The sequence below is a fragment of the Sphingobacterium sp. UBA7038 genome, from assembly GCF_002494055.1.
In the GTDB taxonomy this organism is placed as follows: domain Bacteria; phylum Bacteroidota; class Bacteroidia; order Sphingobacteriales; family Sphingobacteriaceae; genus Sphingobacterium; species Sphingobacterium multivorum.
Genome location: NZ_DLAV01000005.1, coordinates 57,672 through 167,703, shown reverse-complemented (window position 1 = coordinate 167,703; position 110,032 = coordinate 57,672). Strand labels below are relative to the sequence as shown.

Below are 110,032 nucleotides of genomic sequence, written 5' to 3'. Positions count from 1 at the left end.
AAACACTTTTGCAACGGTCTTAGTTAGGATCAATACCGTTAACCAATATAAAAATTAATTTTAAAGAACAGAAGCTGCTTATCATAAATATCATTTTACATTTGATAGTATTCGTTACTGCACTCTATAATTCGAAAAATGAATATGTAATAGCCGGACCATGAATAATACGCCTACTTTTGTTAATTTAGTCAAACCAAGAATTTGGAATTAATGCCCTGTCATCTTCATCTGATTCATCATCTCTCCATCGTTTAACCTTTATAATATTTTCGAAACCAGTCCAAGCATATTCACCAACATGTTCAAGAATTATTATTTGCAACTGGTTTTTTGTCCGTTTCACAGCCTCATTTAAAACCTCAAAAATTCGTCTTACCCGAGTAACATCTTCACTTTTTTCACTGATTTCAATATCGGTTTCAGGGAAATAAACTTGAGTTGGTTGGTCAAAGAAAACAAAATTTGGAGCCGGATGTTTCGTTCTACCAAGAAAGAATTCATGAAAAGCTAATATAGTCGAAATATGATATGCCATGAAATTAGACCCTGATCCTATTTCATAAAGAGCATCGGCTCTACCGGACTCTGAGACGAAAGTAAGTGTTAAATCTTTTTCGTTAAACTGGATTAACTCTGCGTGGTTTTCAGCCTTAAATTTCTCTGCATAAAAAGAGATCGCATCAGTTATTATTTTCTTAGATTTTTTTACTTTATTGTCAATAATGTCCTGATTAATCTGCTTGTTAATAGCCAATTTTCTAGCTTCTAATTTTTTAATTTCGTCTTGAGCAGAGGTATCTTTGGTATAAGATTCATAATTACTCAATTCTGTTTCAATCATACCACCAAAACGATAAATGGAATTTATCGTATTTAATCGTTTGTTATCCTCATCACCACTCCGCTTTAGTACGCTGAGCTCTTGTCTAGCCTCATTTAGCCTTGTTAAAAGCATTCTGATCTGACTAGATACTTTTCTCTGTTCACCCTTGAGGACAGTTACATTATCGTTTAATTGGGTTCCTTTTGAAATTATTTCATTATTTGTTTTAATTAATTTTGCAATATATTTTTTGCCATTATTAGTTTTAGATAAACAAAAAGGGCATTCCTCTTCATGTTTTGAAAGCAATTGATTAAACCAGCTGCTCGTTTTTAATCTACCATGCTGTTGCAATAAATCATCACGATAATTGCTGTTCCCCTCAATTAATCTATTTAGTAATTCCTGTCTGTGTTTAAGGTTTTGAATATCATATGCTATATTCAATTCAAGGGAAGTAAGCTCTGAAATCCTATTGGAAGTAATTGCGACCGAATCTACAGATACCTGAAATGATGTAAGAGAGTTCAACTCTTCAGGAACCTTCTTCAACTTATTAATATAATCTAATGTCCCCCAATTTTCTTCAGGATAACCGTCATCTTTCAACAACCCAAATTCTTTCGCTTGATTAAAATATCCTCTTAGTTGTCCGATCCATCTATTAATGCTTCTAGTTTTTTTATCAATCTCTTTATTAAGGTCATTTAAATCGCGATCTATTTGCTTTAATTCTTCTTTCAATTCCAAGTACGTATTGTCTACAGCTTGTAATACATAGTTGAAGATACTAATTAGTTTCTGACGTTGAGCCATTTGATCTGTCCGATAGAACAGACTTGATTGATTGGCAATAATATATTGGGGCTGAAAAAGAAAGGAAACGAAATCTCGAAAACTAGGGTGTGATTCAAAACCAATTTTTGAACCCTCTTCTGCAAAGTTTAATCCACTTAATCCGGCTAAATTATTTAAACGTGTTTTAACCTCATTTACATTACAATTTCCTAAAATTGCATTGGGAACTATAAGATTGGTCCCTTCTTTCATAAACATATCTCCAGAGGCGATCAATTCTCCCGGTTCTTTACGCGCTATAATTAATTCCTGATTATTAGCCAAAGTAATATGCAGACCGAACCATTCAGTGTAATTGCGTATTTTTCGAGTAGGGATTCGACATTTAGAACTACCTAAACAATAATCAACAATTGCTATCAATGTAGATTTCCCCTTTTCACTCCCACCAGTGATTACATTCACTTTATCAAGCGCAAATTCGATTGTCCGAATGGATTTTTCAGGATTTTTAGGGATTAGAAAGATTGATTTTATTCTAAATTCCATCAGAATTTAAGGTTAAAGTAAAGTAATATTTCCGATTCGTTAAAGAGACCAAACCATGCACCAATTCTTCGTGAGGCATTGATAATATCCATATATTCGCTATTCTTCATCATATTTTCTTTGATTTTAGAAGGAAGTGACTTAATTGTTGAAGTGATAAGCGATCGATCCCTATCATAAGAGATAAGTCCAACAACAGAGCCCAAATATATCGACTCTAAAGTTAAATTAGCCATGCTTTCCATCCGATCTTGCAAACCTGAGAATAAGTCTTTATTCTCTTCTAAAGCGCGTAATAAACTTCCTGTTTTGAAATTACGCTCTTTAATTCCGTTGACAACCCGCCTGTTAAGACAGAGAGGCAAAACAGGCATTGTCAACAATAAAGTTGGGAAGGCTTTCTCCTTATTAGTCTGTTGAAAGTTTTTTGAGAACTCCCATATCGCATGTGCTCCTAAAACCTTGTTTTGGAAAATATCAAACTCATTCAGTATCATTTTTTTTCTGGCTTTTCTTTTAGAACTTCCCACTCCGGGTGCCATCCAAGTCTAACTTGGTCAGCCAAGAAATGGTAGGATCCTTTATGTGTATACCCTTGTTCCGGTTCATAGTTATTTAATTTCCCTTTATATAACAATGAGCTATAATAAACCTCGTATCCAACTTGGATAAGTTCGTCTGCCTTAGCAAACCTAAATTTTGGCCGGGAAATCGAGGTCCAATGGTTTATTAAATCTTCAAAATACAAATCGAACTTCTTTTTTGAGATTTCACCATCCTGAGCAAATCGACTACGTTCTGATGCTGCCCTTACAAAATCATGGATCGCCTCAATAACTTCATTTTCGGAACATCCTATCTTTTTTAATTGTTCTACGTACAGCTTTCCGCGATTTCTCGCTATTTCCGCCGGTTCTACTGGTAGTGAGTCCACAGTTCGTTCAAAAAAGGATTTTCTCTTAAACTCCGTAAGTAGTTGCGTATACTGTTGATTAAATGCTCTAACACTTATCCATCCCGGTTCACGGTTTCTCCAACTCATTATTAGCGAATCAGAAACAAAACCGAATAACCCCTGATATATATAATCAAAGGGAATATCTTCGGATATGCTTAAATTATTTCTAATCGCAGTTTTTATATCTTTTGTAATGTGGCTATAATTGTTATCTAGTACTGTAATCTTGTCTATAATTTTAATTAAAAGATCGGTTGGGCAATCTATAACCACTTGCCCATAGGGCTTCACTGTTTTTGGCAATTTAGACGCAATATCCTTGAGCTCTACTGCCAATTTAGAAATACTTTCATTTTTGCTTTTAACATTATTTTCATTGGCAAGCATTTCATTTTTTATTCTAATAGCCAGTCGGCTTTTGGGTAAACTCTTATTGGTTAAAAGAGAAAATATAGAATGTTCAATATTTATTTTTTTAGCAGTAACAGCCTCAATCCAAATACTTAATGTTTTCCATAAATCTACACTTCGATCAGAATAGGGGATTCTGGAAGTTTGACTGTGCTTTGCCTGTTCATAGATATTTTTGATATCTTCACCATTGATTAACTTAACAGTGATATCATCATCAACCTCGACTCCAACATAAGCGTCCAAGTCGGAAGAACTTAACCACATCATTGCCCTTTCAATTTGATACAAAAATCCCAGGATGCTACCATCAGCACTATGAAGATTACTGGTATTATTCATGAGGTTATCAATAGATTAATAAATATAAGCCAACAATACTTTGTTAAATTTAATGATATTTGTTAAGAAAAGAATATTTCATATTAAGATCGTGAATAACAATCTATGATTCAAAAAGATCGATTCAAGTTAGTAAACCTAATAAGAGATTAATACGCGCGGAAGTAGATTGTTTTTATGTCATATCGTATTAGATTGGGAGAGCTTACGGATCTGGTTATTATGGCAATATGTGAAAATATTCTATGATTCATGAAAGAGATTTTAAATGTAGTTTAATGCAAAAACTCGCTAGTCGACTGCTAAAACTGTCTTCTAATTCATTCTACACACTTCAATCATTACTTTGAAGTATTACAATATTTTCCCCGAATTTTGTTTTCAATTCGTTATCTGTATACGTTATCGGCACACCCAAGCATAATAATTTTCGTGGTCTAGATATACCTACATAGATTAATCTTTGTTTTTCCGTAGGCATATTTTCAGGTTTAATGAAATAATCTAATGATATGTTTTGACCTGCATTGTTTTCACTCAAAATGAGTAGAACAGAGTCAAATGTCATTCCTTTTACCTGATGTATAGTTGTTATTGGTAGATTACTTTCGGTAGTGGCTTTTTTGAAGTATTGACTAACAGGATTATTAAGATTCTTTATATCAAAGCTTTTGGAAGATCTTGTCCGAATACCGAATTTGGGACAATCTATCAAAGCAAGAGCGTTTTTAAGGTAGTTTTCAGTTTCAGATGTCCACTGTTTTATTGGTAAATCAAAAGACGGTATAGTCCGAACTAGGTTAAACAACTGTGCATGCAATGCATGATTAGATTGTGCTTCATCTTCCTTTTCCTTTAATGCTTGATAATCTAAGTCAGGATTCATCAACCCAATAAATAACCTCTTAACTTTACGAATAGCCTCCTTGGTTTCATTTGACTCCAAATGAATTTTAGCTTCAATCAATTTATATGGTAAGTCATGACTCCAAGGTTCAAACGAGGCATGTTTTCCTAATAAAGAATTCCGTAAAGTATTTCCTCTAACCAAAACCCGATTATCGACAAAAGAATGATCTAAACATAGCTTTTCATAAATTGGTATAATTGAGCCTGGAGATCCAATGGGATATTTCAAAATATGCAGGAATAGATCGGTTTCAGTATTATTGGGAGAAGTTATTGGTTGTTCATCATTCCTTCTCAATGGGCTAAATACGTTTACTATTCTTTGAGTGGACCGCCTATTTTCCGTAAGACGCATTCCATTCCAATTTTCTTTATCGTCAAACTTATTTAGGAATAGCTCCGGACTTGCATTTCTCCATTGGTATAAACATTGATACGGGTCACCGACTAGATCCAAATGTTGTAACCCTCCCTTGATTAATTCATCTAGAATTGCATGTTGGATTTCTGATGTATCCTGAGCTTCATCTATTATCAAATAGGGAAATCTTGCAACTAAATATTTTGATATTCTTGGAAATTTACGCAGTATTTGTAATGCCAAAAAAGCAGAATCTGAGGTCTTCAATAACAACGCTTTATATTGCCCTCCCTTTATTGCTTTTCCATATTTAACGAAGTCGGCATCACCACTTTTATCGTGTCCGTCCCAAACGATGCTTCCATTAATATCAAAATCAATTTTGCTTGGTTCAAAACGATATATGAGATTTTTATACGCTTTTATATATTGCCAGTTATTCCGAAATAATCGGTCAATATAACTAACGTCATCAACTATTCTAAACCGCTTATCCCCGCCCAGCAATTTATGGATAAATGGAAGGGTAATATACATATTTACGAAACTGTCAATGGTTGAAATAGTATGGGGGTAACTAAGTGGAAAATCGCTTGTTTCTCTGAATTTTTCCGCGATTTCATTCTTTGCTACATTTGTAAAAGATAAGCAGGCAATACCACCTGAATTACCATAAATAGTCCCCCAATCCTTAGCCACCCGAATCAACTTATGTGCAATCGTCGAAGTCTTTCCACTCCCAGGACAGGCGTTCAACACTATCTTTCCTGATGTTTCAATATAAGCTTGTTGCTCTATGGTAGAAATATAGTTCATTTCAATGTTTGATTTACCAAATGACAAATTGCCCTATTAATATACTGTGGCACTACAAAATTTTCCTTAGCATTTTGTAAGTTATCCATTAAATAAATTGAAAAATCTTGCGCAAATTCCGCTTTGGCAGGCAATGCCTTCCATGTCAATAGACATAAAGCGTAAAGCTGTTCGTCAGTTAATTCATCGCCAACAATTCCATTCAAATATTCTGTAATCTTAGACATCTTTTTCTTTAAACCCGGATGCTGCATTAAAAATCGCCAGAGTGAATTCTCCGCATTACTTTCTTTAGAATTTCTTAGATTTTCTTTGATTAAAACAAATTCGAATGTTTTAAATGCCGTTTCTAATTTTATTACCTCTGGAACTTCTTTGATCAGGGCCGCAATGTTGCTTATTCTTGTTACAGGAGAAGCCCCTTCAATTTTTTCTTTCAACTCTTTAACCGTATCCAGTTCTGCTATCAAATTACTAAATGAATATTTTGAGTCTTTTGATTGGACAAATCTATCATCGTCTGTTATTATAGATAGCGGTATAGAAAGTGATTTTTGAGCATCAATTGAATTAAACAGATAGATAAATGGATAAAAAGAAGTGCCATCAGCATTAACCAATTCAATCTTATAATCTTCTAATTTATAGTCGAGTATTTTAGCAAAAGCAGGAATTAATAATTCTTCTGAAATGCCCTCCACAAATAGTACTCCTTTAGAAAAAAATAACTGTGATTTTGTAACATCAATATATCGTTCCAACTGTTTTTTCCTTGCTTTCGGATCATCCTGAAAAGTATCTTCATCATCCTCTATTATCTCATTGGGTTTTCTACCATCAAAACAATTGGAAATGTTAATTGCTGTACTATTCTGATTCATTAATATCAAATTATCAATAGGAACTTTTGATGTAAGCGTTGGTGAATGGCTTGTGATAAATAGCTGCGAATTCTCTTTTCCATTCGTTTCCTTTAAGAATTCAAACAGACTAAGTTGTAATTGGGGGTGCAAGTGCGCTTCAGGCTCTTCAATCAATAAAGCAAAGTGAGAAATAGTATCATCTTCCAACTGATGATTAATATCACCCAAAACCGTTGCTATATATATGAGATTATTAAAGCCCAGACTGTTTTGTTTTAAGTTGAATCCCTCTCCTTCAAGCGTTTCTTTATTATGAGGTAAGAATGGCTTGATGATATTGACGATGTATTCTGCTTTTGAATCTTCAATTCTTAATCCTATTTGATTCTCAATTGATTGTTTATAGATTGCTGCCAGATTGGAATTTATGGATTGCTTTGAATCAATTACCTCTTTTAATTTCAGTAATTCATTGTTGGCATTCTTCATAAGTGTTTCATAAGATGACTGACTTTGGTTTTTCTCTACTTGTCGGCTTATAAGATTTCCTAAAGTATTACCTCTGTTTGTCAACAAGTCCCTGGTACTATCTCGCAATGCACCCAAATAATAGTGCAGGAAAAGTTGAAATGTTTCACTATCTGCTTTCTGGCCTTCAACTTCACCAGTAGAGTAACTGAACACTATCTTTTGGTTGTCCTTTCTATAGGATAGGGTGATTCTGGCAAAATCATTTATCTCATTTTCTGAAAGCACTAAATACTCATAAAAGGCTCCTCTTTGTTCGGAACTAAGGTTCTTAAAATCATAACTGATCTTTATTATATCAGAACCTAAATGAAAGTCCTCGGTTGTTACATATAATTCCCGCTGTTGTTGTCCAAGATTATACAACAAACGTATTGCGTCTATTAACGCTGTTTTATGGCTCCCATTCTCGCCTATAATTACATTTATATCTTTTTGAAAATCAACGGTTAGAGCTTTGATTCCTTTGTAATTTTCAATAGAAATTGATGCCAAATACATAATCAACCATTTTTTAATACTCAACGATTTCTGTTTCGCCGTTTGTTGCTAAATATATGATAGCTATTTCAGCAACAACACCTATGAATAACTTAGCATATTTGCTTTCCAATCCTTTAAAATCCGCATCCTTACCATGTCCAGTACCATAGCTGTTCCTGAGTTCAGTTACTCCATGAACTATTGTTGCTATTCCTCCTAAAATTTGCTTTATAGAACTTTCAGCAGCATCAGGATTTTTAACATCCTTTGGTTTGAAATCAAGACTATTCGTGGTATGCCTTAATAGTTGTTGAAGTGTCCAACCTTTATCGGCTTCAACACCCTTGTGTTTTAAAATAGACTTACAAATAGTTTCCAGTAGTTCTTTACCGGTGCCAATTGCAACATCAGTATCACTAATGATTGCTTTATTCATTTGGTTTATCTTTTTGTTTACGTATTCCGTATTCAAATACTTTTTGATGTCTGTTGCTTTGGCTGCTAATTGAACCTGACCATTGTTTTCGGCAGTCCAGCCAAAAATAGGTTTGCCAGAAATTTCATCAATTTGATAAAATTGATATCCGTCCTTTTGTAAATATCCATTGTAAATCTCAACAATTCTATCCGTTGTACCATCTTCAGGTCTTACATTAGGATGTAGTGTTTCGGTTAAAAACCTTAAATAACTTTCATCATCACAATGCATTAGATTAAACCGACTATCTGTGAATACCCAATCAGGTTGCCAATCCCCAGGATTCATATCTGCATGTTGACGAATGTCCTTGTAAGCCGTATTATATTCTGATCGATAATCTGTCGAAGGCATTGAATTGAGATCATAAAGGCGGTTAAGGAAGTCCGCCTCATTCATTCTTCCGTGATACCATAATTTTTCAACCGTTAACCTATCGGCTATATGTCGTCTCGTAACTGTGGTTATTTTGTTCATATTTAGTCACTCCATTTATATTATTATACTTCGACACCTTTAACAAAATCCTCAAATGTCGAATAATTTTTCAATCCATTGGCTTTCCTATATCGACCAAATTTAGTTTTATCAATTCTCCCTTGTAAATAAACTGCTAGATCTTCAAATTGATTAACCGGAATATATTTAATACCTGATGCTTTATACCGGTTCATAAGGCTTTTATTATGACTCGCCCAATTGAACTTTTCTCCTCTATCTTCTTCATCCAACTGTAATTGCTTCCAATCCCCATATCGGCGACTTAGACGGGTTATATAGTTATACTTAAATAAATCCTTTCCTAAAGCTCCATCTGGCAATTCAACATCCGGTTTTTTAGGTTGTTTGGGCAGTTTCGGGACAAATTTTGGAAAGTATTTCTTGATAATTGAAAGATGTTGCTCTGCATATTTTGAAAGTGTGTCCCATCCCCAATAATAGATTATATAAGGAGTATCGAGTGCTTTCTGCAATGTTGCTGCGTGCTCCTGGATAACAGCATCATCCCTATAAGTGCTTACTAAATAAAATCTTTTAATGTTCAGCTTCAAGCCTGCCGATTGCCTCACATCATCCTCCATATCAGTTATTAACTGTTTTCTGATAGCTGTATCTTGTTTACGCAAATCTTTTAGCTTGCATTGGATAACCGTACCTGTTTTGGGTGAAAATATATCAATCCCTTTTTGGCTCTGTCCTGTCACTCCAAACTGCTGATATTCTGTATTTTCATAAGAATCTGTACTCTCAATTTCATTAAATAGGTCACATACAAATTCTTCAAACTTCTTTTCATTTTTTAAAGGGGGGAGTTGATAGTTGGCCATTAGTAATATTAAATCTTTATTAGGATAAATATACAGGTTTTACCTCATCATTTTCAAAAGATAATTCTCCGCCAAAAGATTAAAGTATAAGACCTAACAAATGATGTACACTATTCCTAGCCTATCCTTTTCTTAATGTAAAAAAGGAAAATGAATCCTTAGGAGGCTATACTAATCTGAATCTCCAAATTTTCCGATCTTGAATAGTTCTCGTCTAAGCATTATCATTTCCCTAAAATAATTGTTTTTATTACCAATTACAAAAGCATCAATTTCGTACTCTTTCATGGTTTCAGACTATTTGGTTATGTATTAATGGCTATCTGTTCTGACCGTTATCCTAATCGCAGTCTGGTACTTACCCCTCATAGATTATGAACTCCGATTTAAATTATTTATTTTAGCTATTCAAACCGCAATTAGGCCATGAAGAGAAACCAATTGATCCTTTTATTCATTTTTCCCCTAATGTTTGCTTCCTGCGAAAAGGAAAATTCTGAACAGGACATGACTGACAGCCTGAAAGGAAAATGGAAGTTAAAAAGTTATGAAACAACCCTTTCTACCGATGATAATAATGGGAACAGTAATGTTCGGACAGATAATCTCCCTTACGAATATCTGAGTTTTGACGGGCGTGATAGTGCTTCACTTCGGTTAACGGCACCGTATTTTATCGGTTCAAGTAGTGCCGGAGACGGCGGAGAATGGAATCCCCCGGGCGCAGATGTAATTATTATAGATGGGAGCATCCAGACTGGAGAACCTATTTATTACCGCAAATATTATTATCAGCTCGCAGGAAACCGTCTCTTGCTCAAGGAAACCAGGACTTTTGACCCATCCGCATGGGTAGAGAAATGGGGAAGCCCTGCGACAGGAATTGTCGATTCACTCGCAGATTATTACCCAAAGCTCAGGACGGATATAGATTGGTGGGATGTATCTCTTGATGGAAATTCAATAAAATTACAGCAGGAAATCAGCTATGGCGGCAAGGATAGCTTTCGTTCAAAAGTAATAATGCTCTTTTCAAGAGAATAGAAAAGGACGGCTATTTCTCTGCTTAGGAAGGATAACATATTTTTTATTTAATGTGGAAGCGATACACGATGTATCGCTTCCTTTTGTTATTATGCGATATTTCTTCCGATATGGTCTGTCCTTATAAAAGTAAATGCCTGAGGGGTACATAGCTCAGCTATTTTACCTTGATTTGCAGGGACCGGCTTATTCTCGATCTTTCTTTCCAGTCTTTCCATGTCCACCGCAACCCTATTATCCAAAAGTTTCGCATAATGCTGCGTAGTTTTGATGTCCGTATGTCCAAGCATCTTGGAAACAGTTTCAATAGGCACACTATTTGCCAATGTAACAGAAGTCGCGAACGTATGGCGTGACTTGTGGAAGGTCAGTTCTTTGGTGATCTCGCACAGATCAGCGATTTCCTTTAGATAGCTGTTCATTTTTTGATTACTCAAGACAGGAAGTACCATATCTTTTGACACACATGGTGGGTAGTCACGGTACCGTTCAATGATTTCAAGAGCCTTTGGAAGCAGTGGAATATTGGATGATGTTTCAGTTTTCTCCCTACTGGTAAAGATCCAGAGCTTTCCATCCACTCCCTCAGCAATGTCTGTCCATTTTAATTTCTTTACATCGGCATAAGACAGACCGGTATAGCAACAGAAGACAAAAATATCACGCACATGCGCTAGACGTGGTATTTTGAATTCCTTTTCTTCTATCCTCCGAAGTTCCGCATCTGTCAGAAATTCCCTCTCTTTTGCTTTGGCCTTGATCTTATAAAAGGCAAAGGGATCGTCCGTTATCCATCTGTGCGCGATACAGATCTTAATGATCTTACGAAGGTGCTTCATGTATTTTGCAGCAGATACAGCTGAACAGCCCATCGTGGCACGCAGAAAGAATTCATATCCTGTGACAAAAGCATGGTCAATCTTTCTCGTGTCAATATCCTGCGACCTGTATTCTTTTTCAAGGTATCCACAAATATGTAATAAAGAAGTCTTATAACCTTTAAGTGTATTGAGCTTGAATCCATTGCCGAGCAATGCTTCCATATGCATATTATGTTCTCTAAAAACATCCAGGAATTGCTTTCGCTTGATATCCTTTCCCTGATACCTCAGTTTGATGGATTCCGCTGTAATTTCCTCTGCAGAAGCGGTCATAGCGGTATGGATTGTGCTTATTCTGCTGACGAGGGCATCAAGATAGCTATTAAGGGTCTTGATAGCTTCTGTTGTGCCTTTCATACGGTTAGCTTTAGAGTTCCATTTCGACGGATCACATTCTCGCCCTGTGGAGACTTCTTTTGGGATACCATCTACGGTAATCCGCATGTAGATCGGTTTGGGACCGCTAACATAATTTTTTGGTTTCTTCAGATAGAAGAGCAAGGAATAATTTGTACTCATGACAACATCATTTAAGTGAAACAAACCCTTTCCCGGCTTTCGGGAAAGGCTCTGCATCGCCATTGAAAAAACAATGAAAGCAGATGCAAATGTAGCCTTGCAACTAAAACGGATCAAGATGTTTAATTTTTGAACGTATTGAAAATCAAATAATTAAACAACTATCAGTGAGTAAGTATACTGGAGAAAATGACTCACTGAAAGACTCACTTTTTTATTGGGAATTCATGTAAGTTTTGTAGATACTGAAAAACAAAAAAGCCTGCAAACGTTTAATTTGCAAGCTTTTGTATGTTTTGACTTTAAGATGTGTAGCCCGTAGGGGAATCGAACCCCTGTTTCAAGAATGAAAATCTTGCGTCCTAACCCCTAGACGAACGGGCCTTTTAATGCAACTCCAATAACATTGTTGTTTTTGGAGTTGCAAATATAGACCTTAAAATCAGTATTCCAAAAATAATTTTAAATATTTTTTAAATAAGGTCGAAACCGATATCTCTTCTGAAGTATTTACCTTCAAAATATATCCTTCCGGCATCTGCAGTTGCCTGCTGAAGGGCTTCGAACAGCGAATCTTGCAATGTGGTAACAGCAATTACACGTCCACCTGCAGTAACAATCTTACCATCTACTTCTTTCGTACCTGCTTGAAATACGATGGATTCTTTGACATTTTCAATATTGGCGATCTCTTTTCCCGACTCATAATCTCCAGGATAACCTCCCGCAACCAACATGACAGTTACGGCAGTTTTAGGAGATACTGTATAGGAACGTTGCTCCAGATTACCCTGTGCAACACCTTCCAGCAAATCTAACAGATCCGATTCAATACGCGGCAATACAGATTCAGTCTCTGGATCTCCCATACGAACATTATACTCGATGACATAAGGTTCTCCTTCTACATTCATCAGACCGATAAAAATAAATCCTTTATATGGAATGCCATCTTTTTTAAGTCCTTCAACTGTTGGTCGGATAATACGCTCTTCTACTTTATTCAAAAATGTCTCATCTGCAAAAGGAACCGGAGATATCGATCCCATACCTCCCGTGTTTAGGCCTGTATCGCCTTCTCCAATACGTTTATAATCTTTTGCAGAAGGAAGTACTTTATATGAATTACCATCTGTCAAAACAAAAACAGACAATTCAATTCCTTTTAAAAATTCTTCAACAACCACAACCCGGCTAGCTTCTCCGAATTTTGAGTCTGCGATCATCGCTTTTAGCTCCGCTTTGGCATCTTCCAGCGTCTCACAGATCAATACTCCTTTGCCTGCAGCTAAACCATCAGCCTTAAGCACAATCGGCAATTTTTGCGTTTCAAGGTAAGCCAATCCATCTTCCAATGATGTTGCATCAAACGATCTTGAAGCGGCAGTAGGTACGCCATGGCGATCCATAAACTGCTTTGAAAAATCTTTTGAGCCCTCCAATTGAGCGCCCTCTTGCTGCGGCCCTACTACCGGGATATTTTTTAAATCTTCCCGATTTAAAAAATAATCATGAATACCTTTTACCAAAGGCTCTTCGGGACCGACGAGCACCATTTGCACATTATTCTCCAAAACGAAGGAAGCAATAGCAGCAAAGTCGGTAACTTTAATATTTACATTCTGACCATACGCACCTGTTCCAGCATTTCCCGGAGCAATAAACAATTGATCTAAACGTGGACTTTTCGACAACTTATAGGCGAAGGCAGATTCACGACCTCCTGAACCGATTATTAGGATATTCATAACACAAAGATATTTTTTTTATGCTAATTTTAAGGTATCAGATCGTTTAAAATGAGACTAATATTTTGATTTATAAATTGATTAAAGGAAAAATATTTTCTAATTTTCATAAAACATTAGTCATATGTACGCTAAATTACTGCTGTTAGTAAGCTGCCTGCTATTCACTTCGCTGGCGTCGGCCCAGATCGATCAGACCTTGCAGAAACTGGATACTTACCATGAACGGCACATCAAGGAAAAGATTTATCTCCATTTGGACAAAAATGATTATTCGGCTGGCGAAACCATGTGGTTTAAACTTTACTGTACCACCGCCCCTTTTAATTATTTGAGCAACATCAGTAAAATTGCTAATGTAGAATTGATTTCTCCCACCAATAAGATCATTAAGAGTATCAAAATTCCTATTACACTCGGTCTAAGTATAGGCGACTTCAATCTGCCGGACACTTTGGAAGAAGGCTCCTACCGCGTTAGATCATTTACCCGATGGATGCAAAATGACTCTGTAGCCAATTTCTATGAACGCGTCGTCCCCATTACAAATGGTCGATCTGATCATATCATAACGAAAAGTGAACTGGTCAAAAACGGAACAGAAAACATGTTCCAGATTAATCTGAAAACCATTCAGGGAGCCCCGCTGATTAATAACAACATCAGTTATACCCTACAACCGAACAACAATAAAGAGAAATCCGGCCGACTGAAATCAAACGATAATGGAACAATAGCGCTGGAATTGAAAGATGATTTTAAAGGCGGGACACTGTCTTTACAATTTCTTTCGCTGGATAAAAGACGTATTCTAAAAAGTTTTGTCATCCCGGATCCAAACAACCAAAATAGCATCCAAATTTTCCCCGAAAGTGGCGAACTAGTCAACAACATATTATCCAAAACTGGGTTCAAAATCCTTAGCCCTAATGGTTTAGGAAAAAAAGCAAAAATAAAAGTTGTGGAGGAAAATCAAACAACAGTTGCCGATTTTGAAACAAATTCACTGGGAATGGGAAGTATCCCGCTCGTCTTACAGACAGGAAAAAAATACGTCGCTACAGCCCTCTTCGAAGATGGATCGTCAACAAGTGCGTCATTACCGCCTGTACAGAATTCCGGATATGTTCTAACCGTAAATTCGGTACTAAAGGATAAGATTGCAGCGCAACTTTCCGCTACTGCAGACTTGGTCAATGGCAAAGATATTTATCTGGTAGCCCAATACAATGGCCTTGTACTTCATGCCGCTAAGCAGAAATTAAATGGAACGGAGATCTTATTCAATATCCCCAAAAAAAACCTGCCTTCTGGAGTTTTACAATTATCCATCTTAACAGATCAAATGGTTCCTATTGTGGAAAGATTGGTGTTTAACTACAATACGACATCGACCTTACTTCCTGTCGCCGTAGAACTCAACAAGCTTAGCTTCACAACACGCGATAAAGTGATTGCTAATCTTTCCGTTAAATATGATGATAGTGACACCACTAGGTTTGCCGCGCTTTCCGCATCAGTGGTAAACCTCAGCAAGGTTGATTCCACGACAAACCGTTATTATTCATCTATTGTCTCGGAGCTCCTATTGAAATCTGATCTTCGTGGCTTTATTGAACGTCCCAATTATTACTTTGAGGATTTAACGAACATTAGACTGACAGAGCTGGACAATCTTATGTTGATCCAAGGTTGGCGCAAGTTGGACTGGAAGAATTATACAAGTACAGCAACCGCTGCGTTCCTTCCTGAAAAAGGGCTTACCATAGCTGGGACCATCAAGAAAACGGCCCGCAAGGCTGTCGTTCCAAATGCCAAAGTAACAATTATACCGACGAGCAACATGTTGCTGAGTATAGATACACTGACCGATAATAATGGCCGATTTTCATTTGACGAACTTTTATTTGCAGACAGTGTCAAGTTTATTGTGACAGGTGATGGCCCTAAAGAGAAAAAAAGAGTTGATATTGTTATCGACAACCCGCTCACCCCACCACCTAATGCAAGTAAAGATCAACCCTTGTTGCTTAACGACATCAATAGCACCTTGCTTACACAACTGAAAAATAGTCAACAGTTTCTTGGCGAATTGGAAGCGGCTGGTATTATAGAAAAAAGTATCCGATTGGAAGAGGTACAGGTCAACAGGGTAAGAACAACTAAAGCCGACAAAAACTCCAGAAACCTGAATGGGCCAGGAAACGCCGATCAAGTCATCTCTGCAGACGAATTATCCGGCTGTGCTACATTTGCTCAATGCCTCAATGGACGGCTAAATGGTGTTATTTTTCGAAATGGTATCCCTTATAGCACAAGATCGATGAATAGTCCGATGCAAGTTGTTCTCGATGGAATGTATATTGAACCCGAACAAATAGATATGATCAACACGGCCGACATTGCGAGTGTTGAAGTCTTGCGTAGTATTGGAAACACGGCAATTTATGGCATGTATGGGGGCAACGGTGTTATCGTGATTACCAGTAAATCGGGAGATGCCATCTCCTCATCGTATACCCCCACAGGCATTGTAACCATCACGCCAAAAGGGTTATATGTGCCTCGAACATTTTTCAAACCCCAATACGATGCAACAATCCAAAATAAGCTTACACGCGACCTAAGGACAACAATCGCCTGGGAACCGAATCTGATCACGCCAAAAGATGGGAAAACACATTTCGAATTCTTCACTTCTGACGAACCCGGAACCTACAAACTAACCGTTGAGGGAATAAGTATGGATGGCAAAATTGCTCATCTCGAATATTTAATAGCGGTAAAACCACAATAGCAGAGCAAACAAATCGTTAAATTTAGAAACAAGGTTATGGAACATATTAAAACCAAAATAGAAGATCATATCTTAAGCATTTTCCTCGACAGGGGAAAGTCAAACGCCATAGACACACAGCTATTGAAGGAACTGATAGATACCTTGGAATCTTCCCAGCAAAATGAAGCTATTTATGGTGCAATATTGATTGGCAAGGAAAACTTCTTTAGCGCAGGACTTGATCTAATTACCCTATTCCAATATGATGAAGAACAAATTCGCGAATTCTGGAATTTATTTCTGGAAGCGACATCGCTACTCGCCGCTTTTCCAAAACCAATAGTTGCTGCAATATCTGGTCATAGCCCCGCTGGGGGCTGCGTACTGGCGCTCTGCTGTGATTATCGGATTATGGCCGAAGGGAATTTCGTGATCGGTCTTAACGAGATTCCTGTCGGACTAATCGTCCCTGAAAGTATATTTCAGCTTTATGCGTTTTGGATTGGAAAACGGAATGCGTACCAGAATTTGCTCGAAGGTAAATTGCTTTCTCCTGTAGAAGCAAAAACACAGGGTCTTATTGATGACATTGTTCCCGCTAATATACTCTTCAATACCGCAGCAAAAAAATTAAAACAGATCACGCAGTTCAACCAAAAGACATGGCAGACATCCAAATTGAACTTCCGAAAGGAAATAATCCTTAAATTGCGCGAGAATAGAGAAGAGACAATCCAGCACATCCTCGAACAATGGTGGCTTCCGTCAACGCGCTCTATTTTAAAGTCAATCATTGAAAACTTGACTTCAAAGAAGTAATATTAAACAAAATCATCATGAGAAATCTCTTTTTCTTTATTCTTATTTGTCTCACTGCTAGCACGATCTCCTGTAGAAATAGCAAAAAAGAGGATAAGGCTGTAAAAATCATTCAGGATTCAATTCCTGTGGATACCCTACAAAAACCTGACACGACTGAAAAGGAAGTAAAGAAAGAGAACTCCGAAACGCTGGAGGAGGTATTGGAGAAACTTGCCAAGGCATATGCAGAACAGGACAGTAAAACAATAAATTCCTATGTACATCCCAAATTGGGAATTTATATGATCTACCGTCCCGGCGCACTTGACTCTTATGTACACCAAAACAGTTTTAATTTTTCTAAACCTGTGCCAGAGTATCATTCTTATGAAAAATTAACGTACAAGGGCCCTTTGAAGTCCGGAAAACTACCTATTTTTGATTGTGGTACGATGAAGTGGGATAAATCCGGATTCTATTATGATAAAAAATCCCGCCCGAATGAACTATCTCAGACGGCAAAGTTCATGAATGAAATTCTTGATGCCAAAATTAGTAATACTGAATTACAGCGACTAAGGAACATAGAATCCAGAAGTTATAGAGCCATTATGACCTCCAATGAGCATGAGGAACCCTTTGTTTTTCATGTGACAAAAGAGGGAGAAAAATGGTATATTACAGTCATAGACCGCGCTTATGCCGGATGTGACGCATAGTATTTTGTAAATTTTAACCAAACTTAACGATAATGAAAAATTTAGATAAGGACATACAAAAGAAAATCGAAGATTGGTTAACCCCAAGTTATGATGAAGGAACTCGAAAAGCAGTTCAGGATTTAATCGACAATAATGAGGAGACGGAACTTACGGATTCTTTTTACAAGGATCTTGAATTTGGAACCGGAGGTTTAAGAGGCATTATGGGCGTTGGCTCTAATCGTATGAATAAGTATACGATCGGCAAAGCCACGCAAGGATTAGCCAACTATCTAAAGAAACAGTTCCCAGATCAGGAGATTAAAGTAGCGGTATCTTATGACAGCCGTAACAATTCGCAGGCTTTTGGCCAGCTGGTTGCCAACGTGTTTGCAGCCAACGGCATCAAGGTACATCTGTTCACGGCATTGCGCCCGACCCCAATGCTGTCGTTCGCCATCCGCCATTTCGGCTGTCAAAGTGGTGTTATGCTAACGGCTTCGCACAACCCAAAGGAATACAATGGTTATAAGGCTTATTGGAATGATGGATGCCAGCTGACTGCGCCACATGATAAAAATGTAATCGATGAAGTAAACGCAATCAATGCTGTGAACGACATTAAATTTGAAGGGAACACACACAATATCATTCCCGTCGGCGATGAAATTGATCAGCTCTATATTGACGCCAATAAAAAATTAAGTATTCATCCTGAAGCGGTACTCGCTCAAAAAAACTTGAAAATTGTTTTTTCGCCGATACATGGAACCGGAATTACTATTGTCCCTAAAATGCTGGAAGCCTGGGGATTTGAAAATGTTTCAGTCGTTGCTGAACAAGCCACCCCTGATGGCAACTTTCCAACAGTAATCTATCCAAACCCCGAAGAGGAAGATGCGATGGCCTTAGCAAAGAAAAAAGGAGAAGAAATTGATGCTGATCTTGTATTAGCAACAGACCCTGATGCCGATCGTGTAGGTATTGCCGTAAAAAATAGTAAGGGCGAATTCCAACTGCTCAATGGTAATCAGATCGGAAGTCTACTGATATATTATGTCTTAAGCGCAAAAAATGAGCTAAAACAACTCGGATCGAATCCATATATTGTAAAAACCATCGTCACCAGCAACTTACAAGCCGATATTGCAGATCACTATGGTGTAAAACACTATGAAACCCTTACTGGCTTCAAATATATCGGTGAATTGATTACCAATTTAGGTGATTCAGCACAATATCTTGTGGGCGGAGAAGAAAGTTATGGTTTCTTAGTAGGCGATTTAGTGCGTGACAAGGACGCTCCAAACTCTTGTGCTTTCCTAGCCGAAATGACCGCCTATTTCAAAACAAAAGGAAAAACAGTTTACGAAGTCCTGTTAGATATCTACAAAGAATTTGGCTGTTATCAAGAAAAGCTCATTTCTCTTACAAAAAAAGGAAAAGCTGGTGCCGAAGAAATTCAAGCCATGATGAATGGCCTACGTCACAATCTACCAACGATACTGGGAGGAATAAAAGTCAAAGAAATCAGGGACTACCAACTTTCCCAAACCACAGATATGAGTACAGGGGAGCGAAGAGCAATCTCGTTACCAAAGTCTGATGTGTTGCAATTTATTACAGTAGATGGCGATGTGATCTCTGCCAGACCCTCAGGAACAGAACCCAAGATTAAATTTTACTGTTCTGTAAAAGAAAACTTAACGGATACTGCAGATTATGTCGATGTGCAAACTGTTTTGGAAGAGAAGGTTGACCGTATGATGAAAGATATTGTAGGCTAATGGACAAGTGGAAACTATTATCCTCTGCATATATCTGTAAAGAGCCTTGGGCCACGCTGCGCAGAGATACTTGTGAGCTTCCGGATGGACGGATCAATGATCATTATTACGTACTGGAGTATCCCGATTGGGTCAATATGATCGGAATCACTGAGCAGAACGAGCTTTTGGTCATTAAGCAATACCGCCATGGAGCCGGCATTATTGCATTGGAGATTCCCGCAGGGACAACAGAAGCGGGAGAAGATCCTAAAAATGCCGCTGTGCGTGAAATGCTTGAAGAAACAGGCTATCAATTTGATCAGATTGAAGAGATCGCCACACTTTATGCCAATCCGGCGACAAGTGGCAATATCACTTATACTTATCTGATGACAGGCGGCAAAAAAGTTCAGGAACAGGACTTAGATGAACATGAAGAAATCGAAGTCTATCGTATACCGCTTGAAGAAGCGAAAAGGATGCTACTGGACAACAAATTCAACCAGGCACTCCATGCGAGTGCACTATTCTATGCTTTTAATAAATTAGGCTTGTTATAAAACAAGCCTAATTTTATTCTGTTTTTTTCATTCATACTTTTAATTTTCACTAGCATGCTGATTTTTGTACCTTTGCGTCATGGCAAGAGAAATTTTTGAAACCAAACGAAAGGCCCTGAAAATAAATCTGAACCCAGAGATTTATGGAACCTTTGCAGAAATCGGTGCTGGACAGGAAGTCGCACGTAACTTTTTCAACGCAGGAGCAGCATCAGGCACAATTGCTAAAACAATGTCGGCTTACGACATGGCTTTCAGTGATGCGATTTATGGTGAAGAGGCTGATGGTCGTTACGTCAGCAGAACACGTTTAAAGAAAATGCTCTCCCATGAATTCGATCTTCTTACTCAACGGCTTCATGGCGATAAATACTGCAACAAAAAATTCTTTGCCTTTGCAGATACCGTAACAACGCTCAATTTCACGAAGACAAATGAACCTCATGGCTGGATCGGACTTCGCTTCCAGCATGAAGTGGGAGGCCCTACAAATGATATTATTGTCCATGTAAGACTGCTAGACAGCGACAACCAATTACAACAAAAAGTTTTAGGTATCATTGGTGTTAACCTGTTATTTGCAGCTTATTATTATACAGACAATGTGCAGACCATGATCGAATCATTGGTCGATAACCTTTCTGTTGGTTCCGTTGAGATTGACCTGGTTAAATTAAACGGACCGCTGTTTGAAAACGTCAACCAACGTCTCATCAACTTATACCTGATCGCAAAGGGATTTGCTAAAGCCGCAATATTCCAGCCTGATGGCAAAGCAGTACAAATCAAAGATTATCTGTACAAAAAGAACATTATTTTACTTCGTACCAAATACCGTCAGAAATCCCTTCCAAACTTTGATCTCTTCAATCTTGCCGTTGAACAGTTCAAAAAAAATACGGGTGCAACTGACGCAGACACCATTGTATTAATTGAGGTGCTGATGGGAAATGTCCTGGAAGACACGCATGAAATTACAGGTGAGGACCTTCAAGAATTTGCTTCTAGAGCTGACGAATTATGTGCAACAGGCAATAATATTATCGTGAGCAACTTTAGAAGAAATAATCATTTAGCAGAGTTTATAAGCAACTTTAAGCCCAAAAACATTGGAATTGCAACCAACGTTTACAATTTAAAGAACATTTTCAATTCAGATAATTATAATAAAGAGCTATACACAAATGAACTCCTTTCCTATATCTCTGGAATGTTCAACAAAAATGTGAAACTCTATGCATATCCTTATCTCTTGAAAAAAGAAAATAAGATTATTACGACGCACAATATGCCCGTTTCTGAAGAAGCCAAACCTTTGTTTGAATTCTTAATTAAAAACGGCTATATCATCGATATTGAAAATTACGACGAGAAATTTGTAAAAACCGTATAAGCAAATCGTCTGCAAAATTTAAATTCATTATCTAGCCCAATTTTCTTAAATTGGGCTATCTTTATTTTTATGCCTTATGACGCAAGAAAATGTAATCCTGGTTGACAGCAATGACAATATGATTGGTAGCATGGAGAAATATGAAGCCCATGAAAAAGGGCTATTGCACCGTGCTTTTAGTGTATTTTTGTTCAATGATCAAGATGAATTACTGCTGCAACAAAGAGCTTTAAGTAAATACCACTGTGGCGGACTTTGGACCAATAGCTGTTGCTCGCATCAGCGTCTGGGAGAAACTAACGTAGAGGCCGCCAAAAGGCGCTTAATGGAAGAACTGGGCATTACAGCAATGGACCTTCAAGATACCTTCTCGTTCGTTTATAAGGCTCAATTTGACAACGGACTTACGGAGCATGAATTCGATTATGTCTTATTTGGAAAATTTAATGGAACTCCAGAATTTAACGAAGAAGAAGTTGCCGAAACAAAATACTTGAATCGGCAGGAAATTCAAGATGCAATACAACAGGCACCCCAGCAGTTTACGCCCTGGTTCAAACTCATCTATGAACGTGCTTTTGATACGTATTTCAGTATATATAAAAACAAATTATAACGGTCATATACCATACAAAAAAGATCCTGCCTTTTAAAAAGCAGGATCTTTTTTCTTTCGTTTGGTGAAGCACTATAAGAATTTTTTATAGATGGAATAAAGAATCTTAAGGTCATTCTCTCCCATGAACGCTGTATTTACGTCCTGCTGAATGTAGTGAATCTTAAATGCTTTTATTGCTGCATCCAGGTTACTCACATCGTATCCGATGATACGTAATGCCATTTTCGGATTAAAGTCTGCTGGCGGCGTCTCTAAATAGTCCTCATACCAAAAACCGAATCCTTGATCAGCCAGTTTTTTCCAAGGAAAACGTGATGGATCGTTTTTTCGAGTTGGTGCCAGATCCATATGTCCAATAAAATTTGCCTGCGGAATTCTATAAGTCGTTTTTAAATAGGCCAGCAACTGCGTCAAGGCATTTATCTGTGCATCAGTCCAAGGGTCAGTGGTCCCATTATTGTCTAGCTCAATGCCAATAGAAGAAGAATTGAGGTCCGTATCATTGCCCCATTTCCCCAACCCTGCATGATGCGCACGATAGAGGTCATTGACCATCTGCACTACTTTCCCATCCCGACCGACCACATAATGGGAGCTTACACCTGCTTTCGCGGAATGAAATGTACGGATGGTCTGTCCCAAGGAATCCTGTGCTGTATGATGAATAACAACAAAATTGGGCTTACGGATACCGAAATTAATCGAGGCGATCCATTGTTGATCTTTGACATTCACCTTCTCCAATTGACCGGTAACAGGCGATTGTTTATAGAGTTTTGACAATTCTTTTGCTTGCTTCTTATATACCTTTTCAGTCTTTGCGTATTTCCCCCCCGCACAGGACGCAAGCAATGCTGTCGCGACAAGAAGATTGATTGATAATTTTACAATTTTCATAACGAAATGTTTCAACGCAAACTAAAGCAAATTTGCCAACAAAAGCAAATTTATTAAGTCCATCTTATTGTCCGGGATATTTTCCAAACGCTCTTTTCTCATGCATATGTGGGACAATGTTGGTTGTTAAACTGGGACAATACAGTTTTAAAAAAAGCCCAAACCAATGTTTGAGCTTTTCCCTATCAACTATGCATTTCTTCTTTATAGAATAATTACGTTTTTATTATTTTAGTGCGCTGAGGTTTAATTTTGGCAAAAAACCTTTTAGCTCGTCCAGGCTATACCCATTTCCCCGAAGGGTAATTAAATAGCGATCTTTCTCGAGATAACTTATTTCGGAATTTTTCGCCGTTGAGCCTTCCACTCCTTTGCTATCCGTTGTTTTTGCCCGTTTGCCTTCAAACTCGCCAGTTTTTTCTATTTCAGTATCTGTAATTTTCTCTGAATCTACCATGAAGCCCATTTGCGCTAAGCCCACGATTGCCGAAGCTGTCTCGCCCGCCCCATCAATAATATTGACTTTAATTTCCTTTTGGTTATCTACAGTATATGTCGCCTCTCCAGATACAACCTCTGCCCCATACATGGATCCGCCAGAATAGGAAGTTCTTTTTAAACCATCTAAGCTTTCCGGTAAAAAAGCCTTCAACTCTTCCGAACTTAATGGTTTTTCGGATTTAAGTTTGGCTTGAAGGTCTTCCAATTTTTTTGCTCCATCACTCAGGTTATCCAAGTTGGATACTCCTTTAACTACATCCGAAATCCCAGCCTCTTTCTCCTTAGCATCTTCACTCCCTTCACTGGATTTGCTGTTGCCGCAGCTCGCGACCAAAAGGCCCAGTCCTAAGAGAACAGGCATTACTTTCCATTGTCTTTTCATGATTATCAGTTTTAATTAAAACGCCAAAAAGAACAAAATAATATAATTAATCTAAATTTTAAAATCTGTTTGTATACGATCCTTCGACGGTAAAGTTTAACCAGAGTTCCATTCTATTTTTCTTTTACCCATGCACCTGAACAGATTGCACAAAAAAAGGCTCCTATACGAATATAGAGGCCTTCATTATATTATAGCTACCGAGACTATGCTTCGGCGTACTCTTCAATAGATGGACACGAACAAATCAATGTACGGTCACCTTGAGAGTCGTTTACACGACCTACCGAAGGCCAGAATTTCCGTTCTCTTACATACTCCAATGGGTATGCGGCTGTTTGACGGCTGTAAGGTCTATCCCACTCGTCTGCGGTTACAACCGAAGCAGTATGTGGTGCATGTTTCAGTACATTGTTAGCTTGATCTACCGCTCCTGCTTCAACCGCTGCGATCTCTTCACGGATAGCAACTAATGCATCACAGAAACGATCCAATTCAGCCTTAGACTCTGATTCAGTAGGCTCAACCATCAATGTTCCTGCAACAGGGAAAGAAACAGTTGGTGCGTGGAAACCATAATCCATCAAACGTTTTGCAATATCTGCAACCTCGATACCAAAGTTTTTGAATCCACGGCAATCTAAGATCATTTCGTGTGCACAACGTCCGTTAGTACCTGAATAAAGTACTGGATATGCATTTTCTAAACGCGCTTTAATATAGTTTGCATTTAATATTGCTGTTCTTGTCGCATTTGTCAAACCTTCACCACCCATCATCGAAATATAGGCATGGGAAATAAGCAAGATTGATGCTGAACCAAATGGAGCTGCAGAAACGGCAGAGATGCCCTCTTCACCAGAAGTAGAAACCACTTCGTGGTTAGGTAAGAAAGGAACCAAGTGTTTTGCAACACCGATAGGCCCCATACCTGGACCTCCTCCACCGTGAGGAATACAGAATGTTTTATGGAGGTTCAAGTGACAAACATCAGCGCCAATATGGCCTGGGCTTGTCAATCCAACCTGTGCATTCATGTTCGCACCGTCCATGTAAACCTGACCACCATTTGCATGAACAATTTCACAGACTTCAATAATAGACTCTTCAAATACACCGTGTGTAGAAGGATAAGTCACCATCAGTGAGTTCAAGTTTGCAGCATGTTCAGTCGCTTTTGCTCTTAAATCTGGAATATCGATATTTCCCAATTCATCACATTTCACAACAACCACTTTCAATCCAGCCATAGAAGCAGAAGCAGGGTTCGTTCCGTGTGCAGAAGCAGGAATCAAACAGATATTACGTCCGTGATCACCACGGCTTTCATGGTAAGCACGAATAACCATCAGACCAGCATACTCACCTTGTGCTCCTGAGTTTGGTTGGAAGCTCATTTTTGCAAAACCAGTGATCTCAGACAACCAATCGTTCAATTCGCCAATCATTTGCATATATCCAGAAGTTTGATCTGCAGGAGCAAATGGATGCAAACCACCAAATCTCGCCCAAGTAACTGGTACCATTTCGGCTGTAGCATTCAATTTCATCGTACATGACCCCAATGGAATCATCGAGTGGCAAAGCGATAAATCTTTTGCTTCCAAAGATTTGATATAGCGCAACATCTCATGTTCAGAATGATAGCTATTAAAGTTTGGATGTGTTAAGTAGGCAGAAGTACGTACTAAATCGGCAGGAATTGAAGAACCTAAATTCTCTTCCAATGCATCGAAATCTACGTCATTCAATGTTTTACCTTGAATTTTAGCAAATACTTTGACAATTGTCTTGATATCTTCGTATGTCGTTGTTTCGTCGATAGCAATTGAAACTTCCGAACCATTGTAATAGAAGTTTAATTCGTTATTTAATGCTTCAGATTTCAAAGCACCAGCATGTGCACCTAAGTCTACACGTAGTGTGTCAAAATAAGCTGCATTCAATTGCGTATAACCCAATGATTGTATTGCTTGATCCAATAGGTTGGCCAATGCATTGATACGTGATGCTATATTTTTGATTCCTTCAGGGCCATGGTATACGGCATAGAAAGAAGCCATAATCGCTAAAAGAGCTTGTGCAGTACAAATATTAGAAGAGGCTTTATCACGGCGGATATGCTGTTCACGAGTCTGCAAAGCCATACGCAATGCATACTTTCCATTTGAATCGGAAGTAACACCGATGATACGACCAGGGATATTACGTTTAAAGCTGTCGCGTGTCGCAAAATAGGCTGCATGAGGACCACCAAAGCCCATCGGTACACCAAAACGTTGGGAATTACCAACAACAACATCTGCACCCCATTCTCCCGGAGGCGTTAATAATGCTAAGCTCATCAAATCTGCCGCCGCACACACGGTAATATGCTTACTGTGAGCTGTAGCCGCAAATGATTTATAATCGACAATGGAGCCATCAGCAGCAGGATATTGAACAAATGCAGCAAATACATCGTCTGTTAATTCTGGTTCAGCAATAGCCGCAATTTTAAGCTCGATACCAAAAGACAAAGCACGGGTCTTCAATACATCAATCGTCTGCGCATAGGCATTGTTCGACACCAAGAAAACATTAGCATCTTTATTTTTCCGAGCTGAATAAAGCATAAACATGGCTTCAGCTGCAGCCGTAGCTTCATCCAGCAAAGAGGCATTGGCAATTTCTAAACCTGTGAAATCACAAATTACAGTCTGGAAGTTCAATAAAGCTTGTAACCTACCTTGTGCAATCTCCGCCTGATAAGGCGTATACTGCGTATACCATCCTGGGTTTTCAAATACATTGCGTTGAATGACGCCCGGAAGGATTACATCGTAGTAACCTTGACCAATAAAAGATTTAAAAACTTTATTTTTCTCAGCGATTTCCGCAATACGCTTTAAATAGGCTACCTCAGACAATGCTTTGGGAAGATTTAAAGGCTTTGGAGCACGAATTTGAGAAGGGACCGTTTGGTCAATAAGCTGGTCAATTGACGAAACGCCTAATTTAGCCAACATTTCATTCGCTTCAACTGGACTTGGGCCATTGTGGCGACTTTCGAATTTTTCTTGGAAGTGTATATTGCTCATGTGTGCAAAAAGTTAACGCTTATAGATAGTTAGCGACATAATAATTAGGCAATTAACTCTCTTATAAACAGTCGTTTTTTGGATGAGCAAAGATAGCAAAATAAATGACTGAAAACGAAGCAAAAAAGTGGATAAAAAGTCAGTTTTACTGAGCTACCGAAATGCATTCGATTGTCTTTGTCAATTAATTTTTGGATTAACCTCAAACATACAGGTTGTTCATTATAAATATAACAAACAATACAACAATCGCTTGCCACAATTTTAAAAAAAGATAGGGTTATCTGCTATTTCACCCCCGCATTTCTTTCATTACTTCACTATCCTTTTTTGCAATGCCCATGAATTTTCAATAAATTAGTATATGTACCAATTGTAAAGTGACTTCGAAATAACGATATACACTTTTTTGCTAAGAACAACTGATATCAAGGGTATGTTGCGATCAGAAATCTTAACAAAGAAAACATTATCCAGCTAGGGAAGCATCTCTTTTGACAAATGTAAATTATCACAAAAAACGAATATCATTTCTTTTTAACGAATATAAAACAGCGAAGTAACGATTATAAACCATGAGAAAACAGGTAACAGACAGCGTTCTTTTAGTAAGACCCTCTGTCTTCCGTAAAAATGAACAGACTGCGGTCAACAACTTCTTCCAAAAGGATATCGAAAATCTCAGTACAGAAGAAGTCAACAAAGAAGCGCAAGGAGAATTTGACGCGCTAGTAAATGAATTGAAGTCACATGGAATTTTGGTGACTGTCATTCAGGACGACGAAAAATCAGAAAGCCCCGACAGTATATTCCCCAATAATATTGTCTCCTTTCATCAGGATGGAAAAATAATTTTCTATCCTATGTTTGCTCCAAATCGTCGAAAAGAACATTTATTGGATTTCGAAGGTCCATTGAAGCAAAACGGTTATTATGTAAAACTAACTAAGGATCTCAGTGAAGCCGAAAACAACAAACAATATCTGGAAGGCACTGGCGCACTCGTTTTGGACCGTGCGCACCGTATAGCCTACTGTGCCTTATCCGAAAGGGCAGACAGAAGTATGCTCGATGAATATTGCAGAACTGAAAACTATACACCTGTTGTATTTCACGCCTTCCAAACTGTCCATGGAGAGCGGAGACCTATCTATCACACCAATGTGGTGCTAGCCGTAGGCGAAGACTTCGCTATCTTATGTCCGCAGGCAATTGACGATCCCGCCGAGCTCAAAACCCTGCTGAAAAGTTTGAAAGATACAGGCAAGGAGATCATTGAAATCAACGAGAACCAACTCGAATCTTTTGCGGCAAACTGCCTCCAAGTGAGAAACAAATATGGGAATCGGTTTATTGTCCTGAGCAATCAGGCTTTATCCTCATTGACTTTATACCAAACAGCGCAATTAGAAAAGCATGGCAAAATTATTCATCAGGATCTTCATGTTATCGAAACATGTGGTGGCGGAAGTGTGCGTCACATGATGGCCGAAGTTTTTCTTCCGAAAGAAAAAGTCCTTGTATAGCGATTAAAGATCTGCCTACAAACCCTATTGCATGTAGACCTCGATAAGCTTAGATCTAATGAATATAAAAGACGAATCCCTCAAAACTATTGCTTTTGAGGGATTCGCCATGAAAAGTGTATTTTATATCGTTTTATGTGATTAGAACGAATACCTTAATCCCAATTGGAATTGATAAGGGTTACCCGAAGGTGATACAATTCCAGAGTTGTTTACATTATAATTAAACTGCTGTTTCGTAACATCAAAAGGCACCAATTTCTCTCCCGCGGCATCCTTTCCGCCTAAAGCATATAGATTTTGATTACCCAAAGACTCATTTACGCCCCAAGTCTTCTTAAATAAGTTGGCAACATTGAAAAGATCTCCCGATACCTCCAATGCATGGTTTTTATATAAATTGAATTTTTTAGCGATTCTAAGGTCGATCAAGCCATAAAAACCATTCACTCCACCATTACGCTCAGCTATTTTACCTTGATATTTTTTAATAAAATCTTTAAGGCTCTGACTCGCTTCTGGATTATTCAACAAATTATTCAATCCAGTAATCAGCTGTTTTGACGTATTGGGATTATTGGGATCAAAGATAAAGGCCAGATCATTGTCCCCAGCAACAAAGTCTCCATTTATATTTCCGCCGGCCAACAAACTGTATCGCGTACCGCCAATACCGGAGTACCGTACTCCCACGCTGACACCATAAAATGTTGGTAAAGTGCCATAGATCACAATCTTATTGCGGAATTGATTGTTCGAATAACTCATCTTGCTAAAATCGCGCGGATCATCTTTTACTGCCAAAGATAAGGTCGCTGTATTCGCCACGTTTCCATTGAAAGAAGTATTATCTTTCGCATCATTCCAGGTATAGCTAACCGATATAGATCCATCTTTGTAATATTGATAACTTGCATCCAATACGACTGCAAACTGATTCACTTTTCCTTCAGAGTTCAATTCTAGTACGCGGCCGAATTTATTGGAAATCCTTCCTTTTTTCCAATCCGGAGCCCCATCAACAATCGATGCCGCAGGAACAAAAACTCCCCTATTGTCTTCATTCGCTAATCTGAAGAACGGATCTTTCACCATATTACGATCCACATACATATAGTTATTACGCCCAAGATTCATATACCCTGAAAGACTCGCTTTTAACTTTTCGGTAAAGAAATGCGTATAAGATACATTTGCCTTGTAGACTACTGGAATTTTAGCGTCGGGTCCATAGGTATTGATCGTAGGTACTTGAAACTGCGCCAATGTTGGTGTTGTTAACGGGTCCTTTCTATAGCCCACAAAATTAGGTGTAGGTACATCATTACCTCGGACATCAACCGTCGCAAAATGCTTACCGTCAAAAGTCAAGTTATTGATGGTCATATAATTGTTAATATCTGAAGCGAAAACACCTGCTCCTATCCGGAAAAAGTCCTTTCGTTCTTCATTCACATCCCAAGTCATCTGGAAACGCGGCTGTACAACAAAAGATTTCAATTTATGATCTGTACGTACCCCAACTTCTTTCAGCAATTCTTCATTCAAAGGAGAGGTTGGATAATGACCATAATCCAATCGTAATCCCGCAACTAGATCCAACCCCTGTGCCAACTTGGTCTGTAACTGACCATATGCACCGGCATTGAATATCTTACCGACCACAGCTGGATCACTTACCAAAGGAACTTCACGATAATAAGCATATGGCTTCATGTCGTCAAAGTTTTGCATGGCTGTCTTTCCATCACTCGGCCTAAAGTGAAAGCGTCCATTGACCTCACTTCCATAAATCGAGTTTGCATGGGTATACATCAAGTCGACCCCAAAGGTATAATTGATATTATCGGTACTGTAATAGATATTATTAACAAGCTGAAATACATTATTTTTAAAAGATTCCTGTGCAAAACGATGTCCGCCCAATTGCAATGTGGTCTTTTTATCTTCTCCAGCGACCTTAGATACTGCATCCTCTACAATTGCACGGGGAATATTTTGACTAGGTAAAAGATCTCCTGGACTACTTTTTTGATAGGTATAGAGATGTTGTACTTTCAATTCATTTGTTACCTTAGGTGAAATAGTCGTACGCAAAGTTGCCAATAGACTGTTATCAATGTTTTTATCATTTCCGTAAGATTCATACAAGGTAATTGGCTTATTATCCTGTAATCCCAACTTATTATTATCACTTGTAAAGTTATTTCGGATCGTCAATAAGTTTTTCTCATTAATTTGCCAGTCAATTCTTCCAAAAATCGCGTCAGACCCTCGCTTTTTATCAAAAGCGCCATATTGACGTTCATTGCCCAATCCATACTTGTTACGTCCAATATTAACAAACTCATCCAAGGTGGCATTAGTAACATTAAATCTCTTCTCGTCGGCCTCAGAATTGATATCCGCAATAATCAGTGGGCGGGCATCCCGTTGATGATCCCATGCAACAAAATAATGCAATTTGTCTTTAATGATCGGACCGCCCAATGTAAATCCATATTGATAGGTAGAAAAATCATTGCTTCGTTTGTTTCCTCTGATATCGTAGGGACTGGACAACCAATCGGCCCTTGAATAAAGCCAAGCGCTTCCGTGCGTTTGATTTGTTCCCTGTTTGGTCACCGCACTAACGGTTCCGCCGCCCGCTCTTCCGTAGGTTACGTCATACTGGTTGGTGACCACTTTAAATTCCCGGACTGCTTCTATCGAAATGGAGAAAGGTGCGCCGCTACGGCTGGTTGTCGAACCTGCAGAAGTCGGATTTTTGGCATTCATACCATCGATGGTAAAATTGGTAGAAGAGCCCAACTGGCCACCGATATTATCTCCCTTACTCAAAGGAGACAAATCCATTAGCGACGTAAAATTCCGGCCGTTGACAGGCAACTTCGCGATATCCCTGGCTGTAACCGCGGTAGCGGCACCTAGATTTTCTATTTTATTCTTCAGCGTACTTATTCCTGTTAATTCAATAGTTTCCAATACATTCGACGTGTTTTGAATAGGAATGGTCAAGCGTACAATATCACCCTGATTTAAATTAAATCCCGAACGAACTTGTTCGCCATAACCTATATAAGTTACTTTGACGGTATAGGGACCACCTAAAGGCAACTCCTTAAAGTTGAAATCACCATTTGCATTGGTTGAGGTCTTCGTTGTGAAACCGGTCGATTCATTCCGTACTTCGATGGAAGCACCATGAACCCCTTTGTTGTTCTCGTCCGTAATCTTTCCGGAAAACCCGGCTTGGGTCGTTTGTGCGTACAACCCTGTTCCAAGTGCGATGGCACACGTTGTAAGTAGAAATTCTTTCATTTAGTTGTTGGTTGTGATAATGAAAGCAAAACTACATCGGAACTGTAAACAGGAGCTAAACGAAATATTATGAAATTATAAACAAAGCATTTCAACGTGTATATAAACAAAATGAAACTTCTTTAGGAAAAAAAGACAATATCGGAAAAGGCAACAAAAGTATTTTAATATAGGGATAGAAATATCCCGATACTGCAAACATCATGATTTAGCAGACAGTAACAAAAAGAACGCAAACTGAAAATTCTTTCTGGCCAATAATATCACAAAAAAGTCAGCCGAAGCTGACTTTCTAATATAAAATTGTAAACTTAAAATCCAATGGATTAAAGTACTTGTAAAGGTCCCTAAAGAGGCTATCACCATATTTGACATAAAGCAAAGCGAAATTTTCAGAGCGCTCCTGCAGTCCTCCACCCGGAAAAAGCTTTTCCTTCACGTTATCAATATCCGTTAAAGCATGCTGATGGTTCCGCTTCTCAGCTTTCATCAGCTTTTTCTCCAAATTATTGATCGCTTTCTTTAACCTTGCTTTTACGGCTTCAGTGCTAGGACCCAAACTTGGATCTATTTTATGAGTTCTTAACCTTATCTTACCAAAAATGGCGTTCAGCTCCATCCATTCGTCATTGAGATTCAGTCGTTCTTTGGTATGACGTCGAACATACTCTTTTTTCAGCACTTCTGCCGGCCGAAAAATACTCTTAAATGTAAGATCAACACGAAACAACTTAGCTGCAACGTTGTCCTCGGTAATCATTGCTGAGTTACGAGGGATCAAAATTGGAAAATCTACCTGATATTGGTCAAAGTTGGATTTTAACTGCATCCAATAGACCATTTCGGCGCCACCGCCAATATAAGCAAGATTGGGAAGTATAATTTCTTGATACATCGGCCGCATGACCACATTTGGACTGAAACGCTCTGGATAACGCTCGATCTCCTGCTCCAGCTCTGCTTTGGTAAAATAAATATGCTGGTGCAATACTTCGTATCGGCCGTCAGCAGTCAGTACTAAACGCTCTCTAAATTCGTCCGTCAAATAAAAGAAATTAATCTCACGGGCATGCACTTGGGTAGAGAAACCATTTGATTCCAACTCTTCCGATCGCGCTGTTATTGCCTTAAAGCTTTTTTCAGAGAAGATATCTTCCTTAATAATTGGCTTGAACAGTTCCTTCAATTCCCGGTCATCTGCATCGACGATCAAAAGACCGTAAGACTTAAACAACTCATTGACCATATACCGTGTTGCATCTGCTAATCGATCATGGTTCAAATAGGCTTCTTCTACAATGCGTGTCAGCCTGGTCGAATTTTCGGAAAGCCCTAAAATATTGGTATACTGCTTCACAGCATCAACGATTGTTGCGGTATCCATTCGCCCCGTAGCAGAAACAGCAGGAGTATCCCAAGCAATTTTCTTACCGAAGACTTTGGTGTGGTTGATCTCTTCAAAATCATGATCTTCGGTTGCCATCCAATATACTGGAATAAACGTTTTATCAGGATGCTTGGCATGTAAATCTTCAGACAAACGTATTGCCGTCATGATTTTAAAAATAAAATATAAAGGCCCTGTAAAAATATTGAGCTGATGCCCAGTTGTAATGGTATAGGAATTTTGGTCGAGCAACAGTTCTATATTGGCCGCTACAGCAGGAGAATCCTTTAATAGTTCGCCATATTGTTTTTTAAGACGCTCAACAAGAATTTCCCTGTGTTCAAATTTCTTCTTTTCGTTCAATTGCTTTTCAAAACCAGCCCAGGTAGGCCAATTCCCAACAAAAGGTTTTAAGGCTTCATCATGTGCCAAATAGGCTAATAAAGTCTTGGAGAAGCTATTTGTTTCACTATATTCAATATAAGTTGCCTTCATCTGCAAATTTTATTAATTATTCTCTATTCTTAATTGATAACGAAAATCCCCCAAAGCAACCTGACATGGCAGTGAATCTTTTCCGTTAATAGAACCTATTTTCAATTTCAATCAGAAGGCTGATTCATCCTGAAACTACAGGCTTTCTTGAATCTGATTTTAAACGGCTATAGATTGTTTAAAATGGGGATTGTACGTTTACAAATGTATCTAGTTTGCCCCGACAAAATAGTGAATTTTCACAAAAAGCTTGTCCCGCTTTTAAATTATATCATTTTACTGACAATTGCCTATAAACAAACGGGCCTCCCNNGGGAGGCCCGTTTGTTTATAGTATCATCTATAAGCTTTTATACTTATTTCCTTACAATCTCACCATATAGATCGAAATCTTCAGCTCGGTCGATTTTTACCTGAACAAAATCACCAATGCGTGCATAAGAATCTACCGCGGGAATCAAGACCTCATTGTCGACCTCCGGAGAATCGTATTCTGTCCGGCCAATAAAGTAATCGCCGTCTACCCGATCAACCAGTACTTTATAGGTATTACCGACTTTGGACTGATTGATATCGTACGAAATACCTTGCTGTATTTCCATGATGGCTTCCACCCGTCCTTCTTTTACTTCCTGTGGAACATCGTCCTCCAGAGAATGTGCGTGCGTCTTTTCTTCATGAGAATAGGTAAAACACCCTAATCTGTCAAAACGGGTTTCTTCAACCCAATCCAACATCTCCTGAAAATCCTGTTCAGTTTCACCTGGATAACCACAAATTAATGTTGTACGCAAAGCGATATCTGGAACTTTGTCACGTATTGCGTTGACAAGATCAATCTGTTTCTGTTTTGTTGTACCTCTTCGCATAGACTTCAACATCGGATCAGATATATGTTGTAGTGGCATATCCAAGTAATTACAGATATTCGAACGTTCGTTCATTGCGTCCAAAATATCCATTGGGAAACCCGAAGGATAGGCATACTGCAGTCTGATCCATTCGATACCATCAACATCTGACAAATGGCGCATTAAATCAGAAAGATTGCGCTTTCCATAAATATCTAAGCCATAATAGGTCAGGTCTTGTGCAATCAGAATCAATTCTTTCGTGCCGTTCGAGGCAAGAAATTTTGCCTCTTTGACAAGATCGTCAATGGATTTAGAAACGTGTTTACCACGCATCAGGGGAATTGCACAAAAAGAACATGGTCGGTTACAACCTTCAGCGATCTTAAAGTAAGAAAAATGCGAAGGTGTTGTCAATAAGCGCTCACCCAACAATTCATGCCGATAATCAGCTCCAATGGATGACAACAGCTCCGGTAAATCGTTCGTACCGAAAAAGGCATCAACATTGGGGATTTCAGCCTGTAACTCCGGCTTATATCGCTCAGAAAGACAACCTGTAACGATCACTTTGTTGATTTTACCCTGATCTTTTAGATCCGAATATTGTAAGATCGCATCAATTGACTCCTGTTTGGCATTATCAATAAAACCGCAGGTATTGATTACGACAATATCATTCACTTGTATATTGGATGCTTCATGCACGACTTCCATCTGATTGCCCTTTAACTGGCCCATCAGGACTTCACTATCGTGAATATTTTTCGAACAGCCCAAGGTTACCACATTGACACGTGGTTTATTTATCAAAGGGGCTGGTTTCGCGTATTTTGTCTTCATATGATTAGACGGTAGACTCTATTTGAAAAGGGAGTCGACAAATTCCTTTTTGTTAAACAACTGAAGATCACCAATTTTCTCTCCTACACCAATATATTTCACCGGGATCTTAAATTGATCAGATATACCAATAACCACCCCGCCCTTCGCCGTTCCATCGAGTTTCGTCAATGCTAAAGCGTTCACATCGGTTGCCTGTGTAAATTGCGTACATTGCTCAATGGCGTTTTGCCCTGTTGATGCGTCCAAGACCAACAAGATTTCATGTGGTGCACCTGGAACAACCTTTTGCATAACATTCTTAATCTTCGTGAGCTCATTCATTAGCCCAACCTTATTGTGCAAACGGCCTGCGGTATCAATGATACACACATCTTCGCCATTTGCTACTGCCGATTTCACGGTATCATAAGCCACTGAAGCAGGATCCGAGCCCATGGCCTGAGCGACAACACGCACGCCAACACGCTCACCCCATAATTTAAGTTGATCAACAGCAGCCGCCCGAAAGGTATCCGCTGCCCCCAATACAACTTTGCTTCCAGCTTGTTTCAGCTGATGAGCCAGTTTGCCAATAGTCGTTGTCTTGCCAACCCCATTGACACCTACAACCATAATAACGTATGGTTTATGATCGCCATAATTGAAATTCTCGAAATCAGCACTATTGTTCTCTGCCAGTAGCGTTTGAATTTCTTCTTTCAGGAGATTGTTGAGCTCAGAAGTAGAAACGTACTTATCTCGGGCAACACGGGCCTGTATGCGATCAATGATTTTTAAGGTAGTCGTAACCCCAACATCAGAAGTAACCAAAACCTCTTCCAGATTATCCAGCACATCGTCATCTACTGTTGATTTACCAACGACAGCTTTTGTAATCTTGGAAAGAAAGCCTTCTTTTGTTTTTTCCAAACCTTTGTCTAAGGCCTGTTCTTCTTCTTGTGTTTGTGGTTTTTTCTTAAAAAAATCAAATAATCCCATGGAGTGTAGTAGTGAAAATTGATGTTCAAATATAAACAAATGTCCTCAACAAAAAAAGCCCTTTCGGTAGGATACCAAAACGGCTATTTTTATCGAATTCTTTTTAAAGAAAAACTTTAAAAAAGGAAAATGCTACTCGTTATTTTTGAGCTGCAGCAACGACGTCTTTCACTTTATCGTTGTGAACCATACCTTCTTTGAAAGTATACGCGCCAGTTTTTGCAGATTTAGTAGTAATAATAACCTTTGTAAATTCTTTACCGCCACCTTTTTGTAACGATGCAACTGCTTTCTTTGCCATGGTATATTAATATTTTACTTAGCTTCTCTTTCAAGGGCTAAGATGTGTGACTTACTTAATTTCTTTATGAACAGTAACTTTTCTCAATACTGGGTTGAATTTTTTCAATTCCAAACGCTCAGTTGTGTTCTTTTTGTTTTTAGTAGTGATGTAACGAGACATTCCCGGAAGACCACTTTCTTTGTGTTCAGTACATTCTAAGATAACTTGTACTCTATTTCCTTTTTTAGCCATTGTTTTACTTTATTTTGAATCCTATTATAGGATTGAAATTCATGAATAATCTTAATGTAACAGGCGCGACAATCAATTAGATTGACCCTTTAACGATAAATTTATTGATCGCTGCTGTAATCCCGTTCTTATTGATAGTCTTGATAGCAGAAGTAGATACTTTCAACGTAATCCAACGATCTTCTTCTGGAATGTAAAAACGTTTCGTTTGTAAATTTGGATAGAATTTACGTTTAGTTTTAACGTTTGAGTGAGAAACGTTATTTCCTGTTAACGCCGCTTTGCCTGTTAAATCACAAATTCTTGACATGATATTATTTTTTTGTTGTCTTTATTACAATATGTTAATCCTTTGCACTCTCTGCAAAGAGTTTGCAAATATCTATATTTTTTTTTGGATAAGCAACAAGATAATTGGAATTATTTTTAAAAATAGTTCTACATAGGAATGGTAAGGGCAAAAATAAAGGATTTTATTGTATTATATTTGCTCTGTAAAGAAAAATAGTTTTCAACAATTCACATTTATGAACAAATATCTTCGCAAGGGCTTAAGGGAAATAATCATTGGTGTCGTACTTGTGATCTTGGGATATTATCTCATGGAACAGCGTTCCAACTGGTATAAACTTGCTATGCTTGTCGGAGTTATTGCATTTAGTATCGGTGTCCTGACTTTAATCTATCGCATGATTCGTAAGGTAGACCGAAATGCCATTATGGAGATGCGTGAAGAATCGCATAAAAAAGATAAAGAAGGAGATGCTGAACAAAACTAGGGGTATAGTCTTAAAAACAACCAACTATTCGGAGAGTAGCCTTGTGGCGCAGATATACACCGAACAGTTTGGTATGCAATCCTATCTCATTACGGGCGCAAGGAAGCCCAAAGCAAAGATCAAGGCCAATATTCTTCAACCCTTACATTTACTGGAAATTGTCGCTACGCATAAAGATAATGGTTCTTTACAGCGGATATCCGAAGCGCGTCAAGTCCCTGTCTTGCAAGAAATACCTTATGATATTGTTAAAAGCTCGCTCGCACTTTTTCTGAATGAAATACTCTATAAAATTCTGAAGGAACAAGAAAATGACGATTATCTTTTTGAATTCATCCATCAGTCTGTACGTTGGCTAGATGAAACGCATTTAAATCTGGCCAATTTCCATCTTGTTTTTTTAATCAAGCTAACCCGCTTTCTCGGGTTTTATCCCGCTGAATCAAAACAGGCCCACCCTTATTTTAATCTTCATGAAGCTACCTTCTCCGATAGCCTTCCTGAACACCCGCTTGTATTACAGGAACCACATACGTCAATTTTCAGAAATTTAATCGAATCCGAATATTCGAATTGTGACCGCATAAAAATGACCGCTTCTGATCGACAATTCCTGCTGGAAAAAGTGCTCGACTTCTATCGTCTCCACCGCACAAATTTTAAAGAAATAAAATCGCTCTATATACTCGAAGAAATATTTAGATAAGCTACGCACAGCTTTCTCCTTTGAAAGCGAATTCTATGCTTCCTTTAGATCCAAAACAGGCGGATGAACGCGGCTATTCTTTTGCGCAAGCGCAGCAACTGTAGCTCTTCCAAACACTTACCCTTTTATAATAATTGATCTCTCGGATAAATTCTTGGTACATTTATTGTAACAAAATTGAAATAACATTTTGATTTACTAGCATCATTTTCACCTAAAAAAGTCTTAAAATATGGAACTTAAAGAAAACTTTTTAAAGGTTGTTCGAGACAACTATGCCAACTTTGAAGGAAGGGCTCGCCGTAAGGAATATTGGATGTTTTTCCTTGCAAATCTCATCATTAGCGCAATATTTGCAATACTTGGACAAATTGCAAGCTTATTTACGTATGTCTCAGGTTTAGTAAGTTTAGCTTTACTAATTCCTGGAATAGCCGTTACGGTACGAAGATTACATGACACCAATAAATCAGGCTGGTTTATATTAGTTGCATTGATTCCATTTATTGGTTGGATCTACCTGCTTTACTTATTGGTACTGGAAGGCGACAAGGCTTCAAATCAATATGGTCCAGATCCCAAAGCGCTGGAAAACGTAACAAATCATCCTTTTACTCAAAGCCAAGATCCCTTCGGTTCTTCTCGGCCACAGGACCCATTTGGAAGTTCACAACCATCAAATCCTACGCCACCAGCACCTGATAAAGATCCTTTTGCTTAGATGCTAACAGCATAAAAAAAGCTTTCACAATTGTGAAAGCTTTTTTTATATTATTTTGCTTCTTCTCTATACCACATCAATGGTCGTCAAAAGAAAATATTCGATAGCCTACAAACATGTATACGCTCGTCGAATGCAATCCAATAAAAAATTAATGTCTATGCTTTTTCTTTTGTTGTCCTGGAGCAAAATCACGTGCCGACTGCTCACCATAGTATTTTTTAGCATGCCCAGGAGGCATTCTTTTCGGACCACGGCCATGACCATGGTGATGATGGGCAGAATAACAGGCCGACATGGATAGCGCAATAACAACAGACAGCCCCAATACTAGAATACGTTTCATCTTCACTAACTATTTTTAAATACCCTATTACAATTATCAGTCCAAATTATTTACTGAAGCAAATAAATACGCCCTGCCCTAAAATTTCCTTTTCTAAGGGCGCAGATTTCCCATAAAATAAAAAAGCCCATGCTGTTCGCATAGGCCTTTTCACAATAAATATATCTTGAATCTAATTAGATAACTCTTACATTTACCGCATTAAGACCTTTACGGCCTTGTTCAACTTCGTAAGATACATTGTCATTCTCACGAACTTTGTCTACTAATCCAGAAACGTGAACAAAAATTTCGCTCTCGCCTGAGTTAGGGATGATGAAACCGAAACCTTTGGTCTCATTAAAGAATTTTACTTTACCTTCTTGCATGGCACTATATTATTAATTTCCCTAAAGGTAGAGAAATAAAATCAAAAATCTTAACCTTTTTATTTTTTTTATCCGTTAAACTTTTTCATAAACTTTGGCTCCAATCTTGTAGCAATGCGATAATGGCAATCGTATTATTATAAAAAGTTAAAGACGAAAAATATGAAAAAAATACTATTAGGACTAGCCTTTTTAGGTTTGATGACCCAAGTAAACGCGCAACAAATGGTTAATAAAGAATTTGTATCTACGGTAGGCCGTGCAGAAGAAGAAGTAACACCAGATATTATCTATATTGATGTTACCCTAAAAGAGTTTTATGAGAACGGTAACACGAAGAAAAAGGCCGCAATAGAAAAGCTAGAAAAAGATCTGTTCGATTCGGCGACAAAAGCGGGTGTAAAAAAAGAAGATTTTACCATCCAGAATATCTGGAGCTATAATGTTCCGGATAAAAAGAAAAAAGACACCGATATCTTGCTCTCCAGACAATACCGTATTAAGGTAACCAACTTGAACAATTTGGGCCAACTATTAGACGGTGTTGACAAAGCCGGTATCCAAAGCACCTATATTAGCGAATATGATTATTCAAAGAAAAAGGAGTTGGAAAAAAGTTTAAAAACCAAGGCGGTATTGGATGCAAAAGTCAATGCTCAAATTTTGGCAGAAGCCGCAGGCCAAAAAATTGGTAAAGCGATCGTATTATCTGAAACACCACAACAAATTATATTTGGCGTACAACCGATGATGCGTAATGCCATGTATAAAGGTGCTATGGCCGAAGCAGCAGACAGCGCTGGTGACAGTGGGTTAGATTTAAATATCAGACCGATGAAAGTTACGAGTGAAATCAGCGCTTCATTTGAGTTATTGTAATCATGCATAGGGAAAAAACTCCAGCAGATAAATTAAAACAAATTGACCAAGATTTCGGTTGGATTGACCGAATATCTTGGTTAATGGATAATCAATTCAAGATTGGAACCTTCCGCTTCGGACTGGATCCAGTCTTGAATCTCATCCCCTTAGGTGGCGCGATAGCGGGCTTCGGAACCTCTCTGGTTCTTGTCATAGCCATGTGGCGTAACGGCGCCAGTCCAAAATTAGTCATACGCATGTTACTCAATATCTCGATTGATGCTGTTTTGGGTAGCATTCCTTTCCTCGGAAACTTTTTTGATTTTTTTAGCAAGGCCAATGAAAAGAACATCAAATTATTACGACAACATTACTATGAAGGCAAGCATTCAGGCTCGGGTATCGGTATAATCATCAGTATTCTAACGGTCTTCTTCTTATTCATCGGTGTTACATTTTATCTTATCTGGACGTTGTTCTCTTGGGCATTCTCGCTATTGAATACCATCGGATTCTAAATAAACCTCCTTGCTTCACCTGTAGGGCAGAATCCTTCGCATTTCTCTTAAAACAGTTGCCCATATCTAATATCTATTTAATAATTTTGATCGCGATAGTCATCGTGTTATGACATCCAGAACTTAATCTCAAATTTAAAATGAGCAAAAAAAGAATATTTGCACTGATTTTGATCGTCATCATGCTGGCCGCAATTTTGACTAACCCAAGCAAAGAGGAACACGAAAAGGTTGTACGCGCGAAAGCTGAACAGCTATTGAAAAGCCAGCTTCATGCGAAAGATCAAGAGTTTTTCGGATTGGGGATGCAGCTCTTCGGAAATGACATCGTCGATAAATTTATCCAAAGTTCCGTTGTGGTCGACAACTACTATTTGTTTTCGCTAACCAAAATAAAATGGCAGGGTACAGAACAGATTATCGGTGGCGGAGCTTTTAAATACATCTGGCTGAGCCCAAAAATTGATGAAAAGGCCGACGAAATTATTGCTGCATTGAAAAAGATTTAACATGCCTTTAGAAATACTTTATCAAGACGAATCCATCGTTGCAATCAATAAACCACATGGACTATTGGTGCACCGATCTGCTATTGCGCGCGATGCTTCAGCGTTTGCCCTACAGCTCCTTCGGGACCAATTAGGAAAAACCGTTTATCCCGCACATCGTTTGGACCGGAAGACCGGAGGCATTCTGTTATTTTCATTAAATAAGGAGACGGACCAATACTTACAAAAAAGTTTTCAGGAGCGTAAGATCGACAAAAAATACCTCGCTGTTCTGAGGGGCTTCGCGCCAGCAGAAGGCCTGATTGACTATCCCTTAAAAAGGGACGATGGCACCGTTCAGGAAGCACAAACATCTTTTCGCTTACTTGCTCAAGGCGAGTTGGTCGTTCCCTTCGGAAAATTTCCGACAGCACGATACAGTCTCGTCGAAGCCAACCCAATTACGGGTCGTATGCATCAGTTACGTCGCCATTTTGCGCATATCTTTCATCCCATTATCGGCGATCGCCCGCATGGATGCAATAAACAAAACAAGTTCTGGAAAGAAGCCTACCAAATGGATACCATGCTATTGCATGCCTCGGAGCTGACCTTTAAACATCCTTTATCGGCCGAAGACGTTCATATCAAAGCGCCCCTACAACCCGATTTCATCCGGGTATTGGAAATATTAAACCTCAACGCGATATATTAAATTGATTCTCGAAGCCTTTATCAGCATATCCGGTATTACCGCAGCTTCTGGTATTGTCTATCAGGATAGGCAAATCCATATCGTTTCTGACAATAGCAATTATATCTACAGCTATAGTATCACAGACCAAAAGTTGTCAAAAACGGCACTACGGCAGTCTGATCCAATGGAAAATAGGGCTAAAGCAGCTAAAATGGATTTGGAATCGATCACTTTCGATGGAAGCCGCTATTATCTCTATGGTTCTGGTTCTACCCCAAACAGAAACACTCGTTTTATTTGGGACGGCAAAACAGTCCTTCAGGAAGACTACAGTAACATCTATTCTTCCTTAATGGAAAAATTCAATATTTCCAAAGAAGACTTCAATATTGAAGGCGTAGTTCATTTAAAAGATAAGATCTTATTTTTTAACCGGGGAAATGGCCCTAAAGGCATAAATGCCATTTTAGAGTATCATCCGCTTGCTGCCGAACAATCCCGCTGGATCCCGATTGAACTACCCAAGCTCAATGGCATATCGACAGGTTTCTCAGATGCGACCCTGGTTGGAAATGAAATCTATTTTATTGCTACCGCCGAAAATGCAAAATCGACTTATCTGGATGGAGAGATCAGTGGTTCCCTTCTTGGAAAAATACCTTCCGATCTTTCCGGCAAACCCGAGACATTCGAAATTCCCGAAAAGCATAAATTTGAAGGAATCACATTGAAAGAGGAAACTGCCCATGGCCTAATTTTCCTACTATGTGAAGATACCGATAGCGAAGATGATCATATGACCATCTATTCGCTCCGGGTAAGCAATTAAATCGATTGTTCTAAAATGGATTCACAGTGAGGAATCACGTATATTTTATTAAATTTGTAGCTGATTAAAACTTAATTTTTATGTTAAAAAATACTGCCCTTTCGGAGACGCACATTGCTTTAGGAGCAAAAATGGTTCCCTTTGCAGGCTTCAACATGCCCGTACAATACACAGGCATCAATGATGAGCACGAAACAGTTCGCACAGGTGTAGGAGTTTTTGATGTAAGCCACATGGGTGAATTCATCCTAAAAGGGGAAAAAGCCCTGGATCTACTTCAAAAAATCTCTTCCAATGATGTGTCAAAATTATACGATGGCAAAGTTCAATATGCTTATATCCCCAATGAAACTGGCGGTGTAGTTGATGACTTCCTAACATACCGTATAGACGATAAGACATATTTTTTGGTTGTGAATGCGTCAAATATTGAGAAAGACTGGAACTGGATCTCCAAATACAATACAGCCGGTGTGGAGATGAAGAATATCTCTGATCAAACCTCCTTATTCGCGGTACAAGGTCCTAAGGCTGCAGATGCACTTCAATCGCTTACCGACATCGAATTAGCCCCAATGGAATACTATACCTTTGCAAAAGGTACATTTGCGGGCGTAGAGAATGTGTTGGTTTCTGCAACAGGATATACGGGAGCTGGAGGTTTTGAAATCTATGTGGCCAATGAAGATGCCCAAAAAGTATGGGATGCTATTTTCGAAGCCGGTAAAGCTTATGGAATCAAACCAATTGGTTTAGGTGCCCGTGATACTTTACGTCTAGAAATGGGTTTCTGCCTATACGGAAATGACATCGACGATAATACCTCTCCTTTAGAAGGCGGTTTAGGCTGGGTAACGAAGTTTACAAAAGACTTTGTGAATTCTGCGGCGCTTAAAGCGGAAAAAGAAGCTGGTCTAAAGAAAAAGCTCGTTGGTTTCGAAATGATTGACAGAGGCATTCCTCGTCATGATTACGAAATTGTTGATGCTGATGGAAATGTAATTGGACGTGTGACTTCAGGTACGCAATCACCAACATTGAAAAAATCAATCGGTTTAGGTTATGTGGACACAGCCTTTTCAAAAGACGGCACCGAGATCTTCATTCTGATCCGTAATCAAAAAATAAAAGCAAAAGTAACAAAACCACCATTTGTGAAGTAATAAAAAAAGCCTGCNNGCAGGCTTTTTTTATTACTTCTTCTTTTGTTTTGTAGTAGGTTGTTGTTTACCGCTTTCTTTTTGCTGAATAAGTGATCGAACCCGTTTGCTTAAAACAACACGGAGATAGATCAAAACCACCAAAAAGGCGATGGATAATCCCGTTACCAGCATGTTGCCGGCCTTATACCCTTCAAAACCACTGTAAACTAAAAATACAATAGCCAAACTCAACACTATATTTAGAAAAAAATACTTTAACATATCACTTTTTTATTAATCCCAATACCCGCTGTCTCCATCCGCCAAAGAAATAGAATGCTCCACCAACAATGTTTAATAAAACAATCGTCAAAGCCATCAGCATCCTTTCTGTGTTAGAAATTGTCCTCGAAAGCATGATTTCCCGTAGAACCAATATTACCCATAGGAGAGACAATAGAATGGAAAGGCTACCTAATATGGGGAATATACCAAGGTTAAATAATCGCGCTAAAATAGCTACGCTATAAAAAGCAAGACTAAACAAGAAAGCTTGCTTAGTCTGATGCTCCAAATTTTTCATCTCAATAAACGTCTAACTCTGGATCGATTTCCTCTTTCCAAGCTAAAATTCCGCCTTTTAAATTTGCAAGATTGTCAAAACCCTGTTGTTCCAATAACATAATCGCCTGTGCAGAACGTTTTCCAGAACGGCATTGTACGATAACAGGTTTATCTTTCGCAATCTTATCAGCTTCAATCAGTATACCTGAAAGTGGAATATTCAATCCATTTAAATTGGATACTTCATACTCAAAGGATTCACGAACGTCTATCAACTGAAAATCTTCGTTGTTATCGATTTTATTCTTTAATTCTTGTACAGATACTTCTTTCATTTTCAAACAATTTAATAGTCAAATATACTACATTTTTTCCGAAAGTGTTCGCTTTCCTGGATGCTCAAAATCAGTCGATGTTGCTAAGAATAGCCTCAATCTTTAGTGTATTAATGGCATTAGAAATCTTAGATGGGTTTTGCCTGTCATCGGATCATTTGAAATGGATCATTTTAGGAAGTTTATTGTCTGCACAATTCGCTTGTAGAATTTTCCTTATCTTCACCCAGACTTTACTAAGCTTTATATGAATTCAATACCTAAAATTATACTGTCTATATCTTTACTTGCACTCTCGGCAGTAAGCTATGGACAGCAAGTTATTTCCGAGCAGGAACGCCAAGATGTGAGCCGCATACTCAATACCCTAGCCGCTGACGATATGCGTGGGAGATCGGCTTTGACAAAAGACATCGAACCAGCTGCAGATTTTATCGCTGCCGAAATGAAGAGAATAGGCCTTAGCCCCTACGCAGAACAAAATTACAGGCAAACATTCCAATTGGATAAAATCTCTCCGGTAAGCAAATCCGCAACCATCAATAAGCAGCTGATCCCAGCTGACCATGTTATTTCACTTGGAAACCACGTTGATTTACAGTGGGATAATCGAAGTAGCCTTAACATCGTCGAAATAAAATCGGGCGATGATTTTGCGAAAGTATTTAGAGAACATTCTCTAGCCAAAGAAAATACACTTGTATTGGTAGACCCCTCCTTTGAAAGCTATTTTGTGCGTTTTGGTCAAATGCTCAACTCTCCTAAATTTATAGAGGACCCCTCCAAACAAAAACCATCAATTGTCTACCTTTTAACAGCGGAGAAACCCCAAACTTTTCAAATTCATATTGAACGGAAGCTTCAAAATTTCCCCTTGTTTAACGTGGCAGGAATAATCCCCGGGAAAAGTAAACCGAACGAATACGTTATCTTTTCGGGACATTACGATCATATTGGCATCCTTCAGGCAGTAGGCCAAGATTCTATTGCCAATGGCGCCGATGACGATGCCTCAGGTGTGACCGCAATGTTAACCCTGGCAGATTACTACAAAAAACAAAATAATAATGAAAGGACCCTTATTTTCGTCGCTTTTACGGCAGAAGAACTGGGCATGTATGGCTCAAAATATTTTTCCAACCACATCAATGCTGACCAGGTAGTCGCTATGATCAATATGGAAATGATCGGAAAAGATTCCAAATTCGGTCCCAATACAGTGTATATTACAGGATACGATCAGTCGAATCTTGGTGAATTAATGCAGGAAAATTTAAAAAATACAAATTTCCGATTCTATCCTGATCCATATACCAAACAAAATCTCTTTTATCGAAGCGATAATGCGGTATTGGCAGCCAAAGGTGTGCCTGCGCATTCATTTTCAACATCCCAAATGGATAAGGATGAATATTACCATACCGTAAAAGATGAAGTGTCTACATTGAATGTTCAGAATATCATTTCCAGTATAGAAGCGATCGCCATAGGCACCTCCGGAATTGTAACAGGCAAACAAACACCTTCACGGGTCGAAAAACTAAAAGATTAGGCGACAGGCCTAAGCTTTTACTTCTTTTTGCATGACATAATCGTTTAGAACATAATCATAATAAGGAATATCAATCGTTTCAATGATCTCAAAGCCCTGCTTCAAATAGAAATGGTAAGCAGGGTTATTTCTATTTACGTTCAATTCAAGAATCCCTTTACCCTTTAAGATGGTTTTTTCTGAAGCGAAGTCTATCAGCGCCTTTCCGAAGCCTTTTCCTTGCACATTGGGCATCAAATAGAGCTTTTCAATACGTACACGATCCTCAAGAGTTCGCAAGGCAATAAATCCCTGACCGATACCATCTTCTTTCAAGACATAAAAAAATTGGCCATTAACCATACTTTCTGCAAGTCCCTCAACGGTATAGCTTTTTTCGAGCATAAAGTCAATTTGATCTTGTGAAAGTATCTCTCCATAAGTAACAGGCCAAATACTATGCGCCATATTTGAAATGCTTCTGATATCGCTTTGTTCTGCCAATTCTATTGTTATCATGCAATCTTTTCTCCTATTAAAATGTATTTTATATGGGAAAATTTAAGGACAAATAAGCCGTCTTTTTCCATTTCGTATTCGTTGTCATTGATCTTAATCAAGCCTTCGTGCGTGTTTTTTTCATCAGCATCAAGCCCCTCAATTCGGATTCTTTCCCCTGTAGGCTTCCATTTGGTGAAGCCTGTTGTCACAAAACAATAGCGAACTCCTTTAGAGATAAGCACAATATTAATCTGCTCCAGATAGGGCTGGTAATAAGCCACATCAAGCTGATCAGTCAGGATATTCACCGCTTTGTATTGATGTGCTATCAGGTATTCTATAGCCGTCTTTAGAAAATCATTATCATAGGAAATGATCTTTAAATTTTCCTGTGAATCGTTAATGGATTTTTTTGTAAAAACGATATCGAACTTATAACCACGCGCATCCAATAAATCGATGGTTTCCGCCTCAATGACAATTGTGGGGCTCCATTCCAGCAGCTGCCCCAAGCCCTCTTCGTCGATGAGGAAAAGGTCTTCAATCAGTAATGCAGGTTCCTGATTCTCTCGAACAATGTGATGAGATGACATATATAATTTAATAACCGAGCCTACGCAAGGTAATGTATGCCATCAACCCCGTACTAATCTCCAAAGAAGTCTCATCCACGTCAAAGGTCGGCGTATGGACAGCTGAAGAGATACCACGTGCTGCATTACCTGTACCCAAACGATAGAAACAAGCATTAATTTCTTGTGAATAATAGGAAAAATCCTCCGCGGCAGGCCATAGATCTAAGTCTACCACATTTTCCTTACCGAGATACTCTTCTGCAAATGTCCGTGCACTTTTAGTCAATTGGGGCTCATTGATTAGAAAAGGATAGCCCTTACGGACTTCAAATTCACAAGTCGCTCCCATACTTTCAGCAATGCTCACAGCAATCTTTACCATGCGCGCATGTGCTTCAGCACGCCACTCCTCATCAAATGTGCGAAATGTACCTTCCAGATAAACCTGGTCAGGAATAATATTTGTAGCTCCGTTGGCCATAATCTTTCCAAAAGATAGCACAGTCGGTGTACGTGGATCTGCAAAACGACTAGCAATCTGCTGCAAAGCGGTAATGATCTGTGCTGTAATAACAATTGGATCAATATTTTGATGCGGGTGCGCACCATGCCCGCCCCTGCCTTTGACTGTCATAAACAGTTCATCGCAGGAAGCCATATATTTTCCCTCACGGAAACCAACCTTGCCTACCTCAATAAGGGGCATCACATGCTGACCTATTATGGCTGAGGGGGCAGGATTCTGCAAAGCGCCCTCTTTGATCATTAAGGAAGCTCCTCCTGGCAAGCGCTCTTCGCCAGGCTGGAAGATCAATTTGATCGTTCCTCCAAATTCGGCTTTTAGGCTATTCAATATTTTAGCTGTCCCCAAAAGTGAGGAGGTATGTACATCATGGCCACAGGCATGCATCACTCCTGGGGTGTTGGAACCATATGAACGCCCCTCCACTTCTTGAATTGGTAAAGCATCCATATCTGCGCGCAACGCGATAACTTCATCTGAGGGTAGGTCACCTTTGATTAAAGCGACAATCCCCGTATCAGCTTTAGCCTCATAAGGAATTCCCAATTCATCCAATTGCTTTTTTACAAATGCCGAGGTATTGTATTCTTCGAAGGAAAGTTCAGGATTCTGATGAAGATGTCTACGGTTGGAAACCGTATCTTCAAAATATTGATGAGCTAAGGCCAGGACTTTTTCTTTCGTACTTGCCATAAGGTTGATTGATTTATTGATATACAAAAACGTTCTCTGAAAAAACAAAGACGTTGCTAAAATATTGACGTAACTCGCGCATGAAGGCATTTGCTTCAGAGCGACTTCTAAAATCACCTACCTTGACGCGATAATTGGGTTCATCATAGGTGATATAAGTATCAATATCTTTATACATACTTCGGAAACGTGTCTGCTCCGAAAATGCCTGATTCCGATTCGATCCAGCAAAGATCTGTACACGGAATCCCCTTACTTTGACCCGCGTCGCCGCTGAGCGGACGATGGGTTTAGCAGGAACTACTGTCGCTTTGCTTTCGACAGGATTGATCCCCATAGCTGCCCTGAAATTTTGAAGCTGTGTAATCAATGAATCTTTGGTTACAATTACTCCACCTTTTTCTTGTGCGTTTACCTGAACTAGCGCAAACAACACAAGTGCATGTATGAAAATCAATCCTCTCTTCAGCATAGTTTAACCTTTCTTATCGATTAGTTATTTGCGCCGTGGCAATTTTTATATTTTTTTCCTGAACCACAAGGACATTCGTCATTGCGTCCAACAGTATTCTCGTTACGAACAGGTTCTTTTGGACCTTCATTCACATCCTCCTCACTCACACCTGTAGGCGAAGCCAATTCAGCTTTCGTTTCAATCGTTTTTACTGGAGCCTGCTGTACTTGTCTCGCTTGCATAGAAGTCGGTTCTTGACCAGGGATCTCTCCTTTGAAAATAAAGCTAACGACATCCTTATTCATTGAAGCCAACATCGATTTAAACAAATCAAATGCCTCCATTTTATAAATGATAATCGGATCCTTTTGTTCATAAACAGCATTTTGAACCGATTGTTTCAAATCATCCATTTCACGCAGGTGCTCTTTCCAAGCCTCATCGATTAATGCCAATACGATTCCTTTTTCAAAAGATTTGAAAACTTCTTTACCGTTGCTTTCGATGGCTTTTTTCAAATTCGCCGAAACTTGAATGCCACGGATACCATCCGTAAATGGAATAACGACATTTTCGACGATCTGACCTCTTTCCGCATACACATTATTCAATACAGGAACTGTCAAAGCACCAACGGCCTCAATTTTATGGTGGTAAGCGTTAATTGCATGCTCAAAAAGACGATCAGTCAAGCCTTCAACTTTACCCTGTGCAAATTCTTCTGCTGTAATTTCTGGTGTGATCGCAAAAATACGGATTACTTCGATTTGGAAATCTTCGTAATTACCTTGCTCTTTTGCTTCAACGACAATTTCTTCTGCAACATCAAAAATCATGTTGTTCAAATCCACGTCTAAACGTTCTCCAAACAAAGCATTTTTACGTTTCGAATAAATTACGGTACGTTGGGAGTTCATTACATCATCGTATTCCAATAGACGTTTACGGATACCGAAGTTATTCTCCTCCACTTTACGCTGTGCGCGTTCGATGGATTTGGTCAACATACTATGTTGCATCACCTCGCCCTCTTCAACACCCATTTTCACCATGATGTTAGAGATTCTCTCTGAAGCGAATAAGCGCATCAAGTTATCTTCCAAAGAAACGAAGAATTGCGAAGAACCTGGATCTCCCTGACGACCGGCACGACCACGTAACTGACGGTCAACACGACGAGATTCGTGTCTTTCGGTACCGATAATGGCAAGACCACCAGCTTTTTTAACTTCTTCGGTCAATTTAATATCCGTACCACGACCAGCCATATTCGTCGCGATGGTTACTTGTCCTGGGCGTCCAGCTTCAGCGACGATATCAGCTTCTTTTTGGTGTAACTTCGCATTTAATACGTTATGCTTGATCTTACGTAATTGAAGCATACGGCTCAATAACTCCGAAATTTCAACCGATGTGGTACCGACCAATACTGGCCGTCCCTGCTCTGTCAATCGTTGGATTTCTTCAGCTACAGCATTGTATTTTTCACGGGCCGTACGATAGATCAAATCTTGACGATCATCACGTTGGATTCCACGATTTGTCGGAATTTCTACCACATCCAATTTGTAAATTTCCCAAAGCTCACCGGCCTCTGTCGACGCTGTACCCGTCATACCCGAAAGTTTGTGGTACATGCGGAAGTAATTTTGCAATGTAATCGTTGCGTAAGTTTGTGTCGCATCTTCTACTTTCACATTCTCCTTTGCTTCGATCGCCTGGTGCAAACCATCTGAGTAACGACGGCCATCCATGATACGACCTGTTTGCTCATCGACAATTTTCACTTTACCTTCATCAACGATATATTCAACATCATTTTCAAACAAGGTATATGCTTTTAACAACTGGTTGATCGAGTGGATACGCTCTGCTTTAATCGAATAATCGCGCAACATATCTTCTTTCTGAGCTGCCTTTTCTTCCAAAGTCAACGAAGACTTTTCAATTTCGGCAATCTCAGTACCAACATCCGGTAAAATAAAGAATGAAGGATCTTCGCCTGTTGCTGTAATCAACTCGATACCTTTTTCTGTCAATTCTACTTGGTTGTTCTTTTCATCAATCACAAAATAAAGTTCTGCATCTACTTTAGGCATATTTTTATTTTGCTCTTGCATATAGTAGTTTTCTACTTTTTGTAAGATCGAACGATTAGCGCCTTCGCTTAAGAACTTGATTAATGCTTTATTTTTAGGCAAACCTCTGTACGCTCTTAATAATGCCAAACCGCCGCCTTCAACGTCAGAATCACCTGCCGCCAGCGCTTTTTTAGCATCATTCAAGACGGTATTGATGTACGCTTTCTGTACATGCACCAAACGCTCGATACGTGGTTTTAATTGGTAGAATTCGTGTTCATCGCCACGAGGAATCGGACCTGAAATAATCAATGGTGTACGGGCATCATCAATCAATACAGAGTCAACCTCATCGACCATGGCAAAGTGTAATTTTCCTTGCACCAATGCGTCCGGAGTCTGAACCATATTATCACGTAGATAATCGAAACCAAACTCGTTATTCGTACCATATACGATATCCGATTGATAAGCTTTACGACGTTGCGGGGAATTTGGCTGATGTTTATCGATACAGTCAACAGATAGCCCATGGAACTCAAATAACGGAGCATTCCACTCCGAGTCACGACGAGCAAGGTAATCATTCACCGTTACAATGTGTACGCCTTGACCAGAAAGAGCATTTAGATAGGTCGGTAATGTTCCTACCAACGTTTTACCCTCACCGGTTGCCATCTCGGCAATTTTACCACTGTGCAATACAATACCACCGATTAATTGGACATCATAGTGTACCATGTTCCAAGTGACCTCAGTACCTGCAGCCATCCATTTGTTTTTCCAAATCGCCTTATCACCATTGATGATAACGTTTGATTTGTAAACAGCCAATTCTCTGTCAAAATCGTTGGCAGTAACTTCTAATTCTTCGTTTTCTGTCAAACGTCTTGAAGTTTCTTTTACCACGGCAAATGCCTCCGGCAAAATATCCTTCAATACCTCTTCCAACTTCTTGTCACGGTCTTTGGACAATTTGTCCACTTGCTCGTAAATAGAAGTTTTCTTTGCCATATCGTCCTCGTCTTGATCCGCTTCTTTTTTAAGCGTGTCAATTTCTTGGTCAATATCGGCTAGGTAATTTTTAATTCTTTCTTTGAAATCAACGGTCTTGGCACGTAACTCGTCATTGGTTAGATTTGAAAGCTTCTCATATTCAGCTTTGATTTGGTCTACCACAGGCTGAATTCCCTTGATATCTCTCTCGGATTTACTTCCAAATAATTTACTTAAAAACTTTAACATAATTTTTTTTCTATCTCAACTTAAGATTTTGTACAATAATGACTCCAAAGTAAAATTGCAGACAATTTGACACTAATCGGGCAAATTTAGTTATTAGATATGATATCTAACAGCTTACATCCATTTTTTTTACGTTATTTTTATTGAAAACGTCAGTTCCTTACAGCCTGCAAGAATCCTCTACCTATTTATCCCCTTTTACGCTATCTTGACGTGAAGTTTTTCTGAGCAATATGAGCTTTAAACCGACAGTCAATTTATGATAAAAACAACTTACGGTCTGAATGCGGAATGAATCCCAGTTCCTTTGCCTTTTCAAACATCTTCGTAATTGCATCACGTCCTTCAAGCCCCAATGCTACTGAATATTTATTGACATAAAGTTCAATATGCTTGTACATCACCTCTTCACTCATTTCCTGTGCATGTGCACGAATGAATTCAAGCCCAGATTTCGGATTGGCAAATGCAAATTCTACACTTTCTTTCAAAATCGTATTCAACGTCTCCTTCACTTCTTGTGGCAGACTACGTTTTACGACAATTCCTCCAAGAGGAATCGGAAATTTTGTCGTCTTCTCCCAATACTCACCCAGATCCACCACCTTATGCAGTCCTTTTTCGGCATAGGTGAACCTATTTTCATGAATAATCAACCCTAAGTCGATGGATCCATCCAGTAAAGCTCCTTCAATATCCGAAAAAACAAGTTCTACTTTATTTTTTAATTCGGGGAATGCCAGGCTTAACAAAAAATTAGCCGTGGTATATTTCCCTGGATACCCTACTTTCAATTGATCAAACCCATCTAAACTTTCGGCCCGATCTAATTTTTGCTGCAGCAATTTTGCTAATTTCGGATCCTTCGTAATCAGCATAGGCCCTACACCAAATCCTAAAGCACTCCCTGCATCGAGCAACTCATAATCTTCAACAGCGTAGGCAAAGGCATGATAGCTCAGCTTGGTAATGTCAAGATCGCCTTGAAAAGCTTTCAGGTTCAAGGTCTCCACATCTTGATATTCCACCTCAAAATCCAGTCCTTTGGTATCTATCTTATGATGAATCAATGCATCAAAAATAAATGTATCGTTTGGACATGGAGAAAATCCTAATGTTAATTTCATGTTGTACAAAATTTTTCCCGTCGGTCAGATGGGGTTTATGAATTTTAATCAAACTGTAATTCTATGCGTGATCAGGTATAGTATCATAGCCAAAAAAGTACTTGCAATAATTCCTTTTCCCAGGTGATCTTTCCCCGATCGATACGCAAAACGTAAAAGCACTAAATTAACCAATACAGCTATAGTGTAGATGGCCATAGGCTTCTCGGGTAAAAAATGAAGTTCAAGATCCGTAAAACGTACTAAAATATAAGCCAATACTGGAGATACAGTACCGATACCCAATCCGATCCAGCTATTATTTTTCACGTTTATCGCCTCCCCTTGTATTTCCCAAATGATCAAAGCTCCATGAATTCAATTCTGGAATGGCGTGATGTGCCGTCATATCGAACTGTGTCGGAACGACAGATACATAACCATTGACCAATGCAAAACTATCGGTATCTTCTCCTCTGTCCTGCAAGACAAATTTACCCGTTGTCCAATAATAATCACGATTGTGTGGATCAATACGTTCATCAAATTCTTCTACCCAATGTCCTCCTGCCTGTCGGCAAATTTTAATACCTTTAAAACCTGCTGTTTGGGGAAAATTAACATTCAGCAATGTATTTTTAGGGAGACCGTTAGCCAGCACCTGCTCGGCAATAGAAATCACGTAGGGTCTGCAATAGCTAAAATCCGCATCGTGAGAAAAATTATCAAGCGAAAACCCCACAGAAGGAATCCCTTCAATGGCCCCCTCTACCGCAGCAGACATCGTACCGGAATATAAAACATTGATTGAATTGTTGAGCCCATGATTGATCCCCGATACACATATATCGGGCTTTTGCCCTTTAAAAACTTTATTTACAGCAAGTTTTACACAATCTACTGGCGTTCCTGAACACTGGTACATTTCAACCCCTTCATATAAATTGATTTTATCCAAACGTAGTGGCCTACCAAGTGTAATGGCATGCCCCATTCCAGATTGTGCCGAATCAGGAGCAACGACAACTACATTTCCGATTTTCTGCATCTCTTCCAACAGCACCTTAATACCTGGCGCTGTAATACCGTCATCGTTAACAACTAAAATATTGGGTTTCATATGTAAATAATTTGCTTTTTAGATGGTCATAAGGGACCCCCAGTCCTCTCGGTCCGTGTTTATGCGTTTAGAATATGGGAATTTCTTCTTTACCATACACGAAGTTAGTAAATCTGAAACCGAGATGTAAATAATATTGACACAACAGGTAATTATTATCTGCAAAGGCCGCACATTAGGACGCCAAACAGTAAAAGCAACTGTGGAAAACAGCGGTTCAAACGAACACATGGAAGTCGGAAAAGAGCGATGAGATTTGGGCGCATCAAATGAGGATCAGATGGTGACCAAATTCGATGTTTTGACAGTGCTTGTTCAGTGCTCGTTCAGTGCTTGTTCAGTGATCATTCAGTGAGCACTGAAGGAATACTGACTGATTACTGTTTAAAAATTGGTTAAAAATTGTTATTAGGTAGAATTTGGTCAAAGTATATTGCAGTGATAATAGCCATGTCGATTATCTTAAAGTTGCTACCGCTTTCGGAAAACCAACCGATCACTACGACATCGTTTGCGTAAGATTGTATCGCAATTGACAAATATTAGCCCTAAATTTAGCATTCAAACAAAAATAATAATTCAGTTATGAGCATTAATTTTGAATCCCGCTATGCAATAGGGCCAAAGGAATACAAAACTTTAGATACACAAGGATTAAGGGAGAATTTTCTAATTGAAACAGTTTTTGAAGCAGACAAAATTAATTTTGTCTATACCCACTACGATCGCTATATGGCCGGTGGAGCAATGCCTGTAAGCTCAAAAATCAAATTAGACACCATTCCCGCATTATTAAAAGAACCTTACTTCCTTTCTAGAAGAGAGTTGGGTATTATCAATGTCGGTGGGAACGGTCAAGTCGAAGTTGACGGCATTATTTATGATCTCAATACCAAAGAAGCCCTTTATATCGGTCAAGGTGCTCAGGAAGTTTATTTTTCAAGCCAGGATGCTGCAAAACCAGCAAAATTCTATTTAAACTCTACACCTGCACATTGCAGCTATCCAACTAAAAAGGTAACGAAAGAAGATGCGAATAAACTAGAATTGGGTTCATTGGAAACTGCCAACCACCGTACGATCAACCAGATGTTATTGAACAAAGTGGTACAAACCTGCCAATTACAGATGGGCATGACTGAGTTAAAACCCGGATCTGTATGGAATACAATGCCATCCCACACCCACGATCGTCGTATGGAAGTCTATTTCTACTTTGAATTACCTGAAGGTCAGGCTGTATCACATTTTATGGGACCTATCGATGAAACCCGCCATATTTGGATACACAACGATCAGGCTGTAATTTCACCGCCATGGTCAATTCACTCAGGAGCTGGAACGTCCAATTATACATTTATATGGGGAATGGCAGGTGAAAATTTAGATTATGATGATATGGACAAATGTGCCATCACAGAATTGAAGTAATATGAAAAAAACACTCGTATTGAGTTTAGCGCTAGGGCTTTCAACACTTGCTTTTGCGCAGAACAACAAAACCATTACTGTAAACAACTCTTCCGCTAGCGCAAGAACAGAGTTGATCAGTATCCCTTATACTACATTTGAAAAACACTTCGCATTAAAAAACAGTGTATTTACTATTGTGGACAAGGATAAAAAGGAACTGGCCTATCAGCTTGAAAAACTAGGAAAACCGACGGCACAAAATATTTTGATTCAAATAACCGTTGCTCCTAGAAGCTCAACAACCTTTGGGGTTAATGGAAATAAACCCGCAACTGTCACCCCAAAGACTTATGCAAGATACGTCCCTGAACGCAAAGATGACTTTGCATGGGAAAACGATATTGCAGCGTTTAGAGCCTATGGAAAAGCTTTAGAAGGCAGCTCTGAGGATGCACAAGGTTTTGACTTCTGGGCAAAACGTAGCAATGATCTTATTGTTGACGAATGGTATAAAACTGGGGACTATCATGCCGATCATGGCAAAGGATTAGATTATTATTCCGTCGGACAAACCTTAGGTGTCGGCGATGCAACGCCATTTATTGACGAACAGGTCGTTTACCATAAGCATTATCGTCAATACGAGGTCTTGGACAATGGTCCGCTACGATCCACATTCAAACTTATTTATGAACCGGAAAATGTAAAGGGTCAACAGCTACAAGTCGAAAAAACAGTTTCTTTAGACGCTGGGAGTCAATTGAACAAGATAAGCTATTCCATCAAAAACACAACCGCTGCCGCTACGCCAATTGTTGTGGGGATCGCTAAAAGAAAAGAGGAAAAACCTCAAATTCTAAATGATGTAAAGAATGGCATTTTAGCCTATTGGGAGCCTGCAGAAGGAGATAAAATTACAGGAACAGCCGTTATTTTACCAAAAGTAAAGTATGTGTTCAAAGATAGCCCAAAACAATTTTTACTGGCAACCACCGTCAAAAATGATAAACCCTTAGTTTATTTTGCGGGTGCTGCGTTCAATAAAGCTGGCAAAATAGGGAATTTTGAGCAATGGCAGTCTTATGTAAAAACATTCAAAAACAATTTAGATCAACCATTAACAATAAAATATTCAAAATAATGTCCATACTGCAATCTTTTGACTTAAGTGGGAAAGTAGCCTTGGTAACAGGCTGCAAAAGGGGAATTGGCAAGGCAATTGCCGAAGCATTGGCTGAAGCTGGGGCAGATATTATAGGCGTTTCGGCGTCATTGGAAATTGAAGGCTCCGCAGTAGAAAAATCCGTAAAAGCATTAGGCAGAAATTTCTATGCCTACCAGTGTGATTTCGCCAAACGGACAGCGCTTTACGCGTTTATTGAAAAGGTAAAATCAGCGCATCCTGCGATTGATATCCTTTTTAATAATGCCGGAAATATACTTCGAAAACCTGCCGCTGAGCATCCTGATGAATACTGGGATGAAATCATCGAAATCAATCAAAATGCACAGTTTATATTGACGCGCGAGATTGGAAAGGACATGATTTCACGTGGAACTGGAAAAATCGTATTTACAGCATCTTTATTAACTTTCCAAGGTGGCATCAATGTTCCAGGATATGCCGCTTCAAAAGGTGCCGTAGGATCCATGGTAAAGGCTTTTGCAAATGAGTGGGCTTCCAAAGGTGTCAACGTAAACGGGTTTGCTCCGGGGTATATCGCCACGGATAATACCGAGGCTCTGAGAGACGATCCCGAACGCTCAAAGTCCATTTTGGACCGTATACCTGCAGGACGCTGGGGAACTCCAGAAGATTTTAAGGGGCCAGCTGTATTCCTCGCTTCAAAAGCTTCCGATTATGTTCATGGAACCATCCTAACAGTCGATGGTGGCTGGATGGGAAGATAAAAGTCAATCTTTACGATGAGTTTGTTTTAAAAGTCTTTATTCTCAGGAGTAAAGGCTTTTTTTACAATTCTAAATCCCAGATTACTAAAAGATGCATTGGGACTAACTGAACCTATATATACGGTATTAAAAGCGGCACAGCTATTTTTACTACACCACCAGGACCCTCCACGGGCATGTGCAATAGAGCGGTCGCCATCTCTTTCGAGCTTTCCGGTGCAAAATTCAAATACATTACCAAAGATATCATAAAGTCCCCATGGATTGGGTTTGAATTTTCCGACCGGAGAAGTATAGAGATAACCATCGGAATAATCAGCTTTCAAATGATCTCTACCATGCCATACATTTGCATAATCGCCCATATTCTCTTTACTGAAACCTTCAAAATAATAGCCTTCGTTTCCGGCTCTAGCTGCCACCTCCCACTCATCAAAAGATGGCAATCTACAATTTGCCCATGTACAATAGGCCAGCACATCTTTATAAGAGATACAGGTAACTGGGTGATCCATCTTGGCCGCAATTCCGCCACGAATTACACCATTCGGAAAGCGCCAATAGGCCGTACTATCCTGCAACCAGCGAAACTCCGCCAGGCCAGGCTCAAAGACCATGGCATTATGGTAGCGTTCTGCTAATGTCTTGTAACCCGTTGCCTGAACGAATTTTTCAAATTCGGCATTCGTCAGCTCAAATTTCGAGATCCAGAACGATTCGATATGCACTGTTCTTTTGGGATTATCTAAGCTTGCTGTATCGCCCAAATGATAGTCTCCAGCTGGAATTTGGATATAGTTTCCAGCTTGGGCTTCACATTGGAGATGTAAAACAATCAATCCTATCAAATAGAGTAATTTCCTCATTCTCCTTGCCGTTTGTTATAATACAAATTTGACGTTTCGAATACTAAAAATCCAACTGCACTACTTGCTTTTTTTCTCATCGTAATATTTAAGCGCCCGACTAAAGATCAGCGCCTCATTTTCTTTGTTGTAATTTAGATACGAATTATAATTACTGTCCTCTCCATACAACTTTTTAAATGAACTGGATTTTATAAATTCACTGTATTCACCACGTTTCATCAGTAATAACAGCAACGTCAATGCATCTTTATCCTTTGGTGTTTTCTTGGCATAATCAACAATAAAAGGGATCATCTGCCAGCCATTAATCTCCACTATGGCATGCTTATAATTTACCCCCATCCGTTTGCTCCGGACAACAGATTCCTGAATAAGCTTCATCACCGAATCCCTATTTTCCTGCAAAAAATCAGTCTGTCTTTGCGACCAAGAGGATTCATTAAAGCCGTCCAATAATGTAGCAAATATTTTTTTGTCGATCTGTGTCTGGTACTCGGGTATAGCACAATTTTGCGCATATAGCTCGGCATGAATCATGGTATAGGTGAACTTTTCACGCAGCGTTAGCTTTTTAAAATCAACGGCTGAAATCGCATTTATTCCCGCATCTGTTGTTTCCTTATCTTCTTCGGGGATTATTGTTGAAATTAATGCTTTTACTTTGTCCAAACCGTAAGGCGGTATGGTCATTTTGCTCCGCAGCTCAATAGCAGCAGGATCCATAAAAAGACTATTGTCATCCGCACTATCCGTCTGTGCCAAACCGGTCCCCCAATACACGAAACACATAAACAATAAAACGATTTTTCTCATAGCATACGAATTAATATATTTTTCTCTATCATAAACCTCCCCAAAAAGCCCAGAATTAAACTTGAGACTCATACCGCTAACTAAACAAGCCTGATAGGTAAAAAAACAGGTTCTCACGAATGATTGCTTTTATTTCCAGGCTATTTTAATTATTCATTAAAGATCGTCTTATCTGAGCTTAAAAGTGAAATATTATTCCTGCAAAAATTATTCCTTAATATTTTCTTGAGATACCTACAAACAAAAATCCCCGGATTTAATAAAACCCGGGGATATTATGCTTCATTTACTTCCATTTATATCAAGAATATAAACCTTTCTTATCAATAAATTCAATCACCTTTTTAGGTGTAAAGAATTGAATATTCTTGTTTTCCTTGATTGCATTTCGCAAAAAGGTAGAGGATAATTCCATTAGTGGGGTGTCGGTCATCGTGATAGCGGGATGATCTTTAAATTTTTCATTATCGAACCCTGGTCTAGGATAAACATAAATCTGGTAATCACGCAAGATAATATCCGCATTCTTCCACTTTTCCAGCGATTCCAAATTGTCTTGTCCCATAAGTAGCACAAATTCCCGGTTTGGATATTTCTCGCTAAGATGCGTTAAGGTATCGATGGTATACGATGGTATTGGCAAATGGAATTCAATGTCACTTACTTTCAAATGATCACAGTCTTCCAAAGCCAGATTTAGCATTTCCAAACGGTCATAAGGGTCTGCTAAGGTGGACTTCTTTTTAAATGGATTCTGTGGAGAGACCACAAACCAAACTTCGTCAAGTCCAGTAAAATTGGCCATATAGTTAGCTATAATCAAATGCCCTATATGCACCGGATTAAAAGAACCAAAAAACAAACCAATCTTTCGCATGAACTTATTTATTGATAAATCCCATGACAATTTCTTCCGCATCGGCACATGCTGTAGCTAAATCAAAATTGTTCAATATGACATCAAATTTATTGGCATAGGTAAGTTCCAATTCTGCTTTCGCAAAACGCTCTTTCAGCTTTTCTTCCGAATCCGTTCCACGTCCTGTCAAACGCTCCTTAAGCACCTCCAATGATGGCGGTTGTACGAAAATAGAAATTGCCTGTTCTGGGAATTTTGATTTCAAACGTAATCCACCGACAACGTCGATATCAAAAATAACATGTTTACCTTCTTTCCAAATACGCTCAATTTCTGAACGCAAAGTACCATAGAAAGTCCCTGAATATACTTCCTCAAATTCGATAAACTCCTGTTTTGCTACCTTATGCAAAAATTCTTCTTTCGACATAAAATAGTAGTCCTTTCCATTTACCTCCTGCCCTCTTGGATCACGTGTACTTGCTGAAATGGAAAATTCAATCTTATCACCGTGTTTACTTAAAAGATCTCTTACTATTGTCGTTTTTCCAGCTCCCGATGGTGCCGAGAATATAATTAATTTACCGCTCATTCTTATAATACGTTGAGCAATTGCTCTTTTATTTTTTCCAATTCTTCTTTCATTCTGACCACGATCTGTTGAATGCCGGCATGGTTAGCTTTGGAACCTAAGGTATTGATCTCCCGCCCCATTTCTTGTGAAATAAATCCCAATTTTTTCCCGTTTGAATCCGCAGAATCAAATGCCTTTAAAAAGTAATTGCAATGGGCGCGCAATCGGACTTTTTCTTCGGTCACATCCAATTTGTCAATGTAGTAAACCAACTCCTGTTCAAATCGGTTCTGATCCACATTATCTTTACCCACCGTATCATTTAAAAATTGTTCAATACGCTGTCTGATCAAAGGAATACGTTCTACTTCTAAGGCCTCTACTTCTCCAAGGTAAGTTAAAATAAGCTCCGCGCGCTTCTTTAAATCTCCAGCAAGCACATTACCCTCGTCTTCACGAAATGTAGTAAAACGTTTGACCGCATCATAGAAAGCATCCATCAATACTTTGGATTCTTCGTCATCAACGGAATCATCATTATTGGTAATTACCTCAGGCATATTTAACGCCAGTTCAAACAGATTGACATTGGTATCGTTAAGTTCCAAAGCGATCTGCTGCAATTGACTGTAATATTTTTTGAGTAAATCAGCATTAATAGAAGATGCCTTCGCCGTTTGATCCGTGTATTCAACCGTAACATTAATGTTCACTTTACCACGCTCAATAAGTTTACTGCTCTCAGTGCGCAGGGTCAATTCTTTGTCCGAAACAACTTTGGGCAAGCGAAGATTTAATTCAAGGAATTTTGAATTTAAGGACTTTATTTCGACACTATATTTAACTTTACCGTTATCAGCGGAAGCCGTGCCATATCCTGTCATGGATTTTATCATATGCAAAGGTATGACTTTTCAGTAAAAATTGAATACCCTGCGTCGATTAATTGCTGATACTCCCCAAATTACCTTTCATTTATCTACCAGTCGTGCTTGGCTATGATAACAACTAAATAACTTTCATAAGGTTTGGCACCTTTACACTCGACGTAACCAATTCCGACATCGTATAGCGAAGCATTCCACTGATCCATGCCCAGTAAATGTGTGCGATGATGATAACCCGGAGCTTCCTTTCCAATAATTAGAGCCTTAATGCCAGCGGTAGCACTAGATCGGTTGGCCGCAATAGACTCAAAATTGTTTGCATTTCGTTTGGACAGCCATGTTGGGTTAAGTTGATATCCGGCTTCGTCAATGAAATAATTTGGTCCATACCCCTCAGGTGAAACATGGTCAAAATAGGAGTGCTTGGCCATATCTTTTGCCCGATAAACTGCAACCTCCGCCAACTCCTTATTCCAATTGAGTTTGGTCCGTTTAATCTTCTGCAAGTTGAAGAGCTTCAGCTCTTTCTTATACCGTTCTGGATTCGTACGGATTTTGTTCAGTAATTCATAGGCCTCGGTCGCCTGATGATGATCGACAACGATACGTTGGGCAAAAATAGACTGTGTAAAAAGCAGGGTAAATGCTAAAACCAAATAGTTCATACGTAAATAATATCTTCTTGAGTGAGCTGACGAGATATCCAAACTATCGTCTCCCCTTCGCTTTTATAGAGTCTAACCTCTTGTTTATAGGCAATGTTTGTACTTTTTGATAGGGATATTTCGTACCAATCCTTTAACCTTAAAAGACTGCATTTAGTATGTAACGTTTAATCTTTTTTTGTTTTTGTCTGCGAAAAAAACTGTATAAGCATGGGTATTAAGCTAATAAAGATAACCGCCAAAATAACAAGGGAAAAATTATGCTTAAAAAATGGTATTTGTCCAAAATAATAGCCAGCCAAAATAAATAATGAAACCCATAATATGCCCCCAAGTATATTATATTTCCCGAAGGTTGTATAGGGCATACGGCCAATGCCTGCCACAAATGGTGCAAAAGTCCTTATAATCGGTACGAATCGGGCATATACAATAGTCCTTGTTCCATGCTTAGCATAGAAATCTTGCGTTTTTTGCAGATAAGCCGGTTTAAATAACCTTGATCCAGGCTTAAAAACCCGAACTCCAAAATATTTGCCAATTTCATAATTCACAAAATCACCGAAGATAGCGGCAAAAATAAGAATGACTATAAATAATGGTAAGGAAAGCTGACAATCCGGACGGGCAATGATTGCTCCCAAGGCAAATAAAACGGAGTCACCAGGGAGGAATGGGGTAACAACAAATCCTGTCTCCGCAAAAATGATTAAAAACAAAATCAGATAAGTCCAATTTTCATAACTATTGATCAGTTGCAATAGATGCTGATCGATATGCAGGATAAAATCAATAAGCTGTGAAATGAATTCCATTTTTTTGATCTATAAAAAAAGGGAATCTTATTGGATTCCCTTTTTAGTTTTTATCTTTTCTTTTACAAGCTCGAAGATTATTGGCAATATGGATATAAAAATAATAATCAATACGACCTTCGAGAAGTTATCTCTTATAATAGGGATATTTCCTAAAAAGTATCCTGCTAGGGTTATACCTCCCACCCACAAGACGGCACCTACGACATTATAGGTAATGAAAGTACCATAATTCATCCTTCCAATACCACCAACAAAAGGCGCCAAGGTCCGTACGATTGGTACAAAGCGAGCGATAACAATTGTTTTACTGCCATATTTCTCATAAAAAGAATGTGTTTTGGCAATTTGCTCGTCTTTGACAACCTGTTTACCAAAGAGCTTAAATCTTGTAAGGCGCATACCAAAATGTTTACCGATAGCATAATTTAAGGAATCTCCAGAAACTGCGGCGATCAATAAAATGAGAATCATCAACCATACGTTAAGATCATTCGGTTGTGCGGCAAGCATACCTGCAGCAAACAACAACGAATCTCCTGGTAAAAAAGGCATTACAACCACTCCAGTTTCTACAAAAATGATGAGAAACAGAATAAGGTATGTCCAAGTCTGATAATCATTGACTATTTCAACCAAATGTTTATCGATATGGAGAATAAAGTCAATAAGATGCGTAACTATTTCCAAAGCGAAAAGACGATTAAGCGTTGTTTAACATAACCGGCATCACCAACATCAAAATATCTTCATGATCTTCAGATACAGCCGGAATCAATAAACCAGCACGATTTGGCGTACTCATCTCCAAAACAACTTCTTCACTTTCCAAGTTATTTAACATCTCGACCAAGAATTTAGCGTTGAAACCAATTTCCATATCATCGCCTTCAAATTGACAGGATAAACGTTCATGCGCTTCATTCGAGAAATCAAGATCTTCTGCAGAGATATGCAATTCACTACCCGAGATCTTCAGGCGAACCTGATGTGTGGTTTTATTAGCGAAAATCACCACCCGTCTCAATGTATTTAAAAACAATAGTCTATCGACAGTCAACTTATTTGGATTGACTTGAGGAATTACAGCAGCATAATCTGGATAACGCTCATCAATCAACCGACAGATCAAATTGATATTACCAAAACTAAAGAATGCATTGGTTTGATTATATTCAATAGATACTGTAATATCATCGGATGGCAATGACGATTTAAGTAAAGAAAGTGCTTTTTTCGGTAAAATAAGGGATGCGGGTTTCTCCGCTCCGATATCCGTTCTTGAATAACGCACTAACTTGTGCGCATCAGTAGAGACAAAAGTCACATTCTTTTCAGCTAATTGGACCAAAACACCAGACATAGCAGGTCTCAACTCGTCATTACTGACAGCAAAGATCGTCTTACTGATTGCTTCAGACAAAATAGGCGCTGGCATCTGAATGACTGAACCATTATCTATTGAAGGAATTTTAGGAAAATCGTCAGCATTCTCTCCACTCAATTTATATTTCCCATCACCGGCACTGATCTCAATAGCCAAGGTGTTCATGTCTACTGAAAATGCTACTGGTTGATCTGGCAAAGTTTTTAATGTCTCGATCAATATCTTCGACGGCATGGCTACTCTTCCCTCTTCCTTTGCTTCGATCTGTAAAGAAGTAACCATACTTGTTTGCAGATCCGTAGCAGAAATAGTCAAGTTATTGTCTTTTATTTCAAAAAGAAAGTTTTCCAAGATTGGCAAAACAGTACTTGTACTGGATGCACCATTGATAGCTTGTAACTGCTTTAATAAAATTGATGTTGATACAATGAATCTCATTTCCTGAATACTAATTATTATGTGCAATAATACACAAATTAATCAATATTTTTCAGTTTTATGGGCGCCTTTCTTTCCACATCAGGCGATTTCAATCGTTCAAATAAGCAATTGTATTTCAATTAATAAGCACAGCGCCAAAAGTATAGAAAGCAAATTGGGCCCAATAAATCACAATATTTATTACATTTGTATAATAGCAGTATTGTATGCAGTTTAAAGAGATCATTGGGCACAAAGACATCAAGGAACATTTAGTTCGCACAGTTCAAGAAAACCGTGTGAGTCACGCGCAATTATTTCTTGGTCCTGAGGGTTCAGGCAGCCTTGCACTTGCTTATGCTTATGCGCAGTTTTTGAATTGCGAAAACCGGCAATTGACAGACAGTTGTGGCGAATGTCCATCGTGTCGAAAATATAGCAAACTGATCCACCCTGATCTTCACATGTCGTATCCTTTTATAGCCAAGCATAAGGAAGATACAGCAACAGATTATGCGGACAGCTGGCGAAAATCTTTTCTATCCAATCCCTACATGGGACTGGAATATTGGCGCAATCAGTTGGATGCGGACAACAAACAGGTGAATATCAATATTGCAGAGGCGCATGGTATCATCAAAAAATTAAGCCTAAAGTCCTTTGAAGCGGAATATAAAGTTTTAATTATGTGGTTGCCCGAATACTTGGACACACAAGGCAATGCGCTGTTAAAGTTAATCGAAGAACCACCCGAAAAAACGCTCTTTATTCTAGTTGCAGAAAATCAGGACAAAATATTAAATACGATCATATCACGTACGCAATTGGTCAAAATAAAGAAGTTGGATCACATGGAGGTCGCACAACATCTCAAGAGCGTATATCATCTTTCGGATCAGGAATCGGCTGAAATTGCGTTTATAGCGGATGGAAACCTGCAAGAAGCCATGAATCAAATTCAATCGCAAACAAATAATCATTTTGGCATTTTAGTCAATTGGTTACGTTTCGTTGTTTCAGATGCTGGAACCAATATGATCTCTTTAGTGGAAGAAGAACTCTCAAAAATGGGGCGAGAAAACCAAAAAAGCTTTCTTTTTTATGCAATTAATATGATGCGTCAAATTATATTAATCAAAGAAGGGCTTTCCAGTTTAGTGTTCTTACCGGCCAAAGAATTGGATTTTGTTCAGAAATTTGCAGTACACTATACCGTTGAACAAATTGAAGCAACAATAAATCTATTTGAGGAAACACATTATTTTGTAGAAAGAAATGCAAATCCCAAAATATTATTTTTAGATTTATCTTTGCAGTTAACATTAATATACAAGTACAAAACGTTTCCGAAAGGAACTCAATATATATAAATAGAAAACTATGGGATGTGGCAGTTGCTCATCCGGCGGAGGTTGCGGTACTACCACGACAAATGGTACACCGGCAGGATGTCAGAACAATGGCTCTTGCATGACTAGCGGATGTAATAAATTAGATGTATATGACTGGCTTTCCGATATGGATATGCCTTCAAACTATAAACCATTTAATATCGTCGAAGTACGATTCAAGGGATCACGAAAAGATTTCTTTATTAATGTAGACAATACCTACCTAGAAATGGGGGAAATGGTGGTCGTAGAACCTTCTACCGGTGGCTATGATGTCGGACATGTCTCCTTAACGGGTGAATTGGTCAGACTACAATTAAAAAAGAACAATGTTACCCCAGAAATGGTAACTAAAAAAATCTATCGGAAGCCCAATGAAATGGATGTAGAGAAGTATAACGCAGCAAAAGATCTCGAATGGGAAACGATGCACAAAGCCCGTAAACTGGCTTTGGACCTGGGTTTGTCCATGAAGATTTCTGATGTTGACTACCAGGGTGATAAAACCAAGGCTACCTTCTACTACACAGCTGAGGGCCGCGTGGATTTCCGTGAGCTTATCAAAAAAATGGCCGAATCTTTCAGGATACGCATAGAAATGCGCCAGATAGGTATGCGACAAGAAGCTAGCCGCCTCGGTGGCATCGGCTCCTGTGGTCGCGAACTTTGCTGTTCAACCTGGTTAACGGATTTCAAAACGGTTTCTACATCGGCAGCACGTTATCAAAATCTTTCGTTGAATACGTTAAAATTAGCGGGCCAATGCGGAAAATTAAAATGCTGTCTCAATTATGAATTGGATAGCTACATGGATGCTTTAAAAGACATCCCAAATAATATCGACCGCATCGAAACACAAAAAGGAGTTGCTTATCTTCAAAAGACCGATATCTTCAAGAAAATGATGTGGTTCTCTTTTCCTGGAGCTGAAAATTGGATTGCCATCCCCGTTCAACAAGTCAAAGAGCTTGTCGAAATGAATAAGCAGGGAATCAAACCGGAAGCTATTTCGAGTGCAGTAGATAACGATGAAGTCAGAGAAGAGAAAAATATCAACTACGATTATGAAAATGTGGTCGGCCAAGATAGCTTAACGCGACTTGATGATCGGAATAAAAGAAAGAAAAAAAGAAAATCAAAAAGCAACACAGTCAAACCGGAAAATAAGGCTGGACAAAAGACTGAAAAGTCGGACCCAAATCCACCCAAACAAGGGGGAAAACCTCAGGTAGCGAACGATTCTACAGCACCTACGGTGAATAAAGACAATAAAGAAGGTGGGAATAGACCAAAGAAACGTTTTAACCGCCATCGGAATAAAAACAAAGGTAATAACAACAATGCTGCTCCAAAAGCAGAATAAAAAAAAATATGCCTAATTTTAACCCATTAGGCATATTCTTTTTATAAATAAACATGAGACTCAAACGCACACCATTTCTTATTGGTATATTATGTATTTGCATAGGGGGTTCTTGTGAACAGACTTCCATTATAAATGATAACAAACCCATTGATAATAAAGCTTGGTTGAATACATCACCGTCTAGCTTTCAATTTCATATTAGCGATAAAGCCAAACGATATGATGTATTAATGGATGTCCGTCATACACCGGAATATGCCTTTTCGAACCTTTTTATCCTGATCTACCAACGTGGTCCAGATAAGAAGCAATCTATTTTCCGCAAAGAAATAAAAATGGCTCGATCCGATGGAAAATGGCTCGGAAAATCCTCAGGGAGCTTATATAATAACCAATCCATAATCCATAAAGATTACCTATTTCCGGATACAGGTATGTATACTATTTCCATCATGCAGAATATGAAAGAAAATCCGTTGAAAGAAATCACCGACGTCGGACTAACGGTTATTCCAAAATGATTGCTTTTTTACGTTATCTATTATTCCCCTTTTCGATCCTATACGGCTTAATCGTATGGCTAAGAAATAGACTATACGATTTCAAGCTGCTCAGCTCAAAGTCATTTGAAATTCCCACGATTGTAATCGGTAACCTTTCTGTCGGAGGTACAGGAAAAAGCCCAATGACTGAATTTGTTGTTTCAAGCCTCAAAGATCAGTATAAAACAGCAATACTTAGTCGAGGCTATGGGCGGGTGACTAGCGGGTTTCATTTGGTAAAGACCGATTCGCTAGCAAACAATGTTGGCGATGAACCCTTACAATTCAAAAATAAATTTCCATCGGTTACCGTTGCGGTTTGTGAAGACCGCTGTACGGGAATAGAAAAACTTCAATCAGATCATCAACTGATTATTCTGGATGATGCCTATCAGCATCGAAAATTATCGCCGCTTTTTAATATTCTATTGTTTGATTTTTTATCATTTGGTAGTCCCATGTTTGTTTTTCCTACAGGAAACTTTAGGGACTTACTGATTGAAGCCAAACGGGCGCAGATTATAACAATTACCAAATGTCCAATAGATCTCTCGAACCCTGATAAAAAGCGTATAGAACGTAAAATCAGACGCTATAATAAGAACGCATTAATTACTTTTAGCCATATAAATTACTTTCAAGCCATTGACAGCGTCGGAAATACGATCGATTTCAACGACAGCGATGTTATTTTGGTTACAGGCATTGCCAAACCGCAACCGCTCGTGGATTATATCAAAAAGAAGGCAAATTTGGTCAAACACCTATCTTTTGGGGATCATCATACTTTTAGTGAATCAGATATTGAACAAATTACAAAATCCTACCGAAGCCTAGCTAGTAGTAACAAAATGCTGTTGACTACCGAAAAAGACTTTCAGCGGTTAAAACCATTTCAACAACAATTGGCGGCTATTGATTTGGCCTATCTTCCAATAGGCCTACAATTTCATGATCCTATCCATAAAGAACTATTCCTTAAAACAATCCATAATGCAGTAGCTCAAAGTGTTAATCAACCTTAAATTTTGTTAAGATAAATTGCTATACTAAACTTTTTCCTCAAATTTATATTCAATAGGTAAACGAAACTACTTAAAAGTCTTTTCGTTCCATAGGGATGGACAATAAACAAATAGAGTGCACAATTACAATGATTGGCATTCATGATATAAACTATACAAAGATGAAAAAGAAAATTTTAATGGCAGTAGCCTGTTTATTATTAAGCGCTACAGGAGTTTTTGCGCAACAACGTCAACAACGCAGTCCTGAGGAACAAGCTAAAATGCGTGTAGAGCATCTTGACAAATTACTTAGCCTCAATCAAACACAAAAAGATTCGATTTATAACCTTACATTGACTCAAGCGCAACAACGGGCTGCACTTCGAAACGATGGCGGAGATCGCAAGGCAAATATGGAAAAATTCAAACAGCTTCAGGAAATACAAACAGCTAAGATCAAATCTTGGCTTAGTCCCGAACAAGGTAAGTTATTTGACGAACAACAAGAAAAAATGAAGGAAAGAATGTCTAAACGTTCCGATAATTAATGATTAAAATTCTTTTAAAGAAAGGCTCTTGTTTTATGTACAGGGGCCTTTTTTATTGCTTGTATCTATTTTGTGTATACCATTATTTACCCATACAAGTCTTAGTCAATGCAGTATATTTTAATCATCACGAGGTGATCGCGCCGAACAAGATATCCGGCATCGGATAAATCATCGTTACCTTGTTTTGTTTATCCTAAAACAAAACCAACGTATTGTTTTACAATCTATTAACACATTATCCTGTGTTAAAAATTTGTTAAAGTAACAACTTTAATACAATATAAATACCAATTCAAAGTTTTATAGTAAAACAGTTTAATTGTAACTTTTTAAATACAATAGATATGAAAAAGCTAATTTTAACAGGAATCGGATTCTTTTTGGCCCTCAGCCTAACATTTGCCCAACAGGGTACTCCGGAGGAAACTGCGGCAAAAGCAACAACTGAACTTGTTCAGAAACTGAATCTGAATGATGAGCAAAAGACTGCAGTATCAACTATATTATTGGATCAGGCAAAAACCGAGCAAACGATAACAAAAGACAGTAGCTCCTCTGCTGAAGTAAAAAATGAAGCACTAAATAAGCTTCAAAGCGAGGTAGACACCAAAGTCAGCCAGCTGCTAACCGAGGATCAAAAAGCACTTTACCAAAAAATAATTGCTGAGAGACCGGCGAAATCAGCCCCTGGGACAAAACAACCAGTAACAACTGACCCCACGCGTTAATAGTGAAAAAAATAGAGAATAAACATTGAATAATTTCATCTAAAATTAAACATCATGAAAAAGCTATTTTTAACAGGTATAGGTTTCTTTCTAGCAATGAGCCTAACATTTGCACAACAAACACCCCCAGAAGAGAATGCAACCAAAGTGGTGACCGAATTAGTGACAAAGCTAACATTAAACGAAGAGCAAAAAACAGCTGTGTCAACCATCGTATTAAACCAAGAAAAGGCTATTGCAGCCGTTATCCAGGACGCGACAGCTACAGCTGATGCCAAAAAGGAAAGCATAACCAAAATTCAAGGTGAATCCGATACTAAGATAGCACAACTGCTCACCGATGAACAAAAGACAGCTTATCAGAAATATGTCACAGAGAGACCCCCAGTAAGTATTCCTGCGACTCAAGAAAAAACTGAACAAAACGAATCCGGCAACGGACAGAGCAATCAATAACAACAATCGTTCTATTAAGAATGAAAAACCTCTGGACTAGATTATGTCCAGAGGTTTTTTAATACCTTACAAGAGCTTAAATGCATTAAAAAAGGGCTATCCAATCATCTTGGACAGCCCCTTTTGTTTACTGCTTACGGTAATTGACATTAAGATTTCAATTTTTTCATAATGTCACTTACATAAGTCTTAAATTTCTTGTCAGTTTCAATTAAATCCTCTACGGTTTGACATGCATAAATGACTGTCGAGTGGTCTCTTCCTCCGAAGAAAGCTCCGATCGATTTTAGTGAAGATTTGGTATGAGCTTTTGCTAAATACATCGAAATTTGCCTGGCCTGCACGATTTCACGCTTCCTAACTTTCGACTTTACCATATCTACAGGAACTTCAAAATATTCACAAACTAATTTCTGAATAAAATCCATTGAAATTTCCTTATGGGTATTCTTCACAAAGTTCTTCAACATCGATTTTGCTAAACCCAAATCGATCTCTTTCTTGTTCAATGTAGATTGAGCCAATAATGAAACCATAGCTCCTTCCAATTCACGAACACTGTTATCGATTTGTGTTGCGACATATTCCACTACATTTTCAGGTAAGTCAATACCGTCAGAATACATCTTCTTCTTCAAAATTGCCATTCTCGTCTCAAGATCAGGAATCTGAATATCTGCAGATAACCCCCATTTAAAACGACTAAGCAAACGTTCCTCCAAACCAGCTAAATCCTTAGGTGCCTTGTCTGAAGTTAAAATAATCTGCTTTCCAGATTGATGCAAATGATTAAAAATATGGAAGAAAATATCCTGTGTTTTTTCTTTACCAGCAAAATTATGCACATCATCCATAATGATGACATCCATTGCTTGATAAAAGTTAACGAAGTCATTGATTGTGTTATTTTTCAATGAATCCACAAACTGCTGACAGAATTTCTCACAAGACACATAAATGACCAGTTTATCGGGAAGATTTCTTTTGATTTCATTTCCGATTGCTTGGGCAAGGTGTGTCTTTCCCAAACCAACATCACCATAAATCATCAAAGGGTTGAATGAAGTACCACCTGGCTTATTCGCTACAGCATAACCTGCTGAACGAGCAAGACGATTACATTCACCTTCGATAAAATTTTCGAATGTGTAGTTTTGATTCAATTGCGGATCAACCTGCAATTTTTTCAATCCAGGAATAACAAACGGATTTTTGATATCCCTATTTAAAGATACCGGCACAGGGATAGATTGCCTTTTCCCTTCTGCTCCATTGCCATTCGATGGAAGATTAGTCGTATAAGGATGAGAAGCTGAAGACTTCTCCACTACAATATTGTATTCCAATCTACCTTGTTCTCCTAGGAATTTCTTTACGGTCTTGCGAAGAATTCCTACATAGTGTTCTTCCAACCACTCATAAAAAAATAAGCTAGGCACTTGAATAGTCAAAACGTCACCCTCCAAACGGACTGCTTTCACAGGTTCAAACCAGGTCTTGAAACTTTGTGCTGGTATATTATCTTTGATAATCGAAAGACAATTATTCCAGACACTTGAATACGTTTTTTCCATTCTAAAATTGTTAATAAGTTGATTTACAATACGCGACAAAAAATATGTTGATAACTTTCTCTGAGAACGAAGATGACAAAAAAAAATCAGCTAAAAAACTAAAATATAAAATAATTGATAATACATTATATATCAGTATTTTACCGTGTAAAATTGTGGAAAACTAGCGCTAAAATTGATCTCTAAAAATAATTATTAACATTCCAAATTTATTTCAAAAAAAAGAACAAAAAAAGTAGCAAACTTACTACCTATCAGTCCTTAAGGTCTAAATCTAAATTAACCAAAATAATAGCTAATTACAATCTTTAGTTCATATATTTTTAATATTAAATTTATAAGAATTTAAGGCCAACTTAACATCATTGTCAGAGGACTATTAAAGTTATTTACGCACAACCTTAAAACAAAAATCAATGCGGATTATAGGACAGAAAAAACAAATTGTAACAGATGAGATGAGTTCTAAATTCAAACATCCCTACCCTTGAAAAATGAAAAAGGAGATNNATCTCCTTTTTCATTTTTCAAATGTATAGCTCTTATCCGACCATTGAGCTGGTCAATTTTCCATTGCAAAGTTTTTTGGCTTCTGATACGATAGCATCAGCATCGTAGTGTGCATGCTTCCACTGTGCATTTTGTTCAGCATGCTCAATGATCTTATCCGGAATACCCAAACGAACAACCTGGCTATGATATCCGTGATCGGCCATAAACTCCAATACAGCCGAACCTATGCCCCCCTGTAAACTTCCATCTTCAACCGTGATAATTTTATCAAATTTCTGAAAGACCTGATGAAGCAAAGCTTCATCCAATGGTTTAGCAAATCGAAGATCATAATGCGCTGGATGTATTCCCAGTTCATTTAACTGCTGTACCGCTTTAACAGCTTCATTTCCTATCGCTCCAAAACTTAAGATAGCAAGCTCCTCACCTGCTGATATAAGACGCCCCTTTCCTATTTCTATTTCTGTAAATGGGCGACGCCAGTCTGGCATAACACCATTTCCTCTAGGATATCTAATAACAAACGGACCTTTATTGGGTAACTGCGCTGTATACATTAAATTTCGTAACTCTTCCTCATTCATCGGCGCAGAAACCGTCATATTTGGAACACAGCGCATAAAAGCGATATCATAAGCGCCATGATGTGTCGCACCATCCGCACCGACCACTCCCGCACGATCCAAACAGAAAACAACATTCAGATTTTGTAATGCAACATCATGGATGACTTGATCATAAGCGCGTTGCATAAACGACGAATAGATATTACAGAATGGTAATAATCCCTGTGTTGCGAGTCCCGCACTGAATGTAACTGCATGCTGCTCAGCAATTCCAACGTCAAATGCACGGCCAGGCATAGCTTTCATCATAATGTTCATGGAAGAACCAGAAGGCATTGCAGGCGTGATCCCCACAATCTTATCATTTTCTTCCGCAAGCTCAACTAAAGTATGTCCAAAAACATCTTGAAATTTAGGTGCTACCGGTTTATCATTCAAAGACTTCTTGATCTCACCCGTAATTTTATCGAATAGACCTGGAGCATGCCATTTCGTCTGATCTTTTTCAGCTAGCGCAAAACCTTTTCCTTTGATGGTGACGGCATGCAATAATTTAGGCCCCGGTATATGCTTAAGGTCTTCAAGGGTCTTAGCCAATTTCTTGACATCATGCCCATCAACCGGTCCAAAATATCTAAAATTTAAAGATTCAAAGAGATTGGCATTTTTTAATAAAGTTCCCTTTATGCTTTTTTCCAATTTTTTGGCAATACCAAGTGCATTTGGACCAACTTCCGAAATCTTGGTCAATACAGCTGCGATATCGTCTCTAAAACGATTATAGCGCTTGGAGGTTGTTATACTTGTCAAATACTCCTTCAATGCGCCTACATTAGGGTCAATGGACATGCAGTTGTCATTCAGAATAACCAAAAGGTTTGATTTCGAAATACCGGCATGATTAAGTGCTTCAAATGCCATTCCACCAGTCAAGGCACCATCACCGATAACCGCGATATGCTGACGATCCTTTTCACCCTTTATTTGGGAAGCGACTGCCATGCCTAATGCTGCAGAAATAGATGTTGACGAGTGTCCAACACCAAATGCATCGTATTGAGATTCAAAACGGTTAGGAAAACCCGAAATTCCGTTCTCAATTCGATTTGTATGAAATATATCGCGACGCCCCGTTAGGATTTTATGCCCATAAGCCTGATGACCTACATCCCAAATCAATTGATCGTATGGGGTATTCATTACGTAATGTAACGCCACCGTTAACTCGACGACTCCCAAACTTGCTGCAAAGTGACCACCATTAACCGAAACCTGATCAATAATAAATTGACGTAATTCCTGACTTAACTGTTCTAATTGGTCTTCCTTTAGCTTTTTAAGATCAGAGGGATCGTTTATTTTACTTAATAGTTCTCCAGCCTCAAACTGCATAGTACTGCTATTTACATGATATGTTCGTACAAAGTAACGACAATTTTATTTAATCTTTAAAATAAATCGCATTTACATATTGATGAACAACAAATAAAATAATGAATAGTTTGTATCGAAGTTATTCCAAAAGATTTTATATGTAAATTTGTATAAGATATGGAAGTAGAAGAAGGCTACGAAATCAAGCTTCCTCAATTTGAGGGACCTTTTGATTTATTATTATTTTTTATCGAACGGGATGAACTAAATATCCACGATATACCGATTTCAAAGATTACAGATGATTTTTTATCGTATGTGAGCCAAATGCAAGCGCTCAATATGGAAATGGCAAGCGAGTTTATCTTTGTTGCTTCTACACTGATGCGTATCAAAGCTAAAATGCTATTACCTCGTCTGGATCTGGACGACAATGAAAATGAAATCGATCTAAGAGAAGATCTTGTTCAAAAACTTATTCTCTATAAGCAATTTAAAGAGACCTGTGAAGAATTGAGAGTCTTGGAAGAAAATCGTCTCAAACTATACAGCCGAGGCAACATACGCTATGATATCCAGCAAAGACTAAAATTAGACTCTACCGGAGAAAATTTGGATAGCTTCGACCTTTATAGTCTAATGATGATTTACGAGCAAATGATGTATCAATTCCGTAATCGTCCCCCAGAAGTAACACATACAGTTGTCAAATATCCATACACCATTGAACAACAGAAGAAAGCAATAGCCGAACTAATTGAAATCAATAAAAAATTGGATTTTCAAGAAATTCTTAAAAACTCAGAAAATAAAATACAGTTTGTCTATAACTTTTTAGCAATTCTTGAAATGCTGCAACAGAGATTATTACAGATCGAAGTGGGCTTAGGCTATAACAATTTCAATGTAGGTGAAAGAGATCCAAATGAGGTAGAGGAACTCCGGCTTGAGGAGCAAGAAGCATAAAAAAAGACCTGTTTTGAACAGGTCTTTTTCGTATTAGTCTTTTTTCTTAAAAGCATTCCACCCCTGGGCTGTTATCGGATAAAGGTTCCCTGATTTGGAAATCATTTCACAGCCTTCAGTACTTGGCGTCATATAACCAATAATGCTAATATCCGGTAAGTTTTTGATTTTATCATGATCGGCCTGAGCTATTGTGAACAGTAGTTCATAATCTTCACCGCCATTAAGTGCGGCTACGGTTGGATCAATGCCAAATTCCCGCCCCGTATCATAAGTCATCTGATCCAATGGAATTTTTTCCTCATATAATCTGCAACCTTTGTCAGATTGTCTGCAAATATGTAGAATTTCTGATGCAAGCCCGTCTGAAATATCCATCATCGCTGTGGGCTTGATCCCTAGCTTGGCAAATAATTCAACAATGTCTTTCCGGGCTTCAGGTTTCAATTGACGTTCAACAATATAATCTTTTCCCTCTAAATCAGGCTGTACATTGGGATTTTCTAAATAGATATCCTTTTCACGCTCCAAGAGCTGTAAGCCCATATAAGCTGCCCCTAGATCACCAGACACACACAAGAGATCACCTTCCTGCGCACCATTACGATAAACAATCTGATCTGTATCAGCATAACCTATGCTTGTCACAGAAATAACCAAGCCTTGGGCTGAAGCGGAAGTGTCTCCGCCAATTAAGTCGACATTATATTTCTTACAGGCAATCAATGCTCCCTGATAAATCTCTTCTACAGCTTCCAATGGAAATTTTGAGGACAGACCTATTGAAAAGGTAATTTGTGAAGCTATTCCGTTCATCGCGTAAATATCGCTCAAATTGACCTGAACAGCTTTGTAACCTAGATGTTTTAACGGAACATATCTAAGATCAAAATGAATCCCTTCCAACAGTAGATCAGTAGATATCAAGGTTTTTTTACCTCCAAAATCTAGAACAGCAGCATCATCGCCAATCCCTTTAATTGTGGATTTTTCTGTTAATTCTACAGCTTTTTTTATATAATCAATCAAGCCGAACTCACCCATTTCTTCCAAATTGGTTCGCTCGGTGTTATCAAAATCGAACATGCTAAAAAGTTTAAAAGTTTAATATAGATAATGCCTGCTGATAATCATCTCCCAGAGAGATATCCGGATGGCATTACAAAATAAGTTTTACTATAAGACCAATGCCCCCTGCTTATACATTGGACTCTTTTCGTTGAACTGCATATAAACAGCTCAACGAAATCATTATTGACCATTGAAAACCAATCAGTTATTATCTTGGTATGATCAAAAATTATGCAGATTTCTATAAGCCTAAACTTGCCGATATTTCCAACATACGTTCAATAGGACGCTGGGCTCGGAGAATAACATCCTCGGGAAGAAGGATTTCAGGCGATTCATACTTCAGACAGTTATATAGCTTCTCAAGCGTATTAAGCTTCATATGCGGGCAATCATTACATGCACAGGCATTATTAGGAGGTGCAGGGATAAAAGTCTTATGTGGACTTGCTTTTTGCATTTGGTAGAGAATACCTGATTCTGTAGCAACAATATAAGCCTGGGCCGTATCTGTCTGGGTAAATTTAAGCATGCCGGCAGTCGATCCCACATAATCGGCTATCGCCAGTATATGATCCTCACACTCCGGATGGGCAATAAACTTAGCATCAGGGTGCTCGCTTTTCAAACGATCAATTTTATCTTGAGAAAAAATTTCATGGACCATACATGCACCATTCCAAAGCACAAGATCTCGTCCAGTTTTCTTTTTAACGTATGCTCCGAGATTACGATCCGGGCCAAAAATGATTTTCTGATCCGCTGGCAGGCTCTCTACGATCTGCACAGCGTTACTAGAGGTACATACGATATCGGAAAGCGCTTTCAATTCCGCTGTACAGTTTACATAAGTGATGACCAAATGATCAGGATATTGTTCCTTAAATTTAGCGAAAAGATGCGGCGGGCAAGAATCTGATAGCGAACAACCTGCTTTGGCATCTGGCAGAAGAACCTTTTTCGTCGGTGAAAGTATTTTAGCTGTCTCAGCCATGAAATGTACTCCAGCAAAAACAATTACATCTGCATCAGTTTTCGCAGCTTCCTGGGATAAACCAAGGCTATCTCCTATATAATCCGCTATATCTTGAATTTCAGACTCTTGATAATAGTGAGCCAAGATGACAGCGTTCTTTTCTTTCTTTAACCGTTGGATCTCTTTAATCAAATCCAGTGAGGGATCAATCGGAGCATCGATATAACCTTTTGCTTGAAGCTCATAATTTACAATTTCCATGCGAGTAGTTTCAACTTTTATGAACAGCAAAAATAAGCATTGTTAGATATATAAAAGTCAATTAAAAGCAAATTAATCAGGTCGTGGTAATATACCGCTCGCTTGAATGTGATGCATTATTAGATAATAACAGATAAAACACTGATATAAAACCTCTTATTAATCAATAATAGATTACAACGGATCTACCGAGCCTAGCTTATTGGATAATGTCAGTTTTCAAATTTGATCGAACAACTACAACTGTTGCCCAATTACATGATCTTGCAGCACTGACAGTGAAATACCTATTAAAAAAATACAAATTAAACATTTACAAATATTAATAGTTAAATTAATTTAAATAAAGTTTAATCAAACAATATTACGCCCATATAAACTCTTTTAGACTTGAATATTTAGGAAACTATTCGAACTCTTCATTTATACCAAAAGCTGAAAGGGTTTATTTCACATTATTTCGATCTTCGAAAATCAGTTTCATCCGCATCAAACCTTCATAGCCTAAGGAACGTTTTTAGGCATATTACAAAACAATGAAAAATATAGCACAAAAGGAAGCTTTATTTATTAACATTTCAGATTAAAAAACGTTTTTGAGCTCTTATAGGAGAGATTAATGGATTCTGGATTGATCAATAATTTTATATCAAATTCTCAGCGGGTTTATTTTGTAAATTTGGCGTAAACTGTATATGCCTGCAGCATTGAAAGCGTACGAAATAGCTTCGAAAGCAAAATAAACGCTCTCAGAATTGTCTATAGGATATTGCATCATCAGCTTCCCTAAATATGCCATTCTAATCGCAAATATTTGAAGTTTATATATTTTTCGTTTACCAACCACATACAGCAACGGAGGCCAGAACTAGGCGAAAATCAATTTTCATTAATAAAAATACGTCATAGACAATCAATACAAAACAATAATTTCTGGAATAAGTGCTTTTACATTTGCATATAAAAATACTAGCAGCTTGTAGAAATGAATATAGGAATATAGCGATGTAAATTTACGCCAATTCAGGGTCAATAGCGTTGAATGAAATAGTTCAAATAAACCCTATAAGAATTGGATATTTATAAGAAAATCTAAAAGAGTCAAGTAGAAGCGAATCTAGAAGAGAGTATTTCTCGGAAAATAAAATATATGACTAAATGATGCATACAGCATCCAAAATAAAGCGGACAAGAATTAAATATTGGCTACTATAATATAAGATAGTGAATTTATTTAATTCTAAGAGGCTTTAATGAAATTTTCACAATTCAATTTTACAAAATTCAAGAATAAATGATGGATCCCACCAAAATAGAATAAATTATACCGAGTATCAGATAAGAATCCAGTAAATAACTCCCTCAAAAGCTCAATATAACAGAATCCGAGCGTATATCCGGCTAGACCAAGCATCTGGCGATAATTATAGTACAAACCGCAAAAAATCCAACAAATATAACTTAAAAAATACTAATAAGTATAATAACGAAATATAAACTTGTTAAAAAATATACATTCTCAAATTTATATTAAATTTGGTGAATTAAACCGCTTCATACTCAAATAGATAAATAATATTAAAAGATAATACTAAATATGCGATTGACAAAGCACTTTCAAAGCATGTTAGTCGCTTAGAATTAAATATTCCAAACAAACAGCGAAAGAAGTCAATATATTCAATCCATAAGAGCTTTATTTTAGAAAAATACGCCCTGAGAATGATATAAAAAGATTCTTTATAACAATGATCCAGAATATTCGAATCTCACAGATCTAAATTTGGACAATTATTCCATCTAATGGATGTTGGGCTGCAAATATAGTAAGATTGTTTGTTCTGCAATAAATTATTTGAAGAAATTATCTGCATTCCAAAATTATTAACAAGTCAATCTTCGAATTTCAGTTAGATCTTAAAAAATTTACTATTTAAGGCTATAGAATGTCTTAAAAAGCCCTGAAAACAAATTTTTAAAAAATATCCAATTCTAAACAGGTATATTTTTAAACAATCCCCTTGAGATTCTGTTTAAAATTCAATCCCGCGAAAACCAAACAAATATCGTAGCCAAATCTGAATATAAACAGGCAGATACAGGAATAAAAAATTCCAATAACCAAATACCTCTCAATTTCCATTTTTGAAAACTTTGCTGATAAAGTACAGAAATTTTTGACGCCAATTTTACCTCGTTGAGAAAGCAAAATTCACATATTTTTGAAAAAAATACGCAAATAAGCAAACCTCAAACAGTTTAAAATCCAAATATCAAAATCAATTAAATTGCCTTTTTCATATCAATTTTAAAAGCAAAGATTAGCAACTATTAGAATTCAATAAAGGAATTTATCTGCTCTAAAGACAGAAATATTAAAATCTCATAGCATCCAAATTAGAATTAAAACTTTTCTGATCCGATTTCTATCGGTTACAAAGCGATAAAATTGAAATAAGATCCCAAACGGGAAAATATCCAAGTATAAAACGACTTAAACCTATATTTTTTTTAAAAAAATTATAAATAACGCGCTGAAACTAGATTAAATCCATATACAAAAAAAAATAAAATAAATAGTCAATCCTAAAGCGCTTTAAAAGTCAATAGGAAATTTAAAAAATAAAATAAACTCAATTAGAATTAAATATTTCAATAGGGGACTTTATAATTCCCGAATATCGAAATCTAACCGCTTCTAATCGAACTTGACAAAACTAAACAAAGATTTTCGAACGTATTCCACAATCTTTTTTTTCAATAAATACTAATTATTTAAAATAGAAAATCTCTTATTGTTTATTATGGTGTGGAAAAGTGGTATAAATTAGGTTATTTCGATTTTGATTTTAGGTTTTTATAGAGTTTTCAACAATTTTTCAACAGAATTTATTCATTAAAGACCTGATTTTTAAAATTCTAAATTATCTTATTTTTTATTTTCCATATATTTTTGTTGAATAGTTTTTGTTTAGAAAATGTGGAAATCTCTAGATTTTTGTGCGGAAAAATTTTAGAAATAAGGCTTGCAAATAGGGGATTTGTGAATTGTTAAATACTTTTCATTTTTATTTAACCTTTTATTTACACGTTTTCCACATTTTTCGTTAATTTGAATCGTCACTTTTGGGGATAGTTTGTGAATTTTAATTTATATGGCAGATAGAAAGGTAGATTTTTTGGTCATTGGATCAGGTATTGCTGGATTAAGCTTTGCTTTAAAAGCATCGAAATTCGGTAAAGTATTGATAGTCACTAAGTCCAATGAGGATGAGTCTAATACAAAATATGCGCAAGGGGGAGTGGCTGCCGTTGTGGATAAGTCAGATAGCTTTGAAAAGCATATCATTGATACTCAGATTGCTGGGGATGGTTTATGCGATGTTGAAATTGTGGAAAACGTAGTGAGAGAAGCACCGGAACGGATTGCAGAACTTATTTCATACGGAACATCATTTGACAAGGAGGAATCGGGGTTATATGATCTGGCAAAAGAGGGGGGACATTCCGCTCATCGTATTTTGCATTATAAAGATATAACTGGCTATGAAATTGAGCGTGCATTATTGGCGCAAGCACATAGTGATCCCAACATTGAAATCGTAACCCATTACTTTGCCATTGATTTGATTACACAGCATCATTTGGGGGAATACGTGGATAAGAACAGGGAAGACATTACCTGTTATGGAATTTATGCTTTTAATACCTCATCACATTTAGTAGATAAGATTTTGAGTAAGGTTACTGTGATGGCTTCTGGAGGAGCAGGGCATGTTTATTCAAGTACAACAAATCCAACTATTGCGACTGGAGATGGTATTGCTATGGTGTATCGGGCAAAAGGTAAGGTACGTAATATGGAGTTTATGCAATTTCACCCTACTTCTTTATACAATCCAAAGGACTCTCCTGCATTTTTGGTATCTGAAGCCGTACGTGGATTTGGGGGTATTTTAAGAAGGATCAATGGTGAATCTTTCATGGAGGAGTACGATGAACGTGCTTCTTTGGCACCAAGAGACATCGTTGCTAGAGCTATTGATGCCGAGATGAAGAAATCTGGTATAGATTATGTGTACCTTGATATCACGCATCGGAATAAGGAAGATATTATCAAGCATTTTCCAAATATTTATGAAAAGTGTCTTTCGATCGGACTGGATATGGCGAAGGATTTTATACCAGTTACACCGGCTGCGCATTACCTCTGTGGAGGCATTTATGTAGATGATTTTGGACGCAGTAGCCTCGTTAACTTATATGCTTGCGGAGAGTGTTCTTCTACTGGCCTGCATGGGGCAAACCGATTAGCTTCTAATTCACTTCTTGAAGCACTTGTTTATGCACATCGTATTTTCGTGGACGCCACAAAGTCGATAGGATTGATTAACCATATTGTTGATGTCCCCGAATGGGATGACTCTAAAACCTCTCTTTCAAATGAGGATATTTTAGTAAGTCATAATTTACGCGAGTGCCAAAAGATTATGAGTGACTATGTTGGCATTGTCCGTTCCGATTTTAGGCTTGAAAGAGCTCTTAAACGGCTACATCTCTTGTATGAGGAGACCGAAGAATTTTATCGAAATACAAGGCTTTCTGTTAAACTGTGTGAATTACGTAATGTTATTCAAGTAGCTTATATCGTGACAAAATCAGCTATGTTACGGAAAGAAAGTAGGGGATTGCATTATACAACGGACTATCCGAAACATTCGGAAGTATTACAGGATACAATTTTTTAAGGAATATGGCACTTATTTTATCTGTTTTGGATAAATCTCCGGTGATAGCCGAAGAATGCTTCGTAGCACCCAATTCAACGATTGTAGGCGATGTGGAGATTGGACATCACTGTTCGGTATGGTTTAATGCTGTCATACGCGGAGATGTCAATTATATTCGTATCGGTAATTATACTAATATTCAAGATGGAGCGGTTATACATTGTACCTATAAGAAATGCGGTACTACGATCGGAAATTATGTAAGTATAGGGCATCAGGCTATGGTACATGGATGTATTTTGGAAGATCATGTACTCATTGGTATGGGAGCTATCGTTATGGATAATGCGATTGTTGAATCGAATGTTATTGTAGCAGCTGGTGCAGTAGTTTTGGAAAATACTCGTTGTGAATCGGGATTTCTATATGCTGGAGTACCTGCCAAAAAGATAAAAGCACTTACTGAAGAGCAGAAAGATCTATTGCAGAAGCTACCACATAATTATGTTCTGTACAGTTCCTGGTTTTAGCATAATCGAATTAGCAATACTAAATAGGTTATTTTAGAATGGCCTCAATTAATTTTTTTTGAGGCCACTCAATGAAAAACTATCTTTCTGTTCCCAATTAGCACGTATCGTAAATACTTTATTCAGATATACAACAGGTTCAGGAAAAGTTTTCTTTTCGACATCTCCAGTGTCCCAGATTCCATTATCATTGTCGTCGCGTATCACACGTATACTATACTTTCCTCCAGGATACTGTTTGTATACAACAGCCGGATTGTTCATGTTTATTTTGTCGACGCGATAGACCTTATCTTTTTTCTCATTGATTAACTCAACCAAATAGGTTGTATTGCTATCTAGATCTGTAAAATCAAATGTCAGATCCCCATAGTTTTCACTATCGTCATAGGTCAAATCGAGCTTTTTCTCTTTGTTTTGTTCGCCAAAATAGCCTGTTATAGCGCCTTCTGTAAACTCAATTTGGTACTTTTTCTCTTTTCTCCAATTATAGCGAATATGGTAGATATTGGTATTTGCTGTATCTACAGCTAGTTGGTAATTGGTCCGGACCAATGAGTCTTCTTTGAATTTTAACTTGGTTTTATCGATATTTTTGATCGGTGTGAAAGCAGATACCTGAAGGTGTGTAATTCGATCGACCCGTCCATTATTTGGCGTAAAAATAGGCTCAATTGTCTGCTCTATTTTTACATTCCCTTTTCTAATGAGAATGGTATCCAATGGTCTTTCATTTTCTGTCAGAACAAGCTTTAGGGAGTCTATTTTTAAATTTGGAATAAACAAAGTAGCCGAGTCTGATGTCTTTGAAAAACGTACTTTTTTATCCTTGTTGTTTACTTCGTCATTTAGGATATCAAGTTTGGGCTTGTCGACTCTTCTATTAAAAACAAGAAGTATACTTCCATTTTTTTCAAATTTCTTCTCTTGGGTTCTAAACTTTTTTGGGATTCCTTTGAAAATCTCCAAGTTGATATTGCTCAAGTCTCGCTCTAGCACGATAGAGTCTTTTAGGAAACCTATTTCTTCATCAGCACCATTATAGATTCTATCGTTATTTTTTTCTTGAAGTGCGTAAATGCGATAAGTTCCCTCTCTTAGATTGTTTAGTTTATAGTTACCTGCAGTATCCGTTGTCGTGAATATATTCGCCTTCTTTTTACCAAAAATCGAGTCTTGGCTAATGGGGATCAACAAGACTTTAACATCCTTTTGGACCTCTTTCGTTATAGCACTTTTTACATTACCGGATATACTGAGTGAATCTATTTTATCTCCTGTCGCGAATACGTAAGCATAATTGACCAATGCATTTCCAGCGTTATAATCAACTAGTCCTTTACCGAAGTATATGCTGTAGGTTGTATTCTTTTCTAGGGAATCAGGTAAGGTAATTTCTAGATTTTTTTTCTTCACCTTGAATTCTGGATTGCTTCCCATGTCTGGCGTAATACTGAATTCCTTTTGTTGATTTGCCAGCTTGATATACTCGTCAAACGTGATCACTATTTTTTTAGCTGTAAAATTCTTCGAAAAATTCGTAGGGCTTTCCAATAGTATCTTCGGAGGAATAGAATCTTTTGGCCCCCCCGTGGGCTGTTGTATGCTCGCACATTGTATGGACAAGCCAATAAGCATAATAAACATGCTTAAAATAAGTAATCTTGTTTTTAAGCTACTTTTTAGCCTTTCTGAACCACTTTTATTTTCTCTTAAAGAAGTTGTCATAAAAAATAGAATATTGTCTTAAATCGCTTATTTTAAGCTATGTGATATTTTGTATATAAGTATTTGTTTATCAGTTATTTAACTCATGTGTACCATCAATACAGTGATATCGGAGGGCGAAACGCCTGAGATTCTTGAAGCTTGCCCCAGTGTACGTGGTTTAACTTTAGATAACTTTTGTCTTGCCTCAATTGATAGCGATGTTAATAGGCTGTAGTCAAAATCAGGATTAATTTCTCTATCTTCCATCTTCTTCATGCGATTGACAATTTCCATCTCTTTATGGAAATAGCTTTCATATTTGAGATTGATCTCTGCTTGTTCGATGGTATCATTATCGAATTGGGAGACATAGTGTGCAAAGCCTTCGTCTCCTTTCAGAATATCTTGGATACCAACTTGTGGTCTTGCAAGAACATTACTCAACCTTGTTTTTTGTGAAAGTGCGCTTGAGCCAACTTCGGCTAATACGGTATTCATCTTTTCGACATTGGTCGAATTTTGTTTGAGATACTCGATTATTTTATTGGAGTTATCAATTTTGTCTTGCACTTTTTTGAGTCTTTCTTCTCCTACCAATCCCAATTTGTAAGCTAAGGGGGTTAAGCGAATATCAGCATTATCTTGGCGTAAAAGTAGACGGTGTTCTGCTCTTGATGTAAACATGCGGTAGGGCTCTTCAGTTCCTTTTGTTACGAGGTCGTCGACCAATACACCTATATAAGATTCGGATCGTTTTAGAATAAGTTCCTTATCATCATTGATACGTTGATGCGCATTTATCCCGGCTAGGAAACCTTGAGCAGCGGCCTCTTCATAGCCTGTTGTCCCATTGATCTGTCCTGCGAAAAATAGATGTTTCACCAATTGAGTTTCTAAGGTTAGATCCAATTGCATTGGTGGAAAGTAGTCGTACTCTATGGCATAACCTGGGCGGTACATTTTCGCATTTTCAAAGCCTGGGATCAATTGCAAAGCTTTCAATTGTACGTCTTCTGGCAATGAGGTGGAGAATCCGTTGACATAAATTTCTACTGTTTTGAAGCCTTCGGGCTCCACGAATATCTGATGTCTTTCACGCTCGGCAAAACGATTTATTTTATCTTCTATTGAAGGGCAATAGCGTGGTCCCAATCCTTTGATACGTCCCGTAAACATGGGTGATTTTTCAAACCCAGTGCGTAGCATTTCGTGGACCTTATCGTTTGTATAGGTAATCCAACAACAGCGTTGTTCAGTTGGTATCTCTACATCTGTATAGGAGAACCGCCCTCTTTTTTCGTCGCCCCACTGTTCTTCCATTAACGCATAATTAAGGCTTCTTCCATCTATACGTGGTGGAGTACCTGTCTTCATTCTTCCTGATTCGAAACCAAGGGAAACAAGTTGTTCGGTTAAACCTGTGGCTGCCTTCTCTCCTGTTCTACCGCCTCCAAATTTCTTGTCCCCAATGTGAATTACACCATTTAGAAAAGTTCCATTGGTCAGTACCACGGCGTCCGATTCTATTTCGATTCCCATCGAAGTGATGACACCGCAAGCTTTTCCGTTTTTTACGATAACTTCTTTTACGGTATCTTGCCACATATCTAAATTAGGAAGAGACTCGAGTTGTAATCTCCATTCTTCTGCAAACCGCATTCGGTCATTTTGGGTCCGCGGACTCCACATGGCAGGACCTTTCGAAAGATTTAACATTCGGAATTGAATGGTTGATTTATCTGCTATGATACCAGTATATCCGCCCATAGCATCAATTTCTCTTACTATCTGTCCTTTGGCTACTCCACCGATAGCGGGGTTACAACTCATTTGCGCTATTACTCCCATATTCATTGTGATGAGTAAAGTGGACGAACCTAAGTTAGCTGCTGCCGCCGCTGCCTCACATCCGGCATGGCCCGCACCAACGACAATTACATTATATTTTTTAAACATTTTTCTATTCTTGTTCCACGTGAAACGTGGTGTTTTTATTTCTTTGTAAATTTACGTTTTCTTTGTGTTCCACGTGAAACCTGTGGTGAAATTTTACATAAAATCAGCAAGATATAACCATCTTTCGGATTTATCGTCTATCTGTTTTTGGATAGATTGAATTTCTTCCGCTAAGGAAGAAAGTTTTAGATGATCTGTTACCTGGTTTAGTTCCTCCGTTTTTAACGCTACTTGTGTTTCCAGTTTTTCGATTTCTTCTTCTAGTTTGTTATATTCCAATTGTTCCTTGTACGAGAGTTTTTTCTTTTCCTCTTTTACAATTGCCTTTACCTGTTCCTGGGTTATCCTTTTTTGTTTTTCCTTTTCTAATTTTTGGATTTCTTCCTGTTCAAGTTTAAAGTCGGCATAATTTCCGTTGTATATCTGCACGATCCCCTTTCCTTCAAAAATGAAAAGTTGATCCGTCAATTTATCTAATAGATACCTGTCGTGTGATACTAATATGAGTACTCCTTTGTAGTTGTCAAGAAAATCTTCCAGCACGTTTAATGTATCAATGTCCAAATCATTGGATGGTTCATCCAGAATTAAAAAATTTGGATTCTTCATTAAAACACGCATTAATTGAAGTCTTTTTTTCTCCCCCCCACTTAATTTGTTAACGAAACCAAATTGTTTTTCAGGAGGAAATAAAAAGTGGGTTAGCAGCTGTGAAGCCGTGATTACTTCCCCATTTGCCATTTCAATATAGTCTGCTATATTTTTTACAACATCTAATACTCGATCGGTTTCATTTACTTCCAATCCGCCCTGTTTATAGTAGCCATATACTGTGGTTTCCCCTACCGCTATAGACCCTTTATCAGGTTTTTCTTCTCCCGTGATTAAATTAAGAAAGGTTGATTTTCCAGTACCATTTTTTCCAGCTAGACCAATACGATCACCTTTTTTAAAGGTGTATGAAAAATCATGTATGATTTCTTTTGCTCCATAACGTTTGGCAACATGTTCTAGTTCGAGTATTTTTGAGCCCTGCCTGCTTACTTTCACACTGAGTTGTACCGAGTCGTTTCCTTTAATTGCTTTAGATTTTTCTTCCAAGTCATAGTATGCTTCAATACGTGATTTGGATTTGGTACCACGTGCCTGTGGTTGACGACGCATCCACTCCAATTCACGGCGAAGTAGATTTCTGCTTTTCTCAACCATAACCGCATCAATAGTTTCACGTTCCGACTTCTTTTCCAGAAAATAAGAATAGTTACCTTTATAGGTAAAGAGATTGCCCCTATCCAGCTCTCGAATTTCCGTACAGATATTATCCAAGAAGTAGCGATCGTGCGTTACTAAAAGAACGGTTTTGCTACCTGTTGTTAGTAGTTTTTCAAGCCATTCAATAGTCTCTATATCCAAATGGTTGGTGGGTTCATCTAATATATAAATATCCGGCTCGTCTATCAAAAGCTTTGCTAGCGCAAGGCGTTTTCGTTGGCCCCCTGATAAACTTTTGATATCTTGATGGAAATCCATAATGTTTAAACGATTAAGAATCGTCTTAATATTATGCTCATACTCCCAGGCATTCAATGAACTTATTTTTTCTGTAAGATCTTCTAATTTTTTCTGATCGATATCAGTTTCCAATAACAGCTCCTCGTACTCACGGATAAGACGTTGTTGATCGTTGTCTGTACTATAAATAAAATCGTTGATTGATTTTAATCCTGTGAAATCAGGATCCTGTTCTAAGAAACCAATTTTTATACCTTTTTCTTTTACAACTTTTCCTGAGGTTGGTAAGATTCGCTCTGCTAAAATGGCGAGTAAGGTTGATTTACCTGTGCCATTGATTCCGACCAAGGCCACACGTTCTCCCTTTTGGAGACCGAAATGTAAATCTTTGAAAAGCCATCGATCATGGAAGGAATGGCTTACTTGTTCTGTAGCTAAAATACTCACGTTATATCACCCTAAATTATATTCAGTCAATTTACACGCCAAAACACTACCAGTAGGTTTCTTCTCTTGGTAGTTTATATCGTGTTGATAATCAATATTTTAGTTATATTTCTATTGATTGTCAGTTATTTATATATTGAATCAATAATCGTTTTGATTGCTGACTAATGTAATCTATTGGGTGGCATATGATCAAATGTTAGCCTTTGCCATTGGGTAAAATGATAATTCGAAGTCCCAAAGGTTCGCTTGTTCATTTGGAATGCTCGCAAAAATAAAGAATTAGTTTCTTATTCGATGCGAAAAAAGCTTCGTTATTTGATTAATTGGCAATAATGATACTGCCCTGATAAAATTAATTCAATGCGTAATCCGCTATCAGATTGAAACGTGGTATTTCAACTTGAAAGCTGCCGTTGTCCAGTGTTCGGATCATATTATAATATCCTTCCATGAATCCGAATTCGCTATTGAGATTGCAACCTGAGGTGTATTGATGAGTCTGACCAGGTTCTATAATAGGTTGTTCGCCTACTACTCCTTCTCCAGATACCTCCCTATAGTCTCCTTTTGCATCAAAAATTTTCCAATAGCGACTTATCAATTGAACCGTGTAATCGCTGAGATTTTCTATGCTGATATGATAAGCAAACATGAAATGTTCACGGTCCGGATTCGAATACTCCGATTGATAGATGGTTTCAACGGAGATTTTTACGCCTTCTGTAATTTGTGTGATCATTTGAATGATGTTTATTGTTGCAATGAATATTTACGCTAAAATACTAATAATGAGTTTAAAAATCTAAATTATAATCATTTTAAAAGGTTAAATAATGCTAAGTTTAAAATTAGTATAGCCAAATGGACCTTAATTAGTAGGTTTGTATTATGGCAAATGGTATCTTATATTTAATTCCTGTTCCATTGAGTGATGACGCAGCTTTCCAGTCATTTACTCCGTATTTAGTGGAAACAATCAATTCATTGGACGAGTATATTGTAGAGAACGAAAAAACGGCGCGCAAGTTTCTAAAACTTGCAGGTTTAAAGATTCCGCAGAGCGAATTAACGATCCATGATTATGGAAAACATGTGCGGGACAAGGGAAATATAAATGATTTTTTCGAAGGCTTGAAACAAGGCAAAAGTGTTGGATTAATGTCTGAGGCGGGATGTCCTGGTGTTGCTGATCCTGGAGCTTCTATTGTAGCACGGGCACATCAATTGGGTATTAAGGTAGTTCCTCTTGTTGGACCAAGCTCTATTCTACTGGCACTTATGGCTTCCGGATTTAGCGGTCAGAAATTTGCCTTTCATGGTTATTTGCCTATCGATAAAATTGATCGAGCTAAGGAGATTAAAAATCTCGAACAGCAATCAGCACGTGAAAAGCAGACGCAAATTTTTATTGAAACTCCATTTAGAAATAATCAGCTTTTAGCCGATCTACTAAAAATATGTAAACCTTCCACCTTACTCTGTGTTGCGTCAAATGTAACAGCTGCCGACGAAAATATACAAAGTTTGACAGTTGGTGAGTGGCGAAAACGATCGTATGATTATCATAAAAAGCCGACTATTTTTTTACTTTATGCATGATGTTTTTAGAGCTCCCCCCTACCCTATTTTCATTGATGAAGTTTAATGATGAAATTAAAAGCTGTTTTTACATGAGTGAAGTATGTTTTAATAAAGTAAGTGAGTGCTTACATTTTGTTTTTTAATAAATATGTGAACCAGGGTATCAGAATAAATGCTGAATAGAGTTTGTTAACCGTCTAGAATGATTTAATATATAACACGATGAATTACTGTAGATTATTGTCTATTATGTTTTTGTTTTCATTATTTGGATTCAGTAAAGATCTTGCTGCACAGTCTTCTACATATGTTATTGTCCATGGAGCTTGGGGTGGTGCTTGGCAGTTTAAAAATACGACGGTTGAGTTAGCTAAAAAGGGAAATGAGGTGTACCGACCCACACTAACAGGCCTGGGTGAGCGTTATCATTTAGCAGATACTTCTATCCGATTACAAACGCATGTCGATGATGTTGTGAATACGATCCTGTTTGAGGATCTCCATGATATTATATTGGTCGGACATAGTTATGGTGGGATGATTATCACGGCTGTGGCAGATAGTCTTCCGGATAGAATCCGTAAATTGGTTTACTTGGATGCTATACTACCGGAGGATCAACAATCTGTAATGAACTTAATGGGTAAATCCAGTGCAGCAAATGGACTGTTAAAATTAGAAAAGGATGGTTATATTTTTCCTTTCTGGGTGAAGGACATTAAGAAGCTTCCTAGGGATGTCCCCCACCCGTTAAGAACAATGACAGACAAGATCAGTTTAAAAAATCCGAAACGACTTAAAATTCCAAGTACTTACATTTTGACTTATGAGGATGGCAAAACAATTGAGGATGATGATTTTTACCCGTTTTATAGGAAGGCAAAAAATATAGGTTTTAAAACAGTCGAATTTGTTGGAGATCATAATCCACAAATAAAAAAGTTGAAAGAATTAGTAGATTTGTTGGAACAGGAATAATAAATAAGCAATAAATAGTTCAATGACGCAAGAGGAATTAATAAGAGAGTTAAGTAAGCCTGAAGTAATTTATACCGCTATGGGTATTGTTGCCATACGTATTATCGTATGGCTTCTATTTGCAAATACAATTCGAAAGACATTAAAATTGGTCGCCAAAGAAAATAGATTAATGACGCCCAACCAATCGTGGTTAGCTGCAATTCCGCTGGTTAATATTTATTGGAATTTTCAGGTTGCTTCGCGTCTAAGGGATTCTTTGATCAATGAATTTTATGATCGAAAAATAGCTGTGGAGGAAAACCCTACGTTTAGGAAAGGATCACTATATGCGTGGATTTACCTGGCGACAAATATTCCGCTCCCACTTTCTATTTCTGGTGTACTGATCATTATGCATTTTGTGACATTGGCTAATTATTGGTTTGAAATTAACGCGAATAGAAGAATTTTAGAGGAACATAATAAATTTAGAGAAAAGGAGGTAATTGTAGACCATGAAAATTAAAGAAGTCATTGACTATTTGGAGCAATTGGCTCCTTTAGATTTGCAAGAGTCTTATGATAATGCTGGCCTTATTGTGGGCGACGCCAATAGAGAGATTACAAAGGTGCTCATTTCGTTGGACTGCACAGAAGATGTTGTAAAAGAAGCCATTGATAAAGGGTGTAATTTAATTATTTCGCACCATCCCATTGTATTTAGGGGGCTAAAAAAATTTAATGGGAAAAATTATGTGGAGCGTACGGTTATTAAAGCAATTGAACATAAAGTTGCATTATATGCCATTCATACAAATCTAGATAATGTTACCGGTGGAGTGAATACGAAAATTGCCGATAAATTGGGATTAGAAAATCAGGCTATACTGGAATCTAAAACAAATGTATTGCGAAAAATGGTCTTTTTTGTACCTAGGAGTCATGTTGAAGATGTCCGACAGGCATTGTTTGATGCGGGCGCAGGTAAAATCGGAAAACACTATGATCAATGTAGTTTTAATGCGGCGGGTTATGGTAGTTTTAGACCTTTAGAGGGGGCCGATCCTACCCTTGGGGAGATTGGTGTTCAAGAGCGTGTTGAGGAAACACGAATTGAGGTTATCTACCTGAAATCTATTGAAAGAAAGTTACTTTTGGCACTCTATGAAGCTCATCCTTATGAGGAAGTAGCTTATGATTTGTTTGATATTCAAAATACGGCTGCTGAAATCGGTGCAGGAATGATTGGAAATTTGGCTGAACCAATGGCTGAATTGGAATTTTTAGCTTATCTTAAGGACAAACTGAGGTTGAATGTCATTCGTCATACAGCCTTATTAGATAAAAAAGTTAGTCGTGTAGCGGTCTGTGGTGGCTCGGGGGGATTTTTACTCGGTGCAGCCAAACGTTCTGGTGCTGATTTTTTTGTTACAGCAGACTATAAATATCATGAATTTTTTGATGCTGAAGGTGAAATCGTGATTGCAGATACGGGACATTTTGAGAGCGAACAATTTACGCAAGAATTATTGTACGACATTATTACGAAAAAATTTCCTAACTTTGCAACCTTAACAACAGAAATAGATACAAATCCTATAAAATACTACAGTTGATGGAACAAACCGTAGAACAAAAATTGAAAGCATTATGGCTGTTACAAGCCGTACATACTAAAATAGACAAAATTCGCCAAGTTCGTGGTGAATTGCCTATGGAAGTTGCAGATCTTGAAGATGAGATTGCGGGCTTAGAGACTCGTATTGAGAAGATCAGAATAGACTTAGACGATTTAGAAGATTCGATCGTTAAGCGTAAAAACATGATTAAGGATGCCCAAGCTGCTATCAAAAAATATGAGTCGCAGCTGAATGAGGTAAAGAATAATCGTGAGTACGACGCTATTTCGAAAGAAATAGAAATCCAAGGTCTTGAGATTCAGGTTTGCGAGAAACGAATCAAAGAAGCAGAATTTGAGATTCGTAACAAAACAGAAAACTACGATACTACTGTAGGAAATCTTGAGTATAGCAAAAGCGAACTTGAGGGAAAAAAGAAAGAATTGGAAACAATTACTTCTGAAACTCAAAAAGAAGAAGATGCATTGTTAGCAAAAGCTGCTGAGGCTGAAGCGAATATCGAAGAACGTTTGGTAAAGGTATACTACCGTTTGCGTAACTCGTTTAAAAACGGACTTGCTGTTGTTTCGATCGATCGTGATAGCTGTTCAGGATGTCATAATAAGATTCCTGCTCAAATGCAATCAGAAATACGTCAACGTAAGAAAATCATCATTTGTGAACACTGTGGTCGCGTTTTGGTTGATGAAGGAATTGTGTTAGAAATCGAACAAGAATACGGTTTCTAATCCTCAATAGATAAACGAAGGTCCTGCTGGAAAGCAGGACTTTTTTTTTGTCATATTTTTTATGCAACTTTGTTGATATACTAACTAGGTCCGCTTACAAAAGTGTAGTTTTGTGTGTGGTAAATTTAACCTTTAAACGTTTATGAATAAAACTCATTTCAAGTTATTTGCTGCCTTTTTGCTCGGTACATCCTTTCTGCAAACAAAAGCGCAAGAAACCCTATTGCTTCGAAATCCAAGTATTAGCGCCAACAATATTGCTTTTGTCTATGGTGGAGATATTTGGATTGCCGAAAAAAACGGAGCTAATCCGAGACGCCTTACAACAAATCCTGGAGTGGAACAGAATCCAATGTTTTCTCCAGATGGCAAGAAAGTTGCATTCACAGGAAATTATGACGGAAATACAGACGTATATGTAATCCCTGTAACGGGTGGTGAGCCCAAACGGATCACTTATCACCCTTCTTCGGATGTATTGCGGGGATGGCTCAATAATGATGAAGTATATTATACGACATCTCGTGATTTCACCTATGCTTTAAGTCCACGATTATACAGTTCCAATATTCAAATGTCAGGAATGGACAAGGCGCTTATTATGCCTGAAGCGACTCAGGGAAGCCCTTCTGCTGATGGTCGTTACTGGGCTTATATCAAAAACACTGACCCTACTGAAAGAGATCGAGTTGCCTTTAAACGCTACCGGGGTGGTGGTATGCCGACAATTTGGATCTTCGATACGAAAACCAAAGAAATAGAAGCTATTCCGCAGGTTAAAAGTAATGATGTTAAACCATTATGGTTGGGAAATAAGATCTACTTCCTTTCCGATCGTGATAAAATTGTTAACATCTATAGTTATGATACCAAATCCAAAAAGGTAGAAAAGCTAACGGATTTTAAAGATTACGATGTGCGTTCACTGAATGGAAATGGGACTGAGTTGATCTTTGAATATGCTGGCGTATTAAATACGCTAAATCTGGGCGATAATAAAGTCACTCCTTTGCATATTACGGTGAATACAGATGTAATGTACAAAAGACCGTATTATAAAGACATTAAGGATGATATACGTTATGCTACCCTATCGCCAACAGGGCAACGGGCATTATTAGAGGCGCGGGGAGAGATATTTACGGTACCTAAGGAGAAAGGTGAAGCCCGAAATTTATCTAATTCTCCGGGTTCTCATGAGCGTTTTCCGGATTGGTCTCCAAATGGAAAATGGATTTCTTATATTTCAGACAAAAATGGATCTTATCAGTTGGTGCTGATGGATCAATTTGGAAAAGATAAACCCCTGTACTTTAACTTAGGAGAAACGAACTTCTATTTCGAACCAACATGGTCACCGGATTCCAAGAAGTTGTTTTACAATGATTCACATCTTAATCTGTTTTATATTGATATCGCTTCAAAGGCCATTGTTAAAGTTGCAGACGATAAATTGAGCGGTCAAACTGGCCGTGTATCCAATCATTTCCAACCAAGCTGGTCTCCTGATTCAAAATGGATATCTTTTATACGTACATTGGAAAATGGGGTACCCGCTGTGTTTATGTATAACTTGGATACAAAGAAAACTCAGCAAATTACGGATGGTATGAGCTCTGCGCGTAGTACAGCTTTTTCTCAGGATGGTAAATATCTATTTTTTACAGCGAGTACAAATACAGGGTTGACAAATTCTGGCTTACATATGTCCGCGGTGCAGCGTAATGTTGATTATGCCGTATATGGCTTTATTTTATCAAGCAAAACGCCATCATTCTTTAAGAATGATAGTGATGAGGAACAAATCCGTGAGGATAAGGTGGATAAAAAGGAAGAAGGAGATGGTGATAAAAAAGATCGTGTAAAAGAAAACGATAAAAAATCACCTAAAAAGGATAAAAAGGAAGAGGCAGTGGCAAGTAAGCCCATTGATAAATCTATTCAAGTTGACTTCGATCGTATAGAAAACAGAATAGTTGCCCTCCCTTTACCTGCTGGACCTTATTGGAATTTGAATGGTTTAGTACCAAATCAATTGACTTACCAACGTGGGGGAACAATCGGAGCATATGATTTTAAGGATCTCGAAAACAAAACCTTAGTGGAAAATGCCCGTAGTTTTGTTATTAGCGCCGATGGTAAGAAGATGTTATATCAAACGGGAAATGGATTCAATATTGTAACAGCTGGGCAAAAAGTAGCCTCTCCTACTGCTGGCGAAGTTAAGCTAGGCGGAATTCAGCAATTGGTGGATCCCGCTGCCGAATGGAAACAGGTATTCAATGAAGTTTGGTCAATGCAAAAAGACTATTTTTATGTTGAAAACATGCATGGTGCTGACTGGAAAGCGATGAAAACCAAATATGAAAAATTCCTGCCTTTTGTAAACCATCGTTCTGATCTTGGTTATTTATTGAATGAAATGATGGGAGAAATGGTCGTGGGACACAATTATATCTATCCTGGAGATCAACCTTCCACGCCGTCGGTTTCAGTTGGTGTGTTGGGAGCAGATTATGAGTTAAAGAATGGTTACTATCAGATTGCTAAATTGTTTACGCGTCTTGAATGGAATCCATCGTTCAAAGCCCCATTGGCTGAACCGGGATTAAACATCAAAGAAGGAGACTATATTGTTGCTGTTAATGGTGCTGAATTGACTGAAGATAAGGATATCTATAGTTTATTTGACAATACTGTTGGTAAACAAGTTACGTTGAAGGTCAATTCAAAACCTTCATTGGTCGGCGCTCGTGAAGTAATCGTTAAACCGATCTCGTTTAGCGACGAGATGAATTTGCGGAGCATGGAATGGGTTGAAAGGAACCGTAAGAAAGTAAATGAATTGAGTAATGGGCAAATAGCTTATGTTTACATGCCAAATACCGGTGCTGAAGGTTATACCTATTTCAATCGTTATTATTTCGCTCAGATGGATAAAAAGGCTCTTCTGATGGATGAAAGAAACAATGGTGGTGGCTGGGTGGCCGATTATGTCATTGATCTTTTGTCCCGTGAACTGATTGCTGGTTGGGGAATTCGTGATGGAAAAGGATTTACTACACCAGGAAATGGTATTTATGGACCTAAAGCCATGATCATTAATGAAAATGCAGGTTCAGGTGGCGATATGATGCCTTATATGTTCCGTTTTAAAGGGCTGGGTAAATTGGTTGGTCGTACGACAATGGGGATTTTGGTTGGCATAAGTGGCTATCCTCCTTTATTGGATGGCGGCCGTATTACTTCGCCAAACTTCGGTGTATATGACCTCAAAGGAAATTGGATTATTGAAAATGAAGGTGTGGCTCCTGATGTATTTATCGAACAATTGCCTAAAGATCTTTTGGAGGGTCGTGATCCTCAACTTGAAAGAACGGTGAAGATATTGTTGGAAGAAATGAAAACGTATCCTTACAAAAATTTACAAAAACCAGCCGATCCTATTCGGGTGAATTAAAAGAGTATAAATCTAAGGGCTTTGAAGAGATTCAAAGCCCTTTTTTGATCATATAGTTTGTATGTAACTGCATCCATATCCGAGATGATTGAATATATCTCGTGTAGTTTTTATCGTAATTAGATCATATCATTCGTTTTCATTAGGCCAATACAAATCAGATGCTAAAATTTGATTGGACATGACAATTTTAATAAATCTTGCTTTTATTGTTATCTTTAACTGATATTTACTAGATATGTTTCCTGAAAAAACACCCCATCCGTTTCAATCTTTATTACGTTTGATCTTAATGGTTATTGGTTTTTCCATTCTTTCGCAGATTATTGCCATTCTGATTATTGCAAGTTATTATTCATTTACAGGGCAGGTCTTCTCCTTGGAGTCTATATTGAATGGATCTGCCAATGATATGCGATTTATGTTGTTAATGAGTAGCTTGGGATCTTTTGTTGTGCCAGCTTATCTGATGAATACACGCGAAGGATATGGTAAAGCCTATTTTAAATTGAAAAATTGGCCTAGCGGAATGCAATTTGGCTATATATTTTTAGCAATGCTTTCTTTTATGCCTTTGATGAGTCTGATCGGTCATTGGAATGAATCCTTACAATTGCCCGATAATATGCAATCTTTGCAGCGTTGGATGGAGCGTAGTGAAAAGGAATCGGCCGATTTAATCAAGGTTATTATTATGGAGTCGAGTGTATCCGGCTTTTTGTATAATATTGTTATACTGGCTTTGATTCCGGCCATAGGTGAAGAATTGTTGTTCCGCGGTGTTTTGCAAAAAATAATGGGAAGATGGTTGAGCAATCAGCATGTGGTTATATGGCTTGTTGCCATTATTTTCAGTGCGATACATCTGCAATTTTTTGGTTTTGTTCCCCGCATGTTATTGGGCGCTTTTTTTGGCTATCTTTATGTATGGAGCAAGAACATCGTACTGCCCATTTTTGGACACTTTGTCAACAATGCCGGAGCCACAATCGGGGCATTTTATTACGTAAGAGAGGGTAAGAGTTATGATGAATTCAATGCATTTGAATTGCAATCTTGGTGGATATATCTTGTAGGCTTCATTTTTACTCTTATTTTTGTATTCTTATTTTATAGATCAACGCAAAAAGAAAATAATGGAGAACGATTGGAAAAAAATTAAAACATATACAAATGCGATTCAGGCCGAGATAGTCAAGCAAATGCTGGAAGAAAATGGTATTCCTACTGTCGCAATGAATAAACAAGATTCTTCTTATTTATTTGGGAAAATTGAACTCTATGTCAGTGAAGGATCTATTGATCTGGCCGAAACATTAATTGAGGAAGCAGAAAGAGGGCTTTAAGAGATGAAAACAAGAGCAATAACGGGAGTAATCTTTGTGGCTGTCATGATAGCTGCCACTCTTTTGGGCGCTTATGTCTATTCCATTTTTTTTACACTGCTCAGTACATGGTGTCTTTATGAATTCTATGGAATAGTTTCATCCGAAGAACGCGCCCCAAATAAGTGGATAGGCATAACACTGGCCTTACTCTTATTTGTTTTGGGCTCATTAGTTTCGATGGACCTGCTTGCGGTAAAATTTTTAGCACTGATTATCCCATTTATAAGTGCGACTTATATTATTTCACTTTTTCAGAAGAGAACTTTTCCTTTCAATGATATTGCCTATACTTTTTTGGGTATAGCTTATGTTACATTGCCTTTCTTCCTATTTTCCAAATTAGGGTTTCTGCAAGGTACTTTTAACTATGTACTGCCCTTAGGTTTTTTGATCTTATTGTGGACAAACGATACCGGGGCATATCTCGCTGGACGAAGCTTTGGAAAACGTAAATTATTCGAACGGATCTCACCAAAGAAAACATGGGAAGGTTTCTTTGGGGGCTTGATTTTGGCTATTGTTGCTGCTGTAAATCTGGAAAAATATTTTGGTTATCTTCCACTTTGGCAATGGGTAAGTATTGCGGCAATTATCAGTATTGTTGGAACATTGGGGGATTTAGTAGAGTCTATGTTAAAGCGTAGTTTGCACGTAAAAGATTCCGGAAATATATTGCCTGGACATGGTGGTTTTTTAGATAGATTTGATGGGTTGTTATTAGCGGCACCTATGGTCTATGTTTTCTTAATTTTAATCAATTGATTGTATTATGAGTCACATTCAAAAATCTACATTTGATTTTTTAACGGAATTGAAAGCCAATAATTCTCGGGAGTGGTTTGCCGATAACAGAGCTAAATATGAAGCTGCATTGGCTGATGTGAGAAATTTTTTGACAGATTTAATTGCTGCATTGAGCGAGTTTGACCCTAAAATTAATACTTCCATTCAAGCAAGTAAATGTTTGTTTCGCATTTACCGGGATACACGCTTTTCAAATGATAAAACTCCTTATAAAAGTTGGTTTGGGGCAGGAATTTCTGTTGATGGAAGAAAGTTGCAGGGACCAGAGTACTATATTCATATTGGAGCGGAAAATTCATTTATCGCCTGTGGGTATTGGCGTCCTGAAAAGCAACATTTAGAGGCAATAAGACAAGAAATTGATTACAGTGGTGATAAATTGGATGAAATTTTAAAAACAGTATTGACTGGCAGTAATATTACGCTTTTCAAAGAAGATTTACTGAAACGTGCACCGGCCGGCTATAGTGAAGATAATCCGTTTATTGACTTTATCAAATTGAAAAGTTTTGTGTTGGATAGATCTTTAACTACAAAGGAGTTATCTGCAAAAAATGCGCTGGATAATATCGTGGCTTCCTATAAAAGTATGCTTCCTTTTAAAGAGTTTTTACAAGAAGCCATCGATACAGAATAATTATTCAGGCAAGCTGATTTTGCCCATACAGACAGCGGGAGAGTCTTTAATTTGCGCTACATTGGATTTGTTGCCTACCAAAGTCTCATTTGCTAATAGCGCAAAGAGAACGGCCTCTTTTGCATCTGGGTTGATACCCAATGTTGCAAAACTTTCAACGTTACAAGTAGGTAGGCTCCTTTTGATGTAATCGAACAGCAATGGATTGTGTAGTCCACCACCACTAATGTACACCGCTACATCGGATAGCCCTTTTGACTGCTTGCGAATGCCATTGACCATCGCATGAGCAGCAAAGCGATTGAGGGTCGCCATAACATCCTCATGTGGAATATGGCTTGTTTTCGAACAATCCTGTGCCCTTGCGAGATAAGCGAGATTAAATAGTTCCGGCCCAGTGGTTTTTGGAAAGGGCAGCGTTAGAAACTCCTCCGTTAATAATTGATTCAATAGCGCATCATTTACTTGGCCCTTTTTAGCCATATAGCCATCTTTATCCATTTCCTGATCAAAATTTACCTTCATGTATTGGTTCATCATTGTATTGCCTGGACCGAGATCTGTCGCATAAGCTTTCGACTTTGTTTGATGGCTTGGGATAAATGTGAAATTAGAAATACCGCCAATATTCAATAAGAATCGATTTTCTGTTGCATGCGAGAAAAGAAGGTAGTCGCCATAGGCTGCCAAAGGTGCCCCTTCTCCTCCTGCAGCAATATGTTTTTGCCTAAAGTCAGATAGGGTTATGATACCTGTATCTACCGCGATATGATCTCCATCTCCAATCTGTAAAGTGCTGTTGGGCCAGTTGCGGTCTTTGGTCAACGATTGAGGAGCATGGTATACGGTTTGCCCATGGCTGGCTATACAATCAATCTCACTGCTTGATAGATTCCATTGTTGCAATGCTGTGTTGATTAATTTGGCATGCGTGACTCCAATATAAGCATGGAGTCCCGAAAATAATTGCTGGTCGATATTTCGTTTTGCAAAAACTTCACGCACCCGCTCTCTAAAATCATCCTCATAAACCATTGTAGTAAAATTCTCGAGCTGTATTTTCGTTGTTTTACCTGCATTTTCTATGCGGCACACGGCGATATCAAGACCATCCAGGGATGTTCCGGACATCAGGCCAATAATACGACGTTCTATCTTTTGTGAAATTTGGTAAAGTCTTTCGATTTGAGGATTCATAGCTTAAAAATAAACACAAAAATGTTATGATGAATATCATTTTTGACAATTGAAGATATTTTGTAACTTCACGGCATTAAAAATCAAAAAATTAAATACAATGAATTTTCCAGCAGAATTGAAATACACCAAAGATCACGAATGGATTCGTGTTGAAGGTGATGAAGCAGTTGTAGGGATTACCGATTTCGCTCAACGTGAATTGGGTGACATCGTTTTTGTTGACATAAACACTGTAGGTGAAGAAGTAGCCGCTAATGAAGTTTTCGGTACAATTGAAGCCGTAAAAACAGTTTCTGATTTGTTTTTACCTGTAGCAGCTACGATTTTATCGGTGAATGAAGCTATTGATGCATCTCCTGAATTGGTCAATTCTGATCCTTATGGTGAAGGCTGGATTGTTCGTATTAAATTGAACAACGCTGCTGATGTTGACGCTTTGTTATCTGCTGATCTGTACAAAGAAGAGATCAACGCATAAATTTGATATATAAAAAAATAAAATAGGGGCCTTTTGGCCCCTATTTTATTTTTCGTCGTTTATTGGGTTTTTAAGGTGGTCTTTATTTTTGCTTCAGGCATATCCACGGCACTTGTCATTTCTGTACTCGTGGTAAGACAGGTCTTTTTATCCAAGACATAGAAGCCCTGTACGTTGCCTACCTGATTTGCATCCGGACCGAACATTTTTCCTTCAACATTTACTTTATAGCCTAGCTCATTTGCTTCTATTAAAGTCATTTTGTTTTCTACTGAAATGCCTGAATCATCTGATTCAGTTTTGGATGTCCAAGAATCACCTATTTTAATCGGCTGTTCAGGCAATACTGTAGTTATATTTTCGAACATACTTTTATCAAATGGCATGTTAATGCCCTCAGGCAACTTGATATCGGAAGATTTGCCAAGTTGATCAACATTAAAGCTAATGCTATTTTCGAGCAACTTGCCTAAGGTCGCATGCATCTGTTTAGAAAATTCATTGGCCTCGGGGTTTTTAGAGTCGTAAGTCATATCCATTCCTGCCATATTCATTTTCATGTTGATTCCGGTATATTTAAGATCGAACGCAAATATGTTGTCTTTTTTCGTCGTATTGGTGATATCAAAGCCCATATTAAGGTCTGTCACCATTTTTTGGCCAGCAGCGTCAATATCCATGGTCATCACAAGATTTTGTGATATTTTTTTCCCTGAATCGGGATTTACGCGTAATGTGTATTTCTTTTGTGCGGAAGCAGATATCACGAGAAATGCAAATACAGCCATTAAAGAGGCAATTCTTAATTTTTTCATATATGGAATTTTAATTTTTTTAGTAAGCAACAATTGGCCAGTTTAAATATAAAAAAAATCCCTTTCACACAGTAAAAGGGATTTTAATTTTTTTAAGGATGTAATTCGTATTACTTCTTGATATAAGATACTTCTTTCACAGCTTTAACAACTTTCTCAACGCTAGGTAAAGCAGCTTCGATCAATGTTGGAGCATAAGGAAGAGGTACATCTGCACAATTTACGCGGATAACTGGGGCATCTAAGTAATCAAATGCATTACGTTGTACATTGAATGCTAAGTCGGTAGAAATAGACGCTAGTGGCCATGCTTCTTCCACGATTACCAAACGGTTTGTTTTCTTAACAGACGCGATGATTGTAGGGTAATCGATAGGACGTACCGAACGCAAGTCAATCAATTCAACGCTGATACCTTCTTTTTTCAATTCTTCAACTGCAGGAATGACAACGCGAGGAAGCATTTTACCAAAAGACACAACAGTTACATCTGTACCTTCTTGGATAATATTAGCTTTTCCGATTTCTAAGTAATATTCTTCTTCAGGAACTTGTCCTTTATCACCATACATGACCTCAGATTCCATGAAGATAACAGGATCTGGATCGATAATAGCTGATTTCAATAAACCTTTAGCTTCATATGGGTTCGAAGGAACCACAACTTTTAAACCTGGTGTATTTGCAAACCAGTTCTCAAAGTTTTGAGAGTGTTGTGCTGCAAGCTGACCCGCATTTCCTGTAGGACCACGGAAGACCATCGGAATAGAGAACTGTCCACCACTCATCGAGTGAATTTTAGCTGCCGCATTGATTACTTGGTCAATTGCAACAAGTGAGAAGTTGAATGTCATGAATTCAACAATTGGCTTCAAACCATTCATTGCAGCACCAACAGCAATACCAGCAAAACCAAGTTCCGCAATAGGTGTATCAATGATACGCTTTGCACCGAATTCATCAAGCATACCCTGACTTACTTTGTAAGCTCCGTTATACTCAGCAACTTCTTCTCCTAATAAAAATATTTTGTCGTCTTTACGCATTTCTTCGTTCATTGCTTCACGAAGTGCTTCTCTGAATTGTATTTCTCTCATCAGTTGTAAAATAGTGTCAATTTTTAGATTACAAATCTACTATTTAAAATTGATATTTTGAAGATTTGAACCCGCTAATTCTATAGTTTTATGTCATTTTTTAATAAGTAAATGACTTTTGTATTAAATTTTTGAATAGAAGTTGTTCAGATAGTCCAATGTCTTTATAAGTGCCTTATTACTATTCATTATCGCCAATGGAATGTTCCACGTGGCCCGGTTCCTTTTCTCCACGTAATTCGAAATTCCACGAATCTCGATTACGGGAACAGTCATTTTGTCGGCAGCATAGAAAACAGCGGCTCCCTCCATACTTTCAATAAGGCTATCAGGATGCAGTTTTTGAACTTTTTCAATACTTTCTGTACTACCATGGACTTTGTTTACGGTAATTCCTTCCCCCTGCTTTAAAAAAGGAAGCCTAAGTTCCTTGTCATTCAGGAAACACGAAGTAAATTTAGACTTTCCATAGCCCAATTGATCTATTGGAATAAAATTATGACCGTCTTCCGCGCCCAGTTCAACAAATGATTCCGAAACGACTTGAACAACTGAGCCTATTTTAATATGTCGGTCCAAACATCCCCCTATCCCGATATTAATGAGGAGATCATATTTTTTTTCATGTAGCACTCTTCCTAGCTCAAAGGCTGTGGCCACCATGCCCACACCAGTGATTAGGGTATCGCATTGACTGTAATTTGGCACCACTTCCAGAAAAGGCTGCAATTCAAATGAAGTAGCCGCAATCACTAATATTTGCATGATAAATTCGTTTTTGATGGAAAATTACAAATTATATTGCAGACATACCTTTTTTTAGCATAAAAATAGCGAGCTAGGAATTCGTCCTGCTTACAAATTTGAGCTTGATTATAATAATAAGGTTAACTGATTAGTTGCTACGAAATCATTTTTGATCATCGAGTCCGAACGGTGCCATTTTTAGCCTATTGAAATCAGAAACAGCTATGACCTTCTTATATATTAGTTTAGCTTTTATATACCTTTAGTTTAGAATTTAGTTAGGTTTAATTTAGGTCAAACCTATACTAAACCTAAACAAAACCTAACTAAAACCTAAGTAAAACCTAATTAAAACACAAAGAATATCATGCTAAAGTATCCGCATTATCCGGCAACACTTTTGTCAACAGGGTGCATACAAAAACTCACTGCGAAGTCTTAGCAAATTAATTCCCGAAATCATGTTACAGCTAAGAATAAGGAGCTTTTTATCCCTGTGTGATGACAAAAGGCGGAAGGCACTCCATTATATTACTATATTCTGACTTCATTCCTTAAATTGAGATGTTTTAATTGCTCTTAATGCCTTATCTTTGTATCATTATGGTATTTATAACTCGTCGCGAACGTTTCTGTGCTGCGCACAAGCTCTATCGTGAAGACTGGAGTAAAGAGCAGAATGAACAGGTATTTGGTCTTTGCTCCAATCCAAATTGGCATGGACATAATTATGATCTTTATGTAACAGTTAAAGGAAAAGTCAATCCGGAGACTGGTTTTTTGATCGATTTAAAGATCATGAAAGAAATAATCAATCGTAGTATCATTGACAAAGTCGATCACCGTAATTTCAATTTAGATGTTGATTTTATGAAGGGAGTCATGGCTTCTACGGAGAATATAGCAATCGAAATATTTAAGATCTTAAAACCGCTGTTTGATGAACAGGGTGTGATCTTGCATAGTGTCCGTTTGCATGAAACAGAAAATAATTACGTCGAATATTTTGGCGATTAATCTTTAATACATTTAAATAGTAGAAACTATGAGTCAACACTCATTTGACAACGAAGAGTTGGATGGATATATTAAGATCGACAAATACAATACTGAAAAGGTAGATCGCATCGCTGCTCATTATACAGATATATTGGAATGTCTGGGGGAGGATCCAAAACGTGAAGGTTTAGTGAAAACACCAGAACGTGTTGCAAAGGCATTGCAATTTTTGACGCATGGCTATGATATCGATGCTGCGGAAGTGTTACGCGGTGCTATGTTTGAGGAAGACTACAGTCAAATGGTTGTCGTTAAGGATATTGAAGTATATTCTCTTTGTGAGCACCATATGTTGCCTTTCTTTGGTAAAGCCCATATCGCGTATATTCCAAATGGCCATATTGTCGGTTTAAGCAAAATACCACGTGTCGTTGATATTTTTGCGCGTCGCCTGCAAGTTCAGGAACGTCTCACCAATGAGATCAGGGATTGTATTCAAGAAACTTTAGGCGCTCGTGGAGTAGCTGTGGTGATGGAATGCAAGCATATGTGTATGGCAATGCGTGGTGTTCAAAAACAGAATTCCGTAACGACTACCTCTGCATTTACTGGCGCATTCCAAAATGATGTCACAAGATCCGAATTTTTACGCTTGATCACTGCTGATCTTGCTTAGTATATTTGTTGTTTATTAATAAAAAAAGCCTGCTAAAATATCCTCTTTTAGTGGGCTTTTTTTTTGATAGAATTTGAAAACAAAATAGAAAATCAAAAAATGGCAATATTGCTTTTTTATGCTTCTGAGGCGATTTATGAAAAATGCTCTTTACAAAAGGATAATTGTATTTAATTGATATTCAGTTTTTTGTAAAAAAAAGTTTTTATCATAAAAATGTTTTTTGGTACCTTTGTGGTTATGGAAATTGTTGCCGACGATTTAGAGTCCTATTTGGAACATACTACAGACGAGGAAAATTCGTTACTGAAAAGGGTAAATCGGGAGACTTATTTGAAGGAAACAATGCCCCATATGTTATCTGGGCACTACCAGGGAAGAGTTCTTTCTTTATTGAGTAAAGTGGTTGCTCCGAAACGTATTTTGGAAATAGGAACGTTTACGGGATACGCAACGTTGTGTCTCGCAGAAGGGCTGCAGGAAGATGGGATATTGCATACTATCGATATCAATGCAGAGCAACAAGAACGCGTCCAAGGTTATTTTGATGAATCGGCATTTGCTGATAAAATCAAATATCATATTGGAGATGCAGCGGTAATACTACCTACATTAGATGAAACATTTGATTTGGTATTTATCGACGCGGACAAAAAGAGAAATTTATATTATTTCGAAACGATAATAAATCAAGTTCCGTCTGGGGGACTTATTTTGATTGACAATGTCTTATGGAAAGGTAAGGTGTTAGATTCAAAACCAGACAACCAAACAAAGCAGATCATTGATTTGAATGCACGTTTAGCTCAGGACAAGCGCGTAGAAAAGGTAATATTACCGATTCGAGACGGACTTTTTGCCTTGCGCAAGAAGTAATTTGTGAACTAAAACATTCTTCATGAATTTAAAACAATTAAAAAGCTTTGTACTGTTACTAGCTTTGGGAACTTTTGGATTAACAAAAGTTTCAGCTCAAAGTAATGCGGCATATGTCGATAAGTACAGTCCAATAGCAAAAGAAATGATGGAGGAACATGGTGTTCCAGCATCGGTTATCTTAGCCATCGCTATGCATGAAAGCGGAAATGGTGGTAGCAGGGTAGCAAAAAATTTGAATAACCATTTTGGTGTCAAAGGAAAAAACAACAGTACCGTTATTCGGTCAGCTTACAAAGGTTATCGGTCTGTAATGGACTCGTATGATGATTTTGTAGGAATAGTAAAAAGAAAAAAGACTACTCAGAGTCTTTTTGAAAAACATCCCGGTGAAAAATACGAAGCTTGGGTAAAAGCGATTGCTCGTTCGGGCTACTCTACGAGTAAAGGTTGGACAGCAAAAGTACTCGCTACTATTAGACAATATCATTTGGATATGTTTGATAATGATGCTAAGCAAAATAGATTCTCGTCAACAAAAAAATAAGCGCGATAGTATTGCATGAAGAAGTTTTTTTATGGCATGTTTGTATTCATGATGTTGATTACATCATGTTCAAGCCGGAGAGGCACAATTTCCTCCACTAAATCTGGCTCCAATTCAAAAACTTCTTCATCCTCTTCTGTGGGGCGACCTACCATGGCTGGCAACGACTATATTGCTCATTACAAAGATGTGGCCGTTGCAGAAATGAATAAATATGGTATTCCTGCGAGCATTAAACTTGCTCAGGCTTTACTGGAATCCGGTAATGGTAACAGTTATCTTGCGCGTGAGGCTAATAATCATTTCGGTATTAAATGTGGCGGAGTTTGGAAAGGAAAATCCGTGACTCGTCCCGATGATAATATCAATGACTGTTTTCGGGTTTATGAAAACCCCGAACAATCTTTTCGGGATCACTCAGAGTTTCTGTTACGACCGCGATATGCGGCACTCTTTAAGTTGGATAAGAACGACTATAAAGGCTGGGCCAAAGGCTTGAAAGCGGCTGGATACGCCACCAATCCGCGTTATCCTGAATTGCTGATCGAAATGATCGAAAGATATCATCTTGATCAATACGATCGCGGTGAATCGCCACGTGAAAAGGTTGTACGTGAAGAGACTGTTCAGGTCGAGATCGTACAGAATGTACAAGAAACCCCTCCTACCGTCGTAAAGACAGAAGAAATCAAGAGCCCGGTAGCTATGCGTATTCATGAGGTTAAAGCTCAGGATACGTTATATTCGCTCAGTAAGCTGTACAATGTATCCGTTGATCAGATCAAATCCCTAAACGGTCTTACCGATGATGCCCTATCTTTAGGTCAGCTATTGGTTATATCTAAATAGTTACGCTTTAAAAGATGTTAAATATTTCGCTTTTGTACAGCGATATAGTAGTTTTACGAAAGTGATACTACAGCGATATATTTTTCTACTTATTGCCCTTGTTGGCTTTACTTCTTCACTTTTTTGCCAAGATAAAAAAGTCGAGGGTATTGTTTTTGATAAAAATACCAAACAACGTATTGGAAATGTGAAGCTGGCGAACTTGCGTACCGGGGAGGTCAATTATAATACTATTAAAGGAGAATTTGTCTTTAATGCACA

The 110,032-nt window shown here is 38.0% G+C and carries 102 protein-coding genes and 1 tRNA gene (1 of these 103 running past the window's edge); 49 read left to right on the top strand and 54 right to left on the bottom strand.

Annotation, left to right across the window (positions count from 1 at the left end):
• Window positions 1–187: 187 nt before the first annotated feature.
• The 7 genes from B3H30_RS01825 to B3H30_RS01795 form a co-directional block, all read right to left on the bottom strand.
• Window positions 188–2,173, bottom strand: coding sequence for a DUF3732 domain-containing protein (locus tag B3H30_RS01825; RefSeq protein WP_286833074.1), 1,986 nt, complete (start codon window positions 2,171–2,173; stop codon window positions 188–190).
• Complete coding sequence (locus B3H30_RS01820) at window positions 2,173–2,670, bottom strand: three component ABC system middle component (RefSeq protein WP_286833071.1); 498 nt, start codon at window positions 2,668–2,670, stop codon at window positions 2,173–2,175. Before B3H30_RS01820 ends, B3H30_RS01825 begins: the two co-directional genes overlap by 1 nt.
• Entirely contained in the window at window positions 2,667–3,884 is a 1,218-nt protein-coding gene (locus B3H30_RS01815) for an ABC-three component system protein (protein ID WP_286833070.1), read from the bottom strand. Before B3H30_RS01815 ends, B3H30_RS01820 begins: the two co-directional genes overlap by 4 nt.
• 334 nt (window positions 3,885–4,218) lie before the next feature.
• Window positions 4,219–5,970, bottom strand: coding sequence for an ATP-dependent helicase (locus B3H30_RS01810; protein ID WP_286833069.1), 1,752 nt, complete (start codon window positions 5,968–5,970; stop codon window positions 4,219–4,221).
• The gene (locus tag B3H30_RS01805) at window positions 5,967–7,862 is read right to left on the bottom strand and encodes an ATP-dependent nuclease (protein ID WP_286833068.1); all 1,896 of its coding nucleotides are present in this window, start codon (window positions 7,860–7,862) and stop codon (window positions 5,967–5,969) included. The genes B3H30_RS01810 and B3H30_RS01805 overlap by 4 nt, the downstream gene beginning before the upstream one ends.
• 13 nt (window positions 7,863–7,875) lie before the next feature.
• Complete coding sequence (locus tag B3H30_RS01800) at window positions 7,876–8,799, bottom strand: abortive infection family protein (RefSeq protein WP_286833067.1); 924 nt, start codon at window positions 8,797–8,799, stop codon at window positions 7,876–7,878.
• A gap of 23 nt (window positions 8,800–8,822) precedes the next feature.
• Complete coding sequence (locus tag B3H30_RS01795; protein ID WP_286833066.1) at window positions 8,823–9,650, bottom strand: endonuclease; 828 nt, start codon at window positions 9,648–9,650, stop codon at window positions 8,823–8,825.
• A gap of 426 nt (window positions 9,651–10,076) precedes the next feature.
• On the opposite strand from B3H30_RS01795, the gene B3H30_RS01790 reads away from it, so the two are divergent.
• Complete coding sequence (locus tag B3H30_RS01790; RefSeq protein WP_286833065.1) at window positions 10,077–10,694, top strand: hypothetical protein; 618 nt, start codon at window positions 10,077–10,079, stop codon at window positions 10,692–10,694.
• Between the two features lie 89 nt (window positions 10,695–10,783).
• Here the strand turns inward: B3H30_RS01790 and B3H30_RS01785 are convergent, their stop codons facing one another.
• The 3 genes from B3H30_RS01785 to purD form a co-directional block, all read right to left on the bottom strand.
• On the bottom strand, window positions 10,784–12,094 hold the full coding sequence (locus tag B3H30_RS01785) for a site-specific integrase (protein WP_286833064.1): 1,311 nt from the start codon (window positions 12,092–12,094) through the stop codon (window positions 10,784–10,786).
• 312 nt (window positions 12,095–12,406) lie between these two features.
• Window positions 12,407–12,478: transfer RNA gene (locus tag B3H30_RS01780), tRNA-Glu, on the bottom strand.
• A gap of 89 nt (window positions 12,479–12,567) precedes the next feature.
• Complete coding sequence (gene purD / locus B3H30_RS01775; protein ID WP_286833062.1) at window positions 12,568–13,842, bottom strand: phosphoribosylamine--glycine ligase; 1,275 nt, start codon at window positions 13,840–13,842, stop codon at window positions 12,568–12,570.
• Window positions 13,843–13,966: 124 nt separating this feature from the next.
• On the opposite strand from purD, the gene B3H30_RS01770 reads away from it, so the two are divergent.
• The 7 genes from B3H30_RS01770 (at window position 13,967) to idi (ending at window position 22,461) form a co-directional block, all read left to right on the top strand.
• On the top strand, window positions 13,967–16,639 hold the full coding sequence (locus B3H30_RS01770; RefSeq protein ID WP_286803593.1) for a carboxypeptidase-like regulatory domain-containing protein: 2,673 nt from the start codon (window positions 13,967–13,969) through the stop codon (window positions 16,637–16,639).
• A 36-nt stretch (window positions 16,640–16,675) separates the two neighbouring features.
• On the top strand, window positions 16,676–17,440 hold the full coding sequence (locus B3H30_RS01765) for an enoyl-CoA hydratase/isomerase family protein (protein WP_070562530.1): 765 nt from the start codon (window positions 16,676–16,678) through the stop codon (window positions 17,438–17,440).
• Between the two features lie 17 nt (window positions 17,441–17,457).
• Window positions 17,458–18,141 carry a hypothetical protein gene (locus tag B3H30_RS01760; RefSeq protein WP_286767693.1) on the top strand — a complete coding sequence of 228 codons (684 nt, stop codon included), beginning with the start codon at window positions 17,458–17,460 and terminating at the stop codon, window positions 18,139–18,141.
• A gap of 32 nt (window positions 18,142–18,173) precedes the next feature.
• A complete protein-coding gene (locus tag B3H30_RS01755; RefSeq protein WP_286803597.1) occupies window positions 18,174–19,910 on the top strand; it encodes a phospho-sugar mutase in 1,737 nt (578 codons plus the stop codon).
• Window positions 19,910–20,452: an NUDIX hydrolase gene (locus B3H30_RS01750; RefSeq protein ID WP_201639932.1), complete on the top strand. Its 543-nt coding sequence runs from the start codon at window positions 19,910–19,912 to the stop codon at window positions 20,450–20,452. The genes B3H30_RS01755 and B3H30_RS01750 overlap by 1 nt, the downstream gene beginning before the upstream one ends.
• A 79-nt stretch (window positions 20,453–20,531) precedes the next feature.
• Window positions 20,532–21,845, top strand: coding sequence for a nicotinamide mononucleotide adenylyltransferase (locus B3H30_RS01745; protein ID WP_201639933.1), 1,314 nt, complete (start codon window positions 20,532–20,534; stop codon window positions 21,843–21,845).
• Between the two features lie 76 nt (window positions 21,846–21,921).
• Complete coding sequence (idi, locus tag B3H30_RS01740; RefSeq protein ID WP_286709763.1) at window positions 21,922–22,461, top strand: isopentenyl-diphosphate Delta-isomerase; 540 nt, start codon at window positions 21,922–21,924, stop codon at window positions 22,459–22,461.
• Window positions 22,462–22,533: 72 nt separating this feature from the next.
• Here idi and B3H30_RS01735 read toward each other — a convergent pair whose 3' ends face one another.
• The 3 genes from B3H30_RS01735 to gcvP all read right to left on the bottom strand — a co-directional run bounded on the left by B3H30_RS01735 (window position 22,534) and on the right by gcvP (window position 27,324).
• Window positions 22,534–23,361, bottom strand: coding sequence for an N-acetylmuramoyl-L-alanine amidase (locus B3H30_RS01735; protein ID WP_286709764.1), 828 nt, complete (start codon window positions 23,359–23,361; stop codon window positions 22,534–22,536).
• A 226-nt stretch (window positions 23,362–23,587) separates the two neighbouring features.
• Window positions 23,588–24,244: a hypothetical protein gene (locus B3H30_RS01730; RefSeq protein ID WP_286709765.1), complete on the bottom strand. Its 657-nt coding sequence runs from the start codon at window positions 24,242–24,244 to the stop codon at window positions 23,588–23,590.
• Between the two features lie 206 nt (window positions 24,245–24,450).
• Window positions 24,451–27,324 carry an aminomethyl-transferring glycine dehydrogenase gene (gcvP, locus tag B3H30_RS01725; RefSeq protein WP_286775219.1) on the bottom strand — a complete coding sequence of 958 codons (2,874 nt, stop codon included), beginning with the start codon at window positions 27,322–27,324 and terminating at the stop codon, window positions 24,451–24,453.
• A 575-nt stretch (window positions 27,325–27,899) separates the two neighbouring features.
• On the opposite strand from gcvP, the gene ctlX reads away from it, so the two are divergent.
• Window positions 27,900–28,850 carry a citrulline utilization hydrolase CtlX gene (gene ctlX / locus B3H30_RS01720; protein WP_112375186.1) on the top strand — a complete coding sequence of 317 codons (951 nt, stop codon included), beginning with the start codon at window positions 27,900–27,902 and terminating at the stop codon, window positions 28,848–28,850.
• 141 nt (window positions 28,851–28,991) lie between these two features.
• Here the strand turns inward: ctlX and B3H30_RS01715 are convergent, their stop codons facing one another.
• From B3H30_RS01715 to rpmB, 7 genes are all read right to left on the bottom strand, one after another.
• Window positions 28,992–32,171: a TonB-dependent receptor gene (locus B3H30_RS01715; RefSeq protein WP_115046080.1), complete on the bottom strand. Its 3,180-nt coding sequence runs from the start codon at window positions 32,169–32,171 to the stop codon at window positions 28,992–28,994.
• A 292-nt stretch (window positions 32,172–32,463) separates the two neighbouring features.
• Complete coding sequence (gene bshC, locus B3H30_RS01710) at window positions 32,464–34,053, bottom strand: bacillithiol biosynthesis cysteine-adding enzyme BshC (protein WP_112375184.1); 1,590 nt, start codon at window positions 34,051–34,053, stop codon at window positions 32,464–32,466.
• Window positions 34,054–34,409: 356 nt separating this feature from the next.
• Entirely contained in the window at window positions 34,410–35,747 is a 1,338-nt protein-coding gene (gene rimO / locus B3H30_RS01705) for a 30S ribosomal protein S12 methylthiotransferase RimO (RefSeq protein WP_286833059.1), read from the bottom strand.
• Between the two features lie 18 nt (window positions 35,748–35,765).
• Window positions 35,766–36,728 carry a signal recognition particle-docking protein FtsY gene (ftsY, locus tag B3H30_RS01700; protein ID WP_046672598.1) on the bottom strand — a complete coding sequence of 321 codons (963 nt, stop codon included), beginning with the start codon at window positions 36,726–36,728 and terminating at the stop codon, window positions 35,766–35,768.
• A 139-nt stretch (window positions 36,729–36,867) separates the two neighbouring features.
• Window positions 36,868–37,029 (bottom strand): DUF4295 domain-containing protein, encoded by a 162-nt coding sequence (locus B3H30_RS01695; protein ID WP_070562566.1) that lies wholly within the window; start codon window positions 37,027–37,029, stop codon window positions 36,868–36,870.
• A gap of 51 nt (window positions 37,030–37,080) precedes the next feature.
• Entirely contained in the window at window positions 37,081–37,263 is a 183-nt protein-coding gene (gene rpmG / locus B3H30_RS01690; RefSeq protein WP_002998409.1) for a 50S ribosomal protein L33, read from the bottom strand.
• Between the two features lie 76 nt (window positions 37,264–37,339).
• On the bottom strand, window positions 37,340–37,573 hold the full coding sequence (gene rpmB, locus B3H30_RS01685) for a 50S ribosomal protein L28 (protein WP_046672597.1): 234 nt from the start codon (window positions 37,571–37,573) through the stop codon (window positions 37,340–37,342).
• 217 nt (window positions 37,574–37,790) lie between these two features.
• Here rpmB and B3H30_RS01680 point away from each other — a divergent pair, with 217 nt between their 5' ends.
• The 3 genes from B3H30_RS01680 (at window position 37,791) to B3H30_RS01670 (ending at window position 39,469) form a co-directional block, all read left to right on the top strand.
• Complete coding sequence (locus B3H30_RS01680) at window positions 37,791–38,042, top strand: signal peptidase (RefSeq protein ID WP_112375183.1); 252 nt, start codon at window positions 37,791–37,793, stop codon at window positions 38,040–38,042.
• The gene (recO, locus tag B3H30_RS01675; protein WP_112375182.1) at window positions 38,026–38,748 is read left to right on the top strand and encodes a DNA repair protein RecO; all 723 of its coding nucleotides are present in this window, start codon (window positions 38,026–38,028) and stop codon (window positions 38,746–38,748) included. Before B3H30_RS01680 ends, recO begins: the two co-directional genes overlap by 17 nt.
• Before the next feature lie 232 nt (window positions 38,749–38,980).
• Window positions 38,981–39,469 (top strand): DUF805 domain-containing protein, encoded by a 489-nt coding sequence (locus tag B3H30_RS01670; protein WP_115046082.1) that lies wholly within the window; start codon window positions 38,981–38,983, stop codon window positions 39,467–39,469.
• Window positions 39,470–39,620: 151 nt separating this feature from the next.
• On the opposite strand, the gene B3H30_RS01665 is transcribed toward B3H30_RS01670, so the two are convergent.
• Window positions 39,621–39,815 (bottom strand): hypothetical protein, encoded by a 195-nt coding sequence (locus B3H30_RS01665; RefSeq protein ID WP_046672594.1) that lies wholly within the window; start codon window positions 39,813–39,815, stop codon window positions 39,621–39,623.
• A 176-nt stretch (window positions 39,816–39,991) separates the two neighbouring features.
• Entirely contained in the window at window positions 39,992–40,183 is a 192-nt protein-coding gene (locus B3H30_RS01660; RefSeq protein WP_046672593.1) for a cold-shock protein, read from the bottom strand.
• Window positions 40,184–40,345: 162 nt separating this feature from the next.
• On the opposite strand from B3H30_RS01660, the gene B3H30_RS01655 reads away from it, so the two are divergent.
• The 6 genes from B3H30_RS01655 to gcvT all read left to right on the top strand — a co-directional run bounded on the left by B3H30_RS01655 (window position 40,346) and on the right by gcvT (window position 44,739).
• Complete coding sequence (locus B3H30_RS01655; RefSeq protein WP_046672592.1) at window positions 40,346–41,062, top strand: SIMPL domain-containing protein; 717 nt, start codon at window positions 40,346–40,348, stop codon at window positions 41,060–41,062.
• Between the two features lie 2 nt (window positions 41,063–41,064).
• Window positions 41,065–41,562, top strand: a complete 498-nt coding sequence (locus B3H30_RS01650) for a DUF4112 domain-containing protein (protein ID WP_115046083.1) — start codon at window positions 41,065–41,067, stop codon at window positions 41,560–41,562.
• A 140-nt stretch (window positions 41,563–41,702) separates the two neighbouring features.
• Complete coding sequence (locus B3H30_RS01645; RefSeq protein ID WP_070562579.1) at window positions 41,703–42,071, top strand: DUF4359 domain-containing protein; 369 nt, start codon at window positions 41,703–41,705, stop codon at window positions 42,069–42,071.
• 1 nt (window position 42,072) lies between these two features.
• Window positions 42,073–42,765, top strand: coding sequence for a pseudouridine synthase (locus B3H30_RS01640; RefSeq protein ID WP_286833057.1), 693 nt, complete (start codon window positions 42,073–42,075; stop codon window positions 42,763–42,765).
• A 1-nt stretch (window position 42,766) separates the two neighbouring features.
• On the top strand, window positions 42,767–43,576 hold the full coding sequence (locus B3H30_RS01635) for a DUF6929 family protein (protein ID WP_286833055.1): 810 nt from the start codon (window positions 42,767–42,769) through the stop codon (window positions 43,574–43,576).
• Between the two features lie 80 nt (window positions 43,577–43,656).
• Window positions 43,657–44,739 carry a glycine cleavage system aminomethyltransferase GcvT gene (gene gcvT, locus B3H30_RS01630; protein WP_070562585.1) on the top strand — a complete coding sequence of 361 codons (1,083 nt, stop codon included), beginning with the start codon at window positions 43,657–43,659 and terminating at the stop codon, window positions 44,737–44,739.
• 30 nt (window positions 44,740–44,769) lie between these two features.
• Here gcvT and B3H30_RS01625 read toward each other — a convergent pair whose 3' ends face one another.
• The 3 genes from B3H30_RS01625 to B3H30_RS01615 are packed head-to-tail and all read right to left on the bottom strand — an operon-like array spanning window position 44,770 to window position 45,617.
• Window positions 44,770–45,000, bottom strand: coding sequence for a DUF6358 family protein (locus B3H30_RS01625; RefSeq protein ID WP_046672586.1), 231 nt, complete (start codon window positions 44,998–45,000; stop codon window positions 44,770–44,772).
• 1 nt (window position 45,001) lies between these two features.
• Window positions 45,002–45,301 carry a hypothetical protein gene (locus B3H30_RS01620; protein ID WP_046672585.1) on the bottom strand — a complete coding sequence of 100 codons (300 nt, stop codon included), beginning with the start codon at window positions 45,299–45,301 and terminating at the stop codon, window positions 45,002–45,004.
• Between the two features lies 1 nt (window position 45,302).
• Entirely contained in the window at window positions 45,303–45,617 is a 315-nt protein-coding gene (locus B3H30_RS01615; RefSeq protein WP_070562591.1) for a rhodanese-like domain-containing protein, read from the bottom strand.
• Between the two features lie 247 nt (window positions 45,618–45,864).
• Between B3H30_RS01615 and B3H30_RS01610 the strand changes: the two genes are divergently transcribed.
• On the top strand, window positions 45,865–47,169 hold the full coding sequence (locus B3H30_RS01610; RefSeq protein WP_286779524.1) for a M20/M25/M40 family metallo-hydrolase: 1,305 nt from the start codon (window positions 45,865–45,867) through the stop codon (window positions 47,167–47,169).
• A 9-nt stretch (window positions 47,170–47,178) separates the two neighbouring features.
• Here the strand turns inward: B3H30_RS01610 and B3H30_RS01605 are convergent, their stop codons facing one another.
• The 8 genes from B3H30_RS01605 to surE form a co-directional block, all read right to left on the bottom strand.
• Window positions 47,179–47,667 carry a GNAT family N-acetyltransferase gene (locus tag B3H30_RS01605; RefSeq protein WP_070562594.1) on the bottom strand — a complete coding sequence of 163 codons (489 nt, stop codon included), beginning with the start codon at window positions 47,665–47,667 and terminating at the stop codon, window positions 47,179–47,181.
• Window positions 47,664–48,242 (bottom strand): hypothetical protein, encoded by a 579-nt coding sequence (locus tag B3H30_RS01600; protein WP_070562597.1) that lies wholly within the window; start codon window positions 48,240–48,242, stop codon window positions 47,664–47,666. The genes B3H30_RS01605 and B3H30_RS01600 overlap by 4 nt, the downstream gene beginning before the upstream one ends.
• A gap of 7 nt (window positions 48,243–48,249) precedes the next feature.
• Complete coding sequence (locus B3H30_RS01595) at window positions 48,250–49,440, bottom strand: M20 metallopeptidase family protein (RefSeq protein WP_070562832.1); 1,191 nt, start codon at window positions 49,438–49,440, stop codon at window positions 48,250–48,252.
• Window positions 49,441–49,453: 13 nt separating this feature from the next.
• A complete protein-coding gene (locus B3H30_RS01590) occupies window positions 49,454–49,912 on the bottom strand; it encodes an SPOR domain-containing protein (RefSeq protein ID WP_046672580.1) in 459 nt (152 codons plus the stop codon).
• A gap of 20 nt (window positions 49,913–49,932) precedes the next feature.
• Window positions 49,933–53,220, bottom strand: a complete 3,288-nt coding sequence (secA, locus tag B3H30_RS01585; protein WP_286779522.1) for a preprotein translocase subunit SecA — start codon at window positions 53,218–53,220, stop codon at window positions 49,933–49,935.
• 257 nt (window positions 53,221–53,477) lie between these two features.
• Window positions 53,478–54,347 carry a menaquinone biosynthesis family protein gene (locus tag B3H30_RS01580; RefSeq protein WP_286833052.1) on the bottom strand — a complete coding sequence of 290 codons (870 nt, stop codon included), beginning with the start codon at window positions 54,345–54,347 and terminating at the stop codon, window positions 53,478–53,480.
• 48 nt (window positions 54,348–54,395) lie between these two features.
• Window positions 54,396–54,656 (bottom strand): hypothetical protein, encoded by a 261-nt coding sequence (locus B3H30_RS01575; RefSeq protein ID WP_046672577.1) that lies wholly within the window; start codon window positions 54,654–54,656, stop codon window positions 54,396–54,398.
• Window positions 54,646–55,446, bottom strand: a complete 801-nt coding sequence (gene surE, locus B3H30_RS01570; RefSeq protein ID WP_286768122.1) for a 5'/3'-nucleotidase SurE — start codon at window positions 55,444–55,446, stop codon at window positions 54,646–54,648. Before surE ends, B3H30_RS01575 begins: the two co-directional genes overlap by 11 nt.
• Before the next feature lie 585 nt (window positions 55,447–56,031).
• Here surE and kduI point away from each other — a divergent pair.
• Genes kduI through B3H30_RS01555 form a run of 3 tightly spaced genes read left to right on the top strand, consistent with a single transcriptional unit; the run spans window position 56,032 to window position 58,770 of the window.
• Window positions 56,032–56,877: a 5-dehydro-4-deoxy-D-glucuronate isomerase gene (kduI, locus tag B3H30_RS01565; RefSeq protein WP_070562607.1), complete on the top strand. Its 846-nt coding sequence runs from the start codon at window positions 56,032–56,034 to the stop codon at window positions 56,875–56,877.
• A gap of 1 nt (window position 56,878) precedes the next feature.
• Window positions 56,879–58,000 carry a DUF4861 family protein gene (locus B3H30_RS01560; RefSeq protein WP_286754199.1) on the top strand — a complete coding sequence of 374 codons (1,122 nt, stop codon included), beginning with the start codon at window positions 56,879–56,881 and terminating at the stop codon, window positions 57,998–58,000.
• 5 nt (window positions 58,001–58,005) lie between these two features.
• Entirely contained in the window at window positions 58,006–58,770 is a 765-nt protein-coding gene (locus B3H30_RS01555; protein ID WP_172462444.1) for an SDR family oxidoreductase, read from the top strand.
• A 26-nt stretch (window positions 58,771–58,796) separates the two neighbouring features.
• On the opposite strand, the gene B3H30_RS01550 is transcribed toward B3H30_RS01555, so the two are convergent.
• The 9 genes from B3H30_RS01550 to dnaN all read right to left on the bottom strand — a co-directional run bounded on the left by B3H30_RS01550 (window position 58,797) and on the right by dnaN (window position 66,077).
• Window positions 58,797–59,636, bottom strand: coding sequence for a formylglycine-generating enzyme family protein (locus B3H30_RS01550; protein ID WP_286831857.1), 840 nt, complete (start codon window positions 59,634–59,636; stop codon window positions 58,797–58,799).
• Between the two features lie 60 nt (window positions 59,637–59,696).
• On the bottom strand, window positions 59,697–60,452 hold the full coding sequence (locus B3H30_RS01545; RefSeq protein WP_286831858.1) for a hypothetical protein: 756 nt from the start codon (window positions 60,450–60,452) through the stop codon (window positions 59,697–59,699).
• Between the two features lie 301 nt (window positions 60,453–60,753).
• Complete coding sequence (gene nadD, locus B3H30_RS01540; protein ID WP_070562618.1) at window positions 60,754–61,329, bottom strand: nicotinate (nicotinamide) nucleotide adenylyltransferase; 576 nt, start codon at window positions 61,327–61,329, stop codon at window positions 60,754–60,756.
• A 4-nt stretch (window positions 61,330–61,333) separates the two neighbouring features.
• The gene (gmk, locus tag B3H30_RS01535; protein ID WP_070562620.1) at window positions 61,334–61,903 is read right to left on the bottom strand and encodes a guanylate kinase; all 570 of its coding nucleotides are present in this window, start codon (window positions 61,901–61,903) and stop codon (window positions 61,334–61,336) included.
• 2 nt (window positions 61,904–61,905) lie between these two features.
• Window positions 61,906–62,781: a YicC/YloC family endoribonuclease gene (locus tag B3H30_RS01530; RefSeq protein ID WP_286833050.1), complete on the bottom strand. Its 876-nt coding sequence runs from the start codon at window positions 62,779–62,781 to the stop codon at window positions 61,906–61,908.
• A gap of 83 nt (window positions 62,782–62,864) precedes the next feature.
• Window positions 62,865–63,437 (bottom strand): CAP domain-containing protein, encoded by a 573-nt coding sequence (locus B3H30_RS01525; RefSeq protein WP_286831859.1) that lies wholly within the window; start codon window positions 63,435–63,437, stop codon window positions 62,865–62,867.
• A gap of 167 nt (window positions 63,438–63,604) precedes the next feature.
• Entirely contained in the window at window positions 63,605–64,252 is a 648-nt protein-coding gene (locus tag B3H30_RS01520; protein ID WP_070562625.1) for a DedA family protein, read from the bottom strand.
• A 27-nt stretch (window positions 64,253–64,279) separates the two neighbouring features.
• Complete coding sequence (locus B3H30_RS01515; protein WP_083295820.1) at window positions 64,280–64,942, bottom strand: DedA family protein; 663 nt, start codon at window positions 64,940–64,942, stop codon at window positions 64,280–64,282.
• A 13-nt stretch (window positions 64,943–64,955) separates the two neighbouring features.
• On the bottom strand, window positions 64,956–66,077 hold the full coding sequence (gene dnaN, locus B3H30_RS01510; protein ID WP_046672565.1) for a DNA polymerase III subunit beta: 1,122 nt from the start codon (window positions 66,075–66,077) through the stop codon (window positions 64,956–64,958).
• Between the two features lie 209 nt (window positions 66,078–66,286).
• On the opposite strand from dnaN, the gene B3H30_RS01505 reads away from it, so the two are divergent.
• The 7 genes from B3H30_RS01505 (at window position 66,287) to B3H30_RS01475 (ending at window position 72,100) form a co-directional block, all read left to right on the top strand.
• Window positions 66,287–67,429, top strand: coding sequence for an ATP-binding protein (locus B3H30_RS01505; protein WP_286727748.1), 1,143 nt, complete (start codon window positions 66,287–66,289; stop codon window positions 67,427–67,429).
• A gap of 10 nt (window positions 67,430–67,439) precedes the next feature.
• Window positions 67,440–68,813 carry a PSP1 domain-containing protein gene (locus B3H30_RS01500; RefSeq protein ID WP_172462425.1) on the top strand — a complete coding sequence of 458 codons (1,374 nt, stop codon included), beginning with the start codon at window positions 67,440–67,442 and terminating at the stop codon, window positions 68,811–68,813.
• 53 nt (window positions 68,814–68,866) lie between these two features.
• A complete protein-coding gene (locus B3H30_RS01495) occupies window positions 68,867–69,337 on the top strand; it encodes a gliding motility lipoprotein GldH (protein ID WP_070562634.1) in 471 nt (156 codons plus the stop codon).
• On the top strand, window positions 69,334–70,383 hold the full coding sequence (lpxK, locus tag B3H30_RS01490; protein WP_201639943.1) for a tetraacyldisaccharide 4'-kinase: 1,050 nt from the start codon (window positions 69,334–69,336) through the stop codon (window positions 70,381–70,383). The genes B3H30_RS01495 and lpxK overlap by 4 nt, the downstream gene beginning before the upstream one ends.
• Window positions 70,384–70,544: 161 nt before the next feature.
• Window positions 70,545–70,913: a hypothetical protein gene (locus tag B3H30_RS01485; protein ID WP_046672560.1), complete on the top strand. Its 369-nt coding sequence runs from the start codon at window positions 70,545–70,547 to the stop codon at window positions 70,911–70,913.
• Window positions 70,914–71,260: 347 nt separating this feature from the next.
• Entirely contained in the window at window positions 71,261–71,644 is a 384-nt protein-coding gene (locus B3H30_RS01480; protein ID WP_112375167.1) for a hypothetical protein, read from the top strand.
• A 54-nt stretch (window positions 71,645–71,698) separates the two neighbouring features.
• Window positions 71,699–72,100: a hypothetical protein gene (locus B3H30_RS01475; RefSeq protein WP_286727747.1), complete on the top strand. Its 402-nt coding sequence runs from the start codon at window positions 71,699–71,701 to the stop codon at window positions 72,098–72,100.
• Window positions 72,101–72,249: 149 nt separating this feature from the next.
• Here B3H30_RS01475 and dnaA read toward each other — a convergent pair whose 3' ends face one another.
• Both dnaA and dxs read right to left on the bottom strand, forming a co-directional pair.
• A complete protein-coding gene (gene dnaA / locus B3H30_RS01470) occupies window positions 72,250–73,674 on the bottom strand; it encodes a chromosomal replication initiator protein DnaA (protein WP_046672557.1) in 1,425 nt (474 codons plus the stop codon).
• A 542-nt stretch (window positions 73,675–74,216) separates the two neighbouring features.
• Complete coding sequence (dxs, locus tag B3H30_RS01465; RefSeq protein WP_159333486.1) at window positions 74,217–76,145, bottom strand: 1-deoxy-D-xylulose-5-phosphate synthase; 1,929 nt, start codon at window positions 76,143–76,145, stop codon at window positions 74,217–74,219.
• A 159-nt stretch (window positions 76,146–76,304) separates the two neighbouring features.
• Here dxs and B3H30_RS01460 point away from each other — a divergent pair, with 159 nt between their 5' ends.
• Window positions 76,305–77,093 carry a segregation and condensation protein A gene (locus B3H30_RS01460; RefSeq protein WP_286727746.1) on the top strand — a complete coding sequence of 263 codons (789 nt, stop codon included), beginning with the start codon at window positions 76,305–76,307 and terminating at the stop codon, window positions 77,091–77,093.
• Window positions 77,094–77,126: 33 nt separating this feature from the next.
• Here B3H30_RS01460 and thiL read toward each other — a convergent pair whose 3' ends face one another.
• Window positions 77,127–78,179 (bottom strand): thiamine-phosphate kinase, encoded by a 1,053-nt coding sequence (gene thiL / locus B3H30_RS01455; protein ID WP_205400226.1) that lies wholly within the window; start codon window positions 78,177–78,179, stop codon window positions 77,127–77,129.
• Window positions 78,180–78,405: 226 nt separating this feature from the next.
• Window positions 78,406–79,401: a quinolinate synthase NadA gene (nadA, locus tag B3H30_RS01450; protein ID WP_088163401.1), complete on the bottom strand. Its 996-nt coding sequence runs from the start codon at window positions 79,399–79,401 to the stop codon at window positions 78,406–78,408.
• A 3,155-nt stretch (window positions 79,402–82,556) separates the two neighbouring features.
• Between nadA and nadB the strand changes: the two genes are divergently transcribed.
• Window positions 82,557–84,149 carry an L-aspartate oxidase gene (nadB, locus tag B3H30_RS01445; RefSeq protein WP_286777277.1) on the top strand — a complete coding sequence of 531 codons (1,593 nt, stop codon included), beginning with the start codon at window positions 82,557–82,559 and terminating at the stop codon, window positions 84,147–84,149.
• Between the two features lie 5 nt (window positions 84,150–84,154).
• Window positions 84,155–84,661: a gamma carbonic anhydrase family protein gene (locus B3H30_RS01440; protein WP_286777276.1), complete on the top strand. Its 507-nt coding sequence runs from the start codon at window positions 84,155–84,157 to the stop codon at window positions 84,659–84,661.
• Window positions 84,662–84,709: 48 nt separating this feature from the next.
• Here B3H30_RS01440 and B3H30_RS01435 read toward each other — a convergent pair whose 3' ends face one another.
• From B3H30_RS01435 to apaG, 4 genes are all read right to left on the bottom strand, one after another.
• Entirely contained in the window at window positions 84,710–86,389 is a 1,680-nt protein-coding gene (locus tag B3H30_RS01435) for an Ig-like domain-containing protein (RefSeq protein WP_286754210.1), read from the bottom strand.
• A 78-nt stretch (window positions 86,390–86,467) separates the two neighbouring features.
• Window positions 86,468–88,327, bottom strand: coding sequence for a tRNA uridine-5-carboxymethylaminomethyl(34) synthesis enzyme MnmG (gene mnmG / locus B3H30_RS01430; protein WP_286777275.1), 1,860 nt, complete (start codon window positions 88,325–88,327; stop codon window positions 86,468–86,470).
• 93 nt (window positions 88,328–88,420) lie between these two features.
• Entirely contained in the window at window positions 88,421–90,286 is a 1,866-nt protein-coding gene (locus B3H30_RS01425) for an ABC-F family ATP-binding cassette domain-containing protein (RefSeq protein WP_286777274.1), read from the bottom strand.
• Between the two features lie 355 nt (window positions 90,287–90,641).
• The gene (gene apaG, locus B3H30_RS01420) at window positions 90,642–91,028 is read right to left on the bottom strand and encodes a Co2+/Mg2+ efflux protein ApaG (RefSeq protein WP_046673176.1); all 387 of its coding nucleotides are present in this window, start codon (window positions 91,026–91,028) and stop codon (window positions 90,642–90,644) included.
• Window positions 91,029–91,177: 149 nt separating this feature from the next.
• Between apaG and B3H30_RS01415 the strand changes: the two genes are divergently transcribed.
• The 10 genes from B3H30_RS01415 to B3H30_RS01370 all read left to right on the top strand — a co-directional run bounded on the left by B3H30_RS01415 (window position 91,178) and on the right by B3H30_RS01370 (window position 101,487).
• Window positions 91,178–91,888 (top strand): SAM-dependent methyltransferase, encoded by a 711-nt coding sequence (locus B3H30_RS01415; protein ID WP_070562678.1) that lies wholly within the window; start codon window positions 91,178–91,180, stop codon window positions 91,886–91,888.
• 204 nt (window positions 91,889–92,092) lie between these two features.
• Complete coding sequence (locus B3H30_RS01410; protein WP_286777418.1) at window positions 92,093–92,848, top strand: alpha/beta hydrolase; 756 nt, start codon at window positions 92,093–92,095, stop codon at window positions 92,846–92,848.
• Window positions 92,849–92,870: 22 nt separating this feature from the next.
• Window positions 92,871–93,356, top strand: a complete 486-nt coding sequence (locus tag B3H30_RS01405; RefSeq protein ID WP_201639951.1) for a hypothetical protein — start codon at window positions 92,871–92,873, stop codon at window positions 93,354–93,356.
• Window positions 93,346–94,446 carry a Nif3-like dinuclear metal center hexameric protein gene (locus B3H30_RS01400; RefSeq protein WP_286777417.1) on the top strand — a complete coding sequence of 367 codons (1,101 nt, stop codon included), beginning with the start codon at window positions 93,346–93,348 and terminating at the stop codon, window positions 94,444–94,446. The genes B3H30_RS01405 and B3H30_RS01400 overlap by 11 nt, the downstream gene beginning before the upstream one ends.
• Window positions 94,446–95,198, top strand: coding sequence for a zinc ribbon domain-containing protein (locus tag B3H30_RS01395; protein WP_070562689.1), 753 nt, complete (start codon window positions 94,446–94,448; stop codon window positions 95,196–95,198). Before B3H30_RS01400 ends, B3H30_RS01395 begins: the two co-directional genes overlap by 1 nt.
• A 142-nt stretch (window positions 95,199–95,340) precedes the next feature.
• Window positions 95,341–98,658, top strand: coding sequence for a S41 family peptidase (locus B3H30_RS01390; RefSeq protein WP_286777416.1), 3,318 nt, complete (start codon window positions 95,341–95,343; stop codon window positions 98,656–98,658).
• Window positions 98,659–98,896: 238 nt separating this feature from the next.
• Window positions 98,897–99,820 carry a CPBP family intramembrane glutamic endopeptidase gene (locus B3H30_RS01385; RefSeq protein WP_070562694.1) on the top strand — a complete coding sequence of 308 codons (924 nt, stop codon included), beginning with the start codon at window positions 98,897–98,899 and terminating at the stop codon, window positions 99,818–99,820.
• Window positions 99,795–100,004: a DUF2007 domain-containing protein gene (locus B3H30_RS01380; RefSeq protein ID WP_070562697.1), complete on the top strand. Its 210-nt coding sequence runs from the start codon at window positions 99,795–99,797 to the stop codon at window positions 100,002–100,004. Before B3H30_RS01385 ends, B3H30_RS01380 begins: the two co-directional genes overlap by 26 nt.
• 3 nt (window positions 100,005–100,007) lie before the next feature.
• Window positions 100,008–100,808 (top strand): phosphatidate cytidylyltransferase, encoded by an 801-nt coding sequence (locus B3H30_RS01375; RefSeq protein WP_070562700.1) that lies wholly within the window; start codon window positions 100,008–100,010, stop codon window positions 100,806–100,808.
• 7 nt (window positions 100,809–100,815) lie between these two features.
• Window positions 100,816–101,487 carry a DUF2461 domain-containing protein gene (locus B3H30_RS01370; RefSeq protein ID WP_115046098.1) on the top strand — a complete coding sequence of 224 codons (672 nt, stop codon included), beginning with the start codon at window positions 100,816–100,818 and terminating at the stop codon, window positions 101,485–101,487.
• Here B3H30_RS01370 and B3H30_RS01365 read toward each other — a convergent pair whose 3' ends face one another.
• Window positions 101,488–102,684 (bottom strand): anhydro-N-acetylmuramic acid kinase, encoded by a 1,197-nt coding sequence (locus B3H30_RS01365; RefSeq protein ID WP_286777415.1) that lies wholly within the window; start codon window positions 102,682–102,684, stop codon window positions 101,488–101,490.
• A 100-nt stretch (window positions 102,685–102,784) separates the two neighbouring features.
• Here B3H30_RS01365 and gcvH point away from each other — a divergent pair, with 100 nt between their 5' ends.
• Complete coding sequence (gene gcvH, locus B3H30_RS01360) at window positions 102,785–103,165, top strand: glycine cleavage system protein GcvH (protein WP_070562707.1); 381 nt, start codon at window positions 102,785–102,787, stop codon at window positions 103,163–103,165.
• Between the two features lie 59 nt (window positions 103,166–103,224).
• Here the strand turns inward: gcvH and B3H30_RS01355 are convergent, their stop codons facing one another.
• The 3 genes from B3H30_RS01355 to mqnB all read right to left on the bottom strand — a co-directional run bounded on the left by B3H30_RS01355 (window position 103,225) and on the right by mqnB (window position 105,842).
• Window positions 103,225–103,980: a DUF6263 family protein gene (locus B3H30_RS01355; RefSeq protein WP_070562709.1), complete on the bottom strand. Its 756-nt coding sequence runs from the start codon at window positions 103,978–103,980 to the stop codon at window positions 103,225–103,227.
• A 110-nt stretch (window positions 103,981–104,090) separates the two neighbouring features.
• The gene (locus tag B3H30_RS01350; protein WP_046673190.1) at window positions 104,091–105,077 is read right to left on the bottom strand and encodes a pyruvate dehydrogenase complex E1 component subunit beta; all 987 of its coding nucleotides are present in this window, start codon (window positions 105,075–105,077) and stop codon (window positions 104,091–104,093) included.
• A 123-nt stretch (window positions 105,078–105,200) separates the two neighbouring features.
• Window positions 105,201–105,842, bottom strand: coding sequence for a futalosine hydrolase (gene mqnB, locus B3H30_RS01345; protein ID WP_070562711.1), 642 nt, complete (start codon window positions 105,840–105,842; stop codon window positions 105,201–105,203).
• 585 nt (window positions 105,843–106,427) lie between these two features.
• Here mqnB and B3H30_RS01340 point away from each other — a divergent pair.
• From B3H30_RS01340 to B3H30_RS01315, 6 genes are all read left to right on the top strand, one after another.
• A complete protein-coding gene (locus B3H30_RS01340; RefSeq protein WP_070562714.1) occupies window positions 106,428–106,841 on the top strand; it encodes a 6-pyruvoyl trahydropterin synthase family protein in 414 nt (137 codons plus the stop codon).
• Window positions 106,842–106,869: 28 nt separating this feature from the next.
• Entirely contained in the window at window positions 106,870–107,499 is a 630-nt protein-coding gene (folE, locus tag B3H30_RS01335) for a GTP cyclohydrolase I FolE (RefSeq protein WP_046673193.1), read from the top strand.
• Between the two features lie 240 nt (window positions 107,500–107,739).
• The gene (locus B3H30_RS01330) at window positions 107,740–108,375 is read left to right on the top strand and encodes an O-methyltransferase (RefSeq protein ID WP_070562845.1); all 636 of its coding nucleotides are present in this window, start codon (window positions 107,740–107,742) and stop codon (window positions 108,373–108,375) included.
• A 22-nt stretch (window positions 108,376–108,397) separates the two neighbouring features.
• Entirely contained in the window at window positions 108,398–108,922 is a 525-nt protein-coding gene (locus B3H30_RS01325; RefSeq protein ID WP_046673195.1) for a glucosaminidase domain-containing protein, read from the top strand.
• A gap of 15 nt (window positions 108,923–108,937) precedes the next feature.
• Window positions 108,938–109,771, top strand: a complete 834-nt coding sequence (locus B3H30_RS01320) for a glucosaminidase domain-containing protein (protein ID WP_070562717.1) — start codon at window positions 108,938–108,940, stop codon at window positions 109,769–109,771.
• Between the two features lie 61 nt (window positions 109,772–109,832).
• A protein-coding gene (locus B3H30_RS01315; protein WP_070562720.1) for a hypothetical protein crosses the window boundary here: on the top strand, window positions 109,833–110,032 show its 5' portion. Its footprint extends 562 nt past the window's final position; 200 of the gene's 762 nt are visible here — the first part of the coding sequence; the start codon lies at window positions 109,833–109,835; the stop codon falls past the right edge of the window.

What these genes read in the sequence shown, in the direction of transcription:
- mnmG (WP_286777275.1), bottom strand. Translation starts at nt 88,327, where the DNA reads ATGTTTAAAAAATATAATGTAATTGTCGTTGGTGCGGGCCATGCCGGA.
- B3H30_RS01620 (WP_046672585.1), bottom strand. Translation starts at nt 45,301, where the DNA reads ATGAAAAATTTGGAGCATCAGACTAAGCAAGCTTTCTTGTTTAGTCTT.
- B3H30_RS01550 (WP_286831857.1), bottom strand. Translation starts at nt 59,636, where the DNA reads ATGAGGAAATTACTCTATTTGATAGGATTGATTGTTTTACATCTCCAA.
- B3H30_RS01385 (WP_070562694.1), top strand. Translation starts at nt 98,897, where the DNA reads ATGTTTCCTGAAAAAACACCCCATCCGTTTCAATCTTTATTACGTTTG.
- B3H30_RS01735 (WP_286709764.1), bottom strand. Translation starts at nt 23,361, where the DNA reads ATGAAAATTGTAAAATTATCAATCAATCTTCTTGTCGCGACAGCATTG.
- B3H30_RS01325 (WP_046673195.1), top strand. Translation starts at nt 108,398, where the DNA reads ATGAATTTAAAACAATTAAAAAGCTTTGTACTGTTACTAGCTTTGGGA.
- B3H30_RS01600 (WP_070562597.1), bottom strand. Translation starts at nt 48,242, where the DNA reads ATGTCATCTCATCACATTGTTCGAGAGAATCAGGAACCTGCATTACTG.
- B3H30_RS01715 (WP_115046080.1), bottom strand. Translation starts at nt 32,171, where the DNA reads ATGAAAGAATTTCTACTTACAACGTGTGCCATCGCACTTGGAACAGGG.
- dxs (WP_159333486.1), bottom strand. Translation starts at nt 76,145, where the DNA reads ATGCAGTTTGAGGCTGGAGAACTATTAAGTAAAATAAACGATCCCTCT.
- B3H30_RS01755 (WP_286803597.1), top strand. Translation starts at nt 18,174, where the DNA reads ATGAAAAATTTAGATAAGGACATACAAAAGAAAATCGAAGATTGGTTA.
- B3H30_RS01750 (WP_201639932.1), top strand. Translation starts at nt 19,910, where the DNA reads ATGGACAAGTGGAAACTATTATCCTCTGCATATATCTGTAAAGAGCCT.
- B3H30_RS01475 (WP_286727747.1), top strand. Translation starts at nt 71,699, where the DNA reads ATGAAAAAGCTATTTTTAACAGGTATAGGTTTCTTTCTAGCAATGAGC.
- B3H30_RS01670 (WP_115046082.1), top strand. Translation starts at nt 38,981, where the DNA reads ATGGAACTTAAAGAAAACTTTTTAAAGGTTGTTCGAGACAACTATGCC.
- B3H30_RS01480 (WP_112375167.1), top strand. Translation starts at nt 71,261, where the DNA reads ATGAAAAAGCTAATTTTAACAGGAATCGGATTCTTTTTGGCCCTCAGC.
- gcvH (WP_070562707.1), top strand. Translation starts at nt 102,785, where the DNA reads ATGAATTTTCCAGCAGAATTGAAATACACCAAAGATCACGAATGGATT.
- recO (WP_112375182.1), top strand. Translation starts at nt 38,026, where the DNA reads ATGCTGAACAAAACTAGGGGTATAGTCTTAAAAACAACCAACTATTCG.
- B3H30_RS01485 (WP_046672560.1), top strand. Translation starts at nt 70,545, where the DNA reads ATGAAAAAGAAAATTTTAATGGCAGTAGCCTGTTTATTATTAAGCGCT.
- dnaA (WP_046672557.1), bottom strand. Translation starts at nt 73,674, where the DNA reads ATGGAAAAAACGTATTCAAGTGTCTGGAATAATTGTCTTTCGATTATC.
- folE (WP_046673193.1), top strand. Translation starts at nt 106,870, where the DNA reads ATGAGTCAACACTCATTTGACAACGAAGAGTTGGATGGATATATTAAG.
- B3H30_RS01400 (WP_286777417.1), top strand. Translation starts at nt 93,346, where the DNA reads ATGAAAATTAAAGAAGTCATTGACTATTTGGAGCAATTGGCTCCTTTA.
- B3H30_RS01800 (WP_286833067.1), bottom strand. Translation starts at nt 8,799, where the DNA reads ATGAACAAAATAACCACAGTTACGAGACGACATATAGCCGATAGGTTA.
- B3H30_RS01680 (WP_112375183.1), top strand. Translation starts at nt 37,791, where the DNA reads ATGAACAAATATCTTCGCAAGGGCTTAAGGGAAATAATCATTGGTGTC.
- thiL (WP_205400226.1), bottom strand. Translation starts at nt 78,179, where the DNA reads ATGTTCGATTTTGATAACACCGAGCGAACCAATTTGGAAGAAATGGGT.
- B3H30_RS01580 (WP_286833052.1), bottom strand. Translation starts at nt 54,347, where the DNA reads ATGAAATTAACATTAGGATTTTCTCCATGTCCAAACGATACATTTATT.
- B3H30_RS01790 (WP_286833065.1), top strand. Translation starts at nt 10,077, where the DNA reads ATGAAGAGAAACCAATTGATCCTTTTATTCATTTTTCCCCTAATGTTT.
- B3H30_RS01405 (WP_201639951.1), top strand. Translation starts at nt 92,871, where the DNA reads ATGACGCAAGAGGAATTAATAAGAGAGTTAAGTAAGCCTGAAGTAATT.
- B3H30_RS01435 (WP_286754210.1), bottom strand. Translation starts at nt 86,389, where the DNA reads ATGACAACTTCTTTAAGAGAAAATAAAAGTGGTTCAGAAAGGCTAAAA.
- gcvT (WP_070562585.1), top strand. Translation starts at nt 43,657, where the DNA reads ATGTTAAAAAATACTGCCCTTTCGGAGACGCACATTGCTTTAGGAGCA.
- B3H30_RS01820 (WP_286833071.1), bottom strand. Translation starts at nt 2,670, where the DNA reads ATGATACTGAATGAGTTTGATATTTTCCAAAACAAGGTTTTAGGAGCA.
- ctlX (WP_112375186.1), top strand. Translation starts at nt 27,900, where the DNA reads ATGAGAAAACAGGTAACAGACAGCGTTCTTTTAGTAAGACCCTCTGTC.
- B3H30_RS01530 (WP_286833050.1), bottom strand. Translation starts at nt 62,781, where the DNA reads ATGATAAAATCCATGACAGGATATGGCACGGCTTCCGCTGATAACGGT.
- dnaN (WP_046672565.1), bottom strand. Translation starts at nt 66,077, where the DNA reads ATGAGATTCATTGTATCAACATCAATTTTATTAAAGCAGTTACAAGCT.
- B3H30_RS01350 (WP_046673190.1), bottom strand. Translation starts at nt 105,077, where the DNA reads ATGAGAGAAATACAATTCAGAGAAGCACTTCGTGAAGCAATGAACGAA.
- B3H30_RS01380 (WP_070562697.1), top strand. Translation starts at nt 99,795, where the DNA reads ATGGAGAACGATTGGAAAAAAATTAAAACATATACAAATGCGATTCAG.
- gmk (WP_070562620.1), bottom strand. Translation starts at nt 61,903, where the DNA reads ATGAGCGGTAAATTAATTATATTCTCGGCACCATCGGGAGCTGGAAAA.
- B3H30_RS01645 (WP_070562579.1), top strand. Translation starts at nt 41,703, where the DNA reads ATGAGCAAAAAAAGAATATTTGCACTGATTTTGATCGTCATCATGCTG.
- B3H30_RS01770 (WP_286803593.1), top strand. Translation starts at nt 13,967, where the DNA reads ATGTACGCTAAATTACTGCTGTTAGTAAGCTGCCTGCTATTCACTTCG.
- lpxK (WP_201639943.1), top strand. Translation starts at nt 69,334, where the DNA reads ATGATTGCTTTTTTACGTTATCTATTATTCCCCTTTTCGATCCTATAC.
- bshC (WP_112375184.1), bottom strand. Translation starts at nt 34,053, where the DNA reads ATGAAGGCAACTTATATTGAATATAGTGAAACAAATAGCTTCTCCAAG.
- B3H30_RS01615 (WP_070562591.1), bottom strand. Translation starts at nt 45,617, where the DNA reads ATGAAAGAAGTATCTGTACAAGAATTAAAGAATAAAATCGATAACAAC.
- B3H30_RS01610 (WP_286779524.1), top strand. Translation starts at nt 45,865, where the DNA reads ATGAATTCAATACCTAAAATTATACTGTCTATATCTTTACTTGCACTC.
- B3H30_RS01525 (WP_286831859.1), bottom strand. Translation starts at nt 63,437, where the DNA reads ATGAACTATTTGGTTTTAGCATTTACCCTGCTTTTTACACAGTCTATT.
- B3H30_RS01505 (WP_286727748.1), top strand. Translation starts at nt 66,287, where the DNA reads ATGCAGTTTAAAGAGATCATTGGGCACAAAGACATCAAGGAACATTTA.
- nadD (WP_070562618.1), bottom strand. Translation starts at nt 61,329, where the DNA reads ATGCGAAAGATTGGTTTGTTTTTTGGTTCTTTTAATCCGGTGCATATA.
- B3H30_RS01545 (WP_286831858.1), bottom strand. Translation starts at nt 60,452, where the DNA reads ATGAGAAAAATCGTTTTATTGTTTATGTGTTTCGTGTATTGGGGGACC.
- rpmG (WP_002998409.1), bottom strand. Translation starts at nt 37,263, where the DNA reads ATGGCTAAAAAAGGAAATAGAGTACAAGTTATCTTAGAATGTACTGAA.
- B3H30_RS01370 (WP_115046098.1), top strand. Translation starts at nt 100,816, where the DNA reads ATGAGTCACATTCAAAAATCTACATTTGATTTTTTAACGGAATTGAAA.
- B3H30_RS01595 (WP_070562832.1), bottom strand. Translation starts at nt 49,440, where the DNA reads ATGGCAAGTACGAAAGAAAAAGTCCTGGCCTTAGCTCATCAATATTTT.
- B3H30_RS01695 (WP_070562566.1), bottom strand. Translation starts at nt 37,029, where the DNA reads ATGGCAAAGAAAGCAGTTGCATCGTTACAAAAAGGTGGCGGTAAAGAA.
- B3H30_RS01410 (WP_286777418.1), top strand. Translation starts at nt 92,093, where the DNA reads ATGAATTACTGTAGATTATTGTCTATTATGTTTTTGTTTTCATTATTT.
- mqnB (WP_070562711.1), bottom strand. Translation starts at nt 105,842, where the DNA reads ATGCAAATATTAGTGATTGCGGCTACTTCATTTGAATTGCAGCCTTTT.
- B3H30_RS01640 (WP_286833057.1), top strand. Translation starts at nt 42,073, where the DNA reads ATGCCTTTAGAAATACTTTATCAAGACGAATCCATCGTTGCAATCAAT.
- B3H30_RS01340 (WP_070562714.1), top strand. Translation starts at nt 106,428, where the DNA reads ATGGTATTTATAACTCGTCGCGAACGTTTCTGTGCTGCGCACAAGCTC.
- purD (WP_286833062.1), bottom strand. Translation starts at nt 13,842, where the DNA reads ATGAATATCCTAATAATCGGTTCAGGAGGTCGTGAATCTGCCTTCGCC.
- B3H30_RS01785 (WP_286833064.1), bottom strand. Translation starts at nt 12,094, where the DNA reads ATGAGTACAAATTATTCCTTGCTCTTCTATCTGAAGAAACCAAAAAAT.
- rpmB (WP_046672597.1), bottom strand. Translation starts at nt 37,573, where the DNA reads ATGTCAAGAATTTGTGATTTAACAGGCAAAGCGGCGTTAACAGGAAAT.
- B3H30_RS01760 (WP_286767693.1), top strand. Translation starts at nt 17,458, where the DNA reads ATGAGAAATCTCTTTTTCTTTATTCTTATTTGTCTCACTGCTAGCACG.
- rimO (WP_286833059.1), bottom strand. Translation starts at nt 35,747, where the DNA reads ATGAAGACAAAATACGCGAAACCAGCCCCTTTGATAAATAAACCACGT.
- B3H30_RS01590 (WP_046672580.1), bottom strand. Translation starts at nt 49,912, where the DNA reads ATGCTGAAGAGAGGATTGATTTTCATACATGCACTTGTGTTGTTTGCG.
- B3H30_RS01355 (WP_070562709.1), bottom strand. Translation starts at nt 103,980, where the DNA reads ATGAAAAAATTAAGAATTGCCTCTTTAATGGCTGTATTTGCATTTCTC.
- B3H30_RS01815 (WP_286833070.1), bottom strand. Translation starts at nt 3,884, where the DNA reads ATGAATAATACCAGTAATCTTCATAGTGCTGATGGTAGCATCCTGGGA.
- B3H30_RS01650 (WP_115046083.1), top strand. Translation starts at nt 41,065, where the DNA reads ATGCATAGGGAAAAAACTCCAGCAGATAAATTAAAACAAATTGACCAA.
- B3H30_RS01320 (WP_070562717.1), top strand. Translation starts at nt 108,938, where the DNA reads ATGAAGAAGTTTTTTTATGGCATGTTTGTATTCATGATGTTGATTACA.
- B3H30_RS01520 (WP_070562625.1), bottom strand. Translation starts at nt 64,252, where the DNA reads ATGGAATTCATTTCACAGCTTATTGATTTTATCCTGCATATCGATCAG.
- B3H30_RS01375 (WP_070562700.1), top strand. Translation starts at nt 100,008, where the DNA reads ATGAAAACAAGAGCAATAACGGGAGTAATCTTTGTGGCTGTCATGATA.
- B3H30_RS01365 (WP_286777415.1), bottom strand. Translation starts at nt 102,684, where the DNA reads ATGAATCCTCAAATCGAAAGACTTTACCAAATTTCACAAAAGATAGAA.
- B3H30_RS01330 (WP_070562845.1), top strand. Translation starts at nt 107,740, where the DNA reads ATGGAAATTGTTGCCGACGATTTAGAGTCCTATTTGGAACATACTACA.
- surE (WP_286768122.1), bottom strand. Translation starts at nt 55,446, where the DNA reads ATGAAACCCAATATTTTAGTTGTTAACGATGACGGTATTACAGCGCCA.
- B3H30_RS01440 (WP_286777276.1), top strand. Translation starts at nt 84,155, where the DNA reads ATGGCACTTATTTTATCTGTTTTGGATAAATCTCCGGTGATAGCCGAA.
- gcvP (WP_286775219.1), bottom strand. Translation starts at nt 27,324, where the DNA reads ATGAGCAATATACACTTCCAAGAAAAATTCGAAAGTCGCCACAATGGC.
- B3H30_RS01605 (WP_070562594.1), bottom strand. Translation starts at nt 47,667, where the DNA reads ATGATAACAATAGAATTGGCAGAACAAAGCGATATCAGAAGCATTTCA.
- B3H30_RS01500 (WP_172462425.1), top strand. Translation starts at nt 67,440, where the DNA reads ATGGGATGTGGCAGTTGCTCATCCGGCGGAGGTTGCGGTACTACCACG.
- nadA (WP_088163401.1), bottom strand. Translation starts at nt 79,401, where the DNA reads ATGGAAATTGTAAATTATGAGCTTCAAGCAAAAGGTTATATCGATGCT.
- idi (WP_286709763.1), top strand. Translation starts at nt 21,922, where the DNA reads ATGACGCAAGAAAATGTAATCCTGGTTGACAGCAATGACAATATGATT.
- B3H30_RS01660 (WP_046672593.1), bottom strand. Translation starts at nt 40,183, where the DNA reads ATGCAAGAAGGTAAAGTAAAATTCTTTAATGAGACCAAAGGTTTCGGT.
- B3H30_RS01395 (WP_070562689.1), top strand. Translation starts at nt 94,446, where the DNA reads ATGGAACAAACCGTAGAACAAAAATTGAAAGCATTATGGCTGTTACAA.
- nadB (WP_286777277.1), top strand. Translation starts at nt 82,557, where the DNA reads ATGGCAGATAGAAAGGTAGATTTTTTGGTCATTGGATCAGGTATTGCT.
- B3H30_RS01745 (WP_201639933.1), top strand. Translation starts at nt 20,532, where the DNA reads ATGGCAAGAGAAATTTTTGAAACCAAACGAAAGGCCCTGAAAATAAAT.
- B3H30_RS01810 (WP_286833069.1), bottom strand. Translation starts at nt 5,970, where the DNA reads ATGAACTATATTTCTACCATAGAGCAACAAGCTTATATTGAAACATCA.
- B3H30_RS01625 (WP_046672586.1), bottom strand. Translation starts at nt 45,000, where the DNA reads ATGTTAAAGTATTTTTTTCTAAATATAGTGTTGAGTTTGGCTATTGTA.
- kduI (WP_070562607.1), top strand. Translation starts at nt 56,032, where the DNA reads ATGAGCATTAATTTTGAATCCCGCTATGCAATAGGGCCAAAGGAATAC.
- B3H30_RS01730 (WP_286709765.1), bottom strand. Translation starts at nt 24,244, where the DNA reads ATGAAAAGACAATGGAAAGTAATGCCTGTTCTCTTAGGACTGGGCCTT.
- B3H30_RS01665 (WP_046672594.1), bottom strand. Translation starts at nt 39,815, where the DNA reads ATGAAACGTATTCTAGTATTGGGGCTGTCTGTTGTTATTGCGCTATCC.
- B3H30_RS01560 (WP_286754199.1), top strand. Translation starts at nt 56,879, where the DNA reads ATGAAAAAAACACTCGTATTGAGTTTAGCGCTAGGGCTTTCAACACTT.
- ftsY (WP_046672598.1), bottom strand. Translation starts at nt 36,728, where the DNA reads ATGGGATTATTTGATTTTTTTAAGAAAAAACCACAAACACAAGAAGAA.
- B3H30_RS01415 (WP_070562678.1), top strand. Translation starts at nt 91,178, where the DNA reads ATGGCAAATGGTATCTTATATTTAATTCCTGTTCCATTGAGTGATGAC.
- B3H30_RS01495 (WP_070562634.1), top strand. Translation starts at nt 68,867, where the DNA reads ATGAGACTCAAACGCACACCATTTCTTATTGGTATATTATGTATTTGC.
- B3H30_RS01765 (WP_070562530.1), top strand. Translation starts at nt 16,676, where the DNA reads ATGGAACATATTAAAACCAAAATAGAAGATCATATCTTAAGCATTTTC.
- B3H30_RS01390 (WP_286777416.1), top strand. Translation starts at nt 95,341, where the DNA reads ATGAATAAAACTCATTTCAAGTTATTTGCTGCCTTTTTGCTCGGTACA.
- B3H30_RS01795 (WP_286833066.1), bottom strand. Translation starts at nt 9,650, where the DNA reads ATGGCCAACTATCAACTCCCCCCTTTAAAAAATGAAAAGAAGTTTGAA.
- B3H30_RS01655 (WP_046672592.1), top strand. Translation starts at nt 40,346, where the DNA reads ATGAAAAAAATACTATTAGGACTAGCCTTTTTAGGTTTGATGACCCAA.
- secA (WP_286779522.1), bottom strand. Translation starts at nt 53,220, where the DNA reads ATGTTAAAGTTTTTAAGTAAATTATTTGGAAGTAAATCCGAGAGAGAT.
- B3H30_RS01460 (WP_286727746.1), top strand. Translation starts at nt 76,305, where the DNA reads ATGGAAGTAGAAGAAGGCTACGAAATCAAGCTTCCTCAATTTGAGGGA.
- B3H30_RS01805 (WP_286833068.1), bottom strand. Translation starts at nt 7,862, where the DNA reads ATGTATTTGGCATCAATTTCTATTGAAAATTACAAAGGAATCAAAGCT.
- B3H30_RS01825 (WP_286833074.1), bottom strand. Translation starts at nt 2,173, where the DNA reads ATGGAATTTAGAATAAAATCAATCTTTCTAATCCCTAAAAATCCTGAA.
- apaG (WP_046673176.1), bottom strand. Translation starts at nt 91,028, where the DNA reads ATGATCACACAAATTACAGAAGGCGTAAAAATCTCCGTTGAAACCATC.